Annotated in this window: 108 protein-coding genes and 3 tRNA genes (2 of these 111 running past the window's edge); 52 read left to right on the top strand and 59 right to left on the bottom strand. The window is 32.5% G+C overall.

The features are described from left to right. Positions 1-1411 carry the 3' portion of an NAD(P)H-hydrate dehydratase gene (locus ACFWU4_RS09030; protein ID WP_411126987.1) on the top strand. 149 nt of this gene lie to the left of the window's left edge, so 1411 of the gene's 1560 nt are visible here — the last part of the coding sequence; its start codon lies beyond the left edge, outside the window; its stop codon occupies positions 1409-1411. 50 nt (positions 1412-1461) lie between these two features. Here the strand turns inward: ACFWU4_RS09030 and ACFWU4_RS09035 are convergent, their stop codons facing one another. Beyond that, positions 1462-2820: a TlpA family protein disulfide reductase gene (locus tag ACFWU4_RS09035; protein ID WP_411126989.1), complete on the bottom strand. Its 1359-nt coding sequence runs from the start codon at positions 2818-2820 to the stop codon at positions 1462-1464. A 124-nt stretch (positions 2821-2944) separates the two neighbouring features. Here ACFWU4_RS09035 and hutH point away from each other — a divergent pair, with 124 nt between their 5' ends. Then, positions 2945-4480, top strand: a complete 1536-nt coding sequence (hutH, locus tag ACFWU4_RS09040; protein ID WP_411126991.1) for a histidine ammonia-lyase — start codon at positions 2945-2947, stop codon at positions 4478-4480. 5 nt (positions 4481-4485) lie between these two features. Here the strand turns inward: hutH and ACFWU4_RS09045 are convergent, their stop codons facing one another. Together ACFWU4_RS09045 and ACFWU4_RS09050 are read right to left on the bottom strand one after the other, a co-directional pair. Next, the gene (locus ACFWU4_RS09045) at positions 4486-4848 is read right to left on the bottom strand and encodes a hypothetical protein (protein ID WP_411126993.1); all 363 of its coding nucleotides are present in this window, start codon (positions 4846-4848) and stop codon (positions 4486-4488) included. Between the two features lie 83 nt (positions 4849-4931). Next, positions 4932-7487 carry an ATP-dependent Clp protease ATP-binding subunit gene (locus ACFWU4_RS09050; protein WP_411126995.1) on the bottom strand — a complete coding sequence of 852 codons (2556 nt, stop codon included), beginning with the start codon at positions 7485-7487 and terminating at the stop codon, positions 4932-4934. Between the two features lie 260 nt (positions 7488-7747). On the opposite strand from ACFWU4_RS09050, the gene gyrA reads away from it, so the two are divergent. Both gyrA and ACFWU4_RS09060 read left to right on the top strand, forming a co-directional pair. Beyond that, the gene (gene gyrA, locus ACFWU4_RS09055; RefSeq protein ID WP_411126997.1) at positions 7748-10285 is read left to right on the top strand and encodes a DNA gyrase subunit A; all 2538 of its coding nucleotides are present in this window, start codon (positions 7748-7750) and stop codon (positions 10283-10285) included. 27 nt (positions 10286-10312) lie between these two features. Then, a complete protein-coding gene (locus tag ACFWU4_RS09060; protein WP_411126999.1) occupies positions 10313-11602 on the top strand; it encodes a tetratricopeptide repeat protein in 1290 nt (429 codons plus the stop codon). Positions 11603-11648: 46 nt separating this feature from the next. Here the strand turns inward: ACFWU4_RS09060 and ACFWU4_RS09065 are convergent, their stop codons facing one another. After that, on the bottom strand, positions 11649-12398 hold the full coding sequence (locus ACFWU4_RS09065) for an NlpC/P60 family protein (RefSeq protein ID WP_411127001.1): 750 nt from the start codon (positions 12396-12398) through the stop codon (positions 11649-11651). A 9-nt stretch (positions 12399-12407) separates the two neighbouring features. Beyond that, positions 12408-13586 carry an acetyl-CoA C-acyltransferase gene (locus ACFWU4_RS09070; protein WP_411127003.1) on the bottom strand — a complete coding sequence of 393 codons (1179 nt, stop codon included), beginning with the start codon at positions 13584-13586 and terminating at the stop codon, positions 12408-12410. A gap of 110 nt (positions 13587-13696) precedes the next feature. Between ACFWU4_RS09070 and ACFWU4_RS09075 the strand changes: the two genes are divergently transcribed. Further along, positions 13697-15748, top strand: coding sequence for an HD family phosphohydrolase (locus tag ACFWU4_RS09075; protein ID WP_411127005.1), 2052 nt, complete (start codon positions 13697-13699; stop codon positions 15746-15748). Positions 15749-15785: 37 nt separating this feature from the next. On the opposite strand, the gene ACFWU4_RS09080 is transcribed toward ACFWU4_RS09075, so the two are convergent. The 3 genes from ACFWU4_RS09080 to ACFWU4_RS09090 all read right to left on the bottom strand — a co-directional run bounded on the left by ACFWU4_RS09080 (position 15786) and on the right by ACFWU4_RS09090 (position 16087). Continuing rightward, positions 15786-15859 (bottom strand) — tRNA-Arg (locus tag ACFWU4_RS09080). Positions 15860-15874: 15 nt separating this feature from the next. Further along, positions 15875-15949, bottom strand: a tRNA-Pro gene (locus tag ACFWU4_RS09085). A gap of 49 nt (positions 15950-15998) precedes the next feature. Continuing rightward, a tRNA-Ser gene (locus ACFWU4_RS09090) sits at positions 15999-16087 on the bottom strand. Between the two features lie 190 nt (positions 16088-16277). Here ACFWU4_RS09090 and ACFWU4_RS09095 point away from each other — a divergent pair. From ACFWU4_RS09095 to ACFWU4_RS09120, 6 genes are all read left to right on the top strand, one after another. Beyond that, positions 16278-16871, top strand: a complete 594-nt coding sequence (locus ACFWU4_RS09095) for a hypothetical protein (RefSeq protein ID WP_411127006.1) — start codon at positions 16278-16280, stop codon at positions 16869-16871. A 62-nt stretch (positions 16872-16933) separates the two neighbouring features. After that, positions 16934-17971, top strand: coding sequence for a ligase-associated DNA damage response exonuclease (locus ACFWU4_RS09100; RefSeq protein ID WP_411127008.1), 1038 nt, complete (start codon positions 16934-16936; stop codon positions 17969-17971). Next, the gene (locus ACFWU4_RS09105; RefSeq protein ID WP_411127010.1) at positions 17968-19557 is read left to right on the top strand and encodes an ATP-dependent DNA ligase; all 1590 of its coding nucleotides are present in this window, start codon (positions 17968-17970) and stop codon (positions 19555-19557) included. The genes ACFWU4_RS09100 and ACFWU4_RS09105 overlap by 4 nt, the downstream gene beginning before the upstream one ends. Continuing rightward, the gene (locus tag ACFWU4_RS09110; RefSeq protein WP_411127012.1) at positions 19554-22010 is read left to right on the top strand and encodes a ligase-associated DNA damage response DEXH box helicase; all 2457 of its coding nucleotides are present in this window, start codon (positions 19554-19556) and stop codon (positions 22008-22010) included. Before ACFWU4_RS09105 ends, ACFWU4_RS09110 begins: the two co-directional genes overlap by 4 nt. Then, a complete protein-coding gene (pdeM, locus tag ACFWU4_RS09115) occupies positions 22010-22657 on the top strand; it encodes a ligase-associated DNA damage response endonuclease PdeM (RefSeq protein ID WP_411127014.1) in 648 nt (215 codons plus the stop codon). The genes ACFWU4_RS09110 and pdeM overlap by 1 nt, the downstream gene beginning before the upstream one ends. A gap of 120 nt (positions 22658-22777) precedes the next feature. Next, entirely contained in the window at positions 22778-23194 is a 417-nt protein-coding gene (locus tag ACFWU4_RS09120) for a hypothetical protein (RefSeq protein WP_411127016.1), read from the top strand. Here the strand turns inward: ACFWU4_RS09120 and ACFWU4_RS09125 are convergent. Genes ACFWU4_RS09125 through ACFWU4_RS09140 form a run of 4 tightly spaced genes read right to left on the bottom strand, consistent with a single transcriptional unit; the run spans position 23184 to position 26630 of the window. Next, a complete protein-coding gene (locus ACFWU4_RS09125; RefSeq protein ID WP_411127018.1) occupies positions 23184-24359 on the bottom strand; it encodes a THUMP-like domain-containing protein in 1176 nt (391 codons plus the stop codon). The genes ACFWU4_RS09120 and ACFWU4_RS09125 overlap by 11 nt on opposite strands. 7 nt (positions 24360-24366) lie before the next feature. Then, a complete protein-coding gene (locus ACFWU4_RS09130) occupies positions 24367-25455 on the bottom strand; it encodes an AI-2E family transporter (protein WP_411127020.1) in 1089 nt (362 codons plus the stop codon). A 47-nt stretch (positions 25456-25502) separates the two neighbouring features. Beyond that, entirely contained in the window at positions 25503-26009 is a 507-nt protein-coding gene (locus tag ACFWU4_RS09135) for a TrmH family RNA methyltransferase (protein WP_411127022.1), read from the bottom strand. Between the two features lie 3 nt (positions 26010-26012). After that, complete coding sequence (locus tag ACFWU4_RS09140) at positions 26013-26630, bottom strand: DUF4159 domain-containing protein (protein ID WP_411127249.1); 618 nt, start codon at positions 26628-26630, stop codon at positions 26013-26015. A 79-nt stretch (positions 26631-26709) separates the two neighbouring features. On the opposite strand from ACFWU4_RS09140, the gene ACFWU4_RS09145 reads away from it, so the two are divergent. Beyond that, positions 26710-27435: a DUF1223 domain-containing protein gene (locus ACFWU4_RS09145; protein ID WP_411127024.1), complete on the top strand. Its 726-nt coding sequence runs from the start codon at positions 26710-26712 to the stop codon at positions 27433-27435. Between the two features lies 1 nt (position 27436). On the opposite strand, the gene ACFWU4_RS09150 is transcribed toward ACFWU4_RS09145, so the two are convergent. Then, positions 27437-28141, bottom strand: coding sequence for a 16S rRNA (uracil(1498)-N(3))-methyltransferase (locus tag ACFWU4_RS09150; RefSeq protein WP_411127026.1), 705 nt, complete (start codon positions 28139-28141; stop codon positions 27437-27439). 2 nt (positions 28142-28143) lie between these two features. After that, positions 28144-29184, bottom strand: a complete 1041-nt coding sequence (gene tsaD / locus ACFWU4_RS09155; protein ID WP_411127028.1) for a tRNA (adenosine(37)-N6)-threonylcarbamoyltransferase complex transferase subunit TsaD — start codon at positions 29182-29184, stop codon at positions 28144-28146. Positions 29185-29422: 238 nt separating this feature from the next. Between tsaD and ACFWU4_RS09160 the strand changes: the two genes are divergently transcribed. From ACFWU4_RS09160 to ACFWU4_RS09185, 6 genes are all read left to right on the top strand, one after another. Beyond that, positions 29423-33832, top strand: coding sequence for a translocation/assembly module TamB domain-containing protein (locus ACFWU4_RS09160; protein WP_411127030.1), 4410 nt, complete (start codon positions 29423-29425; stop codon positions 33830-33832). A gap of 136 nt (positions 33833-33968) precedes the next feature. Next, positions 33969-34955 (top strand): 6-phosphofructokinase, encoded by a 987-nt coding sequence (gene pfkA, locus ACFWU4_RS09165; protein ID WP_411127032.1) that lies wholly within the window; start codon positions 33969-33971, stop codon positions 34953-34955. A 30-nt stretch (positions 34956-34985) separates the two neighbouring features. Beyond that, the gene (gap, locus tag ACFWU4_RS09170) at positions 34986-35987 is read left to right on the top strand and encodes a type I glyceraldehyde-3-phosphate dehydrogenase (RefSeq protein WP_411127034.1); all 1002 of its coding nucleotides are present in this window, start codon (positions 34986-34988) and stop codon (positions 35985-35987) included. 80 nt (positions 35988-36067) lie between these two features. Beyond that, the gene (locus ACFWU4_RS09175) at positions 36068-36928 is read left to right on the top strand and encodes an N-acetylglucosamine kinase (RefSeq protein WP_411127036.1); all 861 of its coding nucleotides are present in this window, start codon (positions 36068-36070) and stop codon (positions 36926-36928) included. A 125-nt stretch (positions 36929-37053) separates the two neighbouring features. Beyond that, complete coding sequence (locus tag ACFWU4_RS09180) at positions 37054-37224, top strand: hypothetical protein (RefSeq protein WP_411127038.1); 171 nt, start codon at positions 37054-37056, stop codon at positions 37222-37224. A gap of 165 nt (positions 37225-37389) precedes the next feature. Further along, positions 37390-38727, top strand: coding sequence for a M24 family metallopeptidase (locus tag ACFWU4_RS09185; protein ID WP_411127040.1), 1338 nt, complete (start codon positions 37390-37392; stop codon positions 38725-38727). Here ACFWU4_RS09185 and ACFWU4_RS09190 read toward each other — a convergent pair. Together ACFWU4_RS09190 and ACFWU4_RS09195 are read right to left on the bottom strand one after the other, a co-directional pair. Then, positions 38724-40001: an MFS transporter gene (locus ACFWU4_RS09190; RefSeq protein WP_411127042.1), complete on the bottom strand. Its 1278-nt coding sequence runs from the start codon at positions 39999-40001 to the stop codon at positions 38724-38726. The two genes, ACFWU4_RS09185 and ACFWU4_RS09190, sit on opposite strands and share 4 nt — an antisense overlap. 2 nt (positions 40002-40003) lie before the next feature. Then, positions 40004-41632, bottom strand: coding sequence for an acyl-CoA carboxylase subunit beta (locus ACFWU4_RS09195; RefSeq protein ID WP_411127044.1), 1629 nt, complete (start codon positions 41630-41632; stop codon positions 40004-40006). A gap of 198 nt (positions 41633-41830) precedes the next feature. Here ACFWU4_RS09195 and ACFWU4_RS09200 point away from each other — a divergent pair, with 198 nt between their 5' ends. The 4 genes from ACFWU4_RS09200 (at position 41831) to ACFWU4_RS09215 (ending at position 44572) form a co-directional block, all read left to right on the top strand. Further along, a complete protein-coding gene (locus tag ACFWU4_RS09200; protein ID WP_411127046.1) occupies positions 41831-42361 on the top strand; it encodes an NADPH-dependent FMN reductase in 531 nt (176 codons plus the stop codon). 1 nt (position 42362) lies between these two features. Continuing rightward, on the top strand, positions 42363-42800 hold the full coding sequence (locus ACFWU4_RS09205; RefSeq protein WP_411127048.1) for a MarR family winged helix-turn-helix transcriptional regulator: 438 nt from the start codon (positions 42363-42365) through the stop codon (positions 42798-42800). 68 nt (positions 42801-42868) lie between these two features. Then, complete coding sequence (locus tag ACFWU4_RS09210) at positions 42869-43768, top strand: pirin family protein (RefSeq protein WP_411127050.1); 900 nt, start codon at positions 42869-42871, stop codon at positions 43766-43768. A gap of 87 nt (positions 43769-43855) precedes the next feature. Then, positions 43856-44572 (top strand): pirin family protein, encoded by a 717-nt coding sequence (locus tag ACFWU4_RS09215; protein WP_411127052.1) that lies wholly within the window; start codon positions 43856-43858, stop codon positions 44570-44572. Positions 44573-44619: 47 nt separating this feature from the next. Here ACFWU4_RS09215 and ACFWU4_RS09220 read toward each other — a convergent pair whose 3' ends face one another. Then, positions 44620-45858, bottom strand: a complete 1239-nt coding sequence (locus tag ACFWU4_RS09220) for a serine hydrolase domain-containing protein (RefSeq protein WP_411127054.1) — start codon at positions 45856-45858, stop codon at positions 44620-44622. Positions 45859-45974: 116 nt separating this feature from the next. Between ACFWU4_RS09220 and ACFWU4_RS09225 the strand changes: the two genes are divergently transcribed. Beyond that, positions 45975-46157 carry a CAL67264 family membrane protein gene (locus ACFWU4_RS09225; protein WP_411127056.1) on the top strand — a complete coding sequence of 61 codons (183 nt, stop codon included), beginning with the start codon at positions 45975-45977 and terminating at the stop codon, positions 46155-46157. Next, positions 46157-47848, top strand: a complete 1692-nt coding sequence (ettA, locus tag ACFWU4_RS09230; protein ID WP_411127058.1) for an energy-dependent translational throttle protein EttA — start codon at positions 46157-46159, stop codon at positions 47846-47848. The genes ACFWU4_RS09225 and ettA overlap by 1 nt, the downstream gene beginning before the upstream one ends. Before the next feature lie 126 nt (positions 47849-47974). Here ettA and ACFWU4_RS09235 read toward each other — a convergent pair whose 3' ends face one another. Both ACFWU4_RS09235 and ACFWU4_RS09240 read right to left on the bottom strand, forming a co-directional pair. Further along, a complete protein-coding gene (locus ACFWU4_RS09235) occupies positions 47975-48199 on the bottom strand; it encodes a hypothetical protein (protein ID WP_411127060.1) in 225 nt (74 codons plus the stop codon). 203 nt (positions 48200-48402) lie between these two features. Next, positions 48403-49173 (bottom strand): MBL fold metallo-hydrolase, encoded by a 771-nt coding sequence (locus tag ACFWU4_RS09240; RefSeq protein WP_411127062.1) that lies wholly within the window; start codon positions 49171-49173, stop codon positions 48403-48405. A 170-nt stretch (positions 49174-49343) separates the two neighbouring features. Here ACFWU4_RS09240 and ACFWU4_RS09245 point away from each other — a divergent pair, with 170 nt between their 5' ends. The 10 genes from ACFWU4_RS09245 (at position 49344) to ACFWU4_RS09290 (ending at position 59595) form a co-directional block, all read left to right on the top strand. Next, the gene (locus ACFWU4_RS09245) at positions 49344-50690 is read left to right on the top strand and encodes a microtubule-binding protein (RefSeq protein WP_411127064.1); all 1347 of its coding nucleotides are present in this window, start codon (positions 49344-49346) and stop codon (positions 50688-50690) included. Positions 50691-50764: 74 nt separating this feature from the next. After that, positions 50765-51808 carry a hypothetical protein gene (locus ACFWU4_RS09250; protein WP_411127066.1) on the top strand — a complete coding sequence of 348 codons (1044 nt, stop codon included), beginning with the start codon at positions 50765-50767 and terminating at the stop codon, positions 51806-51808. A 6-nt stretch (positions 51809-51814) separates the two neighbouring features. Next, positions 51815-52261 (top strand): hypothetical protein, encoded by a 447-nt coding sequence (locus ACFWU4_RS09255; protein ID WP_411127068.1) that lies wholly within the window; start codon positions 51815-51817, stop codon positions 52259-52261. Between the two features lie 43 nt (positions 52262-52304). After that, positions 52305-54266 carry an AAA family ATPase gene (locus ACFWU4_RS09260; protein ID WP_411127069.1) on the top strand — a complete coding sequence of 654 codons (1962 nt, stop codon included), beginning with the start codon at positions 52305-52307 and terminating at the stop codon, positions 54264-54266. Between the two features lie 63 nt (positions 54267-54329). Further along, positions 54330-54926 carry an NUDIX domain-containing protein gene (locus ACFWU4_RS09265; protein ID WP_411127071.1) on the top strand — a complete coding sequence of 199 codons (597 nt, stop codon included), beginning with the start codon at positions 54330-54332 and terminating at the stop codon, positions 54924-54926. A gap of 1 nt (position 54927) precedes the next feature. Then, positions 54928-55176 (top strand): redox-active disulfide protein 2, encoded by a 249-nt coding sequence (locus ACFWU4_RS09270; RefSeq protein WP_411127073.1) that lies wholly within the window; start codon positions 54928-54930, stop codon positions 55174-55176. Positions 55177-55218: 42 nt separating this feature from the next. Beyond that, positions 55219-56454: a DUF6638 family protein gene (locus ACFWU4_RS09275; protein ID WP_411127075.1), complete on the top strand. Its 1236-nt coding sequence runs from the start codon at positions 55219-55221 to the stop codon at positions 56452-56454. A 41-nt stretch (positions 56455-56495) separates the two neighbouring features. Beyond that, the gene (locus tag ACFWU4_RS09280) at positions 56496-57032 is read left to right on the top strand and encodes a hypothetical protein (protein WP_411127077.1); all 537 of its coding nucleotides are present in this window, start codon (positions 56496-56498) and stop codon (positions 57030-57032) included. Between the two features lie 108 nt (positions 57033-57140). Continuing rightward, positions 57141-58835, top strand: a complete 1695-nt coding sequence (locus ACFWU4_RS09285; RefSeq protein WP_411127079.1) for a hypothetical protein — start codon at positions 57141-57143, stop codon at positions 58833-58835. Then, positions 58825-59595 carry a hypothetical protein gene (locus ACFWU4_RS09290; protein ID WP_411127081.1) on the top strand — a complete coding sequence of 257 codons (771 nt, stop codon included), beginning with the start codon at positions 58825-58827 and terminating at the stop codon, positions 59593-59595. The genes ACFWU4_RS09285 and ACFWU4_RS09290 overlap by 11 nt, the downstream gene beginning before the upstream one ends. 73 nt (positions 59596-59668) lie before the next feature. On the opposite strand, the gene ACFWU4_RS09295 is transcribed toward ACFWU4_RS09290, so the two are convergent. Next, positions 59669-60133: a GNAT family N-acetyltransferase gene (locus ACFWU4_RS09295; protein WP_411127083.1), complete on the bottom strand. Its 465-nt coding sequence runs from the start codon at positions 60131-60133 to the stop codon at positions 59669-59671. Then, a complete protein-coding gene (locus ACFWU4_RS09300; RefSeq protein WP_411127085.1) occupies positions 60123-61136 on the bottom strand; it encodes a formimidoylglutamase in 1014 nt (337 codons plus the stop codon). Before ACFWU4_RS09300 ends, ACFWU4_RS09295 begins: the two co-directional genes overlap by 11 nt. 97 nt (positions 61137-61233) lie before the next feature. Between ACFWU4_RS09300 and ACFWU4_RS09305 the strand changes: the two genes are divergently transcribed. Continuing rightward, positions 61234-62121 carry a chromosome partitioning protein ParA gene (locus ACFWU4_RS09305; RefSeq protein WP_411127087.1) on the top strand — a complete coding sequence of 296 codons (888 nt, stop codon included), beginning with the start codon at positions 61234-61236 and terminating at the stop codon, positions 62119-62121. A 24-nt stretch (positions 62122-62145) separates the two neighbouring features. Here the strand turns inward: ACFWU4_RS09305 and hutI are convergent, their stop codons facing one another. The 4 genes from hutI to ACFWU4_RS09325 all read right to left on the bottom strand — a co-directional run bounded on the left by hutI (position 62146) and on the right by ACFWU4_RS09325 (position 68320). Beyond that, positions 62146-63414, bottom strand: coding sequence for an imidazolonepropionase (gene hutI / locus ACFWU4_RS09310; protein ID WP_411127089.1), 1269 nt, complete (start codon positions 63412-63414; stop codon positions 62146-62148). A 94-nt stretch (positions 63415-63508) separates the two neighbouring features. Continuing rightward, positions 63509-64906, bottom strand: coding sequence for a class II fumarate hydratase (fumC, locus tag ACFWU4_RS09315; RefSeq protein WP_411127091.1), 1398 nt, complete (start codon positions 64904-64906; stop codon positions 63509-63511). A gap of 236 nt (positions 64907-65142) precedes the next feature. Beyond that, positions 65143-65805, bottom strand: coding sequence for an ABC transporter ATP-binding protein (locus ACFWU4_RS09320; protein WP_411127251.1), 663 nt, complete (start codon positions 65803-65805; stop codon positions 65143-65145). 52 nt (positions 65806-65857) lie between these two features. Then, positions 65858-68320, bottom strand: a complete 2463-nt coding sequence (locus ACFWU4_RS09325) for a DUF5916 domain-containing protein (RefSeq protein ID WP_411127093.1) — start codon at positions 68318-68320, stop codon at positions 65858-65860. Positions 68321-68540: 220 nt separating this feature from the next. On the opposite strand from ACFWU4_RS09325, the gene ACFWU4_RS09330 reads away from it, so the two are divergent. Next, positions 68541-68801, top strand: coding sequence for a hypothetical protein (locus ACFWU4_RS09330; RefSeq protein ID WP_411127095.1), 261 nt, complete (start codon positions 68541-68543; stop codon positions 68799-68801). Between the two features lie 6 nt (positions 68802-68807). Here the strand turns inward: ACFWU4_RS09330 and ACFWU4_RS09335 are convergent, their stop codons facing one another. The 11 genes from ACFWU4_RS09335 to ACFWU4_RS09385 form a co-directional block, all read right to left on the bottom strand. Next, positions 68808-69569, bottom strand: a complete 762-nt coding sequence (locus ACFWU4_RS09335) for a CDP-alcohol phosphatidyltransferase family protein (RefSeq protein ID WP_411127097.1) — start codon at positions 69567-69569, stop codon at positions 68808-68810. A 35-nt stretch (positions 69570-69604) separates the two neighbouring features. Further along, positions 69605-70072, bottom strand: coding sequence for a DUF4375 domain-containing protein (locus ACFWU4_RS09340; RefSeq protein ID WP_411127099.1), 468 nt, complete (start codon positions 70070-70072; stop codon positions 69605-69607). 129 nt (positions 70073-70201) lie between these two features. Then, positions 70202-70789, bottom strand: a complete 588-nt coding sequence (locus ACFWU4_RS09345; RefSeq protein WP_411127101.1) for a type 1 periplasmic binding fold superfamily protein — start codon at positions 70787-70789, stop codon at positions 70202-70204. A 31-nt stretch (positions 70790-70820) separates the two neighbouring features. Continuing rightward, a complete protein-coding gene (locus tag ACFWU4_RS09350; protein ID WP_411127103.1) occupies positions 70821-73220 on the bottom strand; it encodes a TonB-dependent receptor in 2400 nt (799 codons plus the stop codon). A gap of 33 nt (positions 73221-73253) precedes the next feature. After that, positions 73254-73595 carry a hypothetical protein gene (locus tag ACFWU4_RS09355; protein ID WP_411127105.1) on the bottom strand — a complete coding sequence of 114 codons (342 nt, stop codon included), beginning with the start codon at positions 73593-73595 and terminating at the stop codon, positions 73254-73256. Further along, positions 73592-74080 (bottom strand): DUF6787 family protein, encoded by a 489-nt coding sequence (locus ACFWU4_RS09360; protein ID WP_411127107.1) that lies wholly within the window; start codon positions 74078-74080, stop codon positions 73592-73594. Before ACFWU4_RS09360 ends, ACFWU4_RS09355 begins: the two co-directional genes overlap by 4 nt. A 26-nt stretch (positions 74081-74106) precedes the next feature. After that, the gene (locus tag ACFWU4_RS09365; RefSeq protein WP_411127109.1) at positions 74107-74559 is read right to left on the bottom strand and encodes a DUF6146 family protein; all 453 of its coding nucleotides are present in this window, start codon (positions 74557-74559) and stop codon (positions 74107-74109) included. A gap of 211 nt (positions 74560-74770) precedes the next feature. Next, positions 74771-75409, bottom strand: coding sequence for a DUF937 domain-containing protein (locus tag ACFWU4_RS09370; protein ID WP_411127111.1), 639 nt, complete (start codon positions 75407-75409; stop codon positions 74771-74773). A 96-nt stretch (positions 75410-75505) separates the two neighbouring features. Continuing rightward, entirely contained in the window at positions 75506-76456 is a 951-nt protein-coding gene (locus ACFWU4_RS09375) for a D-2-hydroxyacid dehydrogenase (protein WP_411127113.1), read from the bottom strand. Between the two features lie 43 nt (positions 76457-76499). Further along, positions 76500-77561 carry a 3-phosphoserine/phosphohydroxythreonine transaminase gene (gene serC, locus ACFWU4_RS09380; RefSeq protein ID WP_411127115.1) on the bottom strand — a complete coding sequence of 354 codons (1062 nt, stop codon included), beginning with the start codon at positions 77559-77561 and terminating at the stop codon, positions 76500-76502. Positions 77562-77675: 114 nt separating this feature from the next. Continuing rightward, positions 77676-78734: an acyl-CoA reductase gene (locus ACFWU4_RS09385; protein WP_411127116.1), complete on the bottom strand. Its 1059-nt coding sequence runs from the start codon at positions 78732-78734 to the stop codon at positions 77676-77678. A gap of 165 nt (positions 78735-78899) precedes the next feature. On the opposite strand from ACFWU4_RS09385, the gene ACFWU4_RS09390 reads away from it, so the two are divergent. Continuing rightward, positions 78900-79253, top strand: coding sequence for a 4Fe-4S dicluster domain-containing protein (locus tag ACFWU4_RS09390; RefSeq protein WP_411127118.1), 354 nt, complete (start codon positions 78900-78902; stop codon positions 79251-79253). 232 nt (positions 79254-79485) lie between these two features. Here ACFWU4_RS09390 and ACFWU4_RS09395 read toward each other — a convergent pair whose 3' ends face one another. Beyond that, the gene (locus tag ACFWU4_RS09395; RefSeq protein ID WP_411127120.1) at positions 79486-80469 is read right to left on the bottom strand and encodes a phytanoyl-CoA dioxygenase family protein; all 984 of its coding nucleotides are present in this window, start codon (positions 80467-80469) and stop codon (positions 79486-79488) included. Positions 80470-80611: 142 nt separating this feature from the next. On the opposite strand from ACFWU4_RS09395, the gene ACFWU4_RS09400 reads away from it, so the two are divergent. Then, entirely contained in the window at positions 80612-81451 is an 840-nt protein-coding gene (locus ACFWU4_RS09400) for an AraC family transcriptional regulator (RefSeq protein ID WP_411127122.1), read from the top strand. A gap of 18 nt (positions 81452-81469) precedes the next feature. Here the strand turns inward: ACFWU4_RS09400 and ACFWU4_RS09405 are convergent, their stop codons facing one another. Then, positions 81470-81850: a RidA family protein gene (locus ACFWU4_RS09405; protein WP_411127125.1), complete on the bottom strand. Its 381-nt coding sequence runs from the start codon at positions 81848-81850 to the stop codon at positions 81470-81472. Between the two features lie 74 nt (positions 81851-81924). After that, positions 81925-84705: a putative LPS assembly protein LptD gene (locus ACFWU4_RS09410; RefSeq protein ID WP_411127127.1), complete on the bottom strand. Its 2781-nt coding sequence runs from the start codon at positions 84703-84705 to the stop codon at positions 81925-81927. A gap of 110 nt (positions 84706-84815) precedes the next feature. On the opposite strand from ACFWU4_RS09410, the gene ACFWU4_RS09415 reads away from it, so the two are divergent. The 11 genes from ACFWU4_RS09415 to bshA all read left to right on the top strand — a co-directional run bounded on the left by ACFWU4_RS09415 (position 84816) and on the right by bshA (position 97438). Further along, on the top strand, positions 84816-85934 hold the full coding sequence (locus tag ACFWU4_RS09415; RefSeq protein ID WP_411127128.1) for an N-acetylmuramoyl-L-alanine amidase family protein: 1119 nt from the start codon (positions 84816-84818) through the stop codon (positions 85932-85934). A 66-nt stretch (positions 85935-86000) separates the two neighbouring features. Beyond that, positions 86001-86942, top strand: a complete 942-nt coding sequence (locus tag ACFWU4_RS09420; protein ID WP_411127130.1) for an MlaD family protein — start codon at positions 86001-86003, stop codon at positions 86940-86942. A gap of 9 nt (positions 86943-86951) precedes the next feature. Next, entirely contained in the window at positions 86952-88265 is a 1314-nt protein-coding gene (locus ACFWU4_RS09425) for a 4Fe-4S dicluster domain-containing protein (RefSeq protein WP_411127132.1), read from the top strand. Further along, positions 88258-88428 (top strand): hypothetical protein, encoded by a 171-nt coding sequence (locus ACFWU4_RS09430; protein ID WP_411127134.1) that lies wholly within the window; start codon positions 88258-88260, stop codon positions 88426-88428. Before ACFWU4_RS09425 ends, ACFWU4_RS09430 begins: the two co-directional genes overlap by 8 nt. 19 nt (positions 88429-88447) lie before the next feature. Continuing rightward, positions 88448-89230: a (Fe-S)-binding protein gene (locus tag ACFWU4_RS09435; protein ID WP_411127136.1), complete on the top strand. Its 783-nt coding sequence runs from the start codon at positions 88448-88450 to the stop codon at positions 89228-89230. 15 nt (positions 89231-89245) lie between these two features. Continuing rightward, on the top strand, positions 89246-89767 hold the full coding sequence (locus tag ACFWU4_RS09440; RefSeq protein WP_411127138.1) for a PH domain-containing protein: 522 nt from the start codon (positions 89246-89248) through the stop codon (positions 89765-89767). After that, positions 89754-91247 (top strand): PH domain-containing protein, encoded by a 1494-nt coding sequence (locus tag ACFWU4_RS09445; RefSeq protein ID WP_411127140.1) that lies wholly within the window; start codon positions 89754-89756, stop codon positions 91245-91247. Before ACFWU4_RS09440 ends, ACFWU4_RS09445 begins: the two co-directional genes overlap by 14 nt. Positions 91248-91280: 33 nt before the next feature. After that, complete coding sequence (locus tag ACFWU4_RS09450) at positions 91281-91766, top strand: ABC transporter ATPase (protein WP_411127142.1); 486 nt, start codon at positions 91281-91283, stop codon at positions 91764-91766. Between the two features lie 115 nt (positions 91767-91881). Further along, entirely contained in the window at positions 91882-93105 is a 1224-nt protein-coding gene (gene serB, locus ACFWU4_RS09455; RefSeq protein WP_411127144.1) for a phosphoserine phosphatase SerB, read from the top strand. Positions 93106-93225: 120 nt separating this feature from the next. Next, complete coding sequence (locus ACFWU4_RS09460) at positions 93226-96183, top strand: glycoside hydrolase family 3 N-terminal domain-containing protein (protein WP_411127146.1); 2958 nt, start codon at positions 93226-93228, stop codon at positions 96181-96183. A 115-nt stretch (positions 96184-96298) separates the two neighbouring features. Next, positions 96299-97438, top strand: a complete 1140-nt coding sequence (gene bshA, locus ACFWU4_RS09465) for an N-acetyl-alpha-D-glucosaminyl L-malate synthase BshA (protein WP_411127147.1) — start codon at positions 96299-96301, stop codon at positions 97436-97438. Here the strand turns inward: bshA and ACFWU4_RS09470 are convergent. The 13 genes from ACFWU4_RS09470 to ACFWU4_RS09530 form a co-directional block, all read right to left on the bottom strand. Continuing rightward, complete coding sequence (locus tag ACFWU4_RS09470; RefSeq protein WP_411127149.1) at positions 97431-97781, bottom strand: ribose-5-phosphate isomerase; 351 nt, start codon at positions 97779-97781, stop codon at positions 97431-97433. The two genes, bshA and ACFWU4_RS09470, sit on opposite strands and share 8 nt — an antisense overlap. Before the next feature lie 11 nt (positions 97782-97792). Then, positions 97793-98353, bottom strand: coding sequence for an ASCH domain-containing protein (locus tag ACFWU4_RS09475; RefSeq protein WP_411127151.1), 561 nt, complete (start codon positions 98351-98353; stop codon positions 97793-97795). Positions 98354-98402: 49 nt separating this feature from the next. Further along, positions 98403-98759, bottom strand: a complete 357-nt coding sequence (locus ACFWU4_RS09480) for a bleomycin resistance protein (RefSeq protein ID WP_411127153.1) — start codon at positions 98757-98759, stop codon at positions 98403-98405. A 32-nt stretch (positions 98760-98791) separates the two neighbouring features. After that, positions 98792-99247 (bottom strand): GNAT family N-acetyltransferase, encoded by a 456-nt coding sequence (locus ACFWU4_RS09485; protein WP_411127155.1) that lies wholly within the window; start codon positions 99245-99247, stop codon positions 98792-98794. A gap of 8 nt (positions 99248-99255) precedes the next feature. After that, complete coding sequence (locus ACFWU4_RS09490) at positions 99256-99636, bottom strand: hypothetical protein (RefSeq protein ID WP_411127157.1); 381 nt, start codon at positions 99634-99636, stop codon at positions 99256-99258. A gap of 25 nt (positions 99637-99661) precedes the next feature. Continuing rightward, positions 99662-100036 carry a DUF2200 domain-containing protein gene (locus ACFWU4_RS09495; protein WP_411127159.1) on the bottom strand — a complete coding sequence of 125 codons (375 nt, stop codon included), beginning with the start codon at positions 100034-100036 and terminating at the stop codon, positions 99662-99664. Between the two features lie 117 nt (positions 100037-100153). After that, positions 100154-101407, bottom strand: a complete 1254-nt coding sequence (locus ACFWU4_RS09500) for a M20 metallopeptidase family protein (protein WP_411127160.1) — start codon at positions 101405-101407, stop codon at positions 100154-100156. Between the two features lie 166 nt (positions 101408-101573). Further along, entirely contained in the window at positions 101574-102101 is a 528-nt protein-coding gene (locus ACFWU4_RS09505; RefSeq protein WP_411127162.1) for a RidA family protein, read from the bottom strand. 13 nt (positions 102102-102114) lie between these two features. After that, positions 102115-103059, bottom strand: a complete 945-nt coding sequence (locus ACFWU4_RS09510; protein WP_411127164.1) for a hypothetical protein — start codon at positions 103057-103059, stop codon at positions 102115-102117. Positions 103060-103214: 155 nt separating this feature from the next. Beyond that, positions 103215-103385: a hypothetical protein gene (locus ACFWU4_RS09515; protein ID WP_411127166.1), complete on the bottom strand. Its 171-nt coding sequence runs from the start codon at positions 103383-103385 to the stop codon at positions 103215-103217. Between the two features lie 55 nt (positions 103386-103440). Continuing rightward, on the bottom strand, positions 103441-103854 hold the full coding sequence (locus ACFWU4_RS09520; RefSeq protein ID WP_411127168.1) for a hypothetical protein: 414 nt from the start codon (positions 103852-103854) through the stop codon (positions 103441-103443). Positions 103855-103976: 122 nt separating this feature from the next. Further along, positions 103977-105293, bottom strand: a complete 1317-nt coding sequence (locus ACFWU4_RS09525) for a serine hydrolase domain-containing protein (protein WP_411127170.1) — start codon at positions 105291-105293, stop codon at positions 103977-103979. Between the two features lie 163 nt (positions 105294-105456). Further along, positions 105457-106200, bottom strand: a complete 744-nt coding sequence (locus ACFWU4_RS09530) for an SGNH/GDSL hydrolase family protein (protein WP_411127172.1) — start codon at positions 106198-106200, stop codon at positions 105457-105459. 158 nt (positions 106201-106358) lie between these two features. Here ACFWU4_RS09530 and ACFWU4_RS09535 point away from each other — a divergent pair, with 158 nt between their 5' ends. After that, a complete protein-coding gene (locus ACFWU4_RS09535; RefSeq protein ID WP_411127174.1) occupies positions 106359-106502 on the top strand; it encodes a hypothetical protein in 144 nt (47 codons plus the stop codon). A gap of 241 nt (positions 106503-106743) precedes the next feature. On the opposite strand, the gene ACFWU4_RS09540 is transcribed toward ACFWU4_RS09535, so the two are convergent. From ACFWU4_RS09540 to ACFWU4_RS09560, 5 genes are all read right to left on the bottom strand, one after another. Beyond that, positions 106744-107547: a hypothetical protein gene (locus ACFWU4_RS09540; RefSeq protein WP_411127176.1), complete on the bottom strand. Its 804-nt coding sequence runs from the start codon at positions 107545-107547 to the stop codon at positions 106744-106746. A gap of 393 nt (positions 107548-107940) precedes the next feature. After that, positions 107941-108837, bottom strand: a complete 897-nt coding sequence (locus ACFWU4_RS09545; RefSeq protein WP_411127177.1) for a hypothetical protein — start codon at positions 108835-108837, stop codon at positions 107941-107943. A 1691-nt stretch (positions 108838-110528) separates the two neighbouring features. Beyond that, on the bottom strand, positions 110529-111281 hold the full coding sequence (locus tag ACFWU4_RS09550) for a hypothetical protein (protein ID WP_411127179.1): 753 nt from the start codon (positions 111279-111281) through the stop codon (positions 110529-110531). A 243-nt stretch (positions 111282-111524) separates the two neighbouring features. Further along, a complete protein-coding gene (locus tag ACFWU4_RS09555) occupies positions 111525-113423 on the bottom strand; it encodes a tetratricopeptide repeat protein (protein ID WP_411127181.1) in 1899 nt (632 codons plus the stop codon). Beyond that, positions 113413-113832: a hypothetical protein gene (locus tag ACFWU4_RS09560; protein WP_411127183.1), complete on the bottom strand. Its 420-nt coding sequence runs from the start codon at positions 113830-113832 to the stop codon at positions 113413-113415. Before ACFWU4_RS09560 ends, ACFWU4_RS09555 begins: the two co-directional genes overlap by 11 nt. A gap of 183 nt (positions 113833-114015) precedes the next feature. Between ACFWU4_RS09560 and ACFWU4_RS09565 the strand changes: the two genes are divergently transcribed. Further along, positions 114016-114144, top strand: a complete 129-nt coding sequence (locus ACFWU4_RS09565) for a hypothetical protein (RefSeq protein WP_411127185.1) — start codon at positions 114016-114018, stop codon at positions 114142-114144. 99 nt (positions 114145-114243) lie between these two features. On the opposite strand, the gene ACFWU4_RS09570 is transcribed toward ACFWU4_RS09565, so the two are convergent. Next, positions 114244-114687 (bottom strand): hypothetical protein, encoded by a 444-nt coding sequence (locus tag ACFWU4_RS09570; RefSeq protein ID WP_411127187.1) that lies wholly within the window; start codon positions 114685-114687, stop codon positions 114244-114246. 151 nt (positions 114688-114838) lie between these two features. On the opposite strand from ACFWU4_RS09570, the gene ACFWU4_RS09575 reads away from it, so the two are divergent. After that, on the top strand, positions 114839-114961 hold the full coding sequence (locus tag ACFWU4_RS09575) for a hypothetical protein (protein ID WP_411127188.1): 123 nt from the start codon (positions 114839-114841) through the stop codon (positions 114959-114961). Positions 114962-115059: 98 nt separating this feature from the next. Here the strand turns inward: ACFWU4_RS09575 and ACFWU4_RS09580 are convergent, their stop codons facing one another. Further along, positions 115060-115343 carry the 3' end of a DUF6090 family protein gene (locus ACFWU4_RS09580; protein ID WP_311388378.1) on the bottom strand. It continues 442 nt past the right edge of the window, so only the last 284 of its 726 coding nucleotides appear in the window; its start codon lies beyond the right edge, outside the window — the gene reads right to left on this strand; the stop codon is at positions 115060-115062.

A 115343-nucleotide genomic window follows, 5' to 3' on the forward strand; every position in this document is an offset into this window, starting at 1 on the left:
TCATGTGTTTTGTGGTATTGGGAATAATGGTGGAGACGGTTTAGTGTTATCAAGACATTTAATTACTCATGGTTATAATGTTATTACCTATATAGTAAATTGCAGTGATAAGCGCTCTAAAGATTTTTTAATCAATTATGATAGAGTTAAGAATGTGACTAAAGAGTGGCCGAAGATGTTAAGTTGTAGTGGTGATTATTCTGAAATTTTAATAGAAGAACGGGATATAATTGTTGATGCTGTTTTTGGTATAGGATTAAATCGTCCACCGAATGACTGGGTACAAGAATTATTTCAAAAATGGCGTGCATCTAAAGCTTTTACGTTAGCAGTAGATATTCCATCAGGCCTTTATACGGATAAGGCTGTAGAAGATGAAAATACTGTTGCATATGCTGGTTATACCTTAAGTTTTCAGTCGCCTAAGTTGGTTTTCTTTTTGCCAGAAACGGCTAAGTATACTATACAATGGGAAGTTTTAGACATTGGTATTGATAGAGACTATTTAATGCAGACTGAGACAGAAGTAGAGTTAATATCTAAGTTTGAAGTATTACCACTTTATAAACCAAGAGAAAAGTTTTCGCATAAAGGAGATTTTGGGCATGCAATGATTTTGGGAGGAAGCTATGGTAAAATAGGTGCAGTTAATTTAGCATGCAGAGGAGCATTTAGTTCAGGTGCTGGTCTGGTTACTGCATATGTACCTCAATGTGGTTATCATAGTTTACAGACTGCAATACCAGAAGCAATGGTAATTACAGATAGATCTGAGAAACAAATAGAGGATATAAATCATGGTATAGAGCCAACAGTAATAGCAATTGGAGTAGGACTTGGATCAACAAGTGAAACGGCTAAAACATTTGAAGCTTTCTTAAAAGAAAATAAAACACCTTTAGTTATTGATGCAGATGGATTAAATCTCCTTGCTAAAAACAAGGCCTTATTAAAACTATTACCAGAACAAACAATTTTGACACCACATCCGAAAGAGTTAGAAAGACTAATAGGGAAGTGGTCTGATGATTTTGATAAATTAGATAAAGTTAAAAAGTTTTCAAAAAAGTATAAAGTTATAGTGCTTATAAAAGGTGCACATTCCATAACTGTTTTTGATAGCAAGCTTTACATAAATACTACGGGAAACCCTGGAATGGCTACAGCAGGAAGTGGAGATGTGCTAACCGGAATAATTTCTGGTTTATTAGCGCAAGGATACTCTGCTTTGTCAGCAACCATTTTTGGTGTTTATCTTCATGGAAAATCAGCAGATATAGCTCTAGAAGATTACGGATATCAGAGTTTAATAGCTAGTCATATTGTTGAAACTATGGGAGAGGCTTACATAGATTTATTTAAGCAGCCAGAGCAACCGCAAGAAAATCATGAACAGAATGAAGCACAATAAAACAATAAAAAAGCCTTCATTTATGAAGGCTTTTTTATTGTTAGAAAATATTAAATTTTTAATTCGTTAAGCATATTTAACAATTTTGGATCTGATGGTCTAGGTGCATCTGCACTAACAATATTTCCACTAGGATCTATAAGAATAAATCGAGGTATACCCTCTATGGCATAATCCTTCACAAATTTAGAGTTCCAATCGTTGTCTGCCATTAGTTGCATTCCGCCAAGTTCTTTTGCTTTTACCATTTCTACCCATGTGTTATGGTCATTAGCTTTATCAATAGAAGTACTAACAAAAGCTATATTCTTGCCATGAAATTGTTTTTCGACTTCCTTTAGTGCTGGGATTTCTGCAATACATGGTCCACACCAAGTAGCCCATACATCTATATAAACATATTTACCTTTAAGATCACTTAAAGAGGTTGCTCCACCTTTATGGTTTTCGTACTCATTAAACTGTGGTGACGGCATCCCTTTTGCAAGTTTTCTAACTTTATGATATTTAAAGGTTAATTCATCTCTAAAATCCTCATCATTAGAAGTCATAGCTATGATACCTTCATAGTAAGCTTTGTTGTATTCGTTATTAGGCGCGATATAATATTTTAAGCTTTTTGCAAGATCTTCTTTGAGTTGAGGAAAAGCATTCTTATTAATTTCTTTAAACACCTCAGACGGGTTAGTACTATTACTAATCTTAGAAGTATAGTGATTTTGCACTATTCTCTTATAACTCTCAATAGATTCGTAATCATCCTTATTTTTTAAGTCTATATCCTCAAGAGTTTTTAGAAAATCCTCAGAAGGCTTAAAGTCTTGTTTTTTTGCATAATAGGAATGAGCAGGACCATAATTTTGTAAATTTGCTAAATAGTCATATTCAGTATTCTTCTGCTCTAATGCTCTAAATTCTTCAGTTATATTTTTAGCAGAACTTAGTAATTCTGTTTTTGAGCTTTTAACCTCGTTCATAAGGGCTAAAAATTCACCTTCTTCTTTAGAATAGACTTCTGCGAAGTCAAAATTGAGGTTTTCGTTTGCTAAATACTTTTTTGCTAAATAATTATTGTTTTCAGAACCATTACCATCGTAGTTTAGAGTTTCGTCAAATTCTTTTGCATTTAAACTTATTTTAAGATCGTAACCTGGTTCTAAATAAATTGAAGAATTTTCTCTATCGTGTATAAAACTATAATACCCCCTTTCAACTTTTAATGTATCAGAAAATGTACCATCTTCTTTCAAAGGAATTTCTTTTACTTTATCTCTGCCGTGATAAATAATCACCGTTTTATCCATAGGATTTTTAATTTCTCCAGATAAGGTTGTGTAATTGATCTTTGGTTCTTCTTTACAACCGAATGCTGTTGTAATTAGTAAGCAAATAATTAATAATCTTTTCATAAATAATTTTTATTAGTCATCAAAAATAAGCATAATGTGGTTAATTTCATTTCTAGACGAATTATTAACAATTCGTTGCCAAATCAAAAAATATCCTCAATTTTGATTTATAAAATATTTTTACATGAGCAATTACCATATCATATCCTCTAAGGCACTAGATGTTGTTTCTATTTACAATATTTTTAATGACAATAAGAAGCTTAAATTATCAGACGATTCTATTGATAATATAAAAAAATGTAAGATTTATCTAGATGAAAAGTTAGCAAAAAATGAGAAGCCAATGTATGGTATAAACACAGGTTTTGGCTCACTTTATAATGTAAAAATATCTCAAGAAGATCTTACAAAACTTCAAGAAAACCTTGTAATGTCTCATGCTTGTGGAACTGGTGATCGTGTACCAGAATCTATTGTAAAAGTTATGTTACTTTTAAAGATTCAGTCTCTAAGTTATGGGCATAGTGGTGTTCAGTTAGATACGGTTAATCGACTAATTGACTTTTTTAATAATGATATTTTCCCTTTTGTTTTTACTCAGGGTTCTTTAGGAGCTTCTGGTGATTTAGCGCCTTTAGCGCATTTAGCTTTACCTCTTTTAGGAAAAGGGCGTGTAGTTCATAACGGAGGGGATTATGAAGCATCAGAACTTTTAGATAAGTTTAATTGGCATCCAATAAAACTTGAAGCTAAAGAGGGCTTGGCTTTATTAAATGGGACTCAATTTATGAGTGCATATGGTGTTTACTTATTGTTAATGTCTCATAAAACATCTTATCTAGCGGATATTATAGCATCTATATCGTTAGACGCTTTCGATGGTCGTTTAGATCCTTTTCACGATTTGGTGCATGAGGTAAGGCCTCATCCAGGGCAAAGAAAGGTCGCCAAACGTTTTAATGAGTTATTAAAAGGTAGTGCGCTTATAAATAGAGAAAAAGAACATGTGCAAGATCCATATTCTTTTCGTTGTATTCCGCAAGTTCATGGTGCAACCAAGGATACTCTAGATTTTGTAGAGAAAGTGATTTTAACTGAAATTAATTCTGTTACAGATAATCCAAATATTTTTCATCAAGAAGATCTAATAATTTCAGGAGGAAATTTTCATGGTCAACCATTAGCCTTAGCTTTAGATTATTTAAAAATTGCCATGGCAGAAATTGGTAATATTTCTGAACGTCGAATTTTTCAATTGGTTTCTGGGTTAAGAGGTTTACCTGCATTTTTAGTTGATAATCCTGGTTTAAATTCAGGTTTTATGATACCGCAATATACTGCGGCTAGCATAGTTAGTGCTAATAAGCAATTAGCAACTCCTGCCAGTATAGACAGTATAGTCTCTAGTAATGGACAGGAAGATCATGTAAGTATGGGAGCGAATGCTGCTACTCAAGCCTATACTTTAATTAAAAATGTAGAACGCGTTATTGGGATAGAATTAATGAATGCTTCGCAAGCGTTAGAATTTAGAAGACCTCTGAAAACTTCGCCTTTGTTAGAGTCGTTTTTAGAACACTATAGAAAGGTTGTTCCTTTTATTAGAGAAGACGAAGTGTTACATCATAAAATAGAGGCATCTATACAATTTTTGAAGGATGTAGATATTGATGTAGAAGAGTTATTTCTTAATAATTATGGTGTTGAAAAGCACTAATTCATTTAAATAAGTGTTTTAACCCATTCAAAAGCTTCTTCCAATTCACTAAAAATTTCAAAAGGTTTGCTAAAAAACATCTGTTCTATTTGTGCATTTATTTTAGCCTTATAATCACTAGAAACAACAGCTAAACCCTTAAGGTTTTCAATTTTTGCAGTTTCATGATATATTTTTGGATCTACTGAATACGAATTTATTCTATGAGTTATGTAGACAAAAGGTTTATTGGAAAAATACGTTTCTGTGATTTGAATTAGCACATTATTATGCTCTGGAGTTAAATTAACTCCTTCTTTGACCACAACAACAAGATAATTGTCATAAATGGTCATGTCACAAAAATCGAACTTAAGGGATTCTTTCATTGTTACAAAATTGGTTAGGTATAGTCAAGATAAAAAAAAACTCCTTCATAAAGAAGGAGTTTTTCAGTTTATAGTAAAAATCTCTAGGATTCTGTTGTCTTACCTGATGATTTAATTTTAACTTTTAACTCATCAGTTTTAGAGTCTAAATCCATTGTTATTGTATCACCTTCGTGGATTTTTGCGTTTATTATTTCTTCAGCCAAAGCATCTTCTACATATTTTTGAATAGCTCTGTTTAATGGTCTTGCGCCATATTGTTTATCGAATCCTTTCTCTGCTATATAATCTTTAGCTTTATCTGTAAGCTTAAGTGTATAACCTAGACCTTTAATTCGATCTATAAGTTTTACAAGTTCGATATCAATGATCTTATTAATATCTTCTTTTTCTAAAGCGTTAAAAACAATAACATCATCAATTCTATTTAGAAATTCTGGTGCAAACGCTTTTTTAAGTGCATTTTCTATAACAGCTTTTGCATGGTCAGTTTCTTGCGCTTCCCTTGCAGAAGTCCCGAAACCAACGCCACTACCAAAATCCTTTAATTTACGAGCACCAATATTAGAAGTCATTATGATGATGGTATTTCTAAAATCAATTTTTCGTCCTAAGCTGTCGGTTAAATATCCATCATCTAAAACTTGTAAAAGCATGTTAAACACATCTGGATGCGCTTTTTCTATCTCATCTAATAGAACCACAGCATATGGTTTACGTCTAATTTTCTCTGTTAATTGACCACCTTCCTCATAGCCGACATAACCTGGAGGTGCACCAATTAAACGAGATATAGCGAATTTTTCCATGTATTCACTCATATCTATTCTTACTAAAGAGTCGTCACTTTCAAATAATTCACGTGCTAAAACTTTAGCTAACTGTGTTTTGCCGACACCTGTTTGTCCTAGAAATATAAATGACCCAATTGGCTTGTTAGGGTCTTTTAACCCAGCTCTATTTCTCTGAATAGCCTTTACCACTTTTGCAACTGCCTCATTTTGACCAATAACCTTACCTTTTATCAAATCTGGTAATTGGGCTAACTTGTTAATCTCAGTCTGGGCAATTTTATTAACAGGGATACCCGTCATCATTGAAACAACATCAGCAACATTCTCTTCGGTTACAACCTCTCTATGCAGCTTGGTATCTTCCTCCCATTTTTCTTGAGCAACAGCAAGTTCTTTTTCAAGTCGTTTTTCATCATCTCTTAATTTGGCAGCTTCTTCATATTTTTGCTTTTTAACAACACTGTTCTTAGTTTCTTTAACTTCTTCAAGTTTTTGTTCAAGTTCAAGGATTTGCTGCGGAACATCAATATTTGTAATATGAACGCGAGAACCAGCTTCATCTAAGGCATCAATAGCTTTGTCTGGAAGAAAGCGTTCCGTCATATAACGACTAGTTAGTTTTACACAAGCTTCAATGGCTTCATCTGTGTAATCTACATTGTGATGCTCTTCGTATTTGCCTTTTATGTTGTTTAGAATTTCAATCGTTTCATCGACAGTTGTAGGTTCAACAATAACCTTTTGAAAACGACGTTCTAAAGCACCATCTTTTTCGATATATTGTCGGTACTCATCTAAAGTCGTAGCACCAATACATTGAATTTCACCTCTTGCTAAAGCAGGCTTAAACATATTTGAAGCATCTAAGCTCCCTGTAGCACCACCGGCACCAACTATGGTATGAATTTCATCAATAAAAAGTATGATATCATCATTCTTTTCAAGTTCATTCATCACAGCTTTCATTCGTTCTTCAAACTGACCTCTATATTTTGTTCCTGCAACCAAACCTGCTAAATCTAAAGTAACTACGCGCTTATTAAACAAGTTTCGCGATACTTTACGTTTAACTATTCTTAGTGCTAGACCTTCAGCTATAGCGGATTTACCTACACCTGGCTCACCAATTAATAACGGGTTATTCTTCTTTCTTCTGCTTAATATTTGAGAAACGCGTTGTATTTCTTTTTCTCTTCCCACTACTGGGTCTAACTTTCCTTCTTCAGCAAGTATGGTTAAATCTCTTCCGAAATTATCTAAAACAGGTGTTTTAGATTTCTTATTGGTTTTGCCAGATTGGTTTCCACCAAATGGGTTTTGCTTTGCATCCTCTTCTCCTTCATTAAGATCATCGTCAGAGAATGATTCTGCTTTTGGACTATCTAAGTAATCATCTTCGCTAGTAATCATAGATTTAAATTGTTCTTTTACATTATCATAATCTACTTTTAACTTATTCAAAAGTTTTGTAGTAGGGTCATTTTCATTTCTTAAAATACATAATAAAAGGTGTGCGGTATTGATAGAAGTACTTTGAAAAAGTTTTGCTTCTAAGAATGTTGTTTTTAATGCACGCTCTGCTTGCCTCGTTAAATGAAGATTTTTCTTTTCATTTGAACTGGTCACAATATTAGGATTTGCAGGGCTTAAAATTTCGACTTTTCTTCTAAGGTGATTCAAATCTACTTCTAAAGCACCTAAAATATCAATAGCTTTGCCATCACCATCTCTAAGCAATCCAAGCATAAGATGTTCTGTGCCAATAAAATCATGGCCTAATCTTAAAGCTTCTTCTTTGCTGTAAGCGATTACATCTTTTACTCTTGGGGAAAAATTATCATCCATATTAAAATCCTTTCTTCATTAAAAATAATAAAAACATATGAGTCTTGTTCAAAAACCATACCTTTTTCTATAGTTAAAACGAATAGACTAAAAAACGATTATAATTCAAAGTAAATTTGCATTTACTTATTAACTAAAAAGATATTAAAAATTGTTAATAAAAACTCTCTAAAAGCAGCTTCTGTTACTCTGTAAAAATTGTTAAAATTCTTATATTAGCACGTTTTGAAAACCTACAAGAAAACTAATTAATTTTATTTATGGCAGAAGGAGAAAAACTCATTCCAATAAACATTGAAGATGAAATGAAATCGGCTTACATTGATTATTCAATGTCAGTCATTGTGTCACGTGCTTTACCAGACGTAAGAGATGGTTTAAAGCCAGTTCATAGACGTGTACTTTATGGTATGCATGAACTAGGTGTTAGATCGAGTAGTGCGCATAAGAAATCAGCAAGAATAGTCGGTGAAGTTTTAGGTAAGTATCATCCGCATGGTGATACATCTGTATATGATGCGATGGTGCGTATGGCTCAAGAATGGAGTTTACGTTATATGCTAGTAGATGGTCAAGGAAACTTTGGTTCTGTAGATGGTGATAGTCCGGCAGCAATGCGTTATACAGAAGCTCGTATGAGAAAGATATCTGAAGACATGTTGGCAGATATTGATAAAGAGACGGTAGATCATAAGTTAAATTTTGATGACACTTTAGAAGAGCCTACGGTTTTACCAACGCGTATCCCTGGACTTTTAGTAAATGGAGCTTCGGGAATTGCAGTGGGTATGGCTACAAATATGCCACCACATAATTTAACTGAAGTTGTAGATGGTACAATTGCTTATATCGAAAATAATGATATCGATATTGATGGTCTAATGCAATACATAAAAGCACCAGATTTTCCAACTGGTGGAACAATATATGGTTATGATGGTGTAAAAGAAGCTTTTCATACAGGTCGCGGACGAATTGTTATGCGTGGTAACGCCATTATTGAAGAAGTACAAGGTAGAGAATGTGTTATAGTTACCGAAATCCCTTACCAAGTCAATAAGGCAGACATGATTAAAAAGACTGCTGATTTAATTAACGATAAAAAACTTGAAGGAATTTCTAGTATTAGAGATGAATCTGATAGAAATGGAATGCGTATCGTATATGTTTTAAAGCGCGATGCCATTCCTAATATTGTATTAAATAAATTATATAAGTATACAGCATTACAATCGTCATTCAGCGTGAATAATATAGCGCTAGTTAATGGTCGCCCACAAATGCTTAATTTAAAGGAGTTAATTCATTATTTTGTTGAGCATAGACATGAAGTTGTCGTTAGACGCACAACCTATGAATTACGTAAAGCTGAAGAACGTGCTCATATTTTAGAAGGTTTAATTATTGCATCAGATAATATCGATGAAGTCATTAAAATTATCCGTGCATCGTCTAATACTGATGAGGCCCGTAATAATTTAATTGAGCGCTTTAAACTTTCAGAAATACAAGCGAAAGCCATTGTTGAAATGCGTTTACGTCAGCTTACTGGCTTAGAGCAGGATAAGTTACGTAATGAGTATGAAGAAATAATGAAAACTATTGTTGACCTTAAAGATATCTTAGACAAAAAAGTACGTCGTATGGATATTATTAAAGAAGAATTGGTAGTTGTAAGAGATAAATATGGCGATGAGCGTCGCTCAGTAATTGAATATGCTGGTGGTGATTTAAGTATCGAAGATATGATACCAGATGAGAAAGTTGTAATTACTATTTCTCATGCAGGTTATATTAAGCGTACGTCATTAACAGAATACAAAACACAAAATAGAGGTGGAGTTGGACAGAAAGCGTCGAAAACTCGAAATGAAGATTTCTTAGAGCATTTATTTGTTGGTACTAATCATCAATACATGCTATTCTTTACCCAAAAGGGAAAATGTTTTTGGATGCGAGTATATGAAATTCCAGAAGGAGCAAAAACTTCAAAAGGAAGAGCTATTCAGAATCTCATAAATATTGAGCAAGATGATAAGGTCATGGCTTTTATTTGTACTCAAGATCTAAAAGATGAAGATTACATTAATAACCATTATGTAATTATGGCCACTAAAAAAGGACAGGTTAAAAAGACATCATTAGAACAGTATTCTAGACCAAGATCTAACGGAATTAATGCTATTACAATTAAAGAAGATGATGTTTTGTTAGAGGCTAAATTAACAACAGGTGAAAGTCAAGTAATGTTAGCGCTTAAGTCTGGTAAAGCTATTCGTTTTGAAGAAGCGAAAACAAGACCAATGGGCCGCAACGCGTCGGGTGTTAGAGGTATTAGACTCCAAGATGAAAAAACAGACGAAGTAATTGGGATGATTGCAGTTGACGATATGGAAAGTAATATCTTAGTTGTTTCGGAGAATGGATACGGTAAGCGCTCTAGTTTAGATGATTATAGAATTACCAATAGAGGTGGAAAAGGTGTAAAAACTATTTCGATTACTGAAAAAACAGGTAATTTGGTATCTATAAAAAATGTTACTGATGATGATGATTTAATGATTATAAATAAATCAGGTATTGCAATCCGAATGGAAGTTGCAGATTTACGCGTTATGGGAAGAGCTACTCAAGGGGTGAAGCTGATTAACTTAAAAGGAAGTGATTCTATAGCTGCGGTGGCAAAAGTAATGAAGGATGATGAAGAAGATTCAGAAGATATTGATACTGAAAACACTGATAATCAGGAGTCTACTGATGATGGCACGGCTATTGATAATAATGAAACTGAAAACTAAAATTAATAACAAATTATTTATTACAAGATGAAAAAATTACTAACATTAGTGTTGCTCTTGGCAATTACATCTATGTCTTTTGCTCAAAAAAATGAAATTAAAGCAATAGAGAAAGCACTTAAAAACGCAAACTTTGCAGATGCTAAAACGGCTGTTTCAGCCGCGAATGCTCTCGAGGGAAATATGGATGATAAAACTAAAGCTAAGTTTTATTTTCTAAAAGCTAAAGCACTTTTTGCAAATGGCAGTGGAAGCGATGATGAAGTTGATGGTGCTATTGAATCTTTAGATAAGTTAACTCAACTAGAAACAAGTATGGGTAAACTTAAATATACGAAAGAGGCAAATGAAATGAAGTCAAATATGTTAAATTCATTTTTAACAAAAGCCAATGATGCCTTTAACAATAAAGATTATAAAGTTGCAGCTAGCCGTTTTGAGAAGGTTTATAAGATGTCACCAAAAGACACCTTGTATATGTATTATGCTGCATCTTCGGCAGTAACTGCTCAGGATTATGATACAGCATTAGATTATTATATTCAATTAAAGAATATGGGTTATACTGGTGTTCAAATGAACTACTATGCTACTAATAAAGAAACTGGTGTAGAAGAAGTGTTTTCAGGTAAAGAAACAAGAGATCTATCTGTTAAAATAGCTAAAACGCATAATAATTCTCAAAATAGAAAAAGTGATTCTAAAATTGGTGAGATTGTAAAAAATATTGCTTTAATTTATGTGTCTCAGGGTAAAAATGAAAAAGCATTAGGTGCAATGGCAGATGCGAGATCCCAAAATCCGGATGATATGGGCTTATTATTGTCAGAGGCTAATGTGCATTTAAAAATGGGTAACAAGGAGAGGTTTAAAATGTTAATGGAGGAGGCCACTACAAAAGATCCAAACAATGGTGAGTTATTATATAATCTAGGTGTATTAGCGGCTGAAGGTGGTGATTCAGAAGAATCAATTAGATATTATAAAAAGGCCATTAAATTAGACCCAAAATATGTTGATGCTTACAATAATTTAGCAGTAGTCATATTAGAAGGTGAAGCTGCGATAGTGGAAGAAATGAATGGTCTTGGAACAAGTTCAGCGGACAATAAAAAATATGATGAACTAAAAGAACAGAGATCACAATTATATAAGGAAGCTATACCTTATTTGCAGAAAGCTTTAGAATTAAGAAGTTCTAATGTTGATGCGGCTAGAACATTAATGAATATTTACAGTGCTTTAGGAGAAACGGATAACTTTAAAGCAATGAGAACAAAAGTTGAAGAAATAGAAGCTTCTGCTGCTGGTAATTAAATCATTAAAATATTCAAAAAAAGCGATCTATATTAGGTCGCTTTTTTTATATGATCTTTTTAATAACCCTGAGTTTATGAGTATGTGTATTTTTTTCGATATTGTAAATTCCACTGTGATCCAATCTGTCAATTCTTACTTTACCATGAGCATGAATTATATAATTATCTTTCATAATAATACCTACATGAGTAATGTGTCCTTCAGTATTATCAAAAAAAGCTAAGTCACCAGGTTCACTTTCCTCAATAAAACTTAAAGCTTCACCTTGCGTCGCTTGTTGCGATGCGTCTCTTAGAAGTTTATAACCATTAAGTTTATAAACCATCTGTGTAAAACCAGAACAGTCTATACCAAAAGGTGTTTTTCCTCCCCATAAATAGGGGGCATTTAAATACAGAAATGCTGTTTCTATAAGTTCTTTCTTGTCACTTTTTTCATTTACTGAATTTCCGTCATACCTGTGGTTTAATAATTTTAAGCCATTTAAGTTAGATCCTAAAGGAATTGGATAAAGACTATTAGAGCTATCAGAGACGAACTCAATAATATCTTTAGACAAGTTCAATGAGGCTTGAGTAAGCAATTTATAATTTGAGTCTTCTATTTTCAAGTACTGTTTGTTGTCAATCCAACCTTCATATTTATCATGTGCAAAACGTATACGACTCCATTTTTTACGTTTCTCTAAAACTTTAAAAAAATCACCATATAATGACTGCGTTACCATTTCACTGGAATCGCTAGGTTCAAATCGTATAGGTACAATACCAAGATTGCAAATGCCGTACTGCATAAAAATAAATTAAGCGCGTTCTAACACCATGGCAGAAGCACCACCACCACCATTGCAAATTGCCGCAGCTCCCAATTTACCATTATTTTGATGCAAAACATTAATTAGCGTTACTAAAATTCTTGCTCCTGAGCATCCAAGAGGATGACCTAAAGATACAGCTCCTCCATTTACATTTACGTTACTATCATTTAGTCCCAAAATCTTCATATTCGCCAAACCTACAACAGAAAACGCTTCATTAAATTCAAAATAATCAATATCACCTAATTCTATATTGGCTTTAGCCAACGCTTTAGGAAGAGCTTTAGCGGGTGCTGTTGTAAACCATTTTGGTTCTTGTGCTGCATCAGCATAACTCTTTATTGTAGCAATAGGAGTTAACCCTAATTCATCAGCTTTTTCTCTACTCATTAAGACCATTGCAGCGGCGCCATCATTTATGGTAGAAGCATTCGCAGCTGTTACGGTACCATCTTTTGTAAACGCAGCACGCAAAGCAGGAATTTTTTCTATTTTTACATTTGTATATTCCTCATCTCTATCTACTACAACATCATCTCCGCGACGTTGTGGCACATTAACAGAAATTACCTCATCGTTAAATTTTCCAGAGTTCCATGCGACAGTTGCTCTTTCATATGATTGAATTGCAAAAGCATCTTGGGCTTCCCTAGTGAACTCATATTCTTTGGCGCAAGCGTCGGCACAAACACCCATTGCATTTTTATCGTAAGCATCAACTAAACCATCTTTCTGCATGCCATCTTCTAAAGTTGCTGGGCCAAATTTTGTTGCACTTCTGGCATGATAATAATGGGGAATTGAACTCATATTCTCCATACCACCTGCGACTATTATTTTAGCATCTCCTAATTGTATAGATTGAGCGGCTTGCATAACGGCTTTCATGCCCGAGGCACATACTTTATTAATAGTTGTGCAAGGAACTGTATCTGGTATACCAGCATAAATAGCTGACTGTCTAGCTGGTGCTTGTCCTGTGCCAGCCTGTACAACGTTACCCATTAATACTTCATCAATTAACTCAGGTTTTAAATTAATCTTATCTAAAGCTCCTTTTATAGCAGTAGCTCCTAATCTTGGAGCTGGCACAGTCGATAAGCTTCCTAGAAAGCTTCCAATTGGTGTTCTAACGGCAGATACTATTACAACGTCCTTATTCATTATAGTGTGTTTAAATATTGATACGAAATTAATCAATTTTTAAGAGATTTGAGAATGTATTAATGATAATAGCCTTGTAAAATTCTAATATTTATTACATTTGATTACGTATGAAAGAATTTCTAAATAAATGGTATAAAAACCATGCTTTAGTATATAAAATATTATTGTTCTTGGTGACAACACTTTTCATTGTCTATCTATTTCCAAAAACAGGAAAATTTAGATATTCATTTGAAAACGGTAAACCTTGGCAATCAGAAATATTATATGCGCCTTTTGATTTTGCTATTAAAAAATCTTTAAGCGAAATAGAGAATGAACAATTAGAGATAGAAAATAATTCTTCTGTTTATTTTAAAATAGATACAAATATAGAAAATGAAGTTCGTTTAGAATATGCTAAGCGATTCAGTCAGGTTTTTAAGGATACACTAGGTATTAACAATGAGAGTGATCTCTTGTTTAAAAAAGGTAAATCTTTTTTAGATCAGATATATTTAAATGGTGTACTAGATTCTGATTATAATTTCTCAGGTAATAGGCAGGTTAATCTTATGGATTTAAATACTATTAGTAAACAAATTCAGTATAGAGATTTATTTGAAATTAATCAGCTAAAACCCTTTCTAGAAGATTTTTTCACAAGTACAATATCTAAAGATAATAAGGCTAAAGTGATATCCTTATTCTTTGATATTGTAAAGTTTAATGTTAGTTTGGATGAGAGTTTAACTCAAAAAACTTTAGAAGAACAACTATCTCAAATTTCAAAAACTAGAGGAAGTATTGAAAAAGGACAATTATTAATTTCAAAAGGGCAAATTGTTGGAGATGAGGAGTACAGTGTATTAGATTCTTTAAAATCTGAATATGAATCACAGATTTGGAATACTGCAAATTACAATTGGGTACTTGTGGCTTATACCTTACTTGTTGCTCTAGCTCTATTAATGTTACTCTTGTTTCTTAGGAAATATCGAATGGAAGTGTTTTTAAATAATACAAAAGTTACGTTTATTTTCTTCAACATCGCTTTGATGATTTTTTTAACCACGTTGATTATTGGTTATAATTCCCAATATATATATGTAGTGCCATTATGTATTTTACCATTGGTTTTAAAGGCATTTTTTGACGCAAGATTAGGTCTTTTTGCACATGTATTAACTGTACTACTGCTTGGTTTTATAGTCCCAAATAGTTACGAGTATATGTTTCTACAAATTATAGCTGGTATTGTAACTATACTTACAGTTTCGGAGTTGTATAAAAGAGCAAATCTTTTCATATCCGTAGGACAAATCACTTTTATTTATATTATTGCTTATTTTGCTTTTTTTGTAATACATGAAGGTCAATTAACAGGAATTAAATGGGAAACTTTTGGTTTGTTTATTCTTTGTGGACTGGCTACGCTTTTTGTCCAGCCTTTAATTTACATATATGAAAAAATATTTGGCTTGGTCTCAGATGTTTCATTATTAGAATTGTCTGATACAAATTCAAAACTTCTAAAAGAGCTGTCTAACAGAGCTCCAGGTACATTTCATCACTCATTGAATGTCGCTAATTTAGCAGAAGCCTCTGCTAATGAGATTGGGGCAAACTCTATGCTTATTAGGGTAGGAGCTCTTTATCACGATATTGGTAAAATGACCAATCCCACTTATTTTACGGAAAATCAGAGTACTGGTATCAACCCACATGATGAATTATCTAGCAGAGAAAGCGCTAAAATTATTATAGGACACACGTTGAATGGAATTGAAATCGCAAAAAAGAATAATCTTCCAGATCGAGTTATTGATTTCATAAGAACCCATCATGGTACAAGTACTGTTTATTATTTTTATATGAAGGAGAAAGCCTTGAATGAAAATGTAAATATTAAGGACTTTATGTATCCAGGACCTAAGCCGTTTAGTAAAGAGACTGCTATATTAATGATGTGTGATAGTGTTGAAGCTGCGTCAAAAAGTTTAAAAGAGCCAACAACCACGAAAATAAATGATTTTGTAGAAAATATAATCAATAAGCAAATGGATGATGGTCAATTCCTTAATGCTGATATTACATTTAAAGAAATACAATCTATTAAGAAAGTTTTAAAGCATAAGTTGGCTAATATTTATCATTTAAGAATAGAGTACCCAGAATAAAACAAAAAAGCCCTACTATTTCTAGTAAGACTTTTTGTGAGCCCGATAGGATTCGAACCTATGACCGCCTCCTTAGAAGGGAGGTGCTCTATCCAGCTGAGCTACGAGCCCGTAACTCTAATTTTGTCGGGGTGGCAGGATTCGAACCTGCGGCCTCCACGTCCCAAACGTGGCGCGATAACCGGGCTACGCTACACCCCGAAAATGATTATCTCAATTATACTGCCAACTAAAGTTGAAGTAAAATTTGCGGAGAGACAGGGATTCGAACCCTGGGTAAGTGTTTCCACCTACGACGATTTAGCAAACCGTTCCTTTCGGCCACTCAGGCACCTCTCCAGTAATTAATGAACGTATTTAATTAAAAATGCGGATGCAAATGTAACTTTTCATATTAAAGAACGCAACAATTTTTTACAGTTTTTTTGTAAATTTTTTAATAAATTCAACAGTCTAGCTAGTGGCTTATATTTTAGAATTTTAGCACTATATTTAGAATTGAGATTCCTAGTTTAAAATTGAAATTTATATGTCAAAATATAAGACGGATAGAGTTTTCACCAATTACATTCATAAGCATTTGGCTGTACCTTTAATTTATGAGCCACTAAACTGGGGTGAAGTTAAATTACGGAAAGATTATGCTAAATATATAGATATGATGGATGGTATCGACTATGTGTTTAGAAATGAAGGCGAGATTATGAGTGTGCAAGAGCGATTTAGAGATGCTCAATATAAAGGTTTTTCAGATTTTACGATTAGATACCGACGAGATAAAAATAAAATAAAAGAAAGGCACAAATCAGAATATTATAAAATGAAAGCGCATTACTTTACTTATGGCATTATAGACAGCTCTAAAACTGATTATCATAATGCTAAAAATTTTATTAAGTATGCGGTTATAGATTTAAAAAAAGTATACGCAAAGTTAGATTCAAACCAAATTTTTATTTCTGATAATAAGCAGAATACATGCAGGATTGTTGATGGTAACCGCATTGAATGTCCCATAAAATACAATAAAGATGGCTCTTCTTCATTTTTTCCCATAGACATTTCTTATCTAGTAAAATTATGGGGAAATGATATGGTTGTTGCTCAAAAGAGGTTTTTATAAGTTAAAATTTAACGTAATTTTACTATATATTTTTCTTCATTTTTAATAGCTTACACCTAGGTATGTCTTTAGAAAATAAGCTAATAAAATTTACTAATAAAGGAATTTATTGTCCGCAAGGCAAATTCTATGTAGACCCTTGGTTTCCTGTAGATTATGCTGTAATATCTCATGGGCATGCAGACCATGCCAGATGGGGAATGAAACATTATTTATGTCATAATGATTCTAAGGCGATACTGAAACATAGAATAGGTAATGATATAATTATTGAAAGTTTAGCTTATGATGAATCACTTTTAATTAATGGCGTAAACGTTAGTTTTTATCCTGCAGGTCATGTTATTGGTTCTGCGCAGATACGATTAGAGTATAAAGGTTATGTTGTTGTTTTTTCTGGTGATTACAAAACTCAATCTGATTTTATAAGCACTCCATATGAACCAGTTAAATGCGACACATTTATTACAGAGAGTACTTTTGGTTTACCCATTTACAAATGGAAATCAGAACAAGAACTTCAAACCGAATTACAAAATTGGGTAAAGACAAATCAAGAAAATAATAGAACATCAGTATTTTTAGGTTATTCTTTAGGCAAAGCACAACGATTAATGTCTTTACTTGATGGCACTGACGACGTATATGTACATCGTGCCATTTATAATTTAAATGAGGCTATAAAAGACTCTGGGATTAAATTACCAGAAACTAAATTATGGTCTACAGAATTGACGAAAAAAGTGCTTCAGAATAGAATAATAATTGCGCCTCCAGCTTTATTAGGTTCTCGCATGTTAAAACGTGTACCTAATGCTGCAGTTGCTAAATGTTCTGGATGGATGCAAATACGCGGTAATCGACGTTGGCAATCTTTAGATGCAGGCTTCGTAGTTAGCGACCATGCCGATTGGGATGGGCTTATTACTGCAGTAAAAGCAACAGAAGCTGAACAGGTTTATGTCACCCATGGCTCTCAAGCCGTATTTTCAAAATATTTAAATGAAATAGGGATCAAAGCAAACGAGTTAAAAACGGAATATGGTGATGAGGCACTGGCAAAAGCTGAAAAGGAATCTGAAAACATAAGTGCAGTGTGAAACAGTTTTCTAAACTTATAGGCGACATAGAGATTACAAATAAAACCAATGCAAAAATTGATGCATTAGTAGGTTATTTTAAAACAGCGCCCGATAAAGATAAACTTTGGCTAATTGCTCTGTTTACAGGAAAACGACCATCTCGACCTATAAAAACCACACTCATGAAGGCATGGTGTATGGAACTAACCAAACTCCCAGAGTGGTTATTTTTAGAAAGCTATAGTACAGTCGGTGATTTAGGAGAAACACTAGCATTGTTACTGCCAAATCCAACCCATCAATTAGATATTAGTTTAGATGAATGGATGTCACAGTTAAAAGCGCTTAAGCCTAAATCTGACGAGACAAAAAAGAGCTTTGTGTTAACTGCTTGGTCGGGTTTAGAACAACAAGAACGCCTTATTTTCAATAAACTTATTGGAGGAAGTTTTAGAATAGGGGTCTCAAAAAAAACCTTAGTCAATGCCTTAGCAAAATTAACAGGTATAGATGCTAATCAGCTGATGCATAGTATTATTGGAAATTGGGATATTAATTCTATAACCTTTGATGAATTAATAAGTGGCGAGCATATTAATTATGATAATTCCAAACCTTACCCTTTTTGTCTGGCATATGCTTTAGAAAAAGAAATAACAAGTTTGGGCAGTGTTGATGATTGGATTGTGGAACAGAAATGGGATGGTATAAGAGGCCAAATCGTAAAACGTAATGATGAAATTTTTATTTGGTCGCGAGGTGAAGAGTTGGTAACACAACAATTCCCTGAGTTAACAGAAGCAATGTCTAACTTTAAAGATGACTTTGTAATTGATGGAGAGATTTTAGCTATTAAAGATAGTGATGTGTTATTATTTAATGATTTACAAAAACGTCTCAATAGAAAAAATGTAACTAAAAAATTACTAGAAGATGTCCCAATCGGTTTTTATGCCTACGATCTTTTAGAGTATAATGGCAATGATATTAGAACTACTTCTTTTGTTGAAAGACGAAAACTTCTAGAAAAACTATTTAATTCAATTGTTTTACCAGAACACTTAAGCTTATCATCTATAGTTTCGTTTAAAGAGTGGGAAGAACTTCACGCTATAAGAAATAAGTCTAGAGCTTTAAATAGTGAAGGCTTAATGTTGAAGCAAAAAGCATCACCATATCATACAGGCAGAAAAAAAGGAGATTGGTGGAAATGGAAGGTAGACCCTTTGACTATCGATGCTGTTATGATTTATGCACAAAAAGGTAGTGGCCGTCGCAGTTCTAAATATACAGATTACACGTTCGCTGTAAAAAAAGATGATGCTTTGGTTACCGTTGCTAAGGCTTACTCTGGTCTAACTGATAAAGAAATAACAGAAATCTCTAAATGGGTTAATAAAAATGCTATCGAAAAGTTCGGTCCTGTACGAACCGTAAAGGCAGAACTTGTATTTGAAATAGCTTTTGAAGGTATTGCCTTAAGTAATAGACATAAATCTGGTGTTGCCTTGCGTTTTCCTAGGATAAAACGTTGGAGAAAAGACAAACCTGTTTCAGAAATTGATACTATTGAAAATGTGAAACTATTAATTACTGCACCTTGAGTAAATTTAACGATAGTATTGGGCTAAATATTATTCATAATTGGATGGCTGAAAAAGGGCAAGCACCTTTTCCGTTTCAAACACAAACATGGCAACGCTATGCCAATGGTTACAGTGGTATGGTTGTAGCACCAACTGGTTTTGGCAAAACATTCTCAGTATTTTTAGCGGTAGTCATAGATTATTTAAATCACACAGAAAAATACCCAAAAGGGTTGAAATTACTATGGATTAGTCCACTTAGATCTTTAGCAAAAGATTTGGCAAAAGCAATGACACAGGCTGTTGACGAAATTGGTTTAGATTGGTCTGTGCAAGTAAGAAATGGCGATACGCCAACCAATGTGCGGAGAAAACAAGAACGTTTAATGCCAGATGTATTATTAACTACGCCAGAAACAATGCATCTTTTGTTCTCAATGAAAAAGAATCAGCGTTTTTTTAAGGGTGTAAAATGTGTTGCGATAGATGAGTGGCATGAGCTATTAGGAAACAAAAGAGGAGTTTTAACAGAATTGGCAATTTCACAATTAAAACAATATTCACCAGAACTTAAAATATGGGGAATTACAGCAACCATAGGTAACTTAGAAGAGGCTAAAGCAGTATTGCTTCCTTATGCTGAATTGAAAATCACACAAATTAAAGCTAAACAAAAAAAGAAAATTGATATTATCTCGGTCTTGCCAAACCAAATCGAAGTGTTACCATGGGCTGGTCATTTAGGTGGCAAAATGGTAGATAAAATCTTACCAATTATAGAGGCAAATACAACGACTTTAATTTTTACAAATACTAGAGGACAAGCAGAACTTTGGTACCAACTCTTGTTAACAGCTAATCCTGAGTTGGCCGGATTATTAGCTATACATCATGGATCTATAAGTAAAGAATTGAGAAATTGGATTGAAGATAACATTGCAAGTGGTTATCTCAAAGCTGTAGTTTGTACATCTTCTTTAGATTTGGGCGTAGATTTTAAACCTGTAGATTGCGTCATTCAAATAGGTTCAGCTAAAGGTATAGCACGTTTTATGCAACGAGCAGGTCGGAGTGGACATTCGCCTTATGAACGTTCTAAAATCTACTTTATACCAACTCATTCACTAGAGTTAGTAGAGGTTTCGGCATTAAAAGAAGCTGTGAAGCAGAATCAAATTGAAACTAGAGATCCTATGGTGTTAACCTACGATGTTTTAGTTCAGTTTATGGTCACTTGTGCTGTTGGGATGGGATTCGATTCAATAAAGCTATTTAAACAAATAAAAGAAACCCATGCTTTTAATTATATAACTGAGGCTGATTGGCATTGGTGTTTGCATTTTATTACTAAGGGAGGAAAGATACTTCACAATTACGAAGAATTTCATAAGGTAGAGTTAGACGAAGAAGATGGTTTGTTTAAAGTAAAAAGTAGACGAATAAGTATGCTTCACCGTATGAATATTGGTGCTATTGTAAGCGAAGTTAATTTAATGGTAAAGTATTTTTCTGGAGGTTATATTGGTATGATTGAAGAGTTTTTTATCACAAAATTAAAACCAGGTGATAGTTTTATTTTAGCTGGTCGTGTACTAGAATTAGTGACCATAAAAGACATGAAAGTTTTAGTGCGACGTAGTAAAGCTAAAAAAGCAGTTTCACCAAGTTGGTTAGGTGGACGATTGCCATTAACCTCTCATTTAAGTCATTTTTTAAGATTAAAATTATCAGATGCGTTAGAACCTGCGCGTTTAGAGAAAGAATTACGTTTTTTAAACCCTCTTATTTCTAGACAAGATCAATATTCGCATATACCAAAGGCTAATGAGTTTCTTATAGAATTGATAAAAACTAAAGACGGTCACCACTTATTTATGTATCCTTTTGAAGGTCGATTAGTCCACGAGGTGTTTTCTGCGTTAATTGCATATCGTATTAGTAAACTAAAACAACTAACATTTACTATTGCCATGAACGATTATGGTTTTGAGCTATTATGTGACCAACCGATACCAATATCAGAAACTAATATTAACGCGTTATTGAGTAAAGAAAACTTAATGGATGATGTTGTGGCAAGTATAAATGCCTCGGAAATGGCATCTCGTAAGTTTAGAGATATTGCTGTAATCGCTGGTTTAGTAGTGCAATCTCAACCTGGTACGCGCAAGAATAATAAAAGTTTACAATCTTCATCAGGATTAATTTTTAGAGTATTAGAAGACTATGAAAAAGACAATTTACTTTTACGACAAGCTTATACTGAAGTTTTTAATCAACAATTAGAAGAAGGGCGACTACAAGCAGCGTTTGAACGTATTTCTAAAAGCAAGATAATTATAAAACATGCTAAGTCATTTACACCGTTAAGTTTCCCGTTAAAGGTAGATAGTTTAAGAGGTACGATGAGTAATGAGAATTTAGACAAACGTATTAAACGCATAAAAGCACAAGCTTTTAAAATTGACTAATGGTAATAGCTGAAGAACATATTATAGTTGAAGGTGAAAATTTAATACTCACTAACTTGCGTGCTATATATTGGCCGAATGAAAATGCAATAGTGTTATCAGACTTGCATATAGGTAAAACAGGTCATTTTAAAAAACATGGTATACCCATTCCAGATGCTATTCTTCAGAAAGATTTAGAACGATTAGAGTTTTTAATTCATCATTATAGAGCTAAAAAAATGTTAGTAGTTGGAGATTTGTTTCACGCGCAGTATAATGAAGACATGGTCACATTTAAAACTTGGTTACTAAAGTTTAAAGGGTTAAAGATTATACTTATTAAGGGAAATCATGACCGTCTATCTAAAAAAATAATGACTGAATTTAATTTTACAACTGAAACAGAATTAGAATTACATCCTTTTTTATTTGTGCATGAGCCTTTAGAAAGTCATAATGATAAGTTTACAATTTCTGGACATATACATCCAGGTATAATTATTAGCGGTAAAGGAAAACAAAAACTTAAATTGCCTTGTTATCACATAAATAGAAATCAAATTATTTTGCCCGCATTTAGCTTATTCACGGGTCTTAATACCCGACAACTTCTATCGGATGCTGTCAGTTATGCTTTTACTGAGTCGTCTATATTTAAATTTTAGATTATGCATTTCGTCGAATATTTATGTCTTTTTATCGGTAAATATAATTTCTTTCTTATGTTTGCTCCCCCAAATTGATTGATCCAGTTTTATAGACTGTTTTGATAAAACTTTAAACCAATGAAAAACCTACTTAGATTAACACACTTGTTGTGCTTTATTTTCTTATTAAATGGTTGTACAGCCGATTCAACCGATAGTGATTTTCTTAACGAATCTCCAGAATCTGAATTAAATCAACCGCCTTGTATTGACGATGATCCTATTACTAGAGTAATTAACAATGGGACAATAGCTTTTGATTTAAAAGTTATTGATGATCAGGGAAATGTTCTAGTCGATATTGTGAGCATACCTCCAAGTACTACTACGTCTTGGGCTAGTTTTGTGCCTGGAGAAATATTATTTTCTATAGATGGAAATGATGCTGCGGCCAGTGATGAAAAAGTTGTTCTTCAAATGAATACGTGTATGGCTTATGAAATAGAGATTGATAGCAATAATGAAGTTGTGTCTTACACGCCAACTACGCTTTAATACACCGAATAATTATTTTTGAGTTATTAAGGTCAGTTGTAAAAAAGAGATAAGTTTCTCCACCATCTTTTATTTTTAGTTTTTTTCTAATATCACCTACAGATAGCGGAAAATTGCGAGTTGTAACATTAGCCTTAGATATTTTTTCTTTGGAAAATAATTTTTTATTAAAAGGAATAACTTTCTCTATCTTAAAGGATCTACCGGGAAATTCTTTTATATTTTGAGATGTGTACAGATGCGAATGCTTATGAATTTTAGGCATTTCTAAAATTGAACTTACACTATTAAATGCACCAGACTTCAAAATAGCTGAGTTAGGTTCGTAAAGATAAATTAGAGGTTCACTATATTTTGCGACAACATGAGACTCGGTATCTAATAAAAATTCAAACTTTTGAGTTCTATTTCCGACAATATTGATGGTTTTTACATTAACTCTATCCGAGTAGCTTCTTTCTAAGATCCAAAGTAATTCTTTTACTTCATTGTTTACCGCAATAATTTCTATACTCTTTACAAATTTTAAATCTATCAGCGTAGCAGTAATATCTAGTAATGGCGACGTCTTTATCATCACATTCTTAGAGTACTTTAAAAACAAGTTTTGAAATTTTTTTACATTTGGTGTACAATCCGATAATAGAAAGACTTTATTTTTGCTCTGATCTCGTCTAGAGGGATCAATATATATCCAATCAAAGGGTTTGTCGATACGTTTTAGTGCGTTAATGCCGCTTTCATTTAAACATTCAATATTAGTATCAAGGGCTTTGTAGTTGTGTTTTACGATTTTAGAAAGTTCTGAATTTATTTCGCAGTGTATAACGTAGTCAATAGTTTTTGAAAAATAGAATGCGTCAATACCAAAGCCACCTGTAAGGTCAATTAGAGAATTTCCTGATACTAAATTAGCTTTATAAGCTGCTGAAATTTCAGAAGAGGTTTGTTCAATATTTAATTTGTTTGGGTAGTAGATATTTGCGGTAGCATACCAAGTTGGTAATTTCTTTTCGCAACGGATTTTAGCTTCAATTTGTTCAATGATATCTTTTGAGTCCGTACCTTCAAAATCAATACCTTTTAGCAATAAGCTTGCAATATCTGATTTTAAATTAGAATCAATAAAATCTTGAATTTCAGTATTTAGAATATTGGAATTCAAAACAAAATTACAAGCCTTTGGTTAGTTTACTTACAACTTTGTACTCTGATAAAAATTCTTTTAAAATCACTTTAATAGCCGTGTAAGCAGGTACGGCTACAATCATGCCTACAATACCAAATAAGATGCCTGAAATAATGATAATTAAAAAGATTTCTAATGGATGTGATTTTACACTTTTAGAAAATATATAAGGCTGACTGAAGAAGTTATCTACTAATTGAGCAATAACAAAGCCAATCATTACATAACTTGTTTTAGGTAAAATGACATCACTAAAACTCTCACCTAAATTGCTGGACATGCTCAGCAATAACATTAAAAACCCACTTACTAGAGGACCAACATACGGTACAAGGTTGAGTAAAGCGCACAAGAAAGCAATAACTACAGCGTTCTCAATACCAAATATGAGTAATACTATGGTGTAAATAATAAATAAAATAAGAATCTGAAAAATAAGACCGACAAAGTAACGTGATAGTAAATCTTTAATTTTAGTGAAAGAACGCTTAGAACGCGTTTCATTGCCATCTGGCACAAATGTCATAATTCCGTCTTCAAACAATTTACTGTCTTTTAAAAAGAAAAATGAAATAAATAAGACAGAAAATAACCCAATACTAAAACTACCTAATCCACTTACTAAACCGTTAAAAAAGTTAGGAATTAGAGAAAAATCTAAATTAGATAGCAAGTTTGAATCTTTTATGGATTGTTCTACATCGATATTATTAAATTCAAAATAAGTAATAATTTGGTCGTATAAACTTTCAATATTACCTTCTAAATCTTGTATGTTTAATAATGATAATTTTTGCCCTTGATCTGCAATAAGAGGAATAAACATGCCTACTAAACCAGCTAATAATCCAATAAATAGAATCATAGTTACAACAACAGCTACAGTATTATTAAACTTAAGCTTACGTCTTAAAAATAAAACTATTGGTCTTCCTATTAAAGAAATAACAGCAGCGATAGCAATATACACTATGACAGACTGAATTTTATAAAGAAAAAACAATATTAAGCAAATAGCTCCAAGTATACCTAAGGCTCTTAAAATACCGTTTGCTATGTTTTTTGAGTTCATTACTTGTGTTTTTTCAAAGATGCTGAAATAAAGTCAGCACCACAAATTTACGAGTTTAGTTGTTTTGTTAATTCAAATAAAGTAATACTAGTGGCTTGTACCACATTCATACTACTATTATTACCATACATATTTATATGCACTGTAGCGTCCACCTGTTCCAAAATAGATTCGGACACACCGAAACTTTCATGACCTAGAATTAAGGCAATTGGCTTTTCTGTATTTAATTTAAAACTATTTAATTCTTGGCTAATTTTGGTTATTTCTAAAGCAATTAAAAAGTGATTACTCTCTTTCAGATCATGTATAACCGCTTCAGTATTTTCTTCAATACGATGTTTCAAATAGTTTTCAGTTGAACGCGATGTTTTTTTCATGCGCTTTCCTAAAGAAATATTCTTACCACAAAAAATGAGTTCTTCAATACCAAAAGCGTCTGCTATTCTAAAAAGACTTCCTATGTTTGGAGCATTAGTTATACCATCACAAACTAAAGTAATAGGATTTTTTTTCTTTCTGAACGAAGAATTATAATGAGTAAGTTGATTCAAATCTTAATTCTCAAAAGCGTATTTAATAATATTAGCTCCCATTTTTAGTGCTTTTTCTCTAACGTCCTCAGGGTCGTTATGTACCTCCTTATCTTCCCAACCATCACCTAAATCACTTTCAAATGTGAATAACAGAACTAATCTACTTTCATGAAAAATTCCGAGAGCTTTTGGCGCTTTACCATCATGTTCATGGATTTTAGGGAGCCCATTAGGAAAACTGAAAGCTGAATTAAAAATAGGATGATCTTTTGGAATTTCTAATAAATCAGTGTTTGGAAACACTTTTTTTAGCTCTTTGGTTATATACGGCTCCATGCCGTAATTATCATCTATATGAAGAAATCCACCCGAAATTAAATAGTTTCTGAGGTTTACGGCATCATCTTCACTAAAAAAAACATTGCCATGACCTGTCATGTGTAGTAAAGGAAATTGAAAAATATCAATACTGCCAGTTTCAACCGTTTGTATATTTTCATTAATATTAGTGTCAATATTATCATTACAATATTTAACCAAATTTGGAAGTGCAGTTGGGTTGCTATACCAATCACCACCACCTTGATATTTTAATACTGCAACATCTTGTGCAAAGCTTTTTAGAGGTGTTAAACTCATCACAATTACAAAAGCTACTGTAAGACCTATTGTTTTTTTCGACCTAATTAACATAATTCAAATTTAAAAAAGAATTACCATGAAGTCTACTATGTTAACATTATTTATTATGCCATTATTGTTTACTACTTCCCTAAATGAAGAATATACTAAATACGAAAACACAGTTGTTTTAGAATTGTTTACATCTCAAGGTTGCTCTAGTTGCCCACCAGCCGATAAAATTTTGAACGAAGTAAAAGAAGAAAATGTAATTGCCTTGTCATATCATGTTGACTATTGGAATTATATAGGTTGGAATGATCCTTTCAGCAAAGTTTCATACAGCAACAAACAAAGACGTTATGCTACTAAATTTGGTAGCAGTTCAATTTATACTCCTCAGCTTGTTATTAATGGGAAAGAACATATTGTTGGTTCTAAAAGAGCTCTTGTTAGAGATAAGATAAAGGAATATTCAAAAGACAAATCGCAAAGCAAAATCTCTATTTCTAATTTATTGAAGTCTGAGTCTTTAATAAATTTTGATTATAAATATACAGGTGAACTTAAAGATAAAATTATACGTGCTATTCTAATTATTAATAAAAGAACTACTACTGTAAAACGTGGCGAAAATAAAGATAGAATACTTGTTAATTCTAATATTGTTGTAAACGAACAACAGTTTGATTTAATTAAAAACTATGGGAAAGGTTCTATTTCAATTCCTAATCTAGTAAATGCTGTAGATAATTTATCTTTAGTTCTAATTATTGAGGATAAAGCGCTAAATATAGAATCAGCAACGTTAAAAGCTATTTAAATTATTCATGCATTAATGCTACAGAATGACAAGCCACAATAGCTGCTGTTTCCGTTCTTAATCTAGTTTCTCCTAACATTACGGGTTTAAAATTTTGCTCTAATGCAGTTTCGATTTCTTGTGCACTAAAATCACCTTCAGGACCGATAAGGATTAAACAATCGTTATTGCTTTTTAATTCAGATTTTAAGGATTGTCTATCTGTGTCTTCACAGTGGGCAATATATTTCTGTACATTAACACCTTGCGTTACAAAATCTTTAAAAGTCATCAGAGCATTCAATTTTGGTAAATAACATTGCAAGGATTGCTTCATTGCAGACTGAATTATTTTCTCAAAACGTTCTAGCTTTACAACTTTTCGTTCACTGTTGTCACATATAATGGGTGTAATTTCTTCGATACCAATTTCAGTCGCTTTTTCTAAAAACCACTCGTAGCGATCATTCATTTTAGTAGGTGCCACAGCCAAGTGTAGCTTAAATTCTCTCTTAGTTTGTAATTGTTGAGACTTAATTTTTACGGTACAATGTTTTTGTTCTACTAAAGTTAATTCAGCTTCAAAGAGCCAACCTCTGCCATTTGTAATATGCAATGTATCTCCAATTTTTTTGCGTAGTACTTTTACGATATGTCGGCTTTCATCTTTATCAAAATTGAAAGTAGAATCATTTTCTGAAATATTTGGGTTGTAGAATAATTGCATAATTATATTTTAAGGCGTGCACTTGCCATTACATCAAAACCCGAAAAATCTTTTTCTAAATACTTTAAATAACCAACAATGGCAATCATTGCTGCATTGTCAGTGGTGTACTCAAATTTTGGAATGTAGCTTGTCCAGCCTTGTTTTTGTTCTGCATTTTTCAAAGCATTTCTAATACCTGAGTTAGCGGAAACTCCACCACCAATTGCAATATGTTTAATTCCGGTTTGCTTTACTGCAAGCTTTAATTTATCCATTAAAATGCCGATAATAGTATATTGAATGGATGCACAAATATCATTCAAATTTTCTTCTATAAAATTAGGATTAGCTTTTACCTCGCGCTGAACAAAACGTAGAATGTTAGTTTTTAAGCCCGAAAAGCTGAAGTTAAGACCCTCAACTCTTGGTTTAGTAAATTGGTAAGCCTTTGGGTTGCCAAGCTGCGCGCGTCTGTCAATTTCTGGTCCTGCAGGATAGCCAAGTCCTAATACTTTTCCACTTTTATCATAAGCTTCACCAACGGCATCATCGATAGTTTCTCCAATTACTTCCATTTCAAAATGATTAGCAACCTTTACAATCTGTGTATGACCGCCAGAAATTGTCATGGCCAAAAATGGAAAAGGTGGTTTTACATGTTCTTCTTCAGTAATAAAATGAGCCAGAATATGAGCTTGCATATGGTTAACATCAATCAATGGAATATCTAGACCATAGGCTAATGATTTTGCAAATGAAGTACCAACTAATAAGGAACCCATTAAACCAGGTCCACGTGTAAATGCTATTGCACTTAATTGGTCTTTAGAAATGTTAGCTTTTTCTAGTGCTTGATGCACTACAGGAACTATATTTTGCTGATGCGCACGAGATGCTAATTCTGGGACTACACCACCATATTCTGCATGTATTTTTTGGTCAGCCACAACATTACTTAAAATGCGGTCGTTACAGAGTATAGCAGCTGAAGTATCATCGCAAGACGATTCAATACCAAGTATGTAAATATTTTTAGCTTTCACAGGTTTAATGTTTTGCATTTAGCTGTATTTTTATACCTCAAATAGTGCTAAATATTAACAATTTTGTGTTAAATGCCCATTATAGGCTTCTATAGTCGCTATTTGGCACAATAAATGTTAATTTTACTGCATATAGTCTAACTGCAATATTTATAACGTACAGTAATAGCAAAGGTAGTGAAGATTTCATCAATTCTTAAGCATAAATTCTATCAAACGAGTACTCAAAATAATAGGTAAAATAGCAGGCATAATTTTGCTATTGTTTCTTATTGTGTTTTTAATTCTGGGTATTCCTGCTGTACAGACTGAACTCGGGAAGTATGCTACTAAAAGAGTAAATAAAGATTTTAAAACTGATATAAATATCGGTAAAGTTGGTCTACAACTAAATGGGGACATAGAACTCAAGGAAATTTTAATTCGAGATTATAAAAAGGATACACTTATAAGTATCGGTGAAATTAACAGTTCTATAATTAGCTTTAAAAACCTGTATAACAGTAAACTTAATTTTGGTGATATCGATATTCAGAATTTAGTATTTAATCTAAAAACATATGAAGGTGAAGAGGATACTAATTTAGATGTTTTTGTGGAAAAATTTGATGATGATAATCCGAGAGTAGGTCCGAGTGAATTTTTGTTTTCATCTAGTGATGTCTCTATTGAGAATGGTATCTTTAGATTAATTGATGAAAACCTAGAAACTCCTAAAGTATTTGAGTTTACGGAGTTAAATGCTAATACAACCAACTTTCTAATAAATGGCCCAGAAGTTAGTTCGAGAATAAATAAATTCAACTTTATAGACAGTAGAGGTATAGCAGTTAAAAATTTAATGGCAAATTTTAAATATACCTTAGACCATATGGACTTTGGTGATTTAAATATAAAAACCGATAAGTCAGAGTTAAAAGGGGATTTACGTTTTGATTATAAGCGTGAAGACTTAAAATACTTCACAGATAAGGTAAATGTAACCGCTAGTTTTAAAGACTCAAAAGTATCATTAACAGAATTAAATGTCTTTTTTGATGAGTTTGGAGTTGACCAACGCGCTAGTTTAAATGCGGACTTATCTGGTACACTTAATAATTTGGTTGCTAAGAACCTAAATGTAAGTACGACGCGAAATACAAGAATAATAGGTGATATTACTTTTAAGAATCTTTTTAGTAATGAAGAGGATAGTTTTGCTCTCGAAGGTAAATTTCAGAATTTGGCGTCTAACTACAATGACTTAACCGCCTTATTACCGCAGATACTCGGTAATTCAATACCAACAGTGCTATCAAAAGTTGGAAATTTTAAGATAAATGGTACTTCATATATAACTGCAAAACGCATTAACGCTAATATAAGAATAGATACAGATTTAGGGCTTGTAAAATCAGATTTAAATCTAACAGAAATAGACGATATAGATAATGCAAATTATATTGGTAATATTATTTTTGATGAGTTTGATTTAGGAGTTCTACTTAATGATCCCAAGGTAAAATTTGTTTCTGCAAATGTAGATGTTGATGGAAAAGGCTTTACGCTAGATAATTTAAGAACAGATATACAAGGTGATGTATTTAGTCTAGAATATAACGATTATACCTATACAGCAATTAATGTTTCTGGAGATTTGGGTAATAAAATTTTTAATGGAAATTTAAAAGCAGATGATCCTAATCTCAAATTAGACTTTAATGGTTTGGCAGATTTTTCTCAAGATAGAAAGAAGCTAGATTTTAAAGCAAATGTTGGTTATGCTAACTTGAAGGTATTAAACTTTGTAGATAGAGATAGTATATCAGAGTTTAAGGGATTAGTAAGTATGACAGCCTCTGGCTCTAGTTACGATAATGCAGTTGGTGCCATTAACATTAAAAACACGACCTACAAGAATCAAGATAGCAGATATAATTTTCAGGATTTTGATATTGTGTCTTCATTTGAAGGTAGAGAACGTACTATAAATATTAACTCTCCCGATATTATAAATGGTAAAATTAAAGGGCAATTTAAGACAAAAGAGATATTAAAATTAGTAGAAAATTCTGTTGGAAGTATTTACACCAACTATGTACCTAATGAAGTTGAAACAGGACAGTATTTAGATTTTAGATTTAATATTTATTCTAAAATTGCAGCCGTATTTTTTAAGGACCTTACTTTAGGAAAAAATACATTTATTGAAGGTAGGATAGAAACGGATGAGCGCGGATTTGATTTAACCTTTAATTCACCAGAAATTAAATTTCAAGACTATTTTGCTAATGATATAAATATTACAGTTGATAACAGTAATCCTTTATTTAATACATTTATTGAAATAGATAGCCTAAGTGCAGGAGTTTATAATGCTTCTGATTTCAGTCTAATTAATGTAACAAAACGAGACACTTTACTTATTAAATCTGAATTTAAAGGTGGAAAAAATAACAAAGATGTTTTTAATCTTAATTTGTTTTATACCATTGATGAGGCTAATAAATCTATCGTAGGTTTTAGAAAATCTGATATTCAATTTAAAGGTTATGAATGGCTAATTAATTCAGAAAAAAACAGATTCAATAAAGTCCGTTTCGACCGAGGATTTAATGAGTTTGATATTTTTCCAATTACAATTAATCAGGGCAACGAAAAAATAGAACTCTCAGGAATTATAAGTGATAAAGAAAATAAAAATTTAAGAGTTGATTTTAGAGATGTACAATTAGTAAAGATTACTCCTCGTATTGATAGTTTAGCGCTAAAGGGTATTGTTAATGGCAAAGTAGATATCAATCAAACTAATGGCACTTATTTACCAAAATCTGATGTCGAGATAAGTAACTTTTTTGTTAATGATTACGACTTGGGCAATTTAACCGCAATTGTAGAAGGTAATAACTCACTTACAGATTATAAAGTCGACGTGTCCTTAATTAATGATAACCTTACATCCTTAAAAGCAAAAGGTACGATCGATGTTGCTGAAAGAAATCCTAAAATTAATTTAGATGTCAGTTTTGATGAGTTTTTATTAGACCCTCTTAATCCTTTAGGGGAAGGAGTTATAAGTAATATTAGAGGTTTAGTATCTGGTAACGCTAAAGTAACAGGTAGTCTAAATAAGCCAAGTATAGACGGCGAGCTATTACTAGATAGGGCAGGATTATCAATACCTTACCTTAATGTCGATTATGGTTTTGACTTTGATTCTAAAGTGACACTTAAAAATCAAAGATTTGTATTTAATGATGTAACCATGACAGACTCTGAGTATTTCTCTCAAGGTCAGCTTAATGGTTATATAGAGCATAATAATTTTTCAGACTGGAAGTTAGGCTTGGATTTAACAACAGACCGCTTATTGGTTTTAAATACAGACGAATCTGAAGATGAATTATATTACGGAACAGGTTTTGTTACAGGTAGTGCTAAAATAAAAGGTCCAACAGATCAATTAATTATAGATGTAGATGGTAGTACAGCTTCTGGTACGGTTTTTAATATTCCCTTAAATGATTCTGAAAGTTTTGGAGACAATTCATTTATTCATTTTTTGAGCCCAGAAGAAAAGTTAGCCAGAGTTAATGGAGAAATTATTGACAATATAGAAATTAAAGGATTAGAGTTAAATTTCGATTTGAATGTTAATCAAAACGCGGTTATCGAAATTGTTATAGATAAAGAATCTGGCAGCACTATAAAAGGCCGAGGCGAAGGTAACTTGGTATTTTTAATTAACACCAACGGTAAATTTAATATGTGGGGAGATTTCGCAGTTTTTGAAGGTGCATATAATTTTAGATATCGAGGTATTGTAGAAAAGAAATTTATTGTTGATAGAGGTGGTAGTATCGTTTGGGAAGGCGACCCTTTAAAAGCTGAGATTGATATAAAAGCAGTTTATCAAGGTTCTGCAAATCCATCGGTATTATTAGATAATCCTATAAGTCAATCCATCCCAGTAGAAGTAGAGATTCATTTAACAGGACAATTAGAGCAACCAGACCCTCAATTCGACTTCAGATTTCCTTCAGTAACCTCTACAGTAAAATCAGAGCTAGATTACAGATTGTCGTCAAAGGATGAACGCGATAACCAAGCCCTGATTTTTTTGGCCACAGGGAGTTTTGCTAGTGGTGTTAGTGATGTAAATTTTTCAGGTACTATTGCTGAACGTCTTAGTGGTATCGTTAATAATTTATTAGGCGGTGATAATGAGAACTTAAGTTTAAGCTTAGATTTAGAAATCGGTCAAGACACACCAGAGTTACAAACTAATAGTCGCGTTGGTGTAGTGCTTCAAACTAAAATATCAGATAAAATATTAGTCAATGGAAAGGTTGGTGTTCCTTTTGGCAGCGCTGCTCAGACAACAATAACTGGCGATGTTCAAATAGATTGGCTCCTAAACGAAGATGGTACTTTACGCGCGAAGGTTTTTAATAGAGAAAATAATATTAGAAATTTTGGTGAGGAGATAGGTTATACACAAGGAGTTGGTATATCGTACAATGTAGAGTTTGATAATTTTAAAGAGTTACTCGATATTATCTTTTCTGGAAAAAACAGAAAAGATAAAAAGACTAAAAAAGAAGCTTCTAAAAAGAAGGAGAATGAAGATGATTTTATGCCAGAATTTATGTCTATGAAGAAAAAAAAGACAAAATCTAAGCCTTAACTACAGCCTATTTTTCATTTTTATTGAAATACTTGTTAACGAAAACGTTTGAATTTGTTTTCGTTAATTTTTTTATGACTTTAGTAACTTTATTATCTCTTTTGTTTAGTAATTTTAACAAAATTCTTTTTAACAAATGTCAGATACAATCAAAAAAATTGGTGTTTTTACTTCAGGAGGTGATTCTCCGGGTATGAATGCAGCCGTCAGATCTGTAGTTAGAGCATGTGCATATCATCAGATAGAATGTATAGGAATATATAGAGGTTATGAAGGTATGATTGATGGAGACTTTATTGAAATGGACGCTCGTAGTGTAAAGGGCATTATTAATAAAGGTGGTACAGTTCTAAAAACAGCAAGATCTAAAGCCTTTAGAACTAAGGAAGGAAGAGCAAAAGCTCATGAGCAGCTAGTTAAAGCTGGTATTAATGCTTTAGTAGTTATAGGTGGTGATGGCAGTTTTACTGGAGCTATGATTTTTAACCAAGAGTATAATTTCCCTGTAATGGGTATTCCTGGTACAATAGATAATGATATTTACGGAACAACTCACACCTTAGGGTATGATACAGCTTTAAATACAGTTGTTGAGGTAATAGATAAAATAAGGGATACTGCCAGTTCCCATAACCGCTTATTTTTTGTAGAGGTCATGGGTCGTGATGTTGGACATATAGCTTTAAACGTAGGTATTGGAGCTGGTGCAGAAGAAATTTTAATACCAGAAGAAGATTTAGGATTAGATAGGTTATTAGAATCATTACGACGAAGTAAACAGTCTGGTAAATCATCTAGTATTGTTGTTGTAGCTGAAGGTGATAAAATTGGGAAAAGCGTATTCGAACTTAAAGATTATGTCGAAGAGAATATGTCAGAATATGAAGTAAGAGTATCTGTTTTAGGGCATTTACAACGCGGTGGTGCGCCATCTTGCTTTGATCGTGTTTTAGCAAGTAGAATGGGGGTAAAAGCAGTAGAAAGTTTAATCGCAGGCGATAGCAATTATATGGTCGGTCTAAAGAATGATATCATTCAGGTTACGCCTTTTGATCAAGCGGTAAAAGGAAAATCAAAAGTTAATATGGAACTTCTTAGAGTTTCAGATATAATGTCAGTTTAATAATAAACGAAAAATTAATTAATAGTAGATATGTCAGATTTAAAATTAGGAATCAATGGATTCGGTAGAATAGGAAGAATAGTTTTTAGAGCAACAGTAAAACGCAGTGATGTAGATGTTGTAGCTATAAACGACCTATTAGATGTTAATCATTTAGCATACCTTTTAAAGTATGATTCTGTTCACGGAAGATTCGATGGTACTGTAGAGGTTAAAGACGGTCACTTAGTGGTAGATGGAAAAACAATTAGAGTTACTGCAGAAAGAGATCCAAAGAATTTAAAATGGGATGAGGCAGGAGCTGATGTTGTTGCAGAATGTACAGGTATTTTCACGACTTTAGAAACTGCACAATATCATATTGATGGTGGAGCTAAAAAAGTAGTGATTTCTGCACCAAGTAAAGATGCACCAATGTTTGTGATGGGAGTTAATGATGATAAAGTAACATCTAGTCACACAATTGTATCTAATGCATCGTGTACTACAAATTGTTTAGCACCTTTAGCAAAAGTAATTGAAGATAATTTCGGTATTGAAGAAGCGTTAATGACAACAATACATGCTGCAACGTCTACCCAATTTACAGTAGACGCACCATCAAGAAAAAATTACAGGTTAGGTCGTAGTGCTATCAATAATATTATACCAACATCAACTGGTGCTGCAAAGGCAGTTGGTAAAGTGATTCCAGAATTAGACGGAAAATTAACAGGTATGGCTTTTAGAGTACCTACTGTAGATGTTTCTGTAGTAGATTTGACTGTAAAAACAAAAAAAGCAACTTCATTAGAGGCTATAAAAGAAGCAGTTAAGAAAGCTGCTGATGGTTCCATGAAAGGGGTAATGGGTTATACAGAGGATGCTGTGGTATCACAAGATTTTGTTAGTGAGGTACAGACAAGTGTTTTTGATGCTGATTCTGCAATAGAATTAAACTCAACATTTTTTAAATTAGTATCTTGGTACGATAATGAGTTTGGTTATTCTAACAAACTTGTTGACTTAGCACAAAAGGTAAACGATCTTTAATAGAATAATTTGTATTATTAAATTCCGTAGAGTAATGAAAATTTCATTTCTACGGAATTTTTAATAGATATTTCAATACTATGATTTTAATAACAGATGGAGGTTCAACAAAATGCGACTGGATTGCTATTAATAATAATGGCGAAAAAGCAGCAGAAAAAATTAGAACAAAGGGTCTAAACCCAGCGATAATAGAAGAGAAAAAACTAAGGAAAATTGTTAGAAAAAGTCAAGAGTTAATGGCTTTAGCTAATGATGTTACTCATGTTTTTTTCTATGGAGCTGGTTGCGGAACTGACAAACCACGTCTTGCATTAAAAACTGTATTAGAAGCTTACTTTCCAAAGGCTCTTGTAGAGGTTAAAGAGGATACGTATGCAGCAGTAAGAGCATGCGTAAATAATAAAGATGAAGCTGCAGTTGTGTGTATTCTAGGTACAGGCTCTAATTGTAGTTATTACGATGGTACAACCTTGCATCAAAAAGTATCTAGCTTAGGTTACACTTTAATGGACGATGCAAGTGGCAACTATTTTGGCAAACAGCTAATTAGAGATTATTATTTTAAAAAGATGCCTGACACCATTAGATTAGCATTTGAACATAAGCATAATTTAGAAGCAGATTTTATTAAGTATAATATTTATAAACAAGGAAATCCGAGTGCGTATCTTGCTGATCATGCCGAATTTATGTTTTTGAATAAGGATTCTGATTATGTAAAAAATCTAATTATGAAAGGAATTAGGCTTTTTACAGAGAATATGATACTTCAATTTAAAGAAGAAATAAAAACATGCCCAGTGCATTTTGCTGGTTCAATAGCTTATTTCGCAAAAGCAGAAATTATAGAAGTTGCTAAAGATTACGGTTTTAAGGTCGGTAACTTTGTAAGAAGACCTATAGATGGCTTGGTAAGTTACCATGCCAACGATTTATAGATTAAGATTATAATTAGATCTATTTTAAAATAAGTTCATTTCGTGTTAATAAAACTTATTTAGACTATTGTAAAACTTATAATTTGGTTATATCTTTGTAACATCATTAAAAATGAAACGCAATTATGTTCGATTTTGATCAGTATTTAGGATTTTTAGCATTTTTAACCATTTTGACCATCGGTTTTTGGTTAATGATATTTCTATTAACTTTTGTTATTCCTTATTGGGTTTTTGGTTCAGCTATTGAACGTTTTAAAGAAATTAAAGAAGAAAGAAAAGCTAAGAGAGCCTAACTCTCTATAGATATAATAAAAAAGGAGCGCGTTAGTGCTCCTTTTTTGTTTACAAAATTTTAGTTTATTGCATTACAAGTTTTCTATACTTAATTTTACTTGAGTTGATTTCTATTTTAAAAGAACCTATTTTTTATAACTTTAATCCATCACAATTATAATTCTATGAAGTTTTTAACAGTTTTATTTTGCTTTATTTCAATAACTATTTCTAGTCAACAAATACTTCCTGAAAGACAAAGAGCAGAAGTTGTTGATGCTATTCTAAAAGATAGATTCGATAATTTACTGCCAAAACTAATGGATGCCACAGGTTTTGATATGTGGATTTTAATTTCTCGCGAATACAACGAAGATCCGGTTTTAAAAACAATGTTACCAGCAACTTGGCTTAATGCTAGACGTAGAACAATCATTGTGTTTTATAGAAATAAAGAAGAAAACACAATAGAAAAACTTGCTGTAGCACGTTATAATTTTGGTAAAAATATTATTTCGGCATGGGATAAAGAAAAAGAACCAAATCAATGGAAGCGCTTAATGCAAATAATTGATGAGCGCAAACCGAAAACCATAGGTTTAAACTATTCTGATGGTTTTAATATATGTGATGGTATTGTCAAGACGGACTATGAGGTATTTATGAATAGCCTTCCTAAGTCTTATAAATCAAAAGTAAAGTCAGCCGAACAATTGGCAATAGGCTGGATCGAGACACGTACTGAGACAGAGATGGTGATTTATAATCAATTAGTGGATATCACTCATGATATAATTTCTGAAGCATTTTCTGAAAAAGTAATTACAGCAGGAATTACAACTACTACTGACGTTGAATGGTGGATGCGAGATAAAGTAACATCATTAGGATTAGAAACTTGGTTTCATCCAACAGTAGATGTGCAAAGATCAGCAGAAGAATTAGGGAATCATTTATACGCATTTTCAAACCGACCTGAAGACATGGTCATTTTACCTGGAGATTTAGTGCATTGCGATTTTGGGATTACATATTTGAGATTGAATACAGACTGTCAAGAATTAGCTTATGTATTAAAACCAAATGAAACTGAACCGCCTAAATATTTACAAGATGCACTTCAAGATGGTAATAGGGTACAAGATATATTTACGTCTAATTTTGAAACCGGTAAAACAGGTAATCAAGTTCTAAGCGAATCTTTAGAAGAAGGAAAAGCGGAAGGTTTAAGACCAGCAATTTACACACACCCTTTGGGAACTTATGGCCACTCATCTGGTACAACTTTAGGTATGTGGGATTCTCAAGGTGGTGTTCCTGATACAGGTGATTATCCTTTGCACGAAAATACAGTTTATGCTATAGAGTTAAATACAACCGTTACAATTCCTGAATGGAAACGAGATATAAGAATAATGCTAGAGGAAGCAGGTTTTTGGGGAGAAAATGGATTTAGGTATGTAAACGGTCGCCAAACTAAATTATTGACAATACCTAGAGTTAAAGATCATCAAGGGAATTAAACAATACTTGATTTAGAATGTCTGTATAATTTGTAAGATGCTATAAACCCAATTAAAGCAAAAACGAACATAATTCCAAAGGCAATTTGATGTCCAATGACTTCATTGTATTTATCCAAAAAATAACCATTGATTAAACCTGTGAATATATCTGGTGTATAGCCTACAACAGAAATAAATCCAACTGCTGTACCTGTAACAGCCAATGGAATTTTAGCCTCTTCTAAAGTGGCAAAATATAAGACTCTAGCTGAATAAACACCAATAGCCATAGTGCCTATGGACAAAATAAACAATAGCGGAGTAGAATCACTCATAATACCAAGTGCAAAAACTAAACTCGTTAGAGCCATTAAAAGGAATCCAATAATAATCCAAAGACTAGCTTTGGTTCTATCAGCTAAAAGACCAATAATAACGCCAATAATAGGTCTCATATATAATAGGTAGGTCCCAACTTTAGCAGCTTCAATTTTGTTGTAAAGTATGACTTGTTCTGCATATTGAGTAAATAGGTTAGTCATTTTATAGCCATAATATGCACAAAGAATAATAATCATGAGTAACCAAACAGCTTTAAACTTCATAACCAGTTTAAAGTTTTCAATCGTTATAAGTTTTGCTGTGCTTTCTGAGAATTCAGGCTTTTCAAAATTTAATTTTAAAAAGAATAACACAATAATCCCAACTGCAATTACAGCATAAGACGTGTATGTGATCACTTCTTTGAAAGCAATACGTCGTTCTGTAATAGAAGTCAACTCAATGTCTTTAGTGATAAAGAACGAAAAAATAAGAACACCTGCAGAACCAAATAATGCAGCTACTAATCCACGACCGCCATCTAAAAAACCAAAAGCTATACCTTGTTTATTTGTTCCTCCCCAAATACGAGTTGCCTTTATCATAGCAGCCCAAAACAGAAATATAGTTGTAAAGCCCCAAAACCCGAATAGAATATGAAGATTATAAAGATTTGGATACGTCGCTAAATATAAGCCACCTAAACCTGTAAGGATCAATGCGACCGACATCAACACATTGGGTCTAAACCGATCTGCTAAAGGACCACCGAACAAATAGGAGATTAAAGCAATTATGCCATAAACAGAACCACAGCTACCTAAATCTGTTTGGGTAACATCAAAGGATTCTAAATAAGTAGTTCTAAAAATACGCGGTAAAACAAAAGGTAAAATAAAAACAGCCTCTGCTGCTAATATCAATAACAATATTACATATAGAGGCTGCTTCTGAGTTGTTTTTGTTTCCAAACTTAAACTTGTAAAACACCCATATTAAAAGGCTTTTCAATAGGTGCGTGGTTAGCAGCCTCTATTCCCATACTAATCCATGTTCTTGTATCTAACGGATCAATAACTCCATCGGTCCAAATACGAGAAGCCGAATAATATGGTGATACTTGATCGTCGTATCTATCTTTTATTTTATTAAACAATTCCTCTTCTTTTTCTTTAGTGATAGTCTCACCTTTCTTCTTAAGCGAAGCAGTTTCAATTTGTAATAAAACTTTAGCTGCAGATTTTCCACTCATAACAGCTAGTTCTGCACTTGGCCATGCGGCAATTAATCTTGGATCGTAAGCTTTTCCACACATGGCATAATTCCCTGCACCATAACTGTTGCCTAAAATAATAGTGAATTTTGGTACTACAGAATTACTCACTGCATTTACCATTTTGGCACCATCTTTTATAATACCAGAATGTTCAGATTTACTGCCAACCATAAATCCTGTTACATCTTGTAAAAACACCAAAGGAATTTTTTTCTGATTACAATTAGCTATAAAACGAGTAGCCTTATCAGCAGAATCATTATAAATTACACCACCAAATTGCATTTCACCTTTCTTAGTTTTCACTAATTGGCGTTGATTAGCTATAATACCAACTGCCCAACCATCAATACGAGCGTAAGCAGTAATTATAGTTTGACCATAACCTTCTTTATATTCATCAAATTCAGAATTATCAACTAAACGTTTAATAATTTCCTTCATATCATATTGGTCAGCTCTACTTTTCGGAAGGATACCATAAATATCTTCAGGATTCTCTTTTGGTTTTGTAGCTTTAGTTCTGTTATAACCAGCTTTATCAAAATCACCAATCTTGTCTACTATATTTTTAATGCGATCTAAAGCATCTTTATCATCTTTGGCTTTATAATCGGTAACTCCAGAGATTTCACAATGTGTTGTAGCTCCACCAAGCGTTTCGTTATCTATCGATTCACCAATAGCCGCTTTAACTAAATAACTTCCTGCGAGGAAAATACTTCCTGTTTTATCAACTATTAAAGCTTCATCACTCATTATTGGTAAATAAGCTCCACCAGCAACACAACTTCCCATAACTGCAGCAATTTGTGTAATTCCCATACTGCTCATTACAGCATTGTTTCTAAAGATGCGACCGAAGTGCTCTTTATCAGGAAATATTTCATCTTGCATTGGTAGAAACACACCAGCACTATCCACAAGATATATAATTGGTAATCTGTTTTCTATAGCTATTTCTTGAGCTCTTAAATTTTTCTTTCCAGTAATTGGAAACCAAGCACCAGCTTTTACTGTAGCATCGTTGGCAACAACTATACATTGTTTACCACTTACATAACCCATTTTTACAACTACACCGCCAGAAGGACAACCTCCATAGTCTTCATACATACCTTCACCGGCAAATGCACCAATCTCAATACATTTAGCTTTTGAGTCTAGTAAATAATCTATACGCTCACGAGCCGTCATTTTACCTTTGCTATGGTGCTTATCAATACTTTTTTGACCGCCACCAAGTTTTACTTTAGCAAAGCGCTTTTTTAAATCTGAGAGTAGGAGTTTATTATGATCTTCGTTTTTATTGAATTTTATATCCATACGTATTGCCCATGAAAGTGGGTATCTGTTTGTGGTTAATCCTTAAATTTCCTGTGCACGAATTTACAAAAGATTAATCATAGATGTAATGACTAAATTCAAAATGAAATGTTAAATATGTGTTACATGGAAATATATTCCTTGGAATATAAATAATTTTATTTTACATTTGTACTATTAATAATTAAAACATAAGATATGAAACATATAATTGCATTTGCAGGAAGTAATAGTAGTACATCAATAAATAAACAATTAGCGACTTATGCTGCGTCATTAGTTAATGGAGTAGAAGTAAAGGTATTAGATCTAAATGACTTTGAATTACCTTTATACGGAATGGATTATGAATTAGCACATGGTATACCAGATAATGCTAAAAAGTTTTTAGACATTATAAAATCTAGTGATGGTATTGTCTTGTCGCTTGCTGAACATAATGGCACATATGCAACTGTATTTAAAAACCTTTTTGATTGGATGTCTAGAATTGATGGAAAATTGTGGAGTGATAAACCAATGCTACTTATGGCAACATCTCCAGGTGGTAGAGGTGGAGCCACGGCTTTAGAAATTGCTCAAGGAAGATTTGTATATATGGGCGGAAATATAGTTGGCAGTTTTAGTTTACCATCTTTTGGAGATAATTTTTCTGATGGAAAGATCACGAATCAAGAATTAAATAGTCAATTACTAGGAGAGGTAGAGCAATTTTCAGAAAGTCTTTAGAATGGGAGATTTAGCAAAAGATATCAATTCAAAATTTCCAAATAATAGAGTAAAAGCATTGCTCAATATTATATATACAGCTAATTGGATAACAAGTTGTCAGAACGAATTCTTTAAAGACTATGGTATTTCGCCACAGCAGTATAATATATTAAGAATATTGAATGGAGCAGCTGAGCCTTTAAAGGTTCAAACGATAAAGGATAGAATGTTAGAACGTTCTCCTAATGCCACACGATTAATGGATAAACTTTGTGCTAAATCTTATATTGAACGTCTACCATCAGAGCATGATAGACGTGTAGTTAAGATTATTATTACCAATGAGGGAAGAGACTTATTAAAATCTATTCCAAGAAATTTGAATAATGATTTACTAAAAAATCTAAATGAAGAAGAGGCAGAACATTTGAGTGATCTGCTAGATAAAATGCGTTAATAAATTCCTATTTATACAGGAATCTAAAAAAATACAGGTTAGCGTATTTTTTTAATTAAATATTTTCCATGGAAAATACTATAACAAAATTAAAAATGAAATTAAATACAATACAAAGAGGAGGACGAAGTGATTTCGTTAATATGGGACCAATACGATTGCGTCAACCATTACCTACCCAACAAATAGAAATGGTTGACCCATTTATTCTATTACATCATTACGGACCGTATGAAATTAATGAAAAAAGTAATCCCTTTGATTTAGGCCCTCATCCACACAGAGGTTTTGAACCAGTTACTTTTTTAATTCAAGGAGAGCAATTACATCGTGATTCTTTAGGAAACGAAAGTGTTGTAAAAGCAGGTGATGTACAATGGACAACTGCTGGGAGAGGAATTATCCATGCAGAAGGACCATCAAAAGCCTTTGTTAAAAAAGGAGGAACTATTGAAGGCATTCAATTATGGTTAAATCTTCCCGCTGAGAAAAAGATGATGGAAGCTAATTACCAGCATGTAAAATACGAGGATTTTAGAATTATAACGTCAGAAGATGGAAAAGTTGAAACTAGAATCATTGCTGGAGAACTCAATGAGACTTTTGGAAGAATTGGGACACAAACTGCAGTTAATGCTTTTATGATAGAAGCAAAAGCAGGAGGAAAACAAACCATCAATTTCGATAACACGCAACAAGGTATGTTGTACTTATTAAAAGGTAAAGCCAAAGTTAATAGTGCAACTACTTTAGAATTTAACAAAAATCAAATGATTCAGTTTAATCAAGATGGTGATGGGTTTTCAATTGAAGCTGAGGACAATAGTCTATTACTGTTCTTATCTGGTGAGCCCTTTAATGAGTCAGTAGCTACTTATGGGCCTTATGTAATGAACAATCAAACTGAAATTATGGAAGCCATGCGAGATTACCAAATGGGTAAAATGGGATTTCTTCCAGCAAACTAATTTTTTCATTTCTGTGTTGGCAGAAATCTAATTTTAAAATATATAATAATAAGTTTCCCACTTCGTGGGAATGAAAATAAATTTTCTATGAAAACAATAATTCACAAAGCAGACACAAGAGGTTATGCAGATCATGGCTGGTTAAAGTCACATCACACATTTAGTTTCTCAAGTTATCAAAATCCAGAGCGCAATAATTTTGGAATGTTACGCGTATTAAATGACGATTTAGTGCAACCAAAAATGGGATTTGGAACGCATCCACATCAGAATATGGAAATTATATCCATTCCATTAAAAGGTGCATTGTCTCACAAAGATAGTATGGGAAATAAACGTGCTATTGAGGTTGGCGAAGTACAAGTAATGAGCGCCGGAACTGGTTTAACACATTCCGAATTTAATGATAGTAAAACGGACGAAGTTAACTTTCTTCAATTATGGATTATTCCAGAAGAAATGAGTGTAGAACCCAATTATGAGCAACGCGAATTTCCTATTGAAGGTAGAAATAACAAGCTTCAAACAATTATAGCTCCAAAGGATAAATTAGAAGGTGATGCTCTACCAATAAGTCAACAAGCTTATATTTATAGAACAAATTTAGAAGCTGATAATTCATTGAATTTGAATTTAAAATCTAAAGATAATGGCCTATACATTTTTGTTGTTGATGGTAATGTTGAAGTAGACGGAAACTTATTGAATAAAAGAGACGCAATTGGTGTTTATGATACAGAAAATATTCAAATAAAATCTAATGATAATTCAGAATTAGTTATTGTTGAAGTTCCAATGAATTAAACTTTAATTGATTAATAGCGGAAAAGCATCCTAAACAGGATGCTTTTTTAATTTATAGCATCATTTACTAAAGATTGAAACGTTTCTCTTAAACGCAATTGCCTATATGGCGATAGCTGAATCATCATAATATAAGCTAACTCTTTCTTCGGTTCTATTCTAAAATAAGTCCCAACGGCTCCTCCCCAACCATATATAATAGAACCATCGTCTTGCTCTGCAATAGAAAATCCCAATCCAAAACCAGTCTCATTTGGTAAAATTCTTAATCTTGGTGTATGTTCTCTAACGGAAGCTAAATGATCCCTAGTCATTAAATCAATAGTCTCAGGTTTCAAAAATTGATGACCAAATATAGAGCCTTTGTTAAGCAGCATTTTACAAAAATTAATATAATCATTAGTTGTCGAAACTAAACCTCCACCTGCTCTAATAAAGTTGGGTTTATTTAAAAATCCGCTTTCATCTGGTAGTTCGGCAACTTCAAGCTTTCCATTTTCACTGGCACGATAACCTGTTGTAAAATGTTTTATTTTTTCCTTTGGAAGTTGAAAATGCGTGTCTTTCATCTTTAAGGGATTTAAAATGTGCTCTTGGAGATAATCCTCTACAGGCTGTCTACTTAAGACTTCAATCAAATAACCGCAAATCTCAGTTGAGTGCCCATATTCGTATGCAGTTGCTGGTTCAAATAGAAGAGGAAGCTTACTTATTTTATCAATGAAGTTTTTTAGACTTAGTGAGTTTCCTAAATTAGCCTCTGAATATAAATTGTTTAAATCTGAGTTTGGACTTCTTCCATAACTAATACCAGAACTATGTCTAAGTAAATCGATAACTTTTATAGCGTTCTTTGCTGGCAAAATTTCATTATTTTCATTAAAAACGGTCATGTTTTTGAACTCAGGAATATAAAGATGTAAAGGATCCTCAAGTTTAAATTTACCTTGTTCGTATAATTGCATTAATCCAACCGATGTAATAGGTTTGGTCATAGAGAAAATGCGAAATATACTTTCTTCATCCAAAGGTTTCTTACTTTCAATATCAGCATATCCGTAAGAATTGTAATGTATGAGTTCTTTGTTGTGAAGTATCGCAGTTTGTATACCTGCCAATTGTTTACTATCCACATAACTATTAAGTACAGACTTTAGACTGTCTAAATTATATTCTGAATGATCTGCAGACTTTAAATTAGTATTTCTAGACTTTTCTTGTGCGCAAGCGGTAAATGCTAATACAAATACAACTATTGAGTAAATATTTTTTATGCTTCTAAACATGATTGCTTGACAAAATTATATTATTTAAATATAGCCTTTTATGTTGGTAATGAGTTACACATTTATTTACGATATTTGTGTTTCGACTAACTATCAAAACTAAATAGAATAAGAATATGGCGATGAATAAAAACACTGTGCTAGCTTGGGCTACCACAATTATGATTATTGTTGGACTAGGATTAATTGCTCTTGGCGCATTTCGTTATGACGATGTTGCAGGATGGGGATTTGCAGCTGTGGGATTTGGGTTCTTCTGCATTGCTTGGGTGTTTAACGCATTAAAAGGACGTGTATAATGAGCGACGATAAACAAATAATTTTTTCAATGTCTGGTTTAACTAAGACATTTCAATCAGCAAATACTCCAGTTTTAAAGAATATATATTTAAGCTTCTTCTATGGAGCGAAGATTGGAATATTAGGACTCAATGGATCTGGTAAGTCAACATTATTAAAAATTATTGCTGGAGTTGACAAAAACTATCAAGGTGATGTTATATTTAAACCTGGTTATACGGTTGGCTATTTAGAGCAAGAGCCACAATTAGATGATGATAAAACAGTAATAGAAGTAGTTCGTGAAGGTGCAGCGGAAACTGTTGCAATATTAGACGAATACAATAGTATTAATGAGCAATTTGGTTTAGAGGAAGTTTATAGCGATGCCGATAAAATGGAAAAGCTAATGAACAGACAGGCCGAACTACAAGACCAGATTGATGCCGCAGGAGCTTGGGAGTTAGATACGAAATTAGAAATTGCCATGGATGCATTGCGCACGCCAGATGGTGATAAGAAGATTGGTGTACTTTCTGGTGGTGAACGTCGTCGTGTTGCTCTATGTCGTTTATTGTTAAAAGAGCCAGATATTTTATTGTTAGATGAGCCAACTAACCATTTAGATGCAGAATCAGTTCATTGGTTAGAACATCATTTAGCACAATATAAAGGTACTGTAATTGCTGTAACACACGATAGATACTTTTTAGACAATGTTGCTGGCTGGATTTTAGAACTCGATAGAGGTGAAGGCATTCCTTGGAAAGGTAATTACTCATCTTGGTTAGACCAAAAGTCTAAGCGTATGGCTCAAGAGAGCAAGACGGCTTCTAAACGTCAAAAGACCTTAGAGCGTGAGCTTGATTGGGTTAGACAAGGAGCAAAAGGACGCCAAACTAAGCAAAAAGCACGTTTAAAGAATTATGATAAATTGATGAGTCAAGATCAGAAACAACTTGATGAAAAGCTTGAAATCTACATTCCAAACGGTCCACGATTAGGAACCAATGTTATAGAAGCACTTGGTGTTGCCAAAGGTTATGATGATAAATTATTATATGATGATCTAAATTTTAATCTTCCACAAGCTGGTATCGTTGGAATTATCGGACCAAATGGCGCTGGTAAAACGACTATTTTTAGAATGGTAATGGGAGAGGAGACACCAGATAAAGGAGAGTTTAAAGTCGGCGAAACAGCTAAGATTGCATATGTAGATCAGAAGCACTCCAATATTGACCCTGAAAAAACAATTTGGCAAAACTTTAGTGATGAGCAAGAATTGGTAATGATGGGAGGAAAAGAGGTGAACTCTAGAGCTTATTTAAGCCGATTTAATTTCTCTGGTGGTGAACAAAACAAGAAAGTAAAACTACTTTCTGGTGGAGAAAGAAACCGACTGCATTTAGCAATGACACTAAAAGAAGAAGGTAATGTATTACTTTTAGATGAGCCTACTAATGATTTAGATGTCAATACGTTAAGAGCTCTCGAGGAAGGCTTAGAAAATTTCGCAGGTTGTGCAGTGGTGATTAGTCACGATAGATGGTTCTTAGATAGAATATGTACACATATTTTAGCTTTCGAAGGTGACTCGCAAGTCTATTTCTTTGAAGGTGGATTTAGCGAGTATGAAGAAAATAAAAAGAAACGCCTAGGTGGGGATTTAATGCCAAAGCGAATAAAATATAAGAAGCTAGTAAGATAGTTTAAGAACTTTATAATAATTAAAAAAGCCTGCATTAGCAGGCTTTTATAGTATATGTCATTATGCATTAGGTGTTTTATTCTAATTAATGAAAATTATTTTTAATTAAATTGGTAATTCGCTTAATCAGTTGTCACCGTAAAGATGTCCACCAGTAAAATCCTTATAAGATTCATCAACATCTTTAAACGCATTAGTTTCCATTAATTTTTTGTTTTCAGATTTTAATTTATACATCTTAATGATGGCTATAATTATAAAAACAAGAAAAATAGAAGCAACAGCAATTAAAATCATTGTAAGTTGTGTTGTAGTCACTACTAATAGATTAGAAATTAGGTTGTTATGCATTTTTATTATGTTTAGATTTGGGTTCTATAGCGCTAATATAGAAAAAAAACTTATTGTAAAAGCCTAATAATAAATTATTTATAAGAAAAACTCAACCCAAATCATCGATAAAATGCTTCTAAAATACGACTAAACGCAGTGTTTTCGGGTAAAATACAGGTTTTAATAACTTGTTAACAACTCAATAATTTAACACAAATATTTTAATACCAATCCAATAGATTTACAATAATAGATGCATCAGATTTATTTACGATCTCTTTAAAATTATTAATATCACTTAATCCATCTGTGCCTCTATAATGATATGGGTAAACTATTTTTGGTTTAAATTCTAAAACCGCACTTGCCGCGCTAGTTACTGTCATTGTATATGGTAAATTCATGCAAACGAAGGCCTTGTCTATATTTTTTAAATTTCTCATTTCAGGTATGTCTTCTGTATCTCCTGAAATATAAATACGTTCTGAATCAATATTCAACACATAACCATTTCCTCTGCCTTTAGTATGAAATTTTAAAGCTTCTTTTCTCAAATTATACATTGGAATAGCTTCAATTTTAATGCCATTATGAGTGTAAGAATCTCCATTTTTTATAGTAACATTAATTTTGCTTACTGTACTGTATATTTTATCAGTAACAGCCTTTGGTCCAATAACAGTGGCATTTTCTAAATCTAGAGCTTCTAATGTTTTATTGCTAAGATGATCACCATGAATATCTGTAATAAGTACGAGAGTTGGTTTTTTTTGTCCTTTAAATGCCTCTATTCCACCTACGGGATCAATGTAAATAACTTCATTCTTAGATTCTAAAATTAAAGTACCATGTTTAATAGGAATTACCTTGACGACGTCTTTAGTTTCAACATAATTGTAAACAAGAGAGATGTCAGTATTTGATTTTTCATTTTTACAATTAAAGATTAAGGTCAAAAGTATTAGAAGAAAGATGGGTTTAATAGTTTTCATGGTTCTATATGTTTTTTATAAAGATATTGAACAGAATTATCTAATTATAATATTGTAACATTTTTATTACAAATCATACATATAATTTAAACGGTAAAGTTTTTATAGTCCTAAAAAATTACCGAAATTGCTTAACCGATATTTGTTCAACTAAAAAACACTACATAAATATGGCTGATGATTTTGATTTATTAGAAACTAACTCACAAGAAAAAACTGAAAAAGTTGATGTTAACTGGGGAAAAGCCATTGACCAAATGAAGTCTAAGTTGGCTCAAGAAGATGACCCAGAGAGTCGTCAAAAAATCTTGAATGCAACACTAGATAATGTAGTTGATATGGCTGAAAAGGACAGAACTACGTTGTTAGACGCTATAAAAGACTTAACAGATTATCAAGATGAAGTTGGTATTATGTTTGAAGGATTTTCTGCTTTAAATGCATCTGAACAAAAAATTATTGATGATGCTATAAAAAGGTTAGAACGTGCTAAGGTTGAATTAGAAGATGCGAAAGCAAAACCAGATACATGGTGGAATAATCTATGGGGAAGGAAAGGAAAGATTAAAGATGCAGAGCAAGAGTTGGCTAATGCACAAAAAGAAAGAGATGCATCAGATAATAAAGCAAAAGCGATGTTTCAACAACGTATTGAAACTGCCGATGTACAAACACTTTTAAATGAATTATCATTTAAGAGTCAAGCTGCAATTAAACGATTAAAAGATAGAGAACTAGAAATTAAAGAAGTAGAAGAGAGTCTTAAAACAGCAATTGTAGAAGCTTCTAACAATCACACTAAGGCACTTCAAAAGAAAAAAGAAGTTGAGGACAAACTCGAAGAGCAGTATGCATTGTTAAAACAAGCAAGACAAGCTTTAGAAGAAGTTGCAGATAAACAATCTACTGAATATTCTGATGCTTTAGGTAAGGTAACGACGTTAGAGCAGAAAGTTGAAGAATTAGAAGGTTTAAAAAACGCATATACAACTTTAGCAGCATCTAAAGATAGTTTTGTGCACAAACATAATTTAACTATTAAAGTATTAACATCTTTAAGAAGTAATCTACAAACGCATCGCGCTAAATTAAAGAGTGATACAGACGAGCGTCTTAAGTATTACGATGGCTATGTTGTGGCGCTAAAGGCACGTACAGATCAAGAATTTGCTGCCATTTTAGAACATTTAGGTGTGAAAACTGACGAACATATAGGTGAAACTTTAGCTGCAATGCATACCGCAAGCGCTAGAGCGAGACAAGAGATGATGGATAATATTCCGGTTCACGAAAAAGTAATGCAAGGTGTTTATGGCAGTTATGCAGAAGCTTTACAAGAAATTAGAGAAAAGGATAAGTCTATTCAAAAGAATTTTGCTGAACGTTATGGTATCGATATGAAAGAAATTTTCGAAGATTACTACGCGGCAGATGCAAATGCTCCTTCTGGTGATGGTGGTGGTGAACCAGCAGGTGAGCCTAAACCAGAAGCAAATGATGATGACCTTTTAGGATAATTTAGTTGTTAGTTGCTGGTTGATGGCTTCTTGCAAGCGATCAACTAACAACAAGCAACCAACAACTACCACCAATGATTGTAACACCATTAGATTCAGCTGAATTAGATTCTAAAGAGCAGTACGTGTTCTATCATAAATTGATAGATTTCACACTCAAAGAACTCATTGTAGCTGTGCAGGCAAAGCAAATTCTTAACGAGCAAGAAGTGCTTTTGTTTAAGCAATACACAGACTTATTATTGTATTCTATTGAAGCCATGCGTGTGAAATACATGTATGATGATGAGGATAACATGAAAGTTGATTTAACCGACTCAAGTTTTCCTAATTATTTAGAGTTTCGTTACTTATTTAATGATTTAGAATTACGAGAAGAATATTTAGGTAAACTTACAAATATAGACACTTTAAAGGATGAGTTTTTAGATACTCTAATGCGTAAAAAGCAATCTATAGCTAAACGTAAATTATTTCAAGCAGCATCAATAGTTTATTATAGCTCTGCAAAAAAAGAATATATTTTTAATCGCTTTGTGCAAGGCAAAATTATTTCGGCACCAGAAAATTCACCAGCAGAATATTTGGTAAGTTGGAGTTTCTATGATGTAACTCATAATAGGCCTTTTATTTGTTATATGTATTTTGATTACGATGGTAGAAATGCAGTTGACTATAAAGAAGATATATACACTGTTCTAAAAAACACATCTGACCGAGAAATGCCTTTAGATACAATGGCATATGCTATAGATAAACGATTGCCTAAGGTAATGCCAAAGTTAATAAAGCGCATCGATTTGGGTCCAATACATAATGTATTTGCAAAAGATGAAAATGAGTTAACACATGCTATTTTAGATGCCATAGCAAAGAAAACGATTCCCTTAGAGTCGTTCGCCATATCATTAAAAGTCGATGAGTTAGCGTCTCAGAGTGAATTTAAAGAAGGTGGATTTTTTAGCAAACAAACATTTCAAAGATGGGAGCCTATGTTTAGACAGCGTTATGTTTTTGCACCACACAGAATAATACAATTACTTTATAATAAAACGCCAGAAGTTATGAATAAGTTGGCAATGCCACCAGTTCAGGTTTCTGATTTAACCATAAAATAGAACAAGATGAGACTAAGATTTATAGGAATTGTATTTAGCGCATTAGCTTTTAATTTTTCATATTCTCAAGATTCACCTGAAGAAATGGTGAAAACCTTTTTTAGTAAATATAAAGAATTAGGATCAACAGAAGCCTTAAATTATGTTTACAGTAAAAACGAATGGGTTAATAATAAAAGTGACGATGTTGTTGCTTTAAAAAGACAAATGGCGGGTCTTACTGAGGATTATGTTGGTAAATACTATGGGTATGAGTTGATTTTAGAGAAAAAGCTTTCAGATAGTTACGTATTAAAAAGTTTTTTAGTTAAATATGGAAGACAACCGCTTCGTTTTACAATTCAATTTTACAAACCTAATAAAGAATGGGTTTTTCATGGATTTAGTTATGATGCTAACCTAACAGAAGAAATAAAGGAAGCTGCTAAACTCTATAATTACAGATTAAACTAATAAATACTGTAAACCTAAGATTGAAAACTCAAGATTATAAATAATGGAACACAACTCAACATTTCCTATAAAACAAAATGAACTCGATATGCTTCGTGATGAAGCTACGACCTATTTAAAGTCTATACAATGGGAGCAGAGTCAACGTGCAAAAAATAAAGATAATGAAGGAAAAGATGAGTCAATACTTTTGTATTTATCTAGAGCAAATAATGGAAGTAACGTTGATATAACATCGGTTTCTAAAACGATTTTAGCTTTAAAAAAACGCCTTTTACCAGAGTCTGTTGCGTTACCTATATATTTAAATCAGACACTTTTTGCAGTACAAGAAGGATTAACACTTGGCATTTGGATAAAAGATAGTTATTATGATGCATCTGGTCTTTCAACTTTATACGAAAATAGATCGGCTCTAGACAGTTTAGGAAAACGAGAATATGAAAGCAAAATGCAAACTGCCACCGCTTTTATGTTATTTTCTTCTGCTTATAAGATTTTACACGATTTAAAGCCTCATGCTTCGGATGATTTATCAGTGATGAAGCAGAAATTTGCTGGTATTCCTGAAGTGTCTTTTATGTCACCGCTAAAAGGAATTTCGTGTCAGATGTTTTATTATGATAAGTATTTAAGCCATCCAGATATTGTTAAATCAGATAAAGATGTTATTGATTTTACAGTTGTTTATTTTGAAGCTTTAATTGACGAAATTCAATTACGAAAAAGTAGTTTAGAGCATACAGAAACAATTGAAGATAGAACGTATAAACTTGAGAATTCAGAATTTGCTGTTTCTGGTTGGGAGAATATATTCTCAGGTACAGCAGTAAGTGTCGAATTCAATAAAATTCAATTTGAACAAATTGTAGGTAATAAAGATGCAAAACACTTTGCACGACGATTAACAGAGCGCTTATTAAGTTATGATTTTGAAGCGAAGAAAAATCCGTTTCAAGAGTTAGGAGGCTTTATGCCAGTTTTTATGGGTTATGGTATTCCTGGTACAGGAAAAAGTATGCTTATCGCTGCCATAGCAACCCGATTAAAAGAGCATAGTGAAAATTTAGATATCCCATTCCTTTTTCATCCAATGCCAGATACTTTAATTTCTACATTTCAGGGTGGTTCTGCAGAAAAAATGGTAGAGTGGATGAAACCGCTGCAAGATCCAACACGTTTAATTTTCGCACCAATAGATGATGCAGAAAATAATTTACAAGAAAGGACGACGCAAGGAGTTTCCGCAGGTGTAAAAGAGGTCATAGGTGTCTTTTTAAGGTACACAGAAGGTGCTTATGCGGTTAACTATGGTAATAGCTCAGTTGGGCTGTTTACTAATCTTCCTGAGATGTTAGATAAAGCCGTAATTTCTCGAGTACAAGGCCGATTTAAAATAGATGGTGCTCGTAATGAGAAGGATTTTGTAGATCAGGATCACTTATGGTGGAGAAAATTAGAAGACACAATGCCCGATTTTATAAATATGAGTAATCCAAAAGATTATAATTATTTAGATGCACAACAAGTTGCAAAGAATTTAGGTGAGATTTTAGATAAAACAGATAAACCAACTGAAGAACGTGTTTTAGAGACTTTCGATAGAGTTTCAAGTAAATATAAGGATGATGAGCATATGTTCTATGCGCATTTATATACAGAGATTCAGAAAGTATTTCCGTTCTTTTCATCTAGAGATGTTCGTAACATACAAAAAGCAGTATCGTTACGATTAACGGATTTTGATTTAGAAACCGATTGGTTCGAAAACCCAGAAGTATACTTTAAGAAGGATTATGAAACAAAATTTGGCATGTTACAAGAGTTGATGCGATCTAATATGAAAGGTTTGGATTTTAGTGATATAAGACGACAAGAAGTAGTGCGTTACTTAGATAATGTTGCTACTATTGCCGATACTGACTTTAAGCGTAAAGTTGATGCTAGAATTAGCCAGATGAACATAGAAACTGAAGCAAGAGAGCAGTATGGAAAAAGAGATTAACAGCATTGGTCATTGCGAGGACAAAGGACGCAGCAATCTCATTCTAAAGAAAGAATTAAGTAAATGCAAAACCTAAAAAACATAATAAAAACAACCCTTTCAAAAGAATGGGCCACTTTAGATCGCATAGACTACGATTACCAATTTAAAAACTGCAAATGGAAGCGTCTGTCTCGTGAAACCTATAATCGCGGTAATGGTGCAGCTATATTGTTGTATAATAAAGCGAAAGCAACTGTAATATTAACAAGGCAATTTAGGATGCCAATTTATGAGACTACACCAAATGAGAGCATGTCAATTGAAGCTTGTGCAGGTGCTATCGATAATAATGATTCAGCATTAGAGACAATTATTAGAGAAACTGAAGAAGAGGTAGGATATAAGATAAGTAATGCTAAGCAAGTATTAACAGCTTATACATCACCAGGGGCATTAACTGAGAAAATGTATTTATTTGTTGCAGAGTATAATGATAGAATGAAATTTAATGAAGGAGGTGGGTTAGATGCGGAAGATGAGGAGATTGAAGTATTAGAATTACCATTTTCACAAACACTAGAGATGGTTAAAAATGAAGAGATTATCGATGCTAAAACAATTATGCTTTTACAATATGCTCAAATAAATGACTTGTTGCAATCAGCAAAACAAAATTAATATGGATTTAAAAGATAAATCAACTGAAAAATTGAAAGGAGAGTTAAAAGGCCTTAAAATGATTACAGGAGTTTTAATAGGTGTTTTAGGTTTATTATTTATTGTATGCGTTTACGGATTAATTACCAAAGAAGACAACAGTACTTTTACAGCATTAATAGTTGTACCATTGGCTTTGAGCGCAATTATTCCATTGAATTATGGAAATATGAAAAAGATTAAAAAGGAATTAGAATCGAGAAATCAATAATTATTAGAAAAGAAAAATAGATTACCGCTTTACGTCAACAAGATGAACAAATTAAAAGAAGCAAATTTATATAGAAGTGAACTCATTCCTGTGAGTGGAAAATTAGTAGAGCGTTATAACAAGTGCCTAAAAACATTAGGCTTCAGTGAAACAAAACTAAAGTCCTTTTCTATTGATGGAGTAGGTTGGAGTCCAGAAGTTGCAGAAGAAAAAAAGGATACGCAATATCTTAATCATGGTGATGCAAATCCACATGGTATTATTATATCTCCGTTGCAGAAAGGCAAGCCCGTTTATTTACCTTTTCATTCATTCGATAGAGAAATGATGCAACATGTGTTTAGAACACATGGTGCAAAAATTAACAATATTACTAGAGACTCTGCTATTTGTATTGATTTTGATCAAGATATAGATGTCTTCTACGAACCCTTAGATGTCTTAAAATACGATGATGTAAGTATTACATTCAGGCTAATTGATAATCTTGAGGAGAAACAAAAAGAACAACTTCGACTAGTCGACAAGTTTAGAAAGGACAATAACTTTATAGACGAAAACATTCATAAGGAGCTCTTAGATTCGGCAAAAAAGTACGGTGATTTAAGAGAGAGAGATTTAAAACTTCACCCATTACATTTTTCTACAGGTTCATTCTATACAAGAGCTTTTGATGGCGTTTATTTACTTAGAGATTTTATAAAACCGATTGTTATTTTTGAAAGTAAAGAAAATTATAAAGAAGCCATAAAAGATACTATACACGACGTATTGATTTATCATATTGCGCAACCTGAGTTGGTGGATAAACTTAAAGATCATATTATTATTGAATGCGACTTAGAATCCATGGTAAAAACACCAAATTATGAACGGATTAAAAAATATGAATTATTTCAATTTTTAAAAGAGACACAGCACCCAATTAAAGATATTTTAGACAGTAAGCCTTTATTTAAAAGTTATTTAAATAAAATTGATATTAAGTCAAGAAAACAGGTCATGGGAGCAGAATTATATCTCGAAAAACTAGAACGTAGTAATGCTCATAAAGTAGAAGATTTGGTTGAACAGTCTATGTATTTTGCCCTTCATCAACCGCATTCGTCATTATCAGCCAATCATCGCGATTTAATTCATAAGTTGTTGATTAACATTGCGCCAAAGGATGTTTTATTCTTGTATTGGTATGATAAAGAACAGTTTTATAAGAATTATGAGACTTGGGATGATTCCTTTAAGGAGTGGGTGATAAAGACCATTAGTAACAATATCTAACATTTTTAGACTAATTTTATAAGAAACTAAAACAAAACACCATGGGACTAGAACTTGTTATATTTATTGCAGCCATATTATTTGGAATATTTCTCTATTGGAGAGAGTCTAATGGAAACGGAGCCTATCGCTTTTTAAACAAAGTAGTTAATAGTAAAGAACTGCAAATGAGTGCAGATAATCCAAAAGGATTTATTTATAAACAAGCATTCTTACCACGATTAATTTTTGTTATTTCTTTGGTACTAATTTCAGCTTTAATTGTAGAGTTTTTAACTCCACTCGCTGTATTTTCAAGTTATAATGGCATTTCGATGTTTTCTTCTTTTGCGGTTGGTACATTAATAGGGACTTATGTTGCAGGTTTTGTCATTAAGTCGTCTGAAGTAATTGAAACTCAAAGTGAATCGATAGAAGATAAGTTTGACGATGTTGTAGAAAAAGGTAAAGATTTTCTTCAAGATTTAAAAAATAAAGACACCAAGGTGGTAGAAGAAGCTAAAGCAGAAATTAAAACTGAACCAGTAGTAGAAAAACAAAGTGCACGTGACCGTTTAAAGGATAAGGGTCTCATGTAGTAAGTCATTACCATTAATAAAGGAATGTAGTAGTCTTTTAGAAAAGATTTTAAAATAAGGATTACAATAGCTAAATTAAAACTGACTTAACAACGACAAACACATATTATGATAAAATCATATTGGAATAAAGGCGGAAAACAAAAACGTATTACAGTTTTTGTAATACTACTTATATTAATATTACTCTTCTTTTTTAGAGACGATTATCAACCTGTATTACTGTTTGTAAGAAAGTATCTCTTTATAATTTTAGTAAGTCTATTGGTTTTATTTTTAGGACTAAGAAAGTTTAGAAAGACTTCAAGTACAGTTGGTAGATTAGGTATTTTGGGATTACTAATTGTATTTTTCGGATTGCTTTATGTTTCCGGTTGGCATTATAAAATGTATGATTATATGAAGACTTACAATGTCTTTAATAATCTTAATAAGGTAGAGATAGAAGAATTGCCACTAACTCAAAACGAACGTATTCAACCACTGAGAAATGTATTCTCTATGGCCAATGAGAGTGTAGGTGAAACTAAAGATGTATCCTTGCCACATTTAGTTAGGATTGGTACTGAAAATAAATGGACCATGGCTATTCAACCGAGTGAAAAGTATGTGATGCAGCAAATCAGTGATAATACTGAAGAAGTATTTTCTGTAAGCAGTACTACTCCATTTCCACGTTTTTCTAATGAAAACCGTATACCTGTTACGTTTTCAATAGGTGAGTCCTTAAAATTTAGCAGAAACACTTACAATGCTGTTGTACAACGTTTTAATCCATGGATGCTAGTTAACTATGAACCAAGCGATACCTTTTATATGAAAAACGATTCTGGGTCATGGGTACAGGTTGTGAGCCTAATTAAATGGAAAGGCTTCTTTTTTCCATATCCTTCGTTTGGTGGCGTAATGATTATTGATAATGGAGAACACGATGTTAATGATTATATAGAACGTATTACTATTGGAAAAGGAACATTTGTGAGTCCAGAAGAGATTAAAAATTATCCTTTTCTTACCAAGCAAAATACACTATCAGAGAAAGTGTCTCAACTACAAGCAGAATCTTTAAAATTTTTAGGAGGATTTAGTGATCCATTACCATGGAATATGGAGACCGCAGTTAAGATTCCTTTAATGCCAAAAGATCAAAACCAACAACCTTATGTTACGGATTTTGATTTTGCTGGTTCAAACTCAGATGCCTATAGTGGTTTATATCACTGGTTTGGATTAGAACCTGTTGGTGATGAGCGTACGAGTTTAAGTTACAGTGTATTTATTCCTGCAGATGGAACTGATAAAATGTATTATTACGACCATGCAACCAAAAAACAAGGTTATGCAGGTGTATCAGCAATGCCTTTAAAAGTAAAAGAATCGCGTAAGGAGTATGACTGGAATGCAAGTACACCTGTTGAGTTTAGACCATATATTAAAGATATAGCAGGTAGAAAACGTATGTTCTTTTTAGGAACAATATCGTCCATAAGCGATACTAACGATCAACAATTTGATGGTTCAGCAACACCAGATTTAGTGTTGATAGATAGTGAATATCGTGATGTGATTTGGATAGACGTAAAACATCCAAGCACTTGGGACGAAACCGTCTATGGTCAACTAAACGAAGCTTGGAGATCTAGTGAGGGTATCGGTTATTACTACAAAGAAGAGCCAAAGGACGAAGACATTATAAAACAATCATTAGACACTCTAAAAACCATACCTAAAGTAGAGAATAATACAAATAAAATTGAAGCGCTTCAGCGTGAATTAGATTCTTTGAAAGCCGTTGAAAATTAATAGCTATGAACCGAAGGTTATAAAGGCTAATAAATTATTTGGCGTAACATTCTATCAAAGAAAACGTATTGCTGAAAATAAAGTCATTCTCGATTTTGAGCCAGTGCATTGTGATGATATAGGTCTATACGTTATAGGTAAGTATCCAAGACTTAAGTACAATAGCACTTCTTTCAATGAAGATTTTAATTGGCAATGGCATGTAATTGTCACAATTAGGCTTACTATCCTTAATCTCATAAATAAAGGAGTTATAGATGTTATTAAGGTTGAAGATAAGGTAACCTATTTGTATAAATCATTTCCAAGAATAGATACTGACTATTATTTTAAAGTAACAGATATACAAAAAGATAAAGATTGGTTTTCTCAATTAGTTTATAAGACGATTAATGAGGTTAACCAAAGAAAAAAAACTAATTTATTTGGTTATATTAAGTCAATTTTAGATAATATAATTTACCCTCAAAGCACTTATAAAAATCCTGCTAGAGCATTTTTAATTCAAATATTGAGAAAATATACCAAAGCCTTTCCTTGGATTCAAATAGAAGCAAAATCTAAGTATTTAGGACTATTAGAAAACCATAGTTTAAAGGTTGCAGAAATCTATATTCCTAGAATTAGTATGCAACACCAAGCTTTATCAAATACAGACAATAACCTTTTTAGAAGTAGTAAAACTTATGCGAACTTTTGTAAATGTTTAAACTACGAAATTGAAAAAGATTTTAAACGTAGACTTGCAAATAGAAATTAAAAAACGCAAATTATTTGATGTAATTAATATACTCTTCGAAAAAGATGTGAATTATTACAAGGACAATAATATTTTAGAGTTCTAACAACATCTTTATATCGCTGCGTTTATAAGGACTATTAGCTTCAAGTTCTAATTCCTTAAATCCATATTTTCTATATAAATAGATAGCATTTTCTAATTTGGTATTAGAGTAGAGTAGTAGTGCTTTTAGATTTTGTGCTTTTCCAAAGTCAATACAATGTTGTAATAAAAGCTGACCAATTTTTTGTCCACGTTCTTCTGGTAAAACAGACATTTTAGTAAGTTCTAAAATCCCGTCAGTATCTGTAGGCATTAAAGCAACTGTTCCCACAATTTTATCATTTTTCATGGCAAAGAATATAAAACCTCCTTTGTTAATAATATAGGTGTTGGGTTTACTTAAAACTTCTTCATCAAAAGGTTCAACATAGAAAAAAGTTTTAAGCCATTCTATGTTTAAATCATAGAAACTACGAGCGTATACTTTATCAAAATCTATAATTCTAATTGCCATGTGCTTTTATAAAATCAGTTATTAAATACGTAATAAGTTTACCAACTTTAGTAGCCGTTTTTTTAGTTGGTGCAGCTTCACAAATATGCAAATAACTAGCATTTTCATGTTTTGCCATGTAATGAACAAATTGTCGTGCTTGCTTTACACTAAACCCACTGGGACTCATGGCACTACTTGGTATATTTTCAATAGCATCACAATCTATTTCAATCCCAAAATACTTGTCACAAATATGATCTAATGCTTCTTCTAACTCAGTTTCAAAGCTCAATTCGTTTCGTACTTCAATAGCGTCGTATGTATTGTACTTCATTTGTTTTAACCTTTTTAAGGTCTTAAATAACTTGTTTGAAGTATAATTTTCATGCAACCCAAAAATGAAATAATTTTTTAAAAAGCCTTGAGCAAAAGCGTAGCTAAATCCATTACCACTATGTCTGCCTTCTTCTGCTCTAAAATCCGTGTGCGCATCAAAATTTATTACATTCATTTTAGTAGAATGAGCTAAAGCAGCTCCTTTAATATTGCCGTAGGCATTATTATGTCCACCTCCAATGATAATGGGTGTTTTACCAGTCTTAATTATAGAAGACACTAGATGTGTTACATTTTTATCAATAGCATCGACAATAGTTCTTGCCTTATTTATGTTTTTCTTATTAGGCTTTAAATTTACAATAGCACGTTCTTTAGTATAATCTAAGTGACCTAAGATTAAAATACGACTGGCTTTTGTAGCGTTGTTACTTTGCGTATTTAACAAAATTTTAATTGTGGCCTCCCAAGCTTTGTAAGTCCCTGTTTTTCCGTAATTTGCATACACACCAATATCCTCGGCAATACCAAAAATAACATAGTCAACGTCTAAATTAACAATAGCGTCGTATATGTTAGTGAGGTTAGGTAATAACTGAATATGTTCTCCAAATTTTGATTCTCCTTTACGGGCTTTTAATAAGGTATCGCGATCTTTAAGAGTAAATAAAACGAGATTATTCATTTGGAATTTTATTTAAAATAAATGTACAGCTTTTACATTAAACTCAGACTAAAATAGAAAAACAAGAATTGACAATAACTTAAAAAAACTAAAATTTATGGAAGGTTCACAAAAAACAGGTACAGGTCTAAAAGTAGGTTTAGGCATCTTATTAGTTTTATTTTTAGGAACAGCATTTTATGCATCTAAATTGTATACTGATAATAAAGAAACTGAGAAAACACTCACTACCGAAAAACAACAGGTAATGAATGATCTTAACAACATGGCTAAGCAATATGACGAAGCGATTGCAGAAAGTGAAATTAAGAATGAAGATTTGGTGGCAGCAAGAGATCGTATTACTGGTCTTATGGATTCTTTAAAAGTATCTCAAAATAGTGTTAATAGCTTATGGAGGTATAAGAAGAAATTCTTAGCATTACAAGAAGAAATGGATGTATTACTTGTTGAGAATGACCGTTTAAAAGTTGAGAATGAGTATTTAGCAACGTCTTTAGACAGTACACAAGTACAATTAGCTGAGCGTACTGTTTTTACAGATTCTTTATTAGTGCAAAACACAGAATTAGCTGGTGTTGTTAAAGATGCAGCTGCTTTACAGACTGTTGGCTTAATAGGTATGGGTATTTTAGAAAGAAGTAGCGGTAAGCAAGTACCAATGGAACGCGCAAGACGAAGTGATAAAATTAAAGTATGTTTTACAGTGGCAAAAAATATGTTAACTGAAGCGGGTGATAAAGAATTATATGTACAGGTAATTGATCCTAATAACAACGTATTAGGATCTAATGACCAAATACAGTTTGAGGATCAAGTATTAAACTACAGTTTAATAAGTCGTTTTAACTACGAAAATAGAAACTTAAATATTTGTGAATATGTATCACCTTCTGAAGATTCTAAATTTGAAGCTGGTCGTTATAAGATAAATGTATTCAACGATAAAGAATTAATTTCGTCTTCAGAATTTTCTTTGAAATAAGAAATTAATATTGATTAATAGCTATTAAATCCGGAAGATCTCTTCCGGATTTTTTATGTCCTTTAGTCTCCCATTAATAATCACTTGTTCAACAGGGTTGTGGGCAAAGGCATATGGTATTTCACTATAGTGATTTAAAGGCTTTGTAATGATAAGATTTGCTTTCTTACCTCTTGTAATGCTGCCATACATATTACTAATTCCCATAGCGTAGGCACCATTTATAGTTGCTGCGTTTATAGCCTCTTCTGGTGACATTTTCAGTTTAACACAAGCTGCACCCACAATAAAATTCATATTACCACTTGGAGCAGAACCAGGATTGTAATCTGTGGCTATGGCAAGTGGCAAACCTGCATTAATAATATCTCTAGCCGGAGTATATGGTATACTCAAAAAATATGAGCAGCCAGGCAAAGCCACAGCAATAGTTTCGCTTCCTTTTAAAGCTTTTATATCTTTAGTATCTAATTCTTCTAAATGGTCTACAGATAATGCATTGTATTTTACACCAAGCTCCACACCGCCAAGTATATTAAATTGATTCACGTGTATTTTTGGCCGTAAACCAAATTTTTGCGCAGCTTTAAGTATGCGTTCTGTGGCTTTAATATCAAAATAACCGTCTTCACAAAACACATCGATATAATGTGCTATGTTTAAGTCTACTGCTTTTGGTATTAATTCGTTAATAATTAAATCTACATAGTCATCCTTTTTAGCACGATAGTCCTCTGGTATCGCATGTGCAGCTAGCAGTGTTGGTGTAATCTTAGCTAAACTCTCTTGCTTAATACGCTTTATTACTTTGAGCATTTTTAACTCAGCATCAACAGTTAAGCCATAACCTGTTTTAATTTCTACAGCACCAGTTCCCATTCTAATAAGTTCGTCTAAGCGCTGCATGGCTAGCTCATACAAATCATCTTCAGAGGTATCTTGCAAAGTTTTTGCAGAGTTTAAAATACCACCACCTTTATTGGCAATCTCAGCATAAGTCAATCCATTAATACGATCTACAAATTCTGAAGTACGATTACCAGCATAAACTGTGTGTGTGTGTGAATCGCACCATGATGGTAAAACAATTTTGCCAGTAGCATCAATAATAGTTTCGGCTTCTATGGTTCTATAATCTTCCATTTTACCATATTCTATAATGGTGTCATTCTCTATATATACGTACGCATTCTCAATAAGCGGAATGGTATTCATGTCACTACCTTTAACAATAGTAATATTAGATTGGTGTACTTGTAAGAGCTGTTTTATGTTGGTGATTAATATGGACATGGTTAGTTGGCTTTCCGTAAAGATTGTTAATTTTTATCACAAAAAAAAACGCTAACCTTATTAGATTAGCGTTTATATTAATTTAGTGAGGGTCTTATTTAAGACTACCAACCATATCTTCTGGCTTTACCCAGTCATCATAATCTTCTGCAGATACATAACCAAGATTAACAGCTTCTTCCTTTAAAGTCGTACCGTTTTTATGCGCTGTATTTGCAATTTCAGCTGCTTTATAATACCCTATTTTAGTATTTAAAGCCGTTACTAGCATTAAAGAATTGTTTAATAATTCTTTAATCACCTCATGGTTAGGTTCTATACCACTCGCACAGTTTTCTTCAAAACTCACACACGCATCACCAATAAGTTGTGCAGATTGCAAAATGTTTGCAGCCATCATTGGTTTAAAGACGTTAAGCTCATAATGCCCTTGTGTGCCACCTATTGTTACAGCAACATCGTTACCCATAACTTGTGCGCAAACCATAGTTAAGGCCTCACATTGCGTTGGGTTTACTTTTCCTGGCATAATAGAACTTCCTGGCTCGTTGGCAGGAATAATAATTTCACCAATACCAGAACGTGGACCAGAAGCCATCATTCTAATATCGTTAGCTATTTTGTTAAGTGAAACCGCTAATTGTTTTAGCGCCCCATGTGTTTCTACAATAGCATCGTGCGCAGCCAGTGCTTCAAATTTATTTTCTGCGGTTACAAAAGGTAAGTTGGTAAACTCAGCGATGTATTTGGCAACCAAAACATCATAACCTTCTGGTGTGTTTAAACCTGTACCAACTGCAGTACCGCCAAGTGCCAACTGACTTAGATGTGATAAGGTATTTTCTAAGGCTTTTAGCCCATGATCTAATTGCGATACATAGCCCGAAAATTCCTGACCAAGCGTCAATGGAGTCGCATCCATTAGATGTGTACGACCAATCTTCACCACATTCTTAAATTCTATAGATTTATTATGTAACGTATTACGTAACTGAATCACTCCAGGAATCGTAGTTTCTACCACCTTTTTATAAGCAGCAATGTGCATACCAGTAGGGAAGGTATCGTTAGATGATTGCGATTTATTAACATCATCATTAGGCTGAATTGTTTTTTCTCCCTCACCAATAACTTGACCTGCAATTTGGTGTGCTCTGTTGGCAACAACCTCATTTACATTCATATTACTCTGTGTGCCGGAGCCAGTTTGCCAAATAACTAAAGGAAACTGATCATCGTGCTTGCCGTCTAAAATCTCATCACAGACTTGAGCGATTAAATCGCGCTTTTTTTTAGTTAAAACACCAAGCTCAGAGTTAGTATAAGCTGCTGCTTTTTTAAGGTAAGCAAAACCATAAACTACTTCTAAAGGCATAGATGCTGTGGCACCAATTTTAAAGTTATTACGAGAGCGTTCTGTTTGTGCTCCCCAAAGTTTATCGGCAGGTACTTTAACCTCGCCCATGGTGTCTTTTTCTATTCTGTATGTCATGATATAATCGTTTTTAAAAGCATTGCAAATTTACGGATTTTGTAAGTTTTAATGAATTGAAAGCGAGGTTTTGTTTTAAGCTAATTATAATTACACGTTAATTAGTTTTAGGTTTTAGAATAGAAATTACGTAGTTCTAAGTATAGATTTTCTGTTTTAGAAAAACTAACTTCGCTTAACGTTTTATATAAGTCATTAAAACTACGTCATATCATAACTTTAAGTGCTAGATAAAATCACCCAACAATCTTCCCATCAACCATAGTAAGTTTTCGATCTGCCATATCTGCTAAGTCTTGGTTATGTGTAACAATAACAAAAGTTTGTTTAAACTCATCCCTGAGCTTAAAAAAGAGGTTGTGAAGTTGTTCAGCAGATTCACTATCTAAATTTCCAGAAGGTTCGTCTGCAAAGATTATATTGGGTTGATTGATCAGTGCTCTTGCAACTGCAACACGCTGTTGTTCGCCACCAGACATGCTATTAGGCTTATGATGTATGCGCTCTTTTAAGCCTAAATAATCCAACAACTCTAAAGCTCTTTTTTCTGCATTAGTCTTAGATGTGTTATTTATAAATGCAGGAATACAGACATTTTCTAATGCAGTAAATTCTGGCAATAACTGGTGAAACTGAAATATAAATCCAATATTTTTATTTCTAAATTTAGCTAAAGCTTTATCATTTAGTTCTTTTATAGATTGACCATTAATAATGAGTTCGGTTTCAGTATTATAATCGGGTTTATCTAAAGTTCCTAAAATTTGTAACAAAGTGGTCTTTCCGGCGCCAGAAGCTCCTACAATTGAGATAATTTCACTCTCTGAAATATTAAGGTCCACACCTTTTAAGACTTTTAAATCTTTATAAGCTTTTTGAATGTGTTTTGCAGAAATGATTGTTTTACTCATACTAGCGTGAAAGTAATACTTAATGAACTAATGCACAATTTTAAGAGGCAGATTTGTTACCTTTAAATACAGATTTAATTCCATTAAAATCTATAAAATACTGCACTCTAACGGAGAAGGTGTGTTGTGTTGGTTGATCGAACAACGTGTCTAAACTTTGTGAATAACTATCTTCTGACAAAGTGTCGAAATTAAACAATTGGTTTCTATATAAAGCTGTTAAGAAACTACCAGGTGCAAATTGCCATGAGTAGCTTAAATCTATATTCCAAGTACTAAAGTTAATATTAGGACTTCCGCCAACATTATTTACGGTGTAACCAGAATCTGTAGTTACACGGCCATTATCTAATAGGGTAAATAATTCGTTGTCATAATTTACGGTGTCCCAATAATGTCTGAATGAAAGTGCTAAAGTATTAAATGGATTAAAGGTGTAATTGGCCGAAATACTATTTGTAATAGTTTGTCGATTACGTTCTCCTAGAATGGGTTGGTCATCAAAAAAAGTTGCATAACCTCTTTGACCATTTGCTCTTCTAAAATCAAAACTATAAATTAAAAGTAACTTATCATTCGGTCGTACTCTAGGTCTAAAATTAAAGTTAAAACCCGCTAAATCTCTGCCATCTTCAATGATGAAAAATGGATCTATTCTTATATCTAAAGCAAATTTCTTATTATAATTTGAGGAATAGAAACCTCCAAAACTTACAATATTTTCAAAAATAAACGGTCTTCCGTCTCTTGACTCAAAATAATCATATTGCTTACCAGGTTCAATATTTAATCTAAAACCGTAACCATTTAATTTTTTTGTTTGTGCATTATAACTACCACCAAAATTAAAACCAGTAAATGTGCCTGGATTTGCTAAATTTCTATAGTTTATAAATGCATTAAAACGGTAGCTATTAAGATTTCCTTTTGGCTCAAAAATTCTATAGGATACATCTGCACCAAAATTATTGAAGTTATTTCTAAAGTTAAGTCCTAGGTCATTAATGTCATATTTGGTGTCAGCATATCTATGATCCACACTGTATCGCCAGTTACCATGCGTTTTACCAATAAAAAAACTTGTGTTGAAGCCGGTTTCTGCATCATCAAATTGATACTTAACATTACTCATTTTTGCTTGAGCATCAATTCTGTAGGTGTTTCTTTTATTTTGGATATTAGCGACTAATGCCGTAGCATTGGCATCTCTAAAATTACCTTCTCTTAGTACGTTTGTATTTATTAAGCTTATAGACGAATTTCCATTAAATTGTTGGTCTATTACCAGTATGTTATAGTTAGAGATTGGCTCAACTACTTCGCTGCGTTTTTCGCCAGTGACTATATTTGTTATTGAAGCTTCTGTTTTCTCGGTAACAGCATTGAAAATGCCAACACCTAAGCCTTTCTTTGTTCGCCCAGAAATTTTAATAGCATTTAAAACCTTCACCTCATTTGGTACATTTGCTTCCTCTTCGTCGGTTAAACTTAATTGACCACTAGGACTATTACCAACACGTCTCGAAAAAAATAAATCTCCTTTAGAGAAAAGCTCTACTCCCTCGGTAAAAAATTGACGTTGCTCAGAGAATGTCTGTTCAAAAGGGCCAAGATTTAGAACAACGTTATCAAAACCTGCTTGACTAAAATCAGGAACTAAGGTAGCATCTAGTGTAAAATTATCTGTTAACCCAAATTTAACGTCCATACCAAAGGTTAAATCAGTATCGGTATCTCCATCAAAACTATTTACTATCCCTGTAGAAAATGGGTATAAATTGAGTCTAACAGGTGGTTTTATATTGTTTAGTCCTTTAAGCTCACCATGATATAAACCTATGTTACCTTGTGTAGGATCAAAAGGGTTCCAAGTGTATTGTGAGCGGTATCTCCTAAATTGCCTATGAAATTGTAATCCCCAAGTTGGATTTTCTTGGTCTGTAAAACGTAAAGTTCTATATGGTAATTTTATTTCAACCGTCCAACCATCATCTTGCATTTTTACGGCGCTTTCCCAAACGGCATTCCAACTAAAATCTTCACCTATTGTCGGATTAAAAATAGCATCTGCTTGTTGGCCAGAACTAAATACAAAAAACTGTGTATCGTTTTGAGCATCATTATTAGGGTTTAATACTACCGCGAAAAAATCATTCTGTCCGAAGTTATCGCGAGATGTAAATTGTCGCATGATTAATGAAGGGTCATCATATAAATATGCAGAAATATAGATAGCTTCATCATCATAAGTCATTTTAACTTCTGTTCTCTGTTCTGGCTCAAGGGAATTCCCTATTTCTGGTCTAAATTCAATAAAACCAGTTGCAATTTCTGCGTTTACCCAAGCTTTATCATCCAAGATTCCGTCAATTTTAGGAGCAATGCTCGTACGCTCAATTTGCAATGACTTTTTATCTTTAGACATTACCTCGTTATCCTGTGCAAGAGCGAAAGTATAATTAAGTAAAGTAAATAATATTAGAAACAAAGAACGTAAGTTCATAATTGGTTGATGATAGTTTAGTGCTTAGATTAAAGATGCATTTACTAGGCGATTGGTACACTTTAATTTTACAAAGCTACATTCTCATGTTAAGTATGGCTCATAATTAAAAGTTAAAAAGACTTAAGGAATGTTAATGAAATAACTTGACGGTTTGTCACAAAGAAAATTTGGAATACTTATTGCTCTAATTAACATAGTTTAATACTTAAAATTATAAATGAAAAAATACCAAAAACTTATAGTGAGCCTAGTGTTTGATTCATTAGGTTATGTCTCTTTTATTTTTCCCCCATTCGATTTTATCTGGGCACCTTTATCTGCTTATTTTATGACAAAACTGTATAAAGGTAAAGAAGGTAAGATTGCAGCAGTTGTTACTTTTATTGAAGAGGCTTTACCATTTTTTGATGTTATACCTACATTCTCGATAATGTGGTTATATACCTACGTTTTGAAAGCAAAATCAAAAGCTAATTAAATAGTATCAAAGCATTTTTCTAATTGCTATAAATACAAAGATCATTAGTGAGTAGCCTATAAAAAATGGTATAATAAATTCTTTTAAGCCTGCCACTAACATCACCGAAATGATTAAAAGCTGAAAACCTAAGCCAAAAGTTGAGATTGCGGTCATTAGCCATTTTGGTAATACTTTGCCTTTAGAAGCATCTTGATCTAAAAAATAAATGACTTTATCGAAACTACCATAGAGTACTTTATATATAGCAAAAAGAATATTAACGTTTTTCTGTTTTTCTCCTTTAAGAGCTTTTGGAGTAGATACTTCGAAAACTCTACTTGTAATATCTCCATTAAATTTATTTCTTAAAATAACATAATAATAGTTATACAATGTTCCTTGTAGTTGAATCCCTAAAAAAGCTAATATAGTATACCATATATTTGATTCTGTTATATACCATAAGGCTAATAGAATTATGGCATTAAGAATAATATCTGCAACAGAGTCTAAATACCTTCCTGTATAAGAAGGTGTTTGTTTTATTCTTGCCAGTTCGCCATCTGCAGCATCTAGTATAGATTTAAAAATTAGAAAGAATGCTGCCGACCAAAAATGTCCATTTATAATACATACAACTGCAAATAGACCTGAAATAATAAAACCTATAGTAACGTGGATAGGTGTAAATTTTGTGTCTTTAAGCACTAAAGAGATAGAACGTGCAACTGGTCTTCCGTAATCTGAAAGATCAATAAATTTGTGAGCATTGGGTAATTTTGACATTAATAGTTTTGTAGCAAAATTTTGAGGAATATACCTTAATATTCAAAATCTGTTTTGTGAAGTTTAATGTGGGCTATAACCAAATCTACAATATTTTCTTTCACATTGATAAGATCTAATTCAAGATGAGACCATATATCTAAATCTTCCGTATCTAATTTACTAATAAATTGCCTTCTTAAAATAATATCCTTTGGTACAGGTAGGTCTTTAAATACTTTAATTGCTTTATCGATAATAGTAGCTGTTTCGTGGGCCTGTATATCTATAAAGGCTTGTAATACATTGTGTGTAAATTCACCAGAGGTATTATAAAAAAAACCATAAAGCCCCTCATTGTTTATTTCACTTTCAAAAATATCTATATAAACGAATGTTTGTTCTGCAAAAGAAAGGTTTCTAAAAGTGTTATTATCGTTTGCCTTATTCCAAAGAACGGTGCCAACTAGTTCAACGATATCCGCAGCATCTTCTTGTTTTAAAGCAAAATCAATTTCAGTCATTAAACAGTAAACTTAATTTGAAATGGCAAAGATACATTAATAATAGCCTATAGGTTTTTAAAAACGTTCCAAATAACAACAAAAAAAAGCACTCGTTAGAGTGCTTTTTTATTTTATATAATGTAAAAATTAATTAACAGAATATGTAAATGTTGCAGCAACATCAGTTTCACCGCCTGCATTAGTAATATCACCGTCACTTACACCAGCTGCATCTTTAGATGGCTCGTGTCTTAATGTTACAGTTATTGTATTACCCATAGCAGCTGCCCCTGAGCTAAAAGTTGTACTTACTCCAATAGGATTACCATCATCATCCATATCTGTATATACTACTGAGCTTCCTGAAGTACCCGTAAATCCGTAAAATACCTGGTGTTCGTCATCTTCTTCTAATACTTCTACAGTAATATCTTCAGATGGGTTTTCTAATTCATTTAAAAACTCTACACTTCCTGTGTAATCTGTCATTGCTGTCATGGAACCAACAACTGTAATTACTGGTGCATTTGGTCCATCTCCGTCTAAATCTTGACTTTGAAATACCACTGTACTACTATCAGCATTAGATGTTAAAGTAAGACGCACTGTTGTAATAACTTCTTCTTCGTTTACTGGTGCTGGATCGTCATCATCAGAACACGAAGTCATTAGGCCTAAGGCCATAAATAAGATTAAAAATTTGTTCATTGCTTTCATTTTGTTTGTAGTTTTCATGTTTAATTTTTTTTAAAATGTTTGAGTTTCTTTAAAAGTTAAATTGTAATTGTAACATTATATTTCGTCCAACATCATCAGCAAAATAACGAAGGCGATTAAGATAAGCTCTATATTTAGTGTCTAAAAGATTGTTTATACTAACAGCTACGTTTAAATCTGTGTAACTAGATGTTTTAAACGTTATTTCAGAATAAAGATGTAATAAATGAAAAGCATTTGGCGGAGTACTAAAGTCTACAAGTATGTTTTCATTTGTAGCCGCCACAAAAGTTTCAAAATTATTATCAGGAAACTCTGTTTGTTCTGCAGTCCATTCGCTAGTTAAAGACACTAGAAAATTCTTCCAATTATTAGTCTTATAGGTTATACTGTTTCTGGTATTAAAGGCAGGAATATTAATTAAAGGTTTGTTAGCTTCAATATTATTTCCTTTTGTATATGACGACTTGTTTGAAAAATTTAAAGATTCACTAAGGTCATGGCTAACTGTTAAATCAACACCATATAATTCAGAGTCAGATTGTAAATAATTCCAAACCGGAAAAGCTCCTCGAATTGTTTGTTCTATACCAACAGGTTCTAAATACATAAAATCATTAATTCTATTATAAAAAGCTTCTAATATGATATTCGTTTTATCATTATTGTAATTGTAACTCGCTGATATTCTATTAGAAATTTCTTGTTTTAATCTTAAGTCGCCTAATTCTAAACGCGCAGCAGAGTGGTGTAGGCCATCACTAAATAATTCTGACGGATTAGGTGGTCTGCTTGAAAGACTATAATTAGCTATGATGTAACTATAATCACTAAACTCATGTTTAAGACCTGCTGATGCAGAAAAATTATGATAATTAAAGACAGGATTTGTTAGGAGTTGAGTGCCTAAATCGTCGACTACAATATCTGCAAAATCTACATTATAACCACGCTCTTCCCAGCGACTAGTGCGGTAAAACTTCTTTGCATCAATGCGATTAAAATCATATCTAGCACCAAAATCTAATGTTGTTGATGAGTTTAATGCATATTCTACTATGGCATACATGCCAGCATCATACTTATCGTAATCTGGGATTAGCCGTCTTACGCCAGTATCTGGATTTGCAAAATTATTTTGATACCTACCTAAAAACCCAAATTTTAATTTATAGTCAGATTTTGAATCTAAAATAACATCAGTTGATAAGGTATGCGTTTGCAAATTAAGGTCTAAAGCTGGTTTGTCTCTGTCTTCTCCTATACGCACATCAAATTCAAAACGTTGATTATTCTGATAGTCATACTGCACATTAACTTTTCCGAAATTCTGAAATCGTTTATAATACATGGCTTTTAATAAGTGATGTGTAACGTCTTGTTTTGGAGAATTAATATCATAAGTAAAATCGTCAATAACTAACGGTTGTTGGCTATTAATCGCATCTACTAAATCTTCAACATTTCCAATATGAGATGCTCTAAGGATACCAATTTCATTGTTTAAATAACTGTAGAATATTTCAAAACCAGACTCAAACGTTTTTTTACCTCCTCTTAGAGAAAAACCTTTAGACCTAGAGCCTGTATTACTTAGTATGTAGTCTGGTGCTTCAAAATCTCCATTTTTTCTTAATGACGCTTGTATATTAACAAACCAGCCACTAGCGTAGTTTTTATTTAACGCGGAGTTGATATTAAAAACTTTTCCATTAGACTGACCACCTATAGTTGTTTTTCCAAAAAGTGTATCTCTTAAAATTACTCTCGACGGATTTACAATAATAACTCCACCAATTGCATCACCTCCAAAAGCCAAAGCTCCTGCACCTTTTATAACCGATATTTGTCCTGCCGAATTAATATCAATATTAGGTGCATGCTCAATTCCCCATTCTTGATCTTGTAGTCTCACATTATTATTAAGAATAAGTAATCGGCTACTATGCATTCCATTTATCATTGGTTTAACAATAGAATTTCCAGTATTAATGGAAGATACACCAGCTACTTCTTTTAAAGCATCACCAAGATTTAAAGCACTATATTTTTTTAAAATATTGCCTTTGAGTACAGTTTCTTGGGCTGTTTGAGTTTCTTTTTTGCTAATGTTACCAGAAACGGAAATTTCATTGAGTTCCTCAATATGATGCTCAATTTTAATAGCTTTAAAAGTATCACCAACAATATCGTAACTTACTGTTTTTGTTTCACAGCCAATATGAGATATCGTTAATGTTAACCCGCCAATGCATAAGTCTTCAATCTTGAATTTACCATCAAAATCAGAGACTAAATATTTATCACGTTCTTTAATAAATATAGTAGCAGATCCTATCGGTGTTCCATCATGAAAATCTGAAAGTTCTCCTAAAAAGGTATATGTACAGTTTTGACTATAACTTAAGCAAGATATTGCTAAAGCCATACCAACAATAATTTGTTTCATTAAATGATTTTATTAGTGTATATGTGAAAAATACTACACTAATAGAGGCGGACCTCTTAGAAACCTTGATAATTGCTGATAATTATTATAAGAAATATAATGTTCTAATGTTCCTTTAGAAAATGGTATAACCGTCTTATTATCGTATTTAGATAATACGAAAAATTGATTTTTATTAAGTTTAAACTTATAAAAATCACAATCTAAGTCAGTTTCGTGAAAGTGCGTTTTTAATTGATTGTCAGATTCACAAACCTCGTGAGTGTGATGATTAAAGGCATGTGTTAATTTTACAGCAGACGGCAACAATACAATAAGCACAAGCAAAATTGCTAAGCCTCTAAATAATGATGATATTACTGTTTTAAAATTCAATCTAAAAAACGTTTTAATCCAAATCGTTTAAGCATTTTCTTTTCAAATTCCCAGAAAAATTTAAACTGCCCAAAAAGCCATCCAAAAGTAACTAAAAGAATTTGATAAAAAATGAGTCCAATGATAATAAATAATATCCAGTAAATAACTGGGTTTAAGTTTTCTTTAGTAATACCAAGTAGCTTAATAATTGGTCGTCCTATATAAAGAGAAGAAGATCCTGTTATGGCAAATACGATAAATACACGTATCATTTCCCATTTATATTGGAGAATCCACTTTTTTTCAAGCTTCTTAAATATATACAGGGTTAGTTTTAATAAACTATAGAAAATAATGGCCGTAGCAATAATGATCAGAATTAAATTATCTGATATTCTATTGGCTAGTTTAAATGCAGAATAAGTAAGTGCAAGCAAACCTAAAAAGGGAAATAACAACTGCCAATTGTGTTGTATTTCCCAATGTGTTTTAAATTTTCCCATAGCACTTTAAGCGTGCTGCAAATTTACTAAATTCTGGGAATAAAGGTAGAGAGTTGTTGCTTATATTTCATTTGAAAATAAACAAAATAGTTGTATAATTTGTAGTTGACTTCATAACCATAATCAGTACGTGTGTCATAATCTATTCTTAGTTCGTATAAGCTAGGATCATAGGTGTAGGGTTGAAGATTTCTTTGGTTCCATGCTTGCACTAAAATCGCATTTCTTGTCTCTAACCATTGTTGAGAATAATAGCCTCTCTGTCTAGCAGTACTTACTAGCCAACCATTAAAGCCAGGTTCTATAATTATTATTTCATAATCTGTTTCATCACTGCTTATACTAACAGTATCGTTTTCTGCAAAATTATTTTCATTTCCATTATTAATAGTTTGATTATTGTTGTAGGATTTGCAACTTGCAATTAACGCTATAATAATGATAAAAGGAATGAATTTTTTAAAGTGTGAATTTTTCATAGTTTTGAAAGATATTAAAAATTTGTTAGTGTTGTTTTAAGTTGTATTTGATTTAACACGACAAATAAATAGTAAAAACAATCCTTATCATAGTATAGATATGCAAACGAACTGTCCTAATGAGTAAACGTATAGTTTGAGTGAGTTAAAAAACTGTAAAAACAAAAAGCAGCTCTAAATGAGCTGCTTTTATTATAATGAGATTAAGCTTTTATTTTCCGAATAAGCCTCCTAGTAATCCACCAAGTCCACTTTTCTTTTTGCTTCCACCTCCTAACACCATGCCAGCTACGTCATCAATAACGCTACCATCACCATCAGCATCTAATATTTTTTCTAAAAAACTTTGTTCGTTTTGTGTAGAGCTTCCGCCCAAAAGACCACCTAATAAACCAGATAAATCACTCTGAGAACTTACATTGTTTTGTCTCGATTGTTTTCCTAAAACACCCATTAAAATTGGTGCAGCTACCTTTAAGATATTTGCAACAGATCCTGAGTCTAAACCAGATTTTTGCCCGATAACTTGCTCAACTCCTTGTTGTCTGCTTCCTAAAACATGATTTAAAATTTTAGAACCATCTGTTTTTACGTCTTCGTCAACACCTCCACCAAATAAACCACTAAGGTTGTCTAATATGCTACCATCGTGTTTACCGCTTAATGCACCCATTAAGCCCTGTGCACCTTCTGGTGTAGCAGCATTACGCTCCATTGCTTTCATTAATACTGGTAGCGCCATAGTTAGTACACTACTTGTTTTATTTTGATCTGTTCCTGTAGAACCAGAAACACCACTAATAATAGTTTTCCCTAAGTCGCTGTTTAATAAGTCTAAAATTCCTGCCATTGTTGTTTGTAATTAAGATTAATAGTTAAGTTTTCAAGGTACAAAAAAGTCCTATATAATTATAGGACTCATTTATTTTGGTTTGGTCACTATTGGTTAACCTAAAATACTTATGATTTGTTCTGCTAACTCTGTACCTATTCTATCTTGTGCTTCATTAGTTGCGGCACCTGTATGAGGTGTCAGCGATAGTGCAGGATTCATTAACAACTGAATCTCTGGTTGTGGTTCTTTTTCAAAAACATCTAATGCAGCTCTAGATACTTTACCACTTTCAATAGCTTTTACTAAAGCAACTTCATTCACAACTCCACCACGAGCAGCATTTGCGAGAATGACACCGTCTTTCATTTGGCTGAATTCTTTTTCTCCAATAACGTAGTCTTTTTGTGCAGGAACATGAAGTGTTAAGAAATCTGCTTGCTTTAGAACATCTTCTTTAGAAATTGTTTCGATTTCAAAATTCACTTTTTGTCCGTCAAAAAAGTCTAGTTCTAAGTTAGCCTTTTCCATAAATGGATCAAAGGCAACAACTTTCATACCTGCGCCAATTGCAACTTTTGCTGTAGCTTGTCCGATACGTCCAAATCCAAGTACACCTAAGGTTTTACCTTTTAATTCTGTTCCTTTAGCATAGGACTTTTTAAGTGCTTTAAATTTAGAGTCTCCTTCTAATGGCATATCTCTATTAGAATTATGTAAATACCGTGCTAAGCCATAAAAATGACCAAAAACTAACTCTGCCACAGAGTGTGATGATGCAGCAGGTGTATTAATAACACTAAGACCTTTGCTGCGAGCATAGTCTACATCTATATTATCCATACCAACTCCACCGCGTCCAATTATTTTTAGACTTGGGCAGTTATCTATTATATTTTTTCTAACAGTTGTAGCACTTCTAACCAATAAAACTGAAATTTCATTTTCGTTGATATAGTTTTCTAATTGTTCTTGCGCAACAGTTGTTGTTATTACTTCATATCCAGCAGATTCTAATGCAGTTATACCGCTTTGAGAAACACCGTCATTTGCTAATACTTTCATTTTTATATGTTTTGTCATTACAAATTAGAATGACTATTATTACTTAAGCTTTACTCTCTAACTCACTCATTACTTCTACCAATGCTTTAACGCTATCTAATGATAATGCATTGTACATTGACGCTCTATAACCACCAACACTTCTATGGCCGTTGAGACCATTAATACCAGCTTCCTTAACCATAGCCTCAAACGTTTCTTTTAGATTTTCATTTTCTAAAGTAAATGTTGCATTCATTGTAGATCGGTCTTCCTTTACAGAATACCCTTTAAATAACGGGTTTAAGTCAATTTCGGAATAAATGAAATTTGCTTTCTTTATGTTTTCTTCTTCAATGGCTTTAATACCTCCTAAGTCTTTTAACCACTGTAAGGTTAACATAGATACATATACTGGAAATACAGGAGGAGTATTGAACATGCTACCTTTTCCGATATGAATCTTATAATCCATCATCGAAGGAATCTTACGAGATACTTTGCCTAAGATATCTTCTTTAATCACAACCAAAGTAGTTCCTGCAGGACCCATATTTTTTTGAGCACCAGCATATATTAAATCAAATTGTGTAAAATCTAACTGACGCGAGAAAATGTCACTACTCATATCACATACCATAGGTATTGATGATTTCGGAAAACTCTTCATTTGCGTTCCAAAAATGGTGTTGTTAGACGTACAATGAAAGTAATCATAATCTTCAGGAATATCGTATCCTTTAGGAATATAGTTAAAGTTAGCCGTCTTGGAAGAAGCTACTTCATAAATATCGTCATAAATTTTAGCTTCTTTAATTGCTTTGTCTGACCAAGTCCCTGTGTTTAAGTAACCTGCTCGTTTCTCTAAGAGATTTAACGCAACCATTAAAAATTGTGTACTTGCACCACCTTGCAGAAATAAGGCTTTATAGCCTTTTCCTTCTAAGCCAAGTAGCTCAAGCGCTAAGGAACGAGCATTTTCCATTACATCTACAAAAGGCTTGCTTCGGTGAGAAATTTCTAAAAGCGATAAGCCATCATCAAAATTTAAAACAGCCTCAGCTGCTTGTTCCATAACAGATTTTGGTAATATGCATGGTCCTGCACTAAAATTATGTTTCTTCATGAAAATTTTATTTTCATTTCCGTGATACCGGAAATTTATTTAATTAAAAAATTAACAGTTACAAAGGTGGCGATTAATTGTATAAAATGTGTTGCGAAATTCATAATTTTTGCATCATGTTTTTAACAAGAAATCAACAGTATCTATATTATCTGCATATTCCCAAAGTTGTGGCTTTTGTGTTTCTCCAAATGCAACTTCTTTAGATGAGAATCCGTTTGAAACTATGCATTGGATATTGTCTTTTTCAGTTGCCAACTGCGCTCTTAAAACCTCTATATTCTCGTAATACTCGTAAAACAATGTCGCAATAGGCGACGCAGAGCTTGTGTCTTCTTTTATCATTAAAAAACCATTCTCTAACATATCAAACTCACTCATTAGATACACAGCCTTATTATAATCGTAATTATTGGCGTACTTCGATTCATTTATAATAGGATGCCATTTGTAAACGGCTTCAAAAAAAGCATCGAAATTATAACCTTTTGGTACAAAAAGTTTCGATACATTTCGGCACCCTAAGCCATAATACCTAAATATGTCTTCTGATAAGAATTCTAATTCTTCCTTGGTTTCGTTACCAGATAAAACAGCAATGGAATTCCTATTTTTTCTGATAATAGAAGGTTTGTCTTTAAAATAATATTCAAAATAACGTGCTGTATTGTCACTTCCCGTGGCAATAACCGCGTCAAAATTTTCTAATTTTTGCTCCGTAAAGGTGATTTTACCTTTAAACTCTGGCTCAATAATTTCTAAATATTTAGCTAAAAAGGGGAGGAGGTGTTTATCATTTGAAGACTGCTTTACTAAAACTTGGTGTCCCGAAATAAGAACAGATAAAAAATCGTGAAATCCAACCAAAGGAATGTTTCCTGCCATAATTATGGCAATAGTTTTAGGTGAATTTATGTTAAAGTTATACTTTTTAGTCCAATCATTAATTGTGCTATATGTCAGTATTTTAGACCAAGACTCTAAACTGTAAAAAATATTTTTTTCGGTAAACCAGCCATTATGTTCTTTGGCTAATTTAATTTGATGTTTAAACCCATCAAAGAATAAATCATTAGCTTCTATACTAGCCTTTTTATCAATACCTTTAGTAGTAAATTGACTTAAAAAAGCACCTAATTTTGTAAAAGCGTTAATTCTTTGTTGTAAATCCATCTAGTGTTTGGTAAAACGCCATTTTGGCTCTATTTTTGCAATTGCAAAATTAAGCAATAAAAAGAAATGAGCTAGATTAAAGTTTGAAGTTTGTGAGCGTTATTACACGGCGGCAATCTTAAGTCTTTAATATGGTAGTTAAGAATAGACCAAAGAAAAATTACTATGGCAATTATAATCACAGATGAATGTATTAATTGTGGAGCTTGTGAGCCAGAATGTCCAAATACTGCTATTTACGAAGGAGCTGATGATTGGCGTTATGCAGATGGTACCAGTCTAGAGGGTAAAATTGTTTTACCTAACGGTAAAGCAGTAGATGCAGAAGAAACACAAGAGCCTATAAGCGACGAAGTTTATTACATAGCACCAGACAAGTGTACGGAGTGTATGGGTTTCCACGAAGAACCTCAATGTGCTGCAGTTTGCCCAGTAGATTGTTGTGTGCCAGATGAAGATGTTGTAGAAACTGAAGAACAACTATTAGGAAAGCAGCGCTTTATGCATCCTGAAGGCTAATACAACACTTATACTTATATAATTAATCCTGAGCTTTTGCTTGGGATTTTTTAATTATGATTTTGAAAAATACGATCTTGGTTGTATAGAATTTAAAACTAGTCATCTTCTTTTTTTTCTTCTAAAAAATAATCGAGTTTATGCTATGCCAAATAGTTACAAAATAAATAACTATTGTTGAGAAATCTTATGCTTTTGCATAAGCTAATGTTAGTTCATTAAACAAGATTACTTACCATTTTTTAGAACCCAATAATTTCTCACCTAATTCAGATAATATAGCTCTTCCGTATTTTGTTTGTTCCCATTTACGAGGATCACCTGGAAATGCAAAACCTTCTGGCGAAATACGATTTTTCCAAGAGTTAATACGCCAATCTTTTAATGCAGCATTATCTTCCTGAGCTGGCATCATAGAGATATATTGTGCAATTCTCACTTTATCATTCGAGCGATTTGGACGGATACCATGTGGTTCAGAACTATTAAATATTAGTAAGTCTCCTGCTTCCATAGGTACTTTTACAATTTTATCCTCTAGTTCAGTTACATCTGGTTTGAAGTGATCTCGTTCTTCGGGTTGAGTTAATTTCCAAGTATCATAATTTTTGTACAACCATGGAATACATTGGAAACCTCCCATGTTTTCATCCATTTGATCAGCTAAAGCTAAAACACCTTGTACGTTTTGAGGCTTTGTATCTGGATCATAATCCCAATGAATAAAACCCTTGTATTCATAGTTTGGCCGAATCGGAAAGTTTAAGTTTGCGCGGTCAATTGTTACCCATAATTTTTCCGTTCCCCAAATATCAACAAAGGCATCATACACTTTTTTTGTTTGACGATTATTCCAAAGATGTTGGTTGTTGTATACTTCCACCATGCCTGTTCCTGCTAGTTCCTTCATCTTCATTTCAGCGCGAGGAGCTGTATACCAAGTACTCTTATCATTTGGATTTTTATCTTCAAATTCCCAAAGAAAGTCAGCAGTCTGCTTGGCTTGCTCACGCGGAACTGCGTTTTTTATAACTACATAACCTTGTTCTTTCCAAAAATTCCATTGCTCTAGTGACAAGATTCTTAATGTATCCTTGGTAGCTTTTGTTCTTAGTTTAACCTTGCTGCTTTTTGCGGTAGAGGGATTCCCAGGAATGTCATTATGCTGATTATTAGGAACCATAGTGTGGTTCTCTTTTGCTGTCTTATTTTTCATGACTAAAAAGTTTTGATTATCTAATTAAAGCAAAGTTGAGTATTTGTACTTTATAAAAATTTAATATAATTAGCAAAAAATTGTACGATATTGACTATTATGTGTTTTTACTTATATTTATATGTGAATTTTGTGAAAGAATATGAAAATTCAACTCGAAACCATAACTAGTAAAGACAAATCATTTAGTATGATGTTCAATCCACGTCTTAGTGATTTATTTTATTGGCACTTTCACCCTGAATATGAATTAGTGTATATTGAAGCAGCATCAGGTACTCGACATATAGGAGAGCATATATCTACTTATAAAGAAAGCGATTTAGTCTTTATAGGCTCAAATATTCCTCATTTAAATTTCGATTACGGAGTTCAAACAGAATATCGAAAAGTAGTAGTGCATTTAAAAAAAGATTTTATTGAGACTTATTTTAATGGAATACCAGAATTATCCTCAATCACTAAATTAATTGAAAAATCTAAATATGGCTTAGCATTTAATAGCAAAATAAAAAAACAAGTTGGAGAAAAATTATTTCAGTTTGAACATTTAAACGATTTTCAGAGATACACTCAAATGCTCGAAGTTCTGCAAATACTTGCAAATGACTCGAATCCAGAATTATTGCATGATCAGCCTTTCAAAAACAGAGTTAGCGAAAGAGAACAAGGTCGATTAAGAACTATTTATGCTTTTGTAGATGAAAATTATCATAAAAAAATCAGCTTGAATGAAATAGCCAAAATTAGTAATATGTCTAAAGAGGCTTTTTGTAGATATTTTAAAAAAGTCAGTAATTATACCTTCATTGAATTCTTAAATAGATATCGCATCAGTCAATCAAAGCGCATTCTAATGTCGGGAAAAAGTGTAAGTAACGCTTGTTATCAATCTGGTTTTGAAAGTCTCTCTTATTTTAATCGTACTTTCAAAAAAGTGACTAATGAAAATCCACGAGACTTTAGAAAAAAATATTTGTAAAAAAGAAGCGTTTACAAATCATTTCACAGCAATCATACTAATTTCAACATTTACAAACTTAGGTAAATTAGCAACCTCTACGGTTTCTCTTGCAGGTGCTGTGGCTTCATCAAAATAGTTACCATAAACTTCATTAATTTGAGAGAAGTTATTCATATCGCTTATAAAGATGGAGGTTTTTATCACATTTTCAAAAGTCATAGCTGCGGCTTCTAAAACAGCCTTCATATTTTCCATAACTTGCTTAGTCTCAGTTTTAATATCATCTATAACAAGTTCCATAGTGTCTGGATGCAAGGCGATTTGCCCAGAGGTATATAATGTGTTACCTGATAAAACAGCTTGGTTATACGGTCCTATTGGTGCTGGTGCTTTAGAGGTATTTATTATTTTTTTCATAGTATGTTCTCTGATAACAGGAATTTCATTAATGGGTTAAACAGTACTTAAATTTAATTGAAATATTTTTAAGATTAATTACCAACTCTTTGGTCTGGTTGACGACGCTGATCGTATTTTAAGTCTTTTAATAAGTTAGACTTTATACCGATAAAGAAATTCCAGCTACTTCGGTTACTAAAAGGTACCCAAGTAAAATTCATTCTCCAACTCAATAAGTCTCGCTCAAAACGTAATTGTGTAAAGGTAAAACCTTGGTTTAAGAAATCGTAACCAGAAGATGCTCCAATACTCCAACGAGGAGAAAGTTCTACATCACCAGAAAACATGAGTGATTGCGAAGTTATTTCGTTTTGTCGGGTAGTGTTAGAATAATTTGTGGCAAAGGCTAATCTCAGGTTCCATGGCATTTTATAATTATAAAACTCATTATTCTCTTCCTCGTCATCTTTATTTCTATCCTTATCGGTTAGACGTCGATCGGCAAAATCCTCTGATTTACCAAATAAATCATCAGTTCTACTATTAGAATTAGCAGCACGTCGCTGAGAATCTTTATCCTCATCATCGTCACGCCCTTTACTAGAAAAACTATCATTGTTAAGAGAATAGCTTATATTTAAGTTAGCTGAAGTTAATCTAAAAAGACTACCGCCATTATCAATGTTAAACCTATCTATTAAGTTATTGTTGCTATCTAATGCATACGGGTTTAAAGTCATCCCAAAGTTAACACTCATCTTTTTATTGAGAATCTGAGTCCCTCCACTAACGCGCACAGGGCTTATGTTCAGTGAGTCAGCAGCAAGATTGTAGGCCGTAGAAAAGTTTAAGTTATTCAGTAAAAATACCTTTTCTGGTTCTGTTTTTGTAGAATCTTTAGACCGTACTTTAGCTTCAATGTTATTACCTAAGGCAAGACCGATACTACTCGAGTAATTGTTGCCTGGTCGTCCGAAGAGTGAATTTTCGAATCGTGTATATTCTACCTGATCACTGGTTGTACCATCTGCATCTATAACATCATAGGTTTCATAGTACTGATCAAAAGCGGGTGTGACTGTATAACTTATAGAAGGTCGCATAACGTGGCGTATAGCCTGAATTTTAGGATCCTTACCTTTTTTCTCAAAATTATACATTCCATATAATGTGGTACCGATACTAGAGCTAAAATTATACGTTAAGAACCGATCAAAACCATTGCGATCTAATGTAACTTCGGCTTGTGTATTTTGGTCGAAGAACCGACGTACAGTTTTTAAAGTCCATGTTTCTTCAAAATTAGCACTCGTACTTACACTAAAATGATTGAATAATTTAAAATTTGTTGTTACGGGAATACTGTGGCGCATGCCTGCCAATGCATCATCAAACATTTCGCTTTTACCAAATAAAGAATCGGTGGTATTAATACGATATTCTCCTCTTGTATTTACTTGAAAGTTTATGTTCTGTATCGCTCCTTTTTTTACTCCAGATTTTGGTGCAAATGGAAATACTCTACTCATTGATGCTTGCATGGTTGGTAAAGTTAAATTTATGTCTTCCGTATTTGTATTTTGACTATGTGTTGCCGTTAAACTTAAATTGACTTGTGGTTCAGTTTGAAATGTTTTAGAGTAAGATACGGATGAAGCGAGAGTATTATTTAAAAAGCTATTCTGATTGATCTGATTTATAGATTGTTGATAGTACTGACTACTACCTAAGTTAACTGATGCGGAAAATCTAGAATTAGGATTGGATTTTGCGTCTTGACTATGGGACCATCTTATATTGTATATTGTACTTTGACTAAAATCTGGAAAACCACGTTCACTATTTAAGAGATTTTCATATCTAAAACCTACATTTCCTCTAAATTTATAACGAACCGCATAATTACTTTCTAAACGGACACCATAACTACCATTGGTATAATAATCACCTAGAACGGCTAAATCCATATAATCACTTATGGCAAAATAATATCCACCATTTTGTAAAAAGTAACCACGATCATTACCAGTGTCTTCTCCAAAAGAAGGAAAAATAATACCTGAGGTTTGTTTCTTAGACATTGGAAAATATGCAAAAGGAATTGCTATTGGCGTTGGTACATCATAAATATACATCTGGCTCATACCCGTAACAATCTTCTTGTTTGGGACAATCTTTGCTCTGTTCATTAAAATGTAATATTCAGGATCCTCTAAATTCTCTGATGTTGTAAACTTGCCTTGAGAAATAAAGTAAACAGAGTCATTCTCTCTTTTTGTTCGTTCTGCAATTACAGTTCCGCCACTTTGTTCGGTCACAGAGTTATAAATAAGTGCTTTTCTGGTTTCTGTGCTAAAGACTATTGAATCTGGTTCTATAACATTAGCTCCTTGCTTAAAAACAGGTTTTTGAGAATAGCCCGTAGAATCTTTTATACGCCCAGCATAAACTAAATTTTTGCTATAATCTATAACAATGACACCAGACGTAATCACCATATCCCCATAATCTACTTTAGCTTCATTGTAAAGCCGAATTTGTTGTTTTCTTTGGTTTATTGCCACATAGTCCTTGGCCTTATAGGTAACTATATCTGTTAAGAAGGCATCTTTTTTTACAGAATCTTTTTCTGTAGAATCTACTTCTTTAATATTTGAAGGTTTACTTTTTAGAGTGTCTATAGGAATTACAATTGCAGGAATTGCTGTAGAATCTGCCGGTATTGCAGTTTTCTTTTTTGAGGTTTCTTGTGCTGAGCTAAAAGTGTTGATAAGCACTGTAAAACTCAGGGTAAAAAGTATGTGTAGGCTATTTGTACGCAATCCTTTTAGATGTATTTTTGTAAAAGTATGGCTCGGTTTTTGAAACGCCAAAAGTACTGTTATTTTTTTGTGATTATTTTATTAAGATCATAAAGTTTAAAAATACTGTTTTACTAACAATATCGTCTAATAATATGAGTTTATAAACCGTTAGATTAAATATGCAAACGACTCAAAAATATAGAATAGTATTCTTAGTAGTGATATTTATCACTTCTTTAACATCCTTTTCTTCATTACAAGCACAACAAGGTAAGTTTGTAGTGGTGTTAGATGCTGGTCATGGTGGTAAGGATCCAGGTAGACCAACAAAAAATGGGTATAAAGAAAAAAGTATAGCACTTAAAGTCGTGCTCGAAATAGGAAAGCAGTTAGAGAAAAACCCAGATTTTAAAGTAATTTACACACGAAAAACAGATGTTTTTTTAGAACTTTATGAACGTTCGGCAATAGCGAATAAAGCAGATGCCGATTTATTTGTTTCAGTACATTGCAATGCACATCATACACAAGCTTATGGTACTGAAACATATGTTTTAGGGGCAAAAAATTCTGATAGAAATATGGCAGTGGCTAAAGCCGAGAATGAAGTAATTTTTTTAGAGGATAATTATCAAGAAAATTATGCAGGTTTTGATCCTAGTTCTCCAGAATCTAGCATTGCAATTGGGATTGAGCAGGAAGTATATGTAGAACAAAGTATTCAACTTGCAAAGAAAATTGAAGATAATTTTTCTGGTAAACTTAAAAGAAGAAGTAGAGGTATAAAACAACTAAGTTTATGGGTATTACATAATACGTATATGCCTAGTGTACTTGTTGAAACAGGTTTTATAACAAACAAAAAAGAAGGCGCTTACTTAAATTCTAATAGTGGACAAAAAAAGATAGCAACTCAAATAAGAAATGCTATTGAGGATTATAAAAGAGAAATAGACCTAAATGTGGGTAGTCTTAATTTGGGAGGAGATACTGTCCCTAATGAAGTTACAGATGAAAAACCTTCAATATTTAACGATATAACGTTTAAAGTGCAAATTGCGGCAAGTAAAAATGATTTAGCTACAAAGTCCTATAACTTCAATGGATTAGATAATCTTAGCAAAGAAAAGTCAGGTGTAATATATAAATATTTTTACGGAAGCACATCTAATTATAACAAAGCCCAAAAACTACAATTAGAAGCTAAAGATAAAGGCTATAAGTCTAGCTTTGTGGTTGCGTATAAAGACGGAAAGCAGATTGAACTATCTGAGGCATTAAAATCTACAAGTGATTAGTATCACTAATTAGAAACATTATTAATATATTTATTCCTAATTTTGTTTTAACCAAAGTAAGGACCATTGAAAATTACAAGAGAAGTTAAAGTTGCTATATTAGTTTTATCTGGTATAGCCCTTTTTATTTATTTATTTACGTTTTTAAGAGGTGAAGAATTATTTTCTGATTCAGAATCATACTACACAGAATTTGATTACAATGCTTTGAGTATGTCATCTCCTGTAACTGTAAAAGGTAATAAAATAGGTAAAATTGAAGATATCGATTACGTTTTTGAGACTGGTAAAACGCGTGTTTATTTTTCTGTAGATCCTAAACTTAAATTTTCAAAAAACAGTATGATTCGTCTTTACCAAACTGGTCTTATGGGAGGTAACGGTTTGTCAATTATTGATACTGGAGATGGAGATATTGCAAAACCTGGAGATTTCATTGCCTCAGAAGTGAAACCAGGATTAGTAACAACTTTAGAAAAAGACTTCTCAAAAGTGAGTTCTAATTTAGACAATACATTACTCTCAGCGGATACCTTAGTGACTAATTTAAATGCATTGGTTGTTGATGAATCTAATGAGGGCCTAAAACAGACTATAGCAGAATTAAACTCTACCTTAAAATCGTTTAAAGGACTTTCTAATTCTATTCAGAATGTTATTAAACAGAATAATGAGAAGATTGCTTCTGTTTTAGAAAATTTTGATAAAACAAGTGAAAATTTAAGTGCACTCTCATCGGAGTTAAAAGATGCAGGTCTGTCTACTACTATTGAAGGTTTAAATAAAACTTTAGTAAGTATGCAGAGTTTGTTATCTAGTATTGAAGGAGGAGAAGGCACCATTGGTAAACTTCTTAAGGATGATGCGTTATACAATAATCTAGAAGGCGCTTCTAAAGAAATGGAGCTTTTATTATTAGACATAAAACTACATCCTGCAAGATACAGACGTATATTATCTAAAAAGGAAATTCCTTATCAACCACCAACAGAAGATCAAAAGAATTAGATCATTTTTATGGAATACTTACCAAACATTCTATTTGCCATTATCCTTATTGTAGGTATAGGCTATTTTGCTAAAAACATTAAAAAACTAATTAGAAATATCAAACTTGGTCAAGAAGTTGATGCAAGTGATCATAAATCCGAGCGTTGGACTAATGTAGTTCGCATAGCATTAGGTCAAAGTAAAATGATAAAACGACCGGTATCTGGTTTTCTTCATGTTATAGTTTACGTAGGTTTCGTTATTATTAATATAGAAGTATTAGAAATAATAATCGATGGTTTATTTGGTACACATCGTATCGGACAAGAGTTTTTACCTAACTCAGTATATGGCTTTTTAATTGGGTCTTTTGAGGTTTTAGCAGTATTAGTACTTGTATCAGTAATTGTATTTTGGTTAAGACGTAATATTATAAAAATAAAGCGCTTTTTGAGTGCGGAAATGAAAGGGTGGCCAAAAAGCGATGGTAATATAATCCTTTATTTCGAAGTTGTTTTGATGTGTTTGTTCTTAGTTATGAATGCAACAGATACAACTTTTCAAAGTATGGCTTCTGGTAATTTAATATCTCAATTTATAGCACCTTGGTTCGAAGGGCTTTCTGACACAACATTGCATACTATAGAGCGCACGGCTTGGTGGTTGCATATTGTAGGTATTTTAATATTTTTAAATTATCTATACTGGTCAAAGCATTTACATATCCTTTTAGCTTTTCCGAATGTATATTATGGTAGTTTAGAGCCTAAGGGTAAAGTTAATAATCTACAAGCTGTTACCAATGAAGTTAAGTTAATGATGGACCCAAATGCTGATCCATTTGCTGCGCCAGCTGAAGGAGAGGAAGATGATGTACCTGCTAAATTCGGTGCTAGTGATGTCATGGATTTAAGTCAGACACAACTATTAAACGCTTACACCTGCACAGAATGTGGAAGATGTACATCAGCATGTCCCGCTAATCTTACAGGTAAGAAATTATCTCCTCGCAAGATTATGATGGATACCAGAGATCGTCTAGAAGAAGTAGGTAAGAATATTGATGCTAATAATGGTGAGTTTAAAGATGATGGTAAACAGCTGTTAGGAGATTATATTACTAATGAAGAATTATGGGCATGTACAACGTGCAATGCTTGTGTGGAAGAATGTCCTGTAAGTATAAACCCATTATCTATAATTTTAGAAATGCGTCGTTATTTAGTTATGGAGCAGAGTGCTGCACCAATGGAATTAAATAATATGATGACCAATATAGAAAATAACGGAGCTCCATGGCCTTACAATCAAATGGATAGACTGAATTGGAAAGATGAGTAAAAGACAAATATTAATTATAGCTGCAATTACTTTAATTACGCTAGGTATGGTATTAATGATTCAACTAAAGGATCATAAATATGGCTATATACTAGGTGGTGCTATAATTGGTGGTGGTTTTGGTATTATACCATCTTTATTTTCTAAAAAAAAAGAAGAATAGCCTTAAAGACTAGTTTGAAATGAGTGAGGAATTAAAAGTGCCAACAATGGCAGAATTTATGGCAGAAGGTAAACAGCCCGACATTTTATTTTGGGTAGGTTCTGCTGGTAGCTATGATGATAGAGCTAAAAAAATAACTAAAGCTTTTGTAAAAATATTAAACAAAGCCAACGTAAACTTTGCGGTTTTAGGAACTGAAGAGAGTAATACAGGTGATGTAGCAAAGCGTGCAGGGAATGAGTTTTTATTTCAAATGCAGGCCATGATGAATATTGAGGTTTTAAATACATATGAAGTTAAACGCATTGTAACCTGTGATCCTCATTCTTTTAACTGTTTAAAAAATGAATACCCAAGTTTAGGTGGAAGTTATGATGTAATACATCACACACAGTTTATTCAAGAATTAATTGAATCTGGTAAACTTAAAGTTGAAGGCCAAACGTACAAAGGAAAGCGTATTACATTTCACGATCCGTGTTATTTAGGTCGTGCAAATAGTGTTTATGATTCGCCTCGTGAAGTTCTGAAAAAGACAAATGCCAATTTAATAGAAATGAAGCGTCATAAATCTACTGCTCTTTGCTGCGGTGCTGGTGGAGCTCAAATGTTTAAAGACGCAGAGCCTGGTAATAAAGAAATAAATGTTTTAAGAACTGAAGACGCTCTAGAAACTCAACCAGATATTATCGCAACAGGTTGCCCTTATTGCAATACTATGATGACTGATGGTATAAAGGCAAAAGAAAAGGAAGGTAAAGTTACAGTATTAGATGTTGCAGAGCTGATAGCAAATTCATAATATAAAATTTAAATTATGGAGTTATTTTCTAATTCTCAGATAGATGCAAACGCGCTTCCAAAATCTGAAGACCTAGAACTAGTACCGATTTCTTCAAAGTATTTTAAAATTATAATAATAAATACGTTTATAGCCTTTGGTGTATTTATTACAGTTTTAATACTTCTTAATTCATTTGCTGATGATAGCGAGTTTAAAACCTTCTCTGATTATCTAATAGGGTTTACAATTCTATTATTTGTAATTTCTCTTTTAATTTCTTTTTTAGGTTTTAAAAAGCGAAAGTATGCTATGCGCGAAAAAGATATGACTTACAGTCATGGTTACTTAGTAAATAAAACTTTAACACTGCCTTATAATCGGATACAGCATATTGAAATTTCGAGATCATTCTTAGCACGTAAATTTGGCTTATCTACGCTAAAGATATATTCGGCAGGTCAATCTGGTGGTGATCTTTCTATAAAAGGATTAGATAAAGAAATAGCAGACGCTCAATATACTTTTTTAACTAAAATAATTAATGAGCGCTTATAATTTTGAAACACCATCTCGGCAATCTGCCAAAGGTATTATTGTAATATTTGGTGTCACAGCTTATAGAATAATAAAGGCAACCATCATAATAATTGCAGCATTCTTTATTAAATATGTACGCAGCGATAAATCAATAGAATTTACAAGCCCAAAATTTATTTTAAGTGCTATTGGTATAGTTTTACTTTTCTTAGTCATTGCGCTTTTAAAATACCTCAATTTTAAATTTTACATAAATAATGATTATTTCTTTTTACGAAAGGGAATTATTAATAAAGAAGAGATTTCAGTAGCTAAGGGTAAAATTCAGAATGTTTACGTAAAACAGAATGTTTTACAGCAAATAATTAATGTAGTTTCCTTATCGATTGAAACCGCTGGTGATGATAGTACCGAAATAGAAATTTTGGCACTTTCAAAATCAAAAGCTGAGGCTCTAAAGTCCCAATTAATGGTTTTAAATAATGCCGCAAATAAAGATGTGCAAATAATAGAAGAAGAAAAGATATATTTTAAAGCTTCTATTAAAAGACTTTTATTAGAAGGAGTAAGTGAAAATCATTTAAAAAGTTTTGTGTTAATTTTTGCTTTTATAATGAGTATTTACAACGATGTGAGGGAGTTTGTAAATCAACTAAATTTAACTTCAAAATTCGGTTCTTGGTTTGATCTAGATAGTGAATCGTTTATGTCGTTTATTCTATTTAACATCACTATAGTTATAGCTTTATTGGTTATATCTTTCTTTTTCTCAATGATTAAAATGTTTGTTCAGAATTTTAATCTAATGGTAAAGCGAAATTCAGAAGGCTTAGAAATTTCTAAAGGTCTTTTAAACAAAATTAACCTTAGTCTTTATGAGAGTAGAATTCAAAATACAACCATAACAACTAATAGACTAAAACAAACATTTGGCTTGTATAAATTAGCTTTTACCCAAGCAATGGCTAATAAAAAGCAACAATTAAATTTTAATATTGTTGGTTTAGGAAAGGCTCAAATTACGGAGCTTTTAGAACAGTTTTATCCTAATGCACAAGAACGTTTAATTAAACATAAACCAAATGTTTATTTAATGTATCGAATGTTTTTTCTGAGTAGTTTTGTGGTTTTTTTACTAAATATGGCATTCTTTTTTGGTCCAAAACAACTGTTCTTTATTAATGTTCCACTATTATTTTTTATAGTTACTAATGCCATTTATACTTATAAAAAAGCATATTATCATTTAGATGACGACTATATTGTAGTTGGAGGAGGAAGACTTATAGACACGACGACTAATTTTTTAGAAATAAGTAAGGTCCAAGCTGTTAGTTTAGATCAAACCTTATTTCAAAAACGTAGAGGTCTTGCTTCCATTAAAATTTTCTCTGCTTCAAAACCTCTTGCTATTTTGCATATTGATTTATCAACCGCAAATACAATTAAGAATTATTTACTTTTTAAAGTCGAGTCTGAAGATAAAGATTGGATGTAATACTTTATTTTTGTCTAAGAAATTATAAGGCATATGTTAGTAGATTTTGATACACTACCTGAAGAATCTCGAGTTTGGATATACCAAGCCAATCGTTCATTTTCTATAGAAGAAATAGACGCGTTACAATTAAAGCTAAAAACTTTTATTGAAGCTTGGACAGCTCATGGAAAAGATTTACAAGCAGGTTTTAAAATAGTATATAAGAGATTTATTGTATTGGCATTAAATCAAAATTTAAATAATGCTACGGGTTGTTCTATAGATGCTTCTGTTCATTTTATTCAGGAGTTAGAGAAAGCCTATAATGTAGATCTAATGGATAAAATGAATGTATCTTATAAACAAGGTGAATTTATTGCTTACAAATCTTTATTAGACTTTAAAAAAATGGCTAAGAATAGATCGGTTTCAAAAAATACAATTGTATTTAACAATTTGGTAGCCAATATTGCTGAGTTTAAAGAGAATTGGGAAGTACCAGCTAGTGAAAGTTGGCATAGTCGTTTTTTAAAATAATTGACCTATTTGCGGATTCTATTATGATTTCGTCTTATTATTATAAAATTCGCATCTTCAATAATTTTCATATTTCAATTAGAATATTGATTTTTACAGTCATAATCTCATTATTGTGGCTACAGATATATTCTTATTAAATATTTCAGGACAAGATAAACCAGGACTTACATCTTCCTTAACAAGTGTTTTGGCGCAATACGATGCTAAAATCTTAGATATAGGGCAGGCTAATATTCACGACACCTTATCACTAGGAATGTTGTTCGAAATTAAATCTGGTAAGGAATCAGCAGCGGTTTTAAAGGATTTATTATTTAAAGCTTATGAGTTGGGTATCGTTGCTAAGTTTACACCGATTTCTTTAGAGGACTATGAGCATTGGGTTACAATGCAAGGTAAGAATCGATATATCATTACAATTTTAGGCGAGAAACTGGCTGCAGAACAAATTTCTGAAGTCACAAAAGTTATATCTGAAAAGAACCTAAATATAGACTCTATTAAGCGTCTCACAGGAAGGACGTCTTTGGTAAAAAAAGATGATTATCCCAGAGCATCTATTCAACTATCTATACGCGGAAAGATTGAAGACAAAACAGAATTCACCTCTAAATTTATGGAAATTTCGAAAGCATTAGATGTAGATATTGCTTTTCAGGAAGATAGTATGTTTAGACGAAATAGACGTTTGGTTTGCTTTGATATGGATTCTACATTGATTCAAACTGAAGTTATTGATGAACTCGCTGAACGCGCAGGAGTAGGAGAAAAAGTAAGAGCAATTACAGAATCTGCAATGCAAGGTGAAATAGATTTTAATGAAAGTTTTAAAAAACGAATGTGCTTATTAAAAGGACTTAGCGAAGATGTTTTAAAAGATGTGGCTGATAATTTACCAATAACAAAAGGTGCAAAACGTTTAATTGATACTTTACATTATTATGGATATAAAACTGCGATTTTATCTGGTGGTTTCACTTACTTTGGCCATTACCTTCAAGAAAAACTAGATATTGATTATGTTTATGCTAATCAACTAGAAATCCAAGACGGAAAACTAACAGGTGGGTATTTAGGAGAAATTGTAGATGGTAATAAAAAAGCTGAATATCTCCAGCTTTTAGCGGATAAGGAAGGTATAGATATAGGTCAGACTATTGCTGTTGGTGATGGAGCAAATGATCTGCAAATGCTTAACCTGGCTGGTTTAGGAATTGCGTTTCATGCTAAGCCAAAAGTAAAAGATAATGCACAAAGTGCTATCTCTAGTATTGGTTTAGACGGTGTTTTATATCTCTTAGGTTATCACGATCGTCATATAGACTTGTTAGATTAGCAATGTACTACTGTTAATTACGCAGTTTATAAAAGTTTCATAAAGTCTTTTTACTTGGTTTTAAATATCCTATTTTGGCATAGTATTCGTTACTAATTAATAAATAATAAAAGATTTTTAATGCGCTACTTGTCCCTTATTCTTTTTTGCTTTTGTGCTCAAATTGGTTTTGCACAGAATACTACTAATAGTCCGTTACTTTCAGAAGACCCAATTGAACAACAAAAGTGGGTTGATAGTATCTATAATTCACTATCCATAAAAGAAAGGATTGGGCAACTTTATATGGTTCAGGTAATGTCTGAGAATAATAATAAGATTAATAATAATGTCATTAAACTTATAAAGGATGAGCATATAGGTGGAGTTATTTATTCTAATGGTGGACCTTACAGGCAGGCACAATTAAATAATAAATTACAAGCTGCTTCAAAGATTCCTCTTTTAGTGGGTATGGATGCAGAATGGGGTTTAAATATGCGATTAGATTCTACATATGCCTTTCCATGGAATATGACACTTGGCGCCATTACAGACAACAAACTCATTGAAGAAACAGGTCGTCAAATTGGTGAGCATTGTAAACGATTAGGTGTTCACTTTAACTTTGCGCCAGTAGTAGATATTAATACAAACCCAAAAAATCCTATTATTGGGAATCGATCTTTTGGAGAAGATAGAGACAACGTAACGGCAAAGGGATTGGCGTTTATGAAAGGAATGCAAGATGCAGGTGTTTTGGCAAATGCCAAACATTTTCCTGGACATGGTGATACTGAGGTAGATTCTCATGAAACACTTCCAACTATATCATTTAGTGAAAAACGTATAGATTCTGTAGAACTATACCCTTATAGAACACTTATTAAAGAAGGCTTATCTAGTGTTATGGTCGCTCATTTAAATGTGCCAAGTTTAGAAGCTCGCAGAGGATTTCCTTCATCTTTATCTAAGCATATTGTTACTGATATTTTAAAAGATTCTTTAGGTTTTAATGGTTTAATTTTTACAGATGCCTTAACAATGAAAGGTGCAGCAGATTATATAGAAAAAGGCGTTGATGGTATAACTCCAAAAACACTATCCAAAGGTGGAGAGATAGATTTAATGGCATTTTTAGCAGGGAATGATGTAATGCTTATGTCTGAAAATCCTAAAGCCGGAATTGCTAAATTCATTGAAGCTTATGAAAGTGGTGTAATTACTGAGGATCGCTTATCTCATTCTGTAAAGAAAGTATTAATGGCTAAGTATAAAGTAGGTCTTAATAATTATTCTCCTGTTGGGATGTATAATTTAGGAAAAGACCTAAATCGTATAAAAGATGATGTGCTTTATGAGAGGCTTATGGAAAGTGCTGTTACAGTTGTTAAGAATGAAAATTCCTTGTTGCCGTTACGCGATTTGCAAACAAAGAAGATAGCTTATGTGGAGTTAGGTGATGTCAATGGTTCTGTGTTTTTAGATGAGTTAAAAAAATATACCAAAGTCCACCAGATTAAAGCAGATAAACTTGATGGTATAATATCTAAATTACAAAATTATAATACGGTTGTTATTGGATTTCATAAATCGAATGATAACCCATGGAAAGGTTATAAATTCACACAAAAAGAATTGGCTTGGTTGTACGAAATTGCAAGGACAAATACTGTTGTTTTAGACGTTTTTGCAATACCATATGCGTTAAATGATCTCAAGTCAATTGACAATATCGAGGGTATTGTAGTGAGTTATCAAAATAGTAAAATAACTCAACAAAAATCAGCTCAAATAATTTTTGGAGCTATAGGTGCTCAAGGAAAATTACCTGTAAGTTCAGGTCAATTTTTTCCTTTGGGAACTGGAGAAATTTATAATTCTATCTCAAGTTTAGGTTATGCATTACCAGAACGTGTAGGAGTTGATTCAAAATTATTGAGCCGAATAGATTCTATAGCAAATCATGCCGTAAATATGAAAATGACGCCTGGTATACAACTTTTGGTTGCACGAAAAGGTAAAGTTATTTATAATAAGAATTTTGGATATCATACATACGCAAAGAAAAATAAAGTAGATTTTGACGATATATACGATGTTGCTTCACTTACAAAAATACTAGCAACATTACCAGTTCTTATGGGATTAGAAGAACAGGGCTCTGTATCGCTAGACTCTAAACTGGGTTCTTTAATTCCGGAATTCAAAAATTCTAATAAGAAAAATATCACTTTAAAAAAGATGTTATCGCATTATGCGCAGTTAAGACCTTGGGTTCCTTTTTACTATGCAACACTAGATTCTGTAACAAAAAAACCAGATCCTAAGTATTATAGAAATAAAAGGACTGGTAATTTTAATGTAGAGGTAACTAATACACTTTTTATGAGAAGTGATTATAAAGATTCCATTCAAAAAATAATAAAAGAAACTGAACTTTTATCTAGACTTCGTTATCGTTATAGTGATTTACCATATTATATTTTAAAAAATTATTTAGAAGGATTCTACGATAAAAGCTTACACGAAATCACACAAGATCGTTTTTATAAATCATTAGGTGCAAACTATACAACCTACAATCCAAGAAAGACATTTGGATTAAAAGATATTGTACCAACTGAAGTAGATAATTATTATCGCTATAAAAAAGTACATGGCTATGTGCATGATATGGGAGCTGCAATGCAAGGTGGTATAGGAGGCCACGCAGGTGTATTTAGCAATGCAAATGATGTGGCAAAAATTATGCAGATGTATTTACAAAAAGGGTTTTATGGTGGCAAACGTTACTTTAAGAATGGCACTGTAGACAGGTTTAATAAATGTTATTATTGTCATGCTGATAATAGACGTGGTATAGGTTTTGATAAACCACAATTAGGTGAAGACGGACCAACTTGTGGATGCTTATCCATGACGAGTTTTGGTCACTCAGGCTTTACAGGAACTTATGCTTGGGCTGATCCAGAAGAGGAAATTATTTATATATTCTTAGCCAATAGAACTTACCCGGAGGCAGGTAAAAACTTATTACTTCGAGAAAATATTAGAACAGAAATTCAACGCCTTATTTACGAAGCAATAATTGAATAATCCATTAATTAGATAAGTTAAAAAATACTAAAATTTATTTCTAAATCAGTAAAAGGTATAACTTTAAACTTTAATCGCTTAAAGTACTGATAACTTAATTTCTTACAACTTTTATATGAAAATTGGCATTGTTTGTTACCCAACATTTGGTGGAAGTGGAGTAGTGGCTACAGAATTAGGTTTAGAACTTTCTAAACGTGGTCATCAAATTCATTTTATAACCTATAAACAACCTGTGCGACTTGAGTTGTTAAGTAATAATGTGCATTTTCATGAAGTACATGTACCAGAATATCCGTTGTTTCAATACCAACCTTACGAATTAGCATTATCTAGTAAGTTAGTTGATATGGTGAAGCTACATGGTATTCAGTTGCTACATGTACACTATGCAATACCTCACGCATACGCGGCATATATGGCTCAGCAAATGCTTTTAGATGAAGGTATATTAGTGCCTATAGTAACCACATTGCATGGTACAGATATAACTTTAGTAGGTAGTCATCCATTTTATAAGCCTGCAGTAACTTTTAGCATTAATAAATCAGACGCAGTAACATCAGTCTCAGATAGCTTAAAGAAGGATACTATGCGCCTTTTTAATATCAAAAAAGAAATTCATGTAGTGCCAAATTTTATAGATTTAGAAAAACATATGCATGGTTTTACAGACTGTCAACGAGAAATGATGGCAGATAACGATGAGCGCATTATAACCCATATAAGTAACATGCGTGAGGTTAAGCAAATACCTGATGTGATTAAGATTTTCTATAATATTCAAAAAGAGTTACCAGCTAAATTGATGATGGTTGGTGAAGGGCCAGAAAAAGAAGGTGCAGAACGATTGGTAGAGCAGCTAGGGATTTCTGAGCGTGTTGTCTTTTTTGGGAATAGCAATGAAATTGATCGTATTTTATGTTTTAGCGATTTATTCTTACTACCATCTCAGACAGAGAGTTTTGGTTTAGCAGCTTTAGAAGCTATGGCAAGTAGTGTTCCTGTTATTTCTACTAATACAGGTGGTTTATCTGAGGTTAATGAAGATGGATTTTCAGGCTATTTAAGTGACGTAAATGCCGTTGAAGATATGTCTACAAATGCGGTTAAAATCTTATCAAATTTAGACACTCTAAATCGATTTAAAGCCAATGCAAAAGAGCAATCTAAGAAGTTTAGTATTCATAATGTAGTGCCTATGTATGAGCAAATTTATGAAGATACCTTAAAGGAATTCTTAGTGTCTAATTAAACCATACAGCATAACGTGCTCTTCGAAGTTCTAACGCTATCTGTTCTTCCGCAATAATAGCCTCGGCTCGTGTTAAAAATGGATCGATATGATTATAAAGACTTGGTCTTAAATATAAGCCATATTTCTCTACTATATTTGATGAAATCTTATGACCTTTTTTAGACCTATAGCCCGATTTATGTTGCATAAAACGTTCTTTAGGCGTCTTACTTGTCATACCAACATAAAGACATTCTAAAACGCCATTAAATTGTGGATTAGCAGCTCTAAATTTATTATTTTCAGTATATACACGTTTAGATAATTCTATAACGTAAACACGATAAAGCAGTTTGGCCATGAGTTGTTTTTTTAGTCATAAAGCTTTTGAGAATTTTGTACTGGCCATATTTTTTTAAACCATTCGCAAACTACCAACATGTCTTCTAGAGGTTTGTCATTGGTCTTATCCAATGTACTCGTAAAAAACTCCCGATGTGCTTTTTTCCATTGTTTTAGAGGTTCAATTTGGGTTCCCATATCTAATTCAGCATACTCTATAGTAATTTTATTGAACGGAATAGTATCTACTTTAACAATTTCTATTATAGCCTGAGCATGTCCATTAAAGTCTGTAATAATATGTTTCTTACCAACAATTGGTAGGTTGGCATTCGCATTTTTATACCAAGCATATAAACCAGACGCTGCTTGTTTCTTACCTGATAAAGTGAGATCTGCAAGTCTATCGGCATCATATTTATTATCATGAAAATACCAAGATTCTGGCACTTCATTATTTTTAAAGTCAGGATGAGAATTTATATAATTAGACCACATATTACTAACGGAAGCATTAATTTCATTGCTTACTTTTGTTTCGCTTTTACAGCTCGCAATAATTAATATTAGAATAATTATTCTATATCTCATTTCTTAAAAAAGGGTATTTAATCTTTTAAAACTCACTGTTTCTATATTATTAACTACTTTGCCCAAAGGTTAAAAGATTAGTGTCAGGATCTAACACAGAAAATTCCTTTTGACCCCATGGTTTTGTTTGCAGTGGGCCATTGGGATGAATTTTCACTTTGTTATCTAAATATTCTTGGTACAGGCCCTCTATATTATCCGTTCTAATGTAAACTTGGCCATAATTCTCTTTTGGGTTTAAAGTTTTAAACTCAAAGAAATGCAGTTCAATTTCATCTTTCTTTAGCATTAAGTATTCATCATAGTCAGTACTTCCAAGTTCTGTAAAGCCTAGTTGTTCAATATAAAATGCTTTTGTAATATTCTTGTTGCGCATTGGTATTTTCGGATGTATAGCAGTAAGCATAATTTTAGGATTGGTTTTTGATGAATTACGTATTATTTAAAATGTATTTTCATTCCTTCGTGGCTAGCTGTAAACCCTAAATCCTCATAAAAATGAATGGCTTTAAGTCTCTTTTTATCTGTTGTAAGCTGAAGTAAATGTGCATTACGTTCTTTTGCTCTTCTAATAGCCCATTTAAACATTGTTTTTCCGACTCCTTTCCCTCTATGGTCTTTTTTAATTCTTACAGCTTCTATCTGTGCTCTTATTCCACCACGATAAGTGAGGTATTGTAAAAAAGATAATTGAAGCGTTCCTATGATTTCATATTGCTCACTTTCTACAACAATAAGTTCTTGATTAGGGTCTAAATTAATTTCTTTAAATGCATCAACATAAGATTGCGGTAATGGGTTTTGATAATTCTCTCTAATTTTGCCTAGTTCATCATCGGCTATCATTTCGACGATTTTAGATAGATCATTTTGCGTAGCTTTTCTAAACTTCATTTCAAGAATTAATTATTAAAACTGTTATTCTCTTTATTATTTATTTTCTGATAATCTATGCTTGCTTTAGATATACCTTTGTCATTTGGGTCTATATACAACTCATGTTCTTTTAGAAGTTTTACCTTTTTTAATTCTCCTTTTAAAAATGTAATTTCTCTTATAATTTTTCCGTTCTGTTGTATTCTTATAGAAAATTTAGTTTCGCCTATATTCTTAACTATAGCATAACAATCCTCACCGAAATAAGGATTTTTTGTGCCGTCTTGCCCAGGACCTTTACCAGTTAGTATCATACTTTGAGAGGGCTTTAGGGTGAACTTAGTTTGTGCAAAAACTTCTAAATTAGTAAAGAAAGTTAGGCAAATTGTTAAGATTAATAATCTCATTAAGATTTGATTTTTATCTTTTGTGTTATTTTTCTACACGCATTATTTTTTCCATTTTGCGACCCTTAGCTAGTTCGTCAACAAGTTTGTCTAGATATCTACATTGTCTATAAACTTTAAACTCGTCTGCGATGTCTTCTATTCTATAGCCACAAACAACACCTTTTATAAGGTGTGCGTTTGGATGTATGTTCGCATTATTAAAGAAGGTTTCAAACGTCACCCTTTCTTCAATAAGTGTTTCTAATTTAACTGCGTCAAACCCAGTTAACCATTCTATTACTTTATCTAGTTCTTCTTTGGTTCTTCCATTCTTCACTAACCTATTTAAATAATGTGGGTAAACAGATGCAAAAACCATTTTTGCAACTTTGTCATTTTTCTCTGCTGTGACTTTCAATATAAATTAATTTTAAAATAATAAATAGTAATGTCTAAGTTGGTAATTCTCTTTTATCTACATTAAAGATACATAAAAATGAGGTGTTGTAACACATGATATCTTCAAGATAAATCTCTATTTTAGAATTGTGTCAGTTTTATTTGTTCTTTCTAAAATCAAGGATGAAAATGATCTAACACCAATACTTATGCATTCTTCATCAACTTTAAAATTTGGTGCGTGATTCATCGCATTTATTCCTTTTTCAGAATTAGAACCGCCAAACAAAAAGTAAACACCAGGAGTATTTTGTTGAAAGTATATAAAGTCATCATTGAAATATGGTATTTGTCCATAATCATTTACAACAGCAGTATTGCCGTAAATCGTTTTGAGAATATTAACCGAACTTTTTGTGAGTTGGTTATCATTTAAAACTGTTGGATTTTCTTGAATAAATGATATGGATATAAATTGGTCTTTAAACTCTGATTTATTAATAACATCCTTGATTTTAGGTAGTATATACGGTAGCTTAGATTTATCTGTTTCATAAAGGTTCGCTCTAATTATAAGTTGATTCTTCTTTTCCTCAATTACACGATTTTCTTCTAAAAAAAGATAATCATTGAAAATAGTATTCGGATTTGTTAAGCCAACAATAGAATCAAATGCTTTTGGGATTTCCCAAGGATTTCCTCCATCTCTTTTGCGTAAAATTTCACTTTGGATTTTCTTGTATAGTATGTCTGAGTCTTCTTTTGAAAACGTCTCGTTAAATATAATCTCTATTCGCTTTTGATATGCGTATAACTCGTTTGGTTTAACCATGATCTGACCTAATGGTAAAGCAGTAACATGTAATGCATATATTTCATCAATATCTAAGTCCGAATAGATTCTATTGTCTACTATATTTTTTGCGCCAACAAAAGTCTCTTCCTCGGGTTGAAAGATGAAATATATTTTACCCTTAATGGATGCTTTTAGTTTAGATAATACTTCGGCTATTCCCAAACCTATAGCAACATGTACGTCGTGACCGCAACCATGCTGTATCCCTTTATTTTTTGATTTATATATAACATCATCGACAAAATCATTTGGTATAGCATCCATGTCTGCTCGCCAAGCTATATTTTTTCCTTCACTTTCTCCTTTTAAAATACCAATAACACCTTGGCCTGCGAAACCTGTCTTAACCTCTAATCCTAAATCTAATAAATATTTAGTAATGATTTTGGCTGTCCTTTTTTCATTGCCAGCCAATTCTGGGTATTTGTGTAAATCTCGTCTAATTTTAACCAGATTATCAAAGATTGCTTCGGTTTGATTGCTTATAACGGCATGAGCATTTTTTTCATCCTTGGGTTTACAGGATGCGAGCATACTACATATTGTTATAAGTATAATAAGGTGTTTGCTAAATTTCATAAGATTTTATTAGTCTGATCTTTTTGTCTCAATTATGATAATGAAATATATGTTAGTTACTTATTATAGTTGGTTTTACTATTTTTAATCTTGTACATTTCATTTCTAAATAAAGCGTCCATTATTCAGATTTATGCACTTCTAATTCAATTTCAATCAGTAATTCTGGTAATGCCAATTCTTTGACTCCGAGCCAAGAACCTGTTGGAAAATTTTTGGTATAAATTTCGGTACGGTAAGCTGCATTTTCAAGAAATAAGGGCATATTGGTGGTGAAAATATTTTCGACTATAACGTCATCGAAGGTACAATCAAAATGGTTTAAAATCTTTTCCAGATCTGCATAACAATTTTTCATTTGTTGTCCTAAATCACCAATTGCGGCAGGATTTCCTTCATTGTCCATACTTACAGCGCCAGAGATTTTAATAGTATTGCCAATTTTTACTGCATGCGAGTATCCAAATGCTTTTTCTAATTCTGGTCGAAGCAAAAAATATTCTGGCTCTTCAGAATCAGTAACCACCTCTTTTTCTGATTCTTTAGGCACTTCTTTTTTCTTTTGTACGCAGTTTTGAATTCCGAAAGTGAATGCAAAAAATATTACAATTAAGGATAGTTTGCTTGCTAATTTGGTTGTTTTTATCATTTCGTTGATTGTTTTATTGCTTATTTGTTATTTCCTTACCAATTCGGGAGTAATTTTCTTTTATGTTCTCTGGCATATTTCTCGCTCCTACGGAATTTGGAAAATCGAATCCACTTGGCCAAAAGTAGCCTAATATACCTATCACTTTCTCATCACTTTGTGCTAATTGATAATAGTTATTTGCAACTATATCCATTTCTAGTAGGTTTATATTACCAAAGTTGCCGTGAGCCCAATCTAAATAATGACTATCCATTACAATCATTATTTTTTGCGAAGGACTAGTTAATTTTGATTTTAAGGTTTGCCAGTTTTGTTGAAATTCAGAATCTTCATTTGGGTTTTTAATAAAATAACGGTCAAAACCTACCCAATCTATAAGTTCTGGTATTTGTAATTGATCTAAAGATGGGTATGCCTCAATAATCATTATCGGAACTGATGGGAAATCAGTTTTTAGTAATAATGTTACTTGGTTTAGTTCTGCGAAGGAAATTCCGTTCCAAGTAGGTTCCTCTCCAATGTAAAAAGCACCAATATAATTTGTGTTTAAAATAGCCTGGTTTGTATTTTTAAATGTGTTCCATCTTTCTTCATAATTGGGTCGCAAATCATAATTAGAACCAGAAGGACTATTAGAATCGATTACTTGAAAAAACAATTCACTTAAGTGTAAAATTGGTTTTAAATCTAATGCGCTAAAAGTTTCTGTGCGTTGGATTATATTATCAGTGGGATTAATAACGAGAATATCCGCCAGGTTACTGAAAGTATGAATCTCATCAGCATAATTGGTTTTTAGTTCTGAGTCTGTCGGGTCGTCCCAATGAGTATCAATAATCGTAAACCCGAAATATTTAATATGCGAATTTAAATTGTCAATTGAGTTTGAAACATCGTCCTTTTTACAAGAGAAAAAAACAAAACAAGTTAAAATACAAGATAGAATATTTTTCATTTCAACTAAATTAGACACATTATGTTTTGTGTAGATCATTGACCTGTACTAAGATAGCAAAAAGGAATTGCGCAGACGAAAATAGTTGTAAATTACTTGATACGCTTTTTAAACAGTGTATAGAATAAATTGTATGCTATGACAGTAGTAGTCATTTATTCTACTTTTAATGAAAAATTATCCACAAATAATTCGATATTTCCGGCAGTAGGATTTGCTGTGAAACCAATTTGTACGCGTTCGTAAATAGTAGGTTCTTGTAATGTAAAATCTATATCTTCATTTAGAAAAACCGCTCTAAAAACATCCGCATTTGGCATATTCATACCTGTTTGGTTAATATAGTGGTTGGTTAATGAAGCACAACGGGTTTGTGTATGGTTATTTTATTCCGATTGCGCCATCTCTGATTTCATTACGCCATTTTTTACCGTACTTATTATCCAAATAAGTAAAAATGGTTTGGTTATATTCTTCTTCGTTTTCATCTTCTCCCATTCTAATACAACCTTGACTAAAGAATTCGACCGAATATTTCTTTTGAAAAGCAATATCTATTTCATTGTCGAAATCAGGCATTCCACCAAAGCCACCAGGAAATAAAATCCGGATATTATCTTCCTTAATAGCTTTTTTGGCACCTTCAATATTAAAATCAGATTTAAGCTCAACTTTTACCGTATGAGTAAAAATCGGTTTTTTTAATTCGGTAGAATCTTTTTCCGATTGCGCATTAATTCCGCAAGTCATAAGACTGCAAAATATTACCAAATATGTATTCTTCAGTTTTTTCATAATTATAGACAAACGGTCTCGGCTATGCGTAGTTGCGAGGGTTAGCACTTAAATTTGATAATACACACCAAACTGAAAATCCGCGAGAACAAGCAATTACTTATAGCCATTGTTGTAGTGCGTCATTTTTTTATTCCTTTTAGTTTTACACCTTTCCAACCCATTAAAACATTGAAACTACCACTTTTATTGTCAACAAATTCAAAAGATTCGGGTTCTTTAGGGGCGTCAAAAAAAGTATTTTCCGATTCAGCTTTTAAGGTGGCAATTTGCTCTCCATCTTGATACACAATTAGATTCTTGTTTTCTACTTTAAAGGTCAGTTCCAAATTACCCATATCAGCGAAAGAATAAGTGCCAATATATTTGTTTAATATTTCATTAGATAATTCGATAGATTGTCTATTCAATTCTTTAGGCACTTCATAAGGTTTATTCTCTAAAATTTTCGCAAAGTCCTCTACGGTTTTCTGAAAAGGAACCTCCTCGTAATTTGCCAAAAAAATGAAATTATAATTATGTTCAAGATTTGTATAAATTTCTACTCTTATTCCGTCTGAACCACCACTTTTTTCAATGACATCAGATTTATTTTGTAGTAACGATGCATAAGGTTCATTTTTTATATGGTTCAAAAACTTATTTAAGTCAGAAGCAGTTGAAAATATTCTTGCAGTCTTCAGTTCATCTGATAATATATTATTTACTTGAACAATAACGCTATCATCCTTTTCGTGATTCTTTGCTAAATTTTTGAGATTTTTTTCTTTTAGGTAAAAATGAGCTCCTGAATTTTTCATTCCCAAAGGTTGGAATACTTCGTCTGCCAAACATTGGGCAAAAGTTTTGTTAGTTACTTCTTCAATGACAAAATAAACAAGTTCATAAGCCACATTAGAATATTGTTTTTCTGTTCCTGGTTCGAAAAGTAGTTTTTGCTTTTTGGTGTACTCGATTATCTGTTCTGAAGACAAGTTGATTTCATCTTCTTTAACACGCTCTAAACTTCTTGGAAGTCCTGATGTGTGGTTGAGTAACATTTCTATGGTTATTTTGTTACCGTTTGGAAAGTCTGGAATATACTTTTTGATGGATTCACTTTTTTCAATTTTTTCCTCAATCTCAAATTTTTCAATCAAGTAATGAGCCATTAACTTGGAAACAGAATGAATATCAAATTGACTTTCAGTTGTTACATACGTAGTTCTACTTTTATCCTGATTTAAATTAAATACCTTGTTAATGATTATAGTGTCATTTTTAGAAGCAAACACAACTCCATTGAATTTCCCAATTTTATTAAGTGCTGAGAAGTACTCATCTACTTTTTTATTCAGTTTTTCGGTTTGATTTGATGAATTAACTTCTGTTTTTTTACCCTCATTTTTGCAAGACATTAGAAGAATTGGTAGAAGAAGTATGGTTAAAATTTGTCTCATTATTTTGATTGGTTCTAATGCACTACAACGGTCTAGTGTATGATTTCGTTCCGTGCCTAAGCACTAAAGTTAGGCAAATAAATCACAGATAGAAAGTCCGCGAGGACTTTCGTAAGTAGACTATAACTAGCAATGAATTATACACATTGTTAGGCACAGTTTTTTATAAATTTTGAATCACATTAAGACAAAAGGTAATATTTAAAGAATTTTCCCTAAAAAGCATAACTTCCTTTCCATCGGAATCTGTTATAAAAAACCTGTCAGGTAGATTTTTAGGTAGCTCTCTTGAAAAAATGTTAACAAAGGCACAAGCTGTTAAAAATGCTCCTAAATCTGTTGGATGACTGCCATCTGGTAAATACAATTGTATATCTGGTCTTAATGTTTTAGCCAATTTCCAGGCTTCTCCAACCATTACAAGTCCGCAATCATTTTCTTTTGATGCTTCTTGATACGATTCTGTTATTGTTTCTTGAAATTGTGGGATTTTTTTTGGTGGCCAAGGTACATATAAGTAAGGTTTAGCACCAGAAGCTTTAACTAGTTCAGATAACTTTTTAGAGTATTTGAGAAATTCTTTCTTTTTCTTAACAGCTTCACTACTTGACCCTTGTAAAACAACAATATCGTATTTCCCACTACTTATTGCTTCTTTTGATTTTAGTCCTTTATTACCATACCAATGGTCGCTTAATTTAGCTCCACCAGCAGTACTTTTAGAGGTTATTAATTTAATTTTAGTACTGTCTGAAATCAGAGATACAAGATGAGGCATATTAGAATAGTATGTGTAGCTGTTACCTATAAATAGCACACTCAATGTATCTTTTTTAACTTGGGCTATACATTCACTAGCTATTCCAAAAAAGAAAATTGTAATAAATAAGTACCTAATAAATTTCATCTCTGTTTTCAAATTGTGCCTAACGTCCACTGTGTATGGCGTAGTGAGGCGCGCCTCACGTAGAGCCATTGTTGCGCCTCATTCGCTATACACTTTGTTGTGTGTAGTTTTGTGAGGAGTTCTCGTAGACTTGACTAAATATACATAAAATTGGTGAGGTGCGACAAACAGTGGACGTTGGTATGAAATTAGTAGAAGGGCAGCGTTTGCAAAACGCGATTCTACGTGCCGCAGGCAATTACATACCAACGGTCTTGTATATGGCTCGTAGCGTGCAAATTAGAAAATTATTTTCGGATTAAAGACAAGCCAGATTTTTAAATTTTATTATTTTTCTTTTTTATTGGAAATCGTCAAATTTAAAAATTTGGCGACTTTCCAAATATGCCTTAACTTCGTTTAAGCAACTAGTTAGCTATGAGCTATATACGGTGTTGTAATGCGTTTGTTTCTTTTTAATTGCTATTGCTTTTATTTGTCAAATAAAAATTGTGTTCTCCTTTTTATAGCCTTATGAAAAGTTCATTTGGTATTATTACTCCATTAATTAAAAATAGTTTGAAAAAAGGCAAAGCGATTTGGAATGTTTGTAGTAATCCAAGTTTCAACATTTGAAGGTAATCGGCCAGGATTCTTAATCATTGTGTATGCAAATAAAGCACTCTCTGCCAAATCTTCTTTATCTGAATTATCTCTAGCATATTCTGTAATAAAAGTATCGTCAGTTTGTTGCGCTTGTAACCATTCACTATTTAGTAAATAATCCGCATCTAGAGTAGCGTGTACACTTTCGTGAAAAACAGTCTCTTCAAGGTCATTGTTACTAATTCTTAAGTCTATATTAATTGAATATATCACAAAAAAGTTACTCTCGGATTCTGCAAATGCACCAGCATCCCCATTATGTAACACAACGTGAGAAAGTTCATTTCTCATAAAATCTGGTAGCTTACCAAGTCGTCCCGTTAGTTTATTTGCATACTCTTGTGCAACAACTTCACTATCAAAAGAACTGTGCGCCCATATTTCTATTTGCTCACCGTTTGAAAAATTAACCTCAAAAATATAAGTGCCTGTGTCAAATAGTTCATCAGTTCTACTATCTGGCATTTCCTTATCCTCTTGTCCTATGAATTGAATATTCATAAAAGCATCTGAATCATCGTCTCTTATAAAATCAATATTTGTAGAAACAATTGAATTTACAAATAAAGGATTTACAGATTGATTTCCATCATCATCTGAGATTTCATTATCATTAGGATTAGTATTAGAATTTTCATCGGAACAAGACAAAGTCAATAAAATTCCAATTGAAAGGGCTACTAAAAGATTTGTTTTTTTCATAATTTCTATTTTTATCAAAATGCATTACAACGTCCACTGTGTATGGCGTAGTGAGGCGCGCCTCACGTAGAGCCATTGTTGCGCCTCATTCGCTATACACTTTGTTGTGTGTAGTTTTGTGAGGAGTTCTCGTAGACTTGACTAAATATACATAAAATTGGTGAGGTGCGACAAACAGTGGACGTTGGTATGAAATTAGTAGAAGGGCAGCGTTTGCAAAACGCGATTCTACGTGCCGCAGGCAATTACATACCAACGGTCTAGTGTATGATTTCGTTGCGTGTTTAAGCCTTAAAGTTAGCAAACAAATCACGGATAGAAAATTCCAACGGAATTTTCGTAAGTAAGCCCTAACTAGCAATGAATTATACACATTGTTGTAGCCAGTTATTTTTAATATCCGTAATATATTCTTTTTAAGCTGTCAATATTCCTTTTTAATTCCATTGGTGCTAATCCTATAGAAACACGTCTTTCATCAAGTTTTTCATATTCTTTTATGCTTTCCTCTCCAACATTGTCATAAATTCCATAAATATATTTTTCCTGCTCTGGAACTCTCCTTTGATAACTATCAACAAAATTGCCTAAACTTTGTGGTGGTGCTTGTCCTTTTTTTATTAGTTCTTTTAACTTGGTAGTCCAATAATCATAATCGTCAAAGTGAAATAATAAAATTCCAGGGTCAACAGGTTGGTTGTCTATTTTATAACCACCAATAACTCTTTCATCTGGATAACCATACTTTTCAATTATCCTTTTAAGTTCAGGCTCATTTATTGCATCTATACTGTCGGACTTTTGTTGGTCATATTCGCCTCTTTGCCTGTACATTTGGTCAATTCTTTTCATTTCTGCAATCTTCTCTCTTAAATCTAAATTTATAGAGTTTAAATATTCTTTATGCAAATTTTCATAGTCTTTCTCTAGTTGAGTCCATTCTTTTAAACCCACTAAATTTTGAAACGCTTCGTTATTTGCCAATTGGTCTATTTCATATCCATTTAATATCAGTAGTCTAATTAGTTGAAGAGCTTTTTCTTTTTTTCCAATTCGAGCAGAAGATTCCGCATATTTTAGCATTTCGTAAATTCCTCTTTGATTTAGAATTTCACAGCTTTTTTCAGCTTCAGACATTTGTTCAAAGACTTTTTGATAATCTTCTTTGTAATATGCTTCCTCTGCTAAATATACTTTTTGATAATAATTTTCAATGTAATTACATTCTTTTGATTCTTGACAAGAAATCAAAATGACTGCTAGTATTGAAGTAATAATAATTTTTCTCACTAGTCTTGGTTTTAATTGGCTACAACGTGTTCGTGTATGGTTAGTTGCGTAAAAGTACACGATTTATTTTCCGCAATACAATATAGTGTATTGTAAGAAAAGATCGTCGTCTTAACCACCAGCAGCAATGAACTATACACGTTGTTGCCATTTCGTTGTTTTTTAGTTCCAATTTCGATTTTATTATTTAGTTTTTCGAGTGAATTCGGTTATCGCTTAATCTACAAACGATTTCAATTGAGTCATAAATTGTGCAATTTGTTAAATTTCGTTTGACTGCTGTTTAGCGTGATGTGATTCCAAATTTTAGATATGATAAACTCGAAATCTATGGTGAATCGGGATTTAACAAAAATATTTTGCTTTAATAAACAGTAACCGAAGGAAAACAGAAAATAAAATAAAAGCGAACCTAAGTTCGCTTTTAAACCATATTAGCCAACACAAATGGTACCACCTTCATTCGCACAGCTTTGAAAGCATTGTTCACAATTACCAGCATATCCTTGTCTATTACTAGCTAGGCACCTACAATATACTCTGCCATCTGAATGATGAGTTAGCACTTGGCCTCCAAATGTGTTTTTTTGTTCAGATTTATTTAAGACTGAACCAAGGTTTGAAATTTTTTTCAACATAATAGTAAATTTTTAAAGATTAATACTATCCTTATGTTCAATAAAAACAAAAATGTTACCCTAAAAATATAATTAAATAGTATTAAATTTTGGCGATGTTTTTAGTTTCATTTCATATAATGATTTTCCAAGCAAGCTAAAAAAAGATGCAATTGTGTTCGAAATTTTAGTGAAATTTATTAGATGTTTTTAAATTTCTATTTTTTCCGCTCAGAGTGCGTTCCACAATGAATGGCAACGTGTTCGTGTGATGATTAGTTGCGGGAAAAGACGCGAGTCATTTTCCGCTGAACTAAAGGTACTTAATAAGATTGAATTTCTGAGAGGAAATTCAGTCGCAATTAATTATACACGGTGTTGCAAGTAGTAGTTTTTCGTTTTTACTGTTTTAAAACTCAAAAAAAAATCGCGAAAAACAAACCGGCTAAAAATTCCGATTAGTATTTGATTCAGCGTATGAGTGAGAAATTCCGCAACGAGTTAAATTCCGTCTGAGTGGAATTCCGCGTATGAGTGATCAATTCCGCACGTTGCTCAGTTCAGCATATGAGTGATCAATTCCGCGTTAGAGTGATCAATTCCGCGTATGAGTATTCAATTCCGTAATTGGCTAAATTCAGATTTTGAGTAAGAAGTTCCGCGTGTTGCTTTATGAGTTTTGGTTACTTGTGATTCGAGCCTGAGTGAGATTCCGCTATTACTTGCAACGTCCACTGTGTATGGCGTAGTGAGGCGCGCCTCACGTAGAGCCATTGTTGCGCCTCATTCGCTATACACTTTGTTGTGTGTAGTTTTGTGAGGAGTTCTCGTAGACTTGACTAAATATACATAAAATTGGTGAGGTGCGACAAACAGTGGACGTTGGTATGAAATTAGTAGAAGGGCAGCGTTTGCAAAACGCGATTCTACATGCCGCAGGCAATTACATACCAACGTGTTTGTGTATGATTTCGTTGCGTGTTTGAGCAACTAAATTAGCAAATACAAACCGAATAGAAAATCCGCGAGGATTTTCGCAAGTAGGCGAGGACTAGCAATGAATTATACACAGTGTTAGCCTTTCGTTTTTTTTCTTGTCAATTCTTCATTTATATATTCAATTAATTCATTGCTCATTTTCAATAATTTGTTATTGTCATCTAACAACCCATTATTAATAGCAATACTCCAAGCTGAACATTGCTTTAGTATTCTATATGTAGGGGAATCGTTATTACTAAAGAAAATTTTTGCATAAGGAAAAGGATTTTTGTCACCTTTCCAATACCAAAAGTCCGTGAAGTTAGGTCCATAATAGATAGCTCTAAATTCTTTTCTGGATTCTTTAGTTTGATAGATACGTCCTTCTAAAAATTGATAATATGCTATGATTTTATCAACTAATATTTCACTAGACAAATTGTAAACTCTACCTGAATTTAGCATCTCTTCATAAGTTGTTTTTCTTGGGTTTAAATCAATAAAGGTTGCTCCAGGAAATCTCAATGCTTGCTTTATATCATCATCCGATAAGCTTTTTTTATAAATAATCTCTTTAAGATTAATTAATCGTTCACCTAGATTTGAATAGTAATTTATATTTTCATTATAGCTTTCATTATCACTTTTTAAATCTTGAATGAGTTTTTGTAATGTTGCGGTTTCTTCTGAATTAATTCTCTGTTCATTCTTCCAATCATTTATCGCTAAAGCCAATAGTATGCCAATAATAACAAGTGTTATTTCTCCAATAGCATAAAGAAAATATTTACTGAACTTATTTTCAGTCAACATTTTTTGTCTAATTTTCCTAAAGAATTTGATCATTGGTTAGCGGTTTCTGATAATGAAGCACAACGTCTCTGTATAAAGCTCGTAGCGTGCAAATTAGAAAATTATTTTCGGATTTAGCACAAGCCAGATTTTTAAATTTTACTATTTATCTTTTTTCTTGGAAATCGTCAAATTTAAAAATTTGGCGACTTTCCAAAAACGCATTAAGTTGTATTAATTAACTAATTAGCTATGAGCTATATACGTTGTTTCCAGTAGTTATTTATTATAATGTATTTAATACCAATCTAAATGTTGGGAATATGTTTTACATTTCGGGCAATAAGTTTCTTTCCATTGTTTTTTACATTGAAAACATTTTCCTCTGGTCAGAAAAGTATCCCATTGATGACCACAAGTGCATTGCCAATTCATTTTTCCATCAGGAACCCAAGAACATTCAGGACAACTTATACTAGTATTTTCATAGTTATATTCAGTTTTTGAGATTAAGTTTTCAATATCTACATCCCAGTCTAAAAGCACCATGCAGACTATTTGTAATAATTCACGATTTTTTGCTGTTTGTACAAAAGGTAGTATGTCTTTTACAACTTCAGTTGCAAGTTTAATTGATAAATTTTTATTAATCTTATTCTGTTGATAGAATGAGCTCATTTTAAATTTTGTCGTGCATAATCTTGGTATAAATCTAGTTGGATTATTATTAGCTAAATCTTTGAATATTTCCAATGCTCGATATAAATTTTTCTCGGCATTCTCATTGTCATTTTGAAGTTTTTGCAACCATCCTAAATTATTTAAAACCAAACCTACTTCTGGAAGGTATTTTTCTGAATTGTAATTAGCTAACTCTTCATATATCTTTAATGATTCTATATAATAGTTTTTTGATTTTTCTACTTTAGTATCTGAGTATAAGCGACCTAAATTAAGTAAGGTTTCTCCTTCTGTTTGTAGATATTTTCGAGGATTAATAATCGCCAATTCTTTTCTTATTTCTAATGCCTCTGAGAAAAAAAAATCAGCTTTTTCAAAATCATTTAATTCATCATATAACAATGCGAAGTTATTTAATATCATAGATAGGCTAGGCAAATATTCCTTTGGTTTAGCTTTTGCTAGTTTTCTATGTAAACCTAATGCTTCATTATATAATTCTTGAGCTTTATCGAAAAGCTCTTTTTTATGGTAAGTATTTGCACAATTGAATAATGCTCCACTGAGATAGTATAAATATTGTTCAGGATTAATTTTAGATAAATTTTTATATATCTCTAGTGCTTCGTTATAATATACTTGTGCTTTATCATAATTGTGTTTGGAACTATAAGTACTTGCTAAATTATTTAAAGTTTTCGCAAGATTAGGTAAATAAATTTCTTCGTTTTTTTCAACTAAGCTTCTATCTATTATTAAAGCTTTCCTTTGAAATTTTAAAGCATCTTCAGGTTTATTTTGGTCATTTAATAAAAGTGCATAATTATTTAATGTAATTGATCGTTCTTCATCAGACTCTACAGTATTAAAAGATTTATTATAATATTTTTGAGCTAAACCATAATTATGTATTTGAGCATAATGATTTGCAGCTTCAATAGTATTTTTCCATTGTGGATAAGTACTTACAGCAAATTCATAGCACTCGTCTAATAATCTACCCCATTCATCATTTTCCTTTAATAAATCAGCTCTAAGTAACCAAGATTCAGATTGCTTTTCTTTTTCTTTCTCTAATTTTTTGATTTCTTTTATTAGCTCATTTCTATTTAATATTTCTAGAGCTTCTTCTTTATTTCCACTAGTTAACAGTTGTAGTGCTTTTGGATATAATTCTTTGGAATTTCTAAAATCATTTCCGTTATTTTCTATAAATGTTTTTGCAAATCTAAGTTTACTTTCTTCTAGTTGTTTTTCTTTTTCTGATAGAGTTGTTTTTAAAAGTATGATCTCATTTTCTTTTAAATTAACTATCGTTTTTTTGTCTTTAATTATATTTTCTTTATCAGCAATTCTCTTTTTTAAACTATCTATTTCATTTCTTTCATTTCTTATCAGTCTATCTACTAGCGTACCAAGTTTTTCTTCAACTTCATTGCCATCTTGGAATATAATCTGTATTACTTTATTGAAGTTTCCATTTATGTCTCCAATTTTGTTTTTTTTATAGTCCATTCTGGTTTATTTGATTATTATCACCAGTAATATCTCCAACTTTGTTCTTCTTGATTGATAAAATATGATTTCCTAGTTTTCCCTTTCTCTCAAGGTAATCTAAGACTAAACAAATTATTGCTATCAACCCTAAAACAATTGTTGTTGTATTATCTAATTCTTTGAATCCCGCTTCAACATCAAAATTTTTTGATTTGTGTGTTGCTTTAAAGTATATATTGGATAATAATGGAAAAATAACAATGTAAAACCCTTTAATATATCTACGATTAGGGTTATTGAAAATTACTATTAAGAAAATAAGTATTGCACTAATAATTGAAATAATAAAATCATTAGTTAGTATTCCTGTTATAATTCCACCTATGACTGCTGACACAACAGCTATTATAATCCAGTTTATTTTCATAACAATTTATATTTATTGACCAAGATAGTTTCTGATAATTACTGGCAACGTCCACTGTGTATGGCGTAGTGAGGCGCGCCTCACGTAGAGCCATTGTTGCGCCTCATTCGCTATACACTTTGTTGTGTGTAGTTTTGTGAGGAGTTCTCGTAGACTTGACTAAATATACATAAAATTGGTGAGGTGCGACAAACAGTGGACGTTGGTATGAAATTAGTAGAAGGGCAGCGTTTGCAAAACGCGATTCTACGTGCCGCAGGCAATTACATACCAACGTGTTTGTGTATGGCTCGTTGCGTTGGCAAGAACTAAGTTAGCAAAAAGAAACCGAACCAATAGGAAAATCCGCAGGATTTTCCGAGTACACACAAACCAAGCAATTGGTTATACACGTTGTTAGCAAATCGGTTTTTAATTCAACCATAATTCAGTTAATTTGAGAAATTCACTTAATTCGTAAGCAACAAATATTGTTGAAATAGATAATTCCGTTTTATAAGATTCCAGTTTTCTAAAAGTTAGGGCATAACATACAATCGGAATTAACATAGATAATTTTAATTCATTCGCGTAAGGATAATACATTGCTTTGAAGAAAAACGAGATAAAAGCAAATAAACCTATTATAAGACTCAGCCATTTTTTTTTAATTCCACAATACACAGAGTATACTAAACTTAAAATTCCGAAAGATAAGAATGAAGTATTCGCTAAAATGTCATTCTCAAAAAAGGAAATTCCAAAACTGAGAATTAATCCGATTAATATTCCTTTTAAAATACTCGGTTTAGTTTTCTTAAACAGAAGAGCTCCAATGATGATTCCAAATAATATTATGATTTTTCCGTAAGTCATTTCAACTGTTTGCTAACGTCCACTGTGTATGGCGTAGTGAGGCGCGCCTCACGTAGAGCCATTGTTGCGCCTCATTCGCTATACACTTTGTTGTGTGTAGTTTTGTGAGGAGTTCTCGTAGACTTGACTAAATATACATAAAATTGGTGAGGTGCGACAAACAGTGGACGTTGGTATGAAATTAGTAGAAGGGCAGCGTTTGCAAAACGCGATTCTACGTGCCGCAGGCAATTACATACCAACGGTCTCGGCTATGAGTAGTTGCGTGGTTTAGCACTAAACTTTACAAGTACACACCAAGTTGGAAATTCCGCAGGAATTTCCAAAGTAAGCGGAAACAAGCAATTACTTATAGCCATTGTTGTGCTTTCGTTATTTTTTAATTTTAAGCTCACTATCTATTAATTCAATTAACTTCTTTGACGAATCATGTAAATCCATCAAACTGTTTAAAGTTGGTATCCTTGTATCTAGATTTATTTTCAACAAAACCAAGAATTCGCTATCTCTACTCAAGGCTTCATAACTATTTGGAATAGCATAATTTCGATAGCTGAAGTCCTTAAAATTAGCTTGTATATATGGGAACCACATATTTGTTAAGCTATTTCGGTCATAAACTTGTTGCTGTTCAAATCTCTTCTTAAGCTTTTCGT

It is taken from the genome of Winogradskyella sp. PE311 (assembly GCF_046545555.1).
Taxonomy (GTDB): Bacteria; Bacteroidota; Bacteroidia; order Flavobacteriales; family Flavobacteriaceae; genus Winogradskyella.

Bases quoted from the DNA above. Each gene is read 5' to 3' on its own strand.
- ACFWU4_RS09185 (WP_411127040.1), top strand. From the start codon at position 37,390: ATGAAGTTTTTAACAGTTTTATTTTGCTTTATTTCAATAACTATTTCT.
- ACFWU4_RS09050 (WP_411126995.1), bottom strand. From the start codon at position 7,487: ATGGATGATAATTTTTCCCCAAGAGTAAAAGATGTAATCGCTTACAGC.
- ACFWU4_RS09530 (WP_411127172.1), bottom strand. From the start codon at position 106,200: ATGAAATTTATTAGGTACTTATTTATTACAATTTTCTTTTTTGGAATA.
- ACFWU4_RS09175 (WP_411127036.1), top strand. From the start codon at position 36,068: ATGATTTTAATAACAGATGGAGGTTCAACAAAATGCGACTGGATTGCT.
- ACFWU4_RS09145 (WP_411127024.1), top strand. From the start codon at position 26,710: ATGAAGTCTACTATGTTAACATTATTTATTATGCCATTATTGTTTACT.
- ACFWU4_RS09225 (WP_411127056.1), top strand. From the start codon at position 45,975: ATGGCGATGAATAAAAACACTGTGCTAGCTTGGGCTACCACAATTATG.
- ACFWU4_RS09065 (WP_411127001.1), bottom strand. From the start codon at position 12,398: ATGCAGTACGGCATTTGCAATCTTGGTATTGTACCTATACGATTTGAA.
- ACFWU4_RS09195 (WP_411127044.1), bottom strand. From the start codon at position 41,632: ATGGATATAAAATTCAATAAAAACGAAGATCATAATAAACTCCTACTC.
- ACFWU4_RS09350 (WP_411127103.1), bottom strand. From the start codon at position 73,220: ATGAAACAAATTATTGTTGGTATGGCTTTAGCAATATCTTGCTTAAGT.
- ACFWU4_RS09400 (WP_411127122.1), top strand. From the start codon at position 80,612: ATGAAAATTCAACTCGAAACCATAACTAGTAAAGACAAATCATTTAGT.
- tsaD (WP_411127028.1), bottom strand. From the start codon at position 29,184: ATGCAAAACATTAAACCTGTGAAAGCTAAAAATATTTACATACTTGGT.
- ACFWU4_RS09500 (WP_411127160.1), bottom strand. From the start codon at position 101,407: ATGCTCGCATCCTGTAAACCCAAGGATGAAAAAAATGCTCATGCCGTT.
- ACFWU4_RS09270 (WP_411127073.1), top strand. From the start codon at position 54,928: ATGGATTTAAAAGATAAATCAACTGAAAAATTGAAAGGAGAGTTAAAA.
- ACFWU4_RS09205 (WP_411127048.1), top strand. From the start codon at position 42,363: ATGGGAGATTTAGCAAAAGATATCAATTCAAAATTTCCAAATAATAGA.
- ACFWU4_RS09035 (WP_411126989.1), bottom strand. From the start codon at position 2,820: ATGAAAAGATTATTAATTATTTGCTTACTAATTACAACAGCATTCGGT.
- ACFWU4_RS09265 (WP_411127071.1), top strand. From the start codon at position 54,330: ATGCAAAACCTAAAAAACATAATAAAAACAACCCTTTCAAAAGAATGG.
- ACFWU4_RS09490 (WP_411127157.1), bottom strand. From the start codon at position 99,636: ATGAGATTATTAATCTTAACAATTTGCCTAACTTTCTTTACTAATTTA.
- ACFWU4_RS09460 (WP_411127146.1), top strand. From the start codon at position 93,226: ATGCGCTACTTGTCCCTTATTCTTTTTTGCTTTTGTGCTCAAATTGGT.
- ACFWU4_RS09245 (WP_411127064.1), top strand. From the start codon at position 49,344: ATGGCTGATGATTTTGATTTATTAGAAACTAACTCACAAGAAAAAACT.
- ACFWU4_RS09385 (WP_411127116.1), bottom strand. From the start codon at position 78,734: ATGGATTTACAACAAAGAATTAACGCTTTTACAAAATTAGGTGCTTTT.
- ACFWU4_RS09520 (WP_411127168.1), bottom strand. From the start codon at position 103,854: ATGAAAAAACTGAAGAATACATATTTGGTAATATTTTGCAGTCTTATG.
- ACFWU4_RS09325 (WP_411127093.1), bottom strand. From the start codon at position 68,320: ATGAACTTACGTTCTTTGTTTCTAATATTATTTACTTTACTTAATTAT.
- ACFWU4_RS09560 (WP_411127183.1), bottom strand. From the start codon at position 113,832: ATGAAAATAAACTGGATTATAATAGCTGTTGTGTCAGCAGTCATAGGT.
- ACFWU4_RS09070 (WP_411127003.1), bottom strand. From the start codon at position 13,586: ATGAATAAGGACGTTGTAATAGTATCTGCCGTTAGAACACCAATTGGA.
- ACFWU4_RS09300 (WP_411127085.1), bottom strand. From the start codon at position 61,136: ATGAATAATCTCGTTTTATTTACTCTTAAAGATCGCGATACCTTATTA.
- ACFWU4_RS09435 (WP_411127136.1), top strand. From the start codon at position 88,448: ATGAGTGAGGAATTAAAAGTGCCAACAATGGCAGAATTTATGGCAGAA.
- ACFWU4_RS09335 (WP_411127097.1), bottom strand. From the start codon at position 69,569: ATGTCAAAATTACCCAATGCTCACAAATTTATTGATCTTTCAGATTAC.
- ACFWU4_RS09075 (WP_411127005.1), top strand. From the start codon at position 13,697: ATGAAAGAATTTCTAAATAAATGGTATAAAAACCATGCTTTAGTATAT.
- ACFWU4_RS09470 (WP_411127149.1), bottom strand. From the start codon at position 97,781: ATGGCCAAACTGCTTTATCGTGTTTACGTTATAGAATTATCTAAACGT.
- ACFWU4_RS09415 (WP_411127128.1), top strand. From the start codon at position 84,816: ATGCAAACGACTCAAAAATATAGAATAGTATTCTTAGTAGTGATATTT.
- gap (WP_411127034.1), top strand. From the start codon at position 34,986: ATGTCAGATTTAAAATTAGGAATCAATGGATTCGGTAGAATAGGAAGA.
- ACFWU4_RS09555 (WP_411127181.1), bottom strand. From the start codon at position 113,423: ATGGACTATAAAAAAAACAAAATTGGAGACATAAATGGAAACTTCAAT.
- pfkA (WP_411127032.1), top strand. From the start codon at position 33,969: ATGTCAGATACAATCAAAAAAATTGGTGTTTTTACTTCAGGAGGTGAT.
- ACFWU4_RS09130 (WP_411127020.1), bottom strand. From the start codon at position 25,455: ATGAACTCAAAAAACATAGCAAACGGTATTTTAAGAGCCTTAGGTATA.
- ACFWU4_RS09045 (WP_411126993.1), bottom strand. From the start codon at position 4,848: ATGAAAGAATCCCTTAAGTTCGATTTTTGTGACATGACCATTTATGAC.
- ACFWU4_RS09240 (WP_411127062.1), bottom strand. From the start codon at position 49,173: ATGAAAACTATTAAACCCATCTTTCTTCTAATACTTTTGACCTTAATC.
- bshA (WP_411127147.1), top strand. From the start codon at position 96,299: ATGAAAATTGGCATTGTTTGTTACCCAACATTTGGTGGAAGTGGAGTA.
- ACFWU4_RS09295 (WP_411127083.1), bottom strand. From the start codon at position 60,133: ATGGCAATTAGAATTATAGATTTTGATAAAGTATACGCTCGTAGTTTC.
- ACFWU4_RS09505 (WP_411127162.1), bottom strand. From the start codon at position 102,101: ATGATAAAAACAACCAAATTAGCAAGCAAACTATCCTTAATTGTAATA.
- ACFWU4_RS09445 (WP_411127140.1), top strand. From the start codon at position 89,754: ATGAGCGCTTATAATTTTGAAACACCATCTCGGCAATCTGCCAAAGGT.
- ACFWU4_RS09275 (WP_411127075.1), top strand. From the start codon at position 55,219: ATGAACAAATTAAAAGAAGCAAATTTATATAGAAGTGAACTCATTCCT.
- ACFWU4_RS09525 (WP_411127170.1), bottom strand. From the start codon at position 105,293: ATGAGACAAATTTTAACCATACTTCTTCTACCAATTCTTCTAATGTCT.
- gyrA (WP_411126997.1), top strand. From the start codon at position 7,748: ATGGCAGAAGGAGAAAAACTCATTCCAATAAACATTGAAGATGAAATG.
- ACFWU4_RS09570 (WP_411127187.1), bottom strand. From the start codon at position 114,687: ATGACTTACGGAAAAATCATAATATTATTTGGAATCATCATTGGAGCT.
- ACFWU4_RS09285 (WP_411127079.1), top strand. From the start codon at position 57,141: ATGATAAAATCATATTGGAATAAAGGCGGAAAACAAAAACGTATTACA.
- ACFWU4_RS09180 (WP_411127038.1), top strand. From the start codon at position 37,054: ATGTTCGATTTTGATCAGTATTTAGGATTTTTAGCATTTTTAACCATT.
- ACFWU4_RS09215 (WP_411127052.1), top strand. From the start codon at position 43,856: ATGAAAACAATAATTCACAAAGCAGACACAAGAGGTTATGCAGATCAT.
- ACFWU4_RS09060 (WP_411126999.1), top strand. From the start codon at position 10,313: ATGAAAAAATTACTAACATTAGTGTTGCTCTTGGCAATTACATCTATG.
- ACFWU4_RS09405 (WP_411127125.1), bottom strand. From the start codon at position 81,850: ATGAAAAAAATAATAAATACCTCTAAAGCACCAGCACCAATAGGACCG.
- ACFWU4_RS09305 (WP_411127087.1), top strand. From the start codon at position 61,234: ATGGAAGGTTCACAAAAAACAGGTACAGGTCTAAAAGTAGGTTTAGGC.
- ACFWU4_RS09250 (WP_411127066.1), top strand. From the start codon at position 50,765: ATGATTGTAACACCATTAGATTCAGCTGAATTAGATTCTAAAGAGCAG.
- hutI (WP_411127089.1), bottom strand. From the start codon at position 63,414: ATGTCCATATTAATCACCAACATAAAACAGCTCTTACAAGTACACCAA.
- ACFWU4_RS09120 (WP_411127016.1), top strand. From the start codon at position 22,778: ATGAAAAACCTACTTAGATTAACACACTTGTTGTGCTTTATTTTCTTA.
- fumC (WP_411127091.1), bottom strand. From the start codon at position 64,906: ATGACATACAGAATAGAAAAAGACACCATGGGCGAGGTTAAAGTACCT.
- ACFWU4_RS09260 (WP_411127069.1), top strand. From the start codon at position 52,305: ATGGAACACAACTCAACATTTCCTATAAAACAAAATGAACTCGATATG.
- ACFWU4_RS09150 (WP_411127026.1), bottom strand. From the start codon at position 28,141: ATGCAATTATTCTACAACCCAAATATTTCAGAAAATGATTCTACTTTC.
- ACFWU4_RS09515 (WP_411127166.1), bottom strand. From the start codon at position 103,385: ATGAATATGCCAAATGCGGATGTTTTTAGAGCGGTTTTTCTAAATGAA.
- ACFWU4_RS09485 (WP_411127155.1), bottom strand. From the start codon at position 99,247: ATGAAGTTTAGAAAAGCTACGCAAAATGATCTATCTAAAATCGTCGAA.
- ettA (WP_411127058.1), top strand. From the start codon at position 46,157: ATGAGCGACGATAAACAAATAATTTTTTCAATGTCTGGTTTAACTAAG.
- ACFWU4_RS09370 (WP_411127111.1), bottom strand. From the start codon at position 75,409: ATGGCAGGAATTTTAGACTTATTAAACAGCGACTTAGGGAAAACTATT.
- ACFWU4_RS09330 (WP_411127095.1), top strand. From the start codon at position 68,541: ATGAAAAAATACCAAAAACTTATAGTGAGCCTAGTGTTTGATTCATTA.
- serC (WP_411127115.1), bottom strand. From the start codon at position 77,561: ATGAAGAAACATAATTTTAGTGCAGGACCATGCATATTACCAAAATCT.
- ACFWU4_RS09540 (WP_411127176.1), bottom strand. From the start codon at position 107,547: ATGAAAAAAACAAATCTTTTAGTAGCCCTTTCAATTGGAATTTTATTG.
- ACFWU4_RS09375 (WP_411127113.1), bottom strand. From the start codon at position 76,456: ATGAAAGTATTAGCAAATGACGGTGTTTCTCAAAGCGGTATAACTGCA.
- ACFWU4_RS09255 (WP_411127068.1), top strand. From the start codon at position 51,815: ATGAGACTAAGATTTATAGGAATTGTATTTAGCGCATTAGCTTTTAAT.
- ACFWU4_RS09280 (WP_411127077.1), top strand. From the start codon at position 56,496: ATGGGACTAGAACTTGTTATATTTATTGCAGCCATATTATTTGGAATA.
- ACFWU4_RS09340 (WP_411127099.1), bottom strand. From the start codon at position 70,072: ATGACTGAAATTGATTTTGCTTTAAAACAAGAAGATGCTGCGGATATC.
- ACFWU4_RS09200 (WP_411127046.1), top strand. From the start codon at position 41,831: ATGAAACATATAATTGCATTTGCAGGAAGTAATAGTAGTACATCAATA.
- ACFWU4_RS09475 (WP_411127151.1), bottom strand. From the start codon at position 98,353: ATGAGATATAGAATAATTATTCTAATATTAATTATTGCGAGCTGTAAA.
- ACFWU4_RS09430 (WP_411127134.1), top strand. From the start codon at position 88,258: ATGAGTAAAAGACAAATATTAATTATAGCTGCAATTACTTTAATTACG.
- ACFWU4_RS09220 (WP_411127054.1), bottom strand. From the start codon at position 45,858: ATGTTTAGAAGCATAAAAAATATTTACTCAATAGTTGTATTTGTATTA.
- ACFWU4_RS09100 (WP_411127008.1), top strand. From the start codon at position 16,934: ATGTCTTTAGAAAATAAGCTAATAAAATTTACTAATAAAGGAATTTAT.
- ACFWU4_RS09360 (WP_411127107.1), bottom strand. From the start codon at position 74,080: ATGGGAAAATTTAAAACACATTGGGAAATACAACACAATTGGCAGTTG.
- ACFWU4_RS09395 (WP_411127120.1), bottom strand. From the start codon at position 80,469: ATGAAAAATAAGACAGCAAAAGAGAACCACACTATGGTTCCTAATAAT.
- ACFWU4_RS09095 (WP_411127006.1), top strand. From the start codon at position 16,278: ATGTCAAAATATAAGACGGATAGAGTTTTCACCAATTACATTCATAAG.
- pdeM (WP_411127014.1), top strand. From the start codon at position 22,010: ATGGTAATAGCTGAAGAACATATTATAGTTGAAGGTGAAAATTTAATA.
- ACFWU4_RS09550 (WP_411127179.1), bottom strand. From the start codon at position 111,281: ATGATCAAATTCTTTAGGAAAATTAGACAAAAAATGTTGACTGAAAAT.
- ACFWU4_RS09480 (WP_411127153.1), bottom strand. From the start codon at position 98,759: ATGCTTACTGCTATACATCCGAAAATACCAATGCGCAACAAGAATATT.
- ACFWU4_RS09450 (WP_411127142.1), top strand. From the start codon at position 91,281: ATGTTAGTAGATTTTGATACACTACCTGAAGAATCTCGAGTTTGGATA.
- ACFWU4_RS09390 (WP_411127118.1), top strand. From the start codon at position 78,900: ATGGCAATTATAATCACAGATGAATGTATTAATTGTGGAGCTTGTGAG.
- ACFWU4_RS09440 (WP_411127138.1), top strand. From the start codon at position 89,246: ATGGAGTTATTTTCTAATTCTCAGATAGATGCAAACGCGCTTCCAAAA.
- ACFWU4_RS09345 (WP_411127101.1), bottom strand. From the start codon at position 70,789: ATGAAAACTACAAACAAAATGAAAGCAATGAACAAATTTTTAATCTTA.
- ACFWU4_RS09365 (WP_411127109.1), bottom strand. From the start codon at position 74,559: ATGAAAAATTCACACTTTAAAAAATTCATTCCTTTTATCATTATTATA.
- ACFWU4_RS09140 (WP_411127249.1), bottom strand. From the start codon at position 26,630: ATGAGTTTAACACCTCTAAAAAGCTTTGCACAAGATGTTGCAGTATTA.
- ACFWU4_RS09235 (WP_411127060.1), bottom strand. From the start codon at position 48,199: ATGCATAACAACCTAATTTCTAATCTATTAGTAGTGACTACAACACAA.
- ACFWU4_RS09425 (WP_411127132.1), top strand. From the start codon at position 86,952: ATGGAATACTTACCAAACATTCTATTTGCCATTATCCTTATTGTAGGT.
- hutH (WP_411126991.1), top strand. From the start codon at position 2,945: ATGAGCAATTACCATATCATATCCTCTAAGGCACTAGATGTTGTTTCT.
- ACFWU4_RS09210 (WP_411127050.1), top strand. From the start codon at position 42,869: ATGGAAAATACTATAACAAAATTAAAAATGAAATTAAATACAATACAA.
- ACFWU4_RS09510 (WP_411127164.1), bottom strand. From the start codon at position 103,059: ATGAAAAATATTCTATCTTGTATTTTAACTTGTTTTGTTTTTTTCTCT.